The sequence below is a fragment of the Halorussus marinus genome, assembly GCF_004521895.1.
Taxonomy (GTDB): domain Archaea; phylum Halobacteriota; class Halobacteria; order Halobacteriales; family Haladaptataceae; genus Halorussus; species Halorussus marinus.
The window spans coordinates 216,229-324,923 of record NZ_SBIR01000003.1; the positions used below are offsets into that span (position 1 = coordinate 216,229).

Here is a 108,695-nt window from a genome sequence, read left to right on the forward strand (position 1 = left end):
GCGAGTGCGACACGGGGCGCGGGTCTACGGGAGCGCGGTCCGGAGGTCCTCGCGGAGGTCGTCGGCGTCTTCGATGCCGGTCGAAACCCTGACCAGCGTCTCGGGGATCTCGGCGGTGGCCGACCCGTGGCTGATCTCGTCGGGGAGCATCAGCGACGGGACCTCGACGAGGCTCTCGACGCCGCCGAGGCTGGCCCCGGGCGTGAATATTTCGAGGCCCTCGACGAACGCCTCGAGTTCGACGAGCGTGCCATCGAACTCGAAGGAGAGCATCCCGCCGTACCCCGACATCTGTTCGGACGCCAGATCGTGTTGGGGATGGCTCTCTAGACCGGGGTAGCGGACGCGGGCGACCCGGTCGTGGTCCTCGAGGAGGCGCGCGACCGCCATCGCGTTTTCCTGGTGGTGTTCCATCCGCGCCGGCAGGGTCTTGATGCCGCGCGCGACGAGGTAACAATCGAACGGCGAGAGGACGTTTCCGAGCCCGATCCGTTGGGCAAACGCCAGTTTCTCGAAGACTGCGTCGTCGTCGGTGACGACGGCACCACCGATCGAGTCCGAGTGGCCGTTGAGGTACTTGGTGGTGCTGTGGACGACGACGTCGGCACCCAGTTCGAGCGGCGCCTGAAAGTACGGGCTCGCGAAAGTGCTGTCGACCCCGAACGGGACGCCGCGGTCGCGGGCGATGTCTGCCATCGATCGGACGTCACACAGACGCACCAACGGGTTCGTCGGTGTCTCCGCCCAGATCAGGTCGGTGTCCGAATCGACCGCCGCGGCGACGTTGTCCGGGTCGCGGGCGTCGACGAACTCCACGTCGACCCCGAGATGGCCGGCGACGTGTTCCGTGAGCAGTTTTTCGGTGCCGCCGTAGACGGAGTCCGACGAGACGACGTGGCCGCCCGGCGGGACCAGCGACAGAACCGTCGTCGAGATGGCGGCCATCCCCGAGGCGAACGCGAGTCCGTGCTCGCCGCCTTCGAGACGGGCCAGCTGGTCTTCGAGGGCCGCCCGGGTGGGGTTGCTCTCGCGCGAATAGTCGTGTTCGTTGGCATCGTCGCCGTCTGCCCACCGAAAGGTGCTCGAGAGGTGTACCGGCGGGACGACGTCACTCGTCGGGCGTTCCTCGGACCTCCTCGCGGTCTCGGCCGCCCCGACGGCGATCGTCGCGAATCCGTTTTCGTGGGAACTGTCGTTTCGTGTCATAGGTGGATCACCGTTCGCCCAACTCGCACGGAGTCGGCCACCGCTGCGGTTGGTTCGTCCGTGGAAAGAGTGTTCGGTAGCACGACATAGAGGTGCAGGTCGGGGCGAAATTGGCCAGTGACGACACACCGCGACGTGCATCGGGGTGTCGGTCGGACCTCCCACGGGAGTCTCAGTCCGCTCGCCCGCGTTCGGGTCGGCGTCCGAACGCGCAGTCCCGGTCGGGGAACCGTCACGTCGCGTCGTCCTCGCGGTGCTCGCGCATCGCCTCTTCGAGGGTCAGCTCTCCGGACGCCACGCGGCGCGCGAGTTCCTCGTCGATCTCGCGGTTGTCGTCGGCGCGCTCGCGCGAGCGGTTCTGGATGACCGTCAGCTCGCCCGGCGTCGGTTCGACTTCGCGGCTCTCGACGCGCTCGCCGTCGAGGCGCGCGATGTTCACCGCCGCGAGCACGTCGCCCATCCCGCGAGCGCCGGTGCCGAGGTACGGGGTCGTCCCGGTCTCGTCGACGAGCTCTACCGGCACGTCTTCGAGCGCTCGGATCAGCTTGCCGCCCTGTAATCTGGCGCCGTCGCCGATCCGGACGACCGGATCGACCGCGTCCGTGACTTCCTCTCGAACCACCGCTGCCACGTCGCCCAGCGGGACGTGGAAGGCCGCGACGACCATCTCGCCCGACAGCACCGCCACGCCGGGTCGAGTTCCCGGGTCGATCCCGACGACCGTCCGGCCGCCCTCGCCCCGCAAGAGCGCCAGCGCCTCCTCGACGGCCCGGCGGGGGTCGGCTGGGTCGGCGATCACCGTCCGGACGTCGGCGTCCGACTCCGCCGGCACGCTTTCGTCGTCGTCGGCTCGGACGAGCACGTCGGCGCTGTCGGGCGGGTCCGCGCCCGGTTCGACGGTGGTGAACGTCACGCCCCGGTCGCGAAGCTCGTTGACCACGCCGTGGTACAGCTCGAAGTCCTCGGTGGCGACGACGACTGTCACTCGTGGGGGTTCGACCCCGAGGGTCAAAACTCGTCCGCTCGGAATCCGGAGGCTTTTGCCCGGGAGGGACCAATCGGCGGGCGTGAACAACGAGGCCATCCCGACCGGGTGCGGGCCGCTCGACGACCTGCTCGACGGCGGGTTCGAGCGCGGGACCGTGACGCAGGTGTACGGCCCGCCAGCCGCGGGCAAGACGAACGTCGCGCTCGGGGCGGCGGTCGAAGTCGCCGCCGCCGGCGGGACCGCGGTGTACATCGACACCGAGGGGCTGTCGCTCGCGCGGTTCGAACAGGTCGCCTCGGCGAAGGCCGACGACGTCGAGGAGTTGACTTCCCGCATCGTGATCGAGGAGGCCTACGACTTCGAGGACCAACAGCAGGCGGTCCGGGACGCCGGCGAGTTCGCCGAGCGGGCGGATCTGGTGGTGCTCGACAGCGCCACCGGCTTCTACCGGATGGAGCGCTCGGAGGACACCGAGGGCGGGGAGGCGCTCCGGAAGGTCGCGAGTCAGGTCACCCACCTGCTGTCGCTGGCGCGCAAACACGACCTCGCGGTCGTGTTGACGAATCAGGTGTACACCGACCCCGACAGCGACCGCACCCGGCCGCTCGGGGGCCACACGCTCGAACACTGGACCGGCACGGTCGTCCGGATCGACCGGTTCCGGGGCGGGAACCGCCGGGCGACCCTCGAAAAACACCGCGCGAAGCCCGCGGGCGAGACCGCGCAGTTCGAGATCACGGACGCGGGGCTGTCGGGCGTCGAAGAACGGGTGTAGAAGCGAGTTACTCGACGAGGACGGCGTTCACGTTGCCGGTCTGGCCGGGGCGGGACGTGACGCGGGCCCGACCCTCGCTGGTCTCGATGACCGCGCCCTTGGTGACGATGTTCCGCCGGACGTAGTTGGGGTTGGCGGCGTTCTCGACGACGTCTTCGATGTCGGCCTCGACGGTCTCGCCGTCGATCGCGACGCTCGCGACGTTCGTCGACAGCGCGCGGACCTTCTGGGTGTTGCCCCGGGAGTCGAGGGTGCGGAACTTGGGGTCGCCGACCGTGGTCTCGGTCGGTTCGCGGCCCAGCTGGTGCTTTTTCTTCTTCTGCGCCGGGCGGAGTCGGCCGCCGGTGCGCTTGCGCGTCGAGTGTCCTTGGTCTTTCATACCCGTGAAATCGGCGAGCGCACACTTATATATCTCGGTTCCGCGCAATCGGCGGCTCCGGGCCGGCCCGCGGACCGACAGCTTTAGGCCGACCACGCGTCCGATTCGTACCGATGAGTCTCCGACGCGCAGTCGCGGCCCCGTTCAAGCAGAAGGGCCGCGAGCGCCTGCCAGAGAGCGAGCTCGTGGTCGCGCTGTCGCTGGACCGCGATTGGTTCTCGCCCGATCAGGCCGAGCGGCTGGTCGACGTGGCGACCGGACAGGGACTGCTCGACCGCCGGGACGACGGCGTCGTCGCGGGGTTCGACCCCTCGGCGGTCGAAATCCCCGACGGGTTCGTCCCCGACGAGTCGGTGCTTCAGGAGCAGTCGACGTTCGAGCGCCTGCTCGATCAGGTGGTCGCGGCCGGCACCGAAAAGCAGACCGCGGTCGCCGAGATCAACGAACTACAGGGCGACCTCGGCGTGACAATCGAGGCCGCGGCGGTCGTGTACGCCCGCCGGCGCGGCGTCGACGTGCGCGAGGCGGCCGCCGACGCCCGCGAGGAACTGAAAGCCGAAGGGTAATTCCGCCCCCGCTCGTACCGTGCGTATGGTCGAGGAGCGAACCACCGACGGCAAGCGTATCGCCCAGTTGCTCGCCTCGGAGGTCGACGGCCGCGAGGATTCGGGACTGTCGGCGCTCGACGTCGCCGACGCCGACCCAGACGCCGAGGGGTCTGCCGACGGCGAACTCGCGTACCGCATCGTCAGCCACGCCGGCGACGAGACCGTCGCCTTCGCGGCGGTCTACGCCCACGAGGACCGTACCAGAGTGGAGTTTCAGGCGGGCGTCGACGCCGCGGCCGAGGCCGCCGCGGACGCCGGCCTGCGGGTGCGACCGAAGGCGGTCCGGCCGCCGCGAACCGTCGTCTTCGTCGAGGACGGCGCGGCGGTGAAACGCGCCACCGACGCGGTGGTCGCGGCCCTACAGGCTCTCGAGGAGACCGGGTAGCTCGGCCGCGAGCCGATCGCGTTCGACGTGGGCGTCGGCCGCCGGCGCGGGGTCAGGCCCCCCGTCGAAGACGACCTGTATCGCCGCCATCCCGGCGGCCTGCGCGCCGTGAACGTCGGCCTCGGGGTCGTCGCCGACGTAGACCGCTCGCTCGGGGGCGACCCCGAGTTCGTCGAGGATCGCCGCGAACGCGCGCTCGTCTGGCTTGCCGGCGTCGAGTTCGCCGGTCACGACCGTCGCGTCGAACGCGTCCACCCACTCGAACGCTTCGAGTTTGCTTCGCTGGGCGCGGGTCGACCCGTTCGTGAGGAGTCCGAGCCGATAGCGTTCGCGCAGGTCCGCGAGCAGGCCCGGGACCCCCTCGACCGGCGCGAGCGCGTCGCCGAGCGCCTCGCGGTAGGCCTCGGCGAGCGCCGCGGGATCGGCGTCGCTGTCGGCCGCATCGAGGATGTCGGCGAAGATCGGCGTCCTGCTCTCGACGTCGAGGTAGTCGGCGTGGACATCTAGGTAGGTCGCCCGGTCGATTCGGGGCGCGCCGACCGCCTCGGTCGCGTCGTCGAGCACCTCCTGGCGGGGGCGATCGGGAACGGTCAGCGTGTAGTCGAAGTCGAAGACGACGGCGGTGACGGTCACGCCACGCTCTTGGACGGAGTCCGACTTGATACCTGCGGAGAGCAAGAGCCATGAGGGCCCGCGGGCAACTGTCGACGTGACCTGTTTCGACCGGCTTCGGGACCGGATACGCGAGACCGGCGGCGGCCTCGCGGTCGGGCTGAACCCCGAGCGTTCGCGGCTCCCCGCCGACTGTCGCGAGTACGACTACCCTCGGCGGGCGTTCACCCGCCGCATCGTCGACGCGACCAGCGACCACGCGGCGGCTTACACCCTGAACCCGGCGTACTACGCCGACGCCGACGGTCGGGTCGCGATGGCCGAGACCGTCGCCTACGCCCGCGGACGGGGCGTGCCGGTCATACTCGACGGCAAGTGGACCGCGATCCGCGGGTCGCGGGTCGGTCTGCTCGATTCGATGGACGCGGTGACGGTCGCGCCAGCGGTCGGCGTCGGCTCGGGCGCGCTCGGCGACGAGGCGCTCGCGCGACTTCGAGACACCGAGACGGCGGCGTTCGCGGTCTGCCGGACGCCCAACGCGGGGGCGAGCGACCTCCAGGCGCTCGCGGTCGCCGGCGAGAGCGACCCCGAGGAGACGGTAGCCGAGCGGGTGGCCTCGCGGGTCGCCGAACGGGCGGTCGACGCCGAGGTCGCGATCGGACTGCTGGTCGGCGGCCCGAGCGAGACGCTCAAACGGCTCCGCGAGCGCGCCCCGGACCTGCCGTTTCTCGCGGTCGGCGAGACGAGCAACGGCCCCGACATCGCCGACTACGTGACTCCCGACGACGCGGGCGAGCCGGGCGTCGGCCTCGTGGAGGCCGGCCGGGAAGTCATCTACGCCGGCGAGGCCCCCGGCGCCGCCCCCGGCCGCGATCGGGACCGGGACGCCGACGCGTACGCCGCCGCGGCCCGGCAGGCGGCGGGACGACTCAGCCGCCGGCTTTAAAAGCGCATCACGTCCTCGTCGTCGAGATCGTCGGGTACCGCGGTCGCGCGCCCGTCGTCCCCGTCGGTCGAAGCGCACTGGACACAGAGGTCGAACCGCTCGCTCCAGTGGTCCTCGCAGGCGAGAGTCCCGCAGTTCGGACACGAGTGGGCCGCCTCGTTGCGCTCGCAGATCTGACAGAGGCCGGTGACGCTCATGGCGAGTACGTACGACGCCCGGCCCAATGAGTGTGTGGGCGACCCGCGATTCGGGCGTCGTCTCAGTGCGCCGACGACTCGATGACATCGGTGTCAGCCGGTGGCGCCAGTGTTGCCGAGATTATATATCGGTTCCGAATAGAACTACATTCCGTGACGAAACCCAGTAACCGATCGAAACCTGAATCGCGCCCACGGACCCCCGAACCAGACGCCCGATCGCGGGAGGTGTCGGCCTGATGGCGGTCACCGGCGTCGAAGGGATCGCGCTCCTCGTCGGTCGCGTCCTGTTCGGGGGCGTCGTCGCGTTCATGGGGTTCAACCACTTCGTGCAGACCGAACAGATGACCGGATACGCCGAGTTCAAGGGCCTCCCCGCTCCGACGCTCTCGGTCCTCGGGTCGGGGGCCGTCCTCGTCGCCGGCGGCCTCGGCGTTCTCGCCGGCGCGTTTCCCGTCGCGAGCGCGGTCGCCGTCGCGGCGTTCCTCTTACTCTCGGCGGTGACGATGCACGACTTCTGGGCCGTCCCCGACGACCAACGGCAAGACGAGATGACCCAGTTCCTCAAGAACGTCGCGCTGGCCGGCGGCGCTGTCGTGGTCGCGGCGGTCGGCACGCAGGCGTGGGCGTACGACCTCGGCCTCCGTCTCCTGTAACGCCGCACGACTGTTTTCAAAATTCGTTCTCGGGTCGGGACGGAGCGAGCAGTCCGACGCGGCGAATCGCAGGGCGGATCGAAACGCCGTCAGTCGTCGGCGACTTCCTCGCGGAGCGTCCCCAACTCGGCCATCCGCTCGGCGTGGGCGTTGTGCTGGTGGATGGACTCGTCGTTGCTCTGTTTCATCGTGACGACCGCGTCGTCGGGGAGGTCGGGGAACTGGGCCACCACGCCCTCGGCCATGTCGCGCACGCAGTCCTCGACGAACTTCGCGTTGGCGTGGGCCTCGAAAGTCATGTGGTCCTCGTCGGGACGCTTCGCGAGGTTGTAGATCCGCGCGCTCATCGAGTCGCGGGCCACCTCGATCAACTCCAGGAGGTTCACCTCGGGCGCGCCCTCGCTCTCGACGGTGAGCGTCGCGTGACCGCGCTGGGAGTGGCCCGCTTGGGGGACCTCCCGCAGGAACTCCCGCACCTCCTCGTCACCGACTCCGAGGTCCTCGAGTTTCCGGCGGGCGGTCTCGCTCATCATCCCCTGCGAGCAGGGACAGACGGTCATGCCGGTGACCCGCGCGCCGATCTTCTCGCGGGTGCCCTCGTCGGTGGCGGTCGCGCCCGCGAGGATGTCGACGGTCGCCTGCGTCGGGCGCTCGCTCGCCGGGGTCTCGTCTTTGATCATGTACTCGGCCTCCATCTGGACCTCGGCCTTGGAGGTGTAGTCGTGTTTCTCGAGGAGGCGCTCGGCGGCCTCCCCGCAGACGTCCTCGACGCGATAGGTGGGTTCGGTCACCGCGTCTTCGAGGATCTCGTCGACGACTTCCATGTTGCGACTCATGTCCGCGCCCTTCCGCCAACTCGGCAGGTCGACCAGCACTTCGAACTCCGCGGTCAGCACGATCGGCCGCTTGTCGGGTCGCGCGAGTTCGACCAGCTTGGTCACGCCCGTCACGCCGACCCGGTTCAGGCCGACTTCTACGTCCGGCTCGGACGCCTGTACGTCCGGCAGTTGCTCGTCCATTACCCGAGGATAGCGAGCGGGGCTGATTAGGGCTTTCCCTTTCGGAAAAGTCAGTCGAGCTTCCCGAGCGCCTCGAAGAAGTCGCTCGCCGGTTCGGCGATCCGGGCCGGCTCGTCGGCGACGCCAACTCGGACCCACTCGGGGGTCTCGATCCGCTTGCGGGTGCTGTCGCCGCTGACGAAGCCGTGTTCGGCGTCGGCCGCCCGAATCTCGACCTCGCTGTCGCTCGGGATCACCAGCGGCGCCATCGACTCGGCCGCGCACATCTCGGTCACGATCAGGGCGTCGACCTCGGGGTGGACCACCGGGCCGCCCTCGCTGAGGTTGTACGCGGTGCTACCGGTCGACGTCGAGACCAGCACGCCGTCGCCCCGACCGCCGGCGAACAGCCGACCGTCGACCCTGACCTCGTACTCGATCCCGTTGCCGTGGCCCCGCTGGGCGCCTTGGACGACGATCTCGTTGAGCGCCGGCGGGAGCGTCCAGTCGCCGTCGCCGTCGGCGATCAGCCGGGGCGCCTCCCGGACCGGGATCGATCCCGATTCGCGGTAAACGGCAACCACCGACTCGACCGTCTGGACCGCCTCGCGAGGTGCGACGCCGTTGAGGAATCCGACCTCGCCGAGGTTGACCCCCAGAATCGGCGTCGAGCCCGCGCCGCGGGCCGCAAAGAGGAACGTCCCGTCACCGCCGATCGAGACCACGAGGTCTGTGGCGTCCATCTCGTCGACCGGCCGACCGTCGCCGTCGACCGTCGCGGCCGTCGCGGCGTCGAGCCAGACGGTCACGTCGTCGGGCAGCGTTTCACGTATTCGTGCGGCCAGAAAGGCGGCGCGGGAGTTGCCCTTCTGGGCGACGATACCGACTTTCATCGGTGGCACTTCTCGCCCGGTCGGCAAAAGTCCGCCGACACCGAGAAACATTCAAATGCGGTCGGTCCGACGTGTCACACATGTTCCCGCGCGCTCGACGGTCACGGAGGTGGACGGCGTGAGCGACGACGACTGGTTCGAGCGCGCGCTCGACGAGGCGTCCGACGAGGAGACCGACGACTCCGAGTCCGAAGACGGCGAGCGCTCGGCCGACGCCGAGGCGCCCTCCGAAATCGGAGACCGGGAGAATGCAGGCGCCGACCCGGGCGGAATCGAGCGCGAGGCAGACCGCGGCGAGTCGGAGTTCGGCGGCGACGCCGACACGGACGCCGGATTCGGCACCGATTCCGGGACGGACACCGGGTTTGGCGACGCCGGCGGCGCCGACGGATTCGGGGATGCGTCCGACACGGACCCCGGGTTCGGGGATGCGTCCGACACGGACCCCGGATTCGACGACGCGTCCGACACGGACTCCGGGTTCGGCCCAGACGCCGAGGACGGTGACGTCGTCGGCGACGATCGGGACGCCGGGGACGGCCCCGACGGCGAAGCCGACGGGTTCGCGGACGCCGACCCCTACGAGGCCAGTGACGACGAGGGGCTGTTCGACGAGGACTTCAGCACCGCCTTCGAGAACGCACCGGGCGGCGGTGGCGCCGGCGGCGACACGGAGTTCGGCGACGCCGGCCTCGGCGACGCCGCCCCCGAGGGGTTCGGTGGCGACGACGCCGGCTTCGGGATGGGCGGTGGTGGCGGGTTCGGCGAGACCGACGAGCCGTTCGAGGAGACCGAGTTCGACGAGGAGTTCGAGTCGTCGATCCCGCGAGTGGACGTCGGAATCGAGGGCCTCGACAGCATGATTCAGGGCGGGGTGCCCGAGCGGTCGCTGTTGACCACCATCGGGTCGGCCGGGACCGGCAAGACCACGTTCGGGCTCCAGTTCCTCAACGAGGCGCTCGAAGCCGGCGAGAACGCGGTGTTCATCACCCTCGAAGAGAGCCGCGGTCGGATCATCAACACCGCCACCGAGAAGGGGTGGTCGTTCGACGACTACGAGTCGGAGGGACGGCTCGCGGTCATCGACCTCGACCCCATCGAGATGGCGAACAGCCTCACGTCGATCCGAAACGACCTCCCGCGGCTCATCGAGGACTTCGGCGCGTCGCGGCTCGTCCTCGACTCGGTGTCGCTGCTGGAGATGATGTACGACGAGCAGGCGACCCGCCGCAACGAGGTGTACGACTTCACGCGGAGCCTCAAGCAGGCGGGCGTGACCACGATGCTCACCAGCGAGGCCAGCGAGGAGAACTCCTACGCCTCCCGGCACGGCATCATCGAGTATCTGGTGGACGCGGTCTTCATCCTGCGGTACATCCGATCGAGCGACGACTTCCGGGAGACGCGGCTCGCGGTCGAGATTCAGAAGATTCGGGACGCGAACCACTCCCGGGAGATCAAACCCTACTCCATCACGAACGACGGCATCAGCGTCTATCGGCAGGCGAATATCTTCTGAGACGACCTGTTGCTGTCTTTGCGAGCACCGGTTCGGAAGCCCGGCGGTCTTCGGGTGCGGGCGGCGCCTGCACGCCCCGTCCTTGCAGACGCTCGATCAAAAACACCGGGAGAGCGTAGGTGGTGGCAGGGGTTGGCACGGACGCCGAGCGAGTCTCGCCGGGGGCGGCGCGACTCGCGGAGCCCGTCGGACGGCGACAGCGAGGCGTAGCCTACCGCACGACCGTCACCGGCTTCGTCGCGCGCCGGACCACCGTCTCGGCGACGCTACCGAGCAGGATGCGCGAGACCCCCGATCGGCCGTGGCTCCCCATGACGATCTGGTCGATCCCTTCCTCGTCGGCGTACTCCACGATGACGCTGGCGGGGCGGCCCATCTCGGTGACGGGGTTCAGGGTGACGTCGTACTCGTCGGCGGTCTCCTGTGCCCCCTCGAACAGCGATTCGCTCTGCTCGCGGGCGTTCTCGTACCACTCCTCGGAGCCGCCGGGCATCCCCACCGGGGCGTTGTAGCCGGCGTCGATGGGGTCGATGACGTTGAGCACGGTGATCGTGTCGTCGGCGAACTCTTCGAGCGCGAAGTTGAGCGCGGTTCTCGACTGCTCGGAGCCGTCGATCGGGACGAGTATCTCTTTGCTCATGGCCACGGGTAGACACGGCGTTCATTTAACTCTACATGTCGCCGTCGCGAGTCGAGAACGGCGACAGGCCCGGGCGGGGAGTCGGCTTCGCTCGCCCGTCGGGTCGCTCCGAGAGACCCGCGTTGGGCGCCTCGCTACTCGCGGTTTCACCGCTCGTGTTCCCGTGAGCCGGCCGGCTCACGCTACTCCCGGCCGTGTTTGGTCACGCACTTGGGCAAGCCGGTGATCTCGACCGGCTCGGAGTTGTCCGGCGAGTAGACCACCATCTGGCCCTTCTCCATGTACGGCACCTTCCCTTCGAGCTTCGAGGGGATGTTGACGCTCTTGATCGCGTCCTCGTCGCCGAGGTTCAGCACGATCGTGGTGTTGATCTGCTTGAACACCGCCTCGTGGATGTCTTGGGGGTCCTGGGTGATGAGAAACAGGCCCAGACGCTCCTTGCGGCCCTGCTTTGCGGCCTCGGTGAACTTCCCGATGACCTTCCGGGCCTGCACGCTGTCGGCGTCGGTCAGGAAGTTGTGGGCCTCGTCCATCCCGACCACGAGCGGCGTCTCCTTCACGCGGTCGTACCGGGGCGCGTTCGAGAGCTTCTCGTCGACGAGCAGGCTGGCGAGCGCCAGCACCACCACCTCGGTCGCCCGCGAGTCGTTGACGTGATAGGTCGGCACCACGGTGAGCCCGCCGGGCCGGACGAACCGGCGTATCTGGTCGGTGATCGGTCGGGCGTCCTGATCGAACACGTCGTGGAACGCCGAGCCGATGACCCGGCGCTTGACCGCGTCGTAGGTGGCCTCGTGGACTCGGCCCGACTCGTCGAGTTCCTCGCGGAGCGCGGGGTCGTCGACGTAGTCGACGAACTGCCGGTAGGTCCCCGAATCGCCCGCCTGCTCGAAGAAGCGCTCGATGAGCAGTCTGAGCGCGTTGTACTGATTGTCGTTGAGGCTCGCGCCCGCGACCAGCCACGGCCGGCGCCGGACCATCGAGAAGGGGATGGTGAACTCGACCTGCTCGGCGCGGTGGTGGTCGGCGGCGTAGCCGCCGGCGCCGACCTTCGGCACGAACGCGACGGTGTCGTCGTGGCCGCCGCAGGCGACGCCCTCTCGCTCCCACCGGCGGCGGTCGGCGTCGGTCACGTCCGGGTTGTCGTCGTGCATCTGGGCGTACTCGTCTTGGGGGTCGAACTGGACGACAGCGGCCCGGCGCTCGGCGCCGTCGGCCATCTCGTAGCGGCGCTCCTCGCCGAGGAACTGCCGGAGGACGTTCTTCGCGCCGTGGGTCTTGCCCGACCCGGTGCCCCCGGCCACGAGGGTGTGACGGAACACGAGCGGATCGCCGTCGCCGTAGTCGTCTTTCAGCCGGTAGTCGATCGTGGGGGGCTCGGCGGCGGTCCGGACCTTCTCGCCGCCGACCGAGAGGTGGCCGAGGAACACGCCGTCTTCGGGCATCTTGAGCCCGGTCTTGATCTCGGGCTTGTCGTCGGCCTGCCGGACGACCGCCTTCGGCTTGGGGACCCGGTCGGTCATCCGGCGCTTGAGCTCGCCGTCGTCCGAGTAGAGGACCGCGACCGGCTCCAGCGTGGCGAGGAGTTTGTAGTCGGTCTCCTCGATCTCCTCGCGGCGCATCGCGCGCTTGGAGTGAATCTCGGTCGCGTCGTCGACGCGGTACTCCTGCTCGTACGAGAGCGCCGAGACGCGACAGAACAACTTCTCGTCGTCGGGGTAAGGCGCGAGGAGGTAGGTGCCGACGCGCACGTCGTCGCGGTTGTCGGCGGTCACGTACGCCCGGAGGTGGGTCTCGTCGGACTCCTCGCTGATACGGAGGCCGTCGGCCGCCGAGAGGGTGCCGATGCCGCGGTCGCTCCCGACGGGGTCGGGCTCGATCCGCTCGAACGTGTCGCCCTCGTCGGCGGCGCCGTCCGCGGGATCGGACCCGGAGGCGTCGCCCTCGAAGCTCTCGAAGTCGCCGAGGTCGGTCATCGTTCCCGACGACGAACCCCTCGGTCAAACACGTTTCGCCGTCAGTCGCGCTCCTTTTACCTCCAGGCGCCCTATCGGAGGCCATGTTACTCATCCGCGGCGAAGGCGGGGGGACGACCCTGACGGGGACGCTGTACGAGCGCGGGGAGCGCGCGCCGCGGTTCAAGGGCGCGCCCGACGAGGACGCCCCCTACGTGTGGGTCTGCGACGAGTTCTACGAGGTCGAGAGCGGCGGGACCGTCCAGAAGGTCAACGGCGAGGAGGTCAACGTCGCGTTCGAGTCGCCGATGCCCCGAGGGTTCGACACGAAAGAACAGGCGACCCAGGCCGCCCGCGAGCACGTCAAGACCCAGTTCGCCCGCATCGGGGTCGATCCCGAGGACGTGACCATCACCGTCGAGAAGTCCGAACACGAGGCCGCCGAGCCACAGTAGTCGGGTCCGCGCGGGCCAAGCCTATTTTTGCCGGGCGACCCAAACGCCGGCGTGAAGCTATCCACGACGCTGATCGCGGTCGGCCTGCTGTTGATCGTGCTCCCGATCCCGATCCTGCCGCCGTTCGTCGGCGCGACGGTCGGGGTCGTCCTCCTGCTCGGCGGGCTCGGCCTGCGGCTGTTCGGCCTCTGAGCCCGGCCGCGGGGCGGCGACCATTTATCTCGGCTCGGCCCGAACCGGGAGCCAGACAGTGACGCTCGCTCTTCCCGACGACGTCCGCGAGGAGATACTCGCACACGCCCGCGAGGGCGCGCCCGAGGAGGTGTGTGGCATCCTCGCGGGCAGGCGCGACGGCGACGACGCGGAGGTCCTCGCGCGCCATCCGGCCGCAAACGCCGCCGCCGACCCGCGGACGCGCTACGAGATCGGCGCGCGCGAACAGCTCGAACTGCTGGAGGCGATCGACGAGGCCGGCCGCGAGGTGGTCGGGTTCTACCACTCGCACCCGCGCGGGCCGGCCGAGCCGAGCGCGACCGACGCCGCCGAGGCGACCTGGCCCGGCCGGTCGTACGTCATCGCCGTCCCCGGAGAGTCGGGCGGCGGCGAGGCCGACGATCCGACCCCGAGCGCTCTCAGATCGTGGCGCTGGACGGGCGAGCGCTTCGTCGCCGAGGACGTCCGGTCGACCGAGGCCTCGGACCCGGACGCCTGAGCCGTTGAGGTACAGTTTTACCCCCGGAACCCCACGCTTCGACTATGCAAGCCGTCCAGTTCACCGACCACGGTGACCGCGACGTCATCGAGTACGGCGACTTCCCGGACCCGACGCCGGACCGCGACGAAGTGCTCGTGGACGTGAAGGCGGGCGCGCTCAACCACCTCGACGTCTGGACCCGGAAGGGGCTCCCGGGCGTCGACCTCGAACTGCCCCACGTCCCCGGTAGCGACGCGGCGGGCGTCGTGCTCGAAGTCGGCGAGGACGTGACCCGGTTCGAGCCCGGCGACCGGGTGGCGCTGTCGGCCGGCGTCTCCTGTGGCCACTGCGAGTTCTGCCGGCACGGGGAACACTCGCTGTGTGAGAACTACCACATCATCGGCGAACACGTCCGGGGGGTCCACGGCGAGATGGCCGCGGTGCCCGCCGCCAACCTCGTCTCGGTCCCGCAGGGCGTGTCGTGGAACGTCGCGGCGGCCGCCCCGCTGGTGTTCCAGACCGCGTGGCGGATGCTGGTGACCCGGGCGGACGTCGACCCCGGCGAGAAAGTCCTCGTGCTCGGGGCGTCGGGCGGCGTGGGCCACGCCGCGGTCCAGATCGCCGACTACCTCGGCGCGACCGTCTTCGCGACCGGGAGCACCGACGAGAAACTCGACCACGCCCGCGAACTGGGCGCCGACCACGCGATCAACTACGCCGAAGACGACTTCGCCGATCGGGTCTACGACCTGACCGACGGCCGGGGCGTCGACGTGGTCGTCGACCACGTCGGCGAGCAGACCTACCCCGACTCGCTCAAGAGCCTCGCGAAGGGCGGTCGACTGGTCACATGCGGGGCCACCACCGGTCCGAACCCCAACGCCGGGCTCAACCGCATCTTCTGGAACCAGCTGTCGGTGATCGGCTCCACGATGGCGACCCACGGCGAGGTCGACGACGTGCTCGAACTGGTGTGGGACGGCGAGTTCGAGCCCGCGATCAGGGAGGTCCTGCCGATGAGCGAGACCGCCCGCGCCCACGAACTGCTCGAAGAGCGCGAGGGGTTCGGCAAGGTCGTGGTCGTCCCGGACAGCGAGTACGGCCGCCAATGAGCGACGACACCTACACCCACCGCCCCGGCGCCGTCGAGGGCGGGGACGCCGACGCGGAGGTCTCCGACCCCGCCGCGCCCGTCGAGCGAGGCACCGAGGAGTGGGACTGGCGCGGGTGGGTGCTGGTCGGCGTCATCGTCGTCTGCTTTCTGGTGGTCCCGGCGACGATCCTGCTGATCCCGCCGGGCGGGCCGTTCAAGGCGGCCTACCTCGTGTTGCCCCTGCTTCCGGCGTTCCTGCTCGGCGCGACCGCGGTGTGGTCGGCCCAGCGCTCGTCCTGACGTATCGGTGTCACTATCGACGGTGTGCGGCGTTGTTTTAAGGTGCTGTCGGCCGAACGCCGACGTATGGTCGATTTCCAGTCTCGCGACACGAGCCGCGGCTTCGACGACGGGGACGACGAGAGCGATCCGGACCGCGAGGAGCCCCACGGCGAGGAGTCGGGCGACGACGAGAGCCACGACCACCACGATCACGACGACCACGACCACCACGCCCACGACGTCGAGTCGCTCGGGGCCGCCGTCGTCACGGTGTCGTCCTCGCGGTCGCTCTCGGACGATCCGGCGGGCGACGCCATCGTCGCGGCGTTCGAGGCGGCGGGTCACAGCGTCGTGAGCCGCGACCTGATCGGCGACGACTACGACGGCGTCCAGGGGTCGGTCAACGCGCTGGTCCGGCGCGGCGACGTCGACGTGGTCGTGACGACCGGCGGGACCGGCGTCACGCCCGACGACGTGACCGTCGAAGCGATCGAGCCCCTGTTCGACAAGCACCTGCCCGGGTTCGGCGAACTGTTCCGTTCGCTGTCGTTCGAGGAGATCGGGACGAAGATCGTCGGCACGCGTGCGGCCGCGGGGATCGCCGAGGGGACGCCCGTCTTCTGCCTCCCGGGGAGCGAGAACGCCGCCCGACTCGGTGCAGAGGAGATCATCGTCGAGGAGGCGGGCCACCTCGCGGGGCTGTCGGATCGCGAGTAACGCGATTACGTAGGAATCGCGAGAAGACGAGCGGGGAGAACCGACCCGCGAGTAGCGCGATTACGTAGGAATCGCGAGAAGACGAGCGGAGCGACAGATCAGTCGAAGTCCCGGCGCATCGCGATCTCGAACCACGGGCACAGCCGGAGCTGGCGGTACCACTCGGGGTTGTCGTGGAGGCGCTCGTAGGGCACCCACATCAGGCCCGCGACCTCCGCCTCGTCGGGGTCGAGCGAGACGTCGTCGAGAGTGAGCTTGAGGACCGCACAGACCTCGTGTTCGACGCCAGCGTTCTCGAAGTAGCGCTTGTACTCGAAGCGGTCGGTGACCCGGAGGTCGTCGTACTGGTCGGGCGTGATTCCGAGTTCTTCGTCGAGGCGCTGGCGGGTGGCCTCCTCCTGTGACTGACCCTGCACCGGGTGGGAGGCGACGGTGCCGTCCCACCACGTCCCCCACAGGCGCTTGTCGGGGGCCCGCTGGGCCAGCAGGATGTTGCCCTCGCCGTCGAACACCAGTGAGGTGAACGCGCGGTGGCGCGTGCCGTCGCCGGTGTGTGCGTCGAGGCGGTTGATCGTCTCCTGCTCGTTGTCGTCGGCGTCGACCGCGACGACGTGCTGGCGGGCGTTCTCGTGCTCTGCGGTCTCGGGCGCGTCGGCGTCCGGGGCCGTGTCGTCCGTGCTCATTGGACGGCCATTACCGTGGGTCGGTAAAACGCTCTTCGATAGTTCGCGGCGAAACGCGCGCGACCGCCGCGAACGACCGTACTCCCGGGGACCGTCGGCGCGCCCGTCGCTCCGGGGCGAATTCGAATTTCGAAATTTGGCTCCGGAACTCGTAATCTATCGTCGGATTTATTACGATGAGCGAACTCTCTCCTACCAACGAATGACCGAGGAGACCACAGCCGACGGACGGACGATCCTACTCATCGGCAGCGGACCCATCCAGATCGGGCAGGCCGCGGAGTTCGACTACTCCGGGGCGCAGGCCTGCCGCGCGCTCCAGGAAGAGGGAGCGCGAGTCGTGCTGGTCAACTCGAACCCAGCGACCATCATGACCGATCCGGAGATGGCCGACGAGGTGTACATCGAGCCGATCACCACCGAAGCCATCGCCGAGATCATCCGGACGGAGAACCCCGACGGCGTCATCGCGGGGCTCGGGGGCCAGACCGGGCTGAACGTCACCGCCGAGCTCTCCGAGGAGGGCGTCCTCGAAGCGCACGACGTCGAGATCATGGGCACGCCCCTGGAGACCATCTACGCCACCGAGGACCGGGACCTGTTCCGCCAGCGGATGGAGGAGCTTGGCCAGCCGGTCCCGGCGTCGACGACCATCGCGCTCGACGAGGGCGAGGCGGTCGCCGATCTGACCGAGGAGTCGCTTCGCGAGCGCGTCGAGGCGGCGGTCGAGGCGGTCGGCGGCCTCCCGGTCATCGCCCGCACCACCTACACGCTCGGCGGATCGGGCTCGGGCGTCGTCTCGGAGATGGACGAGCTCTTCGACCGCGTCCGGAAGGGCCTGCGGCTCTCCCGGAACAGCGAGGTGCTCATCACCGAGTCGATCTCCGGGTGGGTCGAACTGGAGTACGAGGTGATGCGCGACGCCGGGGACTCGACGATCATCATCTGCAACATGGAGAACATCGACCCGATGGGCATCCACACGGGCGAGTCGACGGTCGTCACGCCCTCGCAGGTCATCCCCGACGACGGCCACCAGGAGATGCGCGACGCCGCCCTCGAAGTGATCCGTGATCTGGGCATTCAGGGCGGCTGTAACATCCAGTTCGCGTGGCGCGACGACGGCACCCCCGGCGGGGAGTACCGCGTGGTCGAGGTCAACCCCCGCGTCTCGCGGTCGTCGGCGCTCGCCTCGAAGGCGACCGGCTACCCGATCGCCCGCGTGACCGCGAAGGTCGCGCTCGGCAAGCGCCTCCACGAGATCGAAAACGAGATCACCGGCGAGACCACCGCCGCCTTCGAGCCCGCGATCGACTACGTCGTCACGAAGGTGCCCCGGTGGCCCAAAGACAAGTTCCCCGACGTGGACTTCGAGCTGGGCACCGCGATGAAGTCGACCGGCGAGGCGATGGCGATCGGCCGGACGTTCGAGGAGAGCCTGCTGAAGGCGCTTCGCTCCTCGGAGTACGACCCCGAGGCCGACTGGGCCGAGGTCGACGACCAGACCCTCGAAACCGACTACCTCGAAGCCCCGACGCCCGACCGCCCGTACGCGATGTTCGAGGCGTTCGACCGCGGGTACACCGTCGCCGAGGTCGTCGAGCTCACCGGCATCTACGAGTGGTACGTCGAGCGCTACCGGAACGTCGCCGACGCGGCGGTCGCGGCCCAGGAAGGCGAGTTCGAGTCCGCCGCCGAGGCCGGGTTCACCGACCACGAGATCACGGCGCTCGCGGGCGGCGAGTTCGAGGACACCCACTCGTCGTGGCTCCCCGCAGAGTCCGACGACGGCGCGGCCACCGACGGCGCGGGCGTCACGGTCGACGACGTCGAGGCGGCCGCCCCCGACCGGGACTTCAAGCAGGTCGACACCTGCGCGGGCGAGTTCGCGGCGTCGACCCCGTACTACTACTCCTCGCGCCGGCCGGGCGCCGGGCTCGGCCGCGACGAGGTGCAGGTCGACCGCGACGTCGAGAGCGTGGTCGTGGTCGGCGGCGGCCCGATCCGGATCGGACAGGGCGTGGAGTTCGACTACTGCTCGGTCCACGCGGTCCGGGCGCTCCGCGAGCAGGGCATCGAGGCCCACGTCGTCAACAACAACCCCGAGACCGTCTCGACCGACTACGACACCTCCGACGGACTGTTCTTCGAGCCGATCACCGCCGAGGAGGTCGCGGACGTGATCGAGGCCACCGGCGCCGACGGCGTGATGGTCCAGTTCGGCGGCCAGACCTCCGTCGACATCGGCGAGCCCCTCGAAGACGAGCTCGCACGCCGGGAGCTCGACTGTGATATCCTCGGCACGTCGGTCGAGGCGATGGATCTGGCGGAGGACCGCGACCGGTTCAACCGCCTGATGGACGATCTGGGCGTCGCCCAGCCCGAGGGCGGCTCGGCGACCAGCGAGGCCGAGGCGCTCGATCTCGCCCACGACATCGGCTACCCGGTACTCGTCCGGCCCTCCTACGTGCTCGGCGGACGCGCGATGGACGTGGTCGGCGACGACGAGGAGCTCAAAGAGTACATGGCCGAGGCGGTCAGGGTGAGCCCCGACAAGCCGATCCTCATCGACGAGTTCCTCGCCGACGCCGTCGAGCTCGACGTGGACGCGGTCGCCGACGGCGAGGACGTGCTGATCGGCGGCATCATGGAGCACGTCGAGTCCGCGGGGGTCCACTCGGGCGACTCCGCGTGCATGATCCCGACCCGGGCGCTCGACGAGGCGACCCTCGGCCGGGTCCGGGACGTGGTCGAGGACATCGCGGTGGCGCTCGACACGGTCGGCCTGCTGAACGTCCAGCTCGCGGTCCAAGACGGCGAGGTGTACGTGCTCGAAGCCAACCCGCGCTCGTCGCGGACCGTCCCGTTCGTCTCGAAGGCGACCGGCGTCCCGATCGCCAAGCTCGCCGCGAAGGTGATGGCCGGCGAGTCGCTGGCCGCCCTCGATACCGACGAGCAGGTCCCCGAGCAGGTCAGCGTCAAGGAGGTCGTCCTGCCGTTCGACCGCCTGCCGGGGTCGGACCCGCGGCTCGGTCCGGAGATGAAATCGACCGGCGAGGTCATGGGCACCGCCGACACCTTCGGGAAGGCCTACGACAAGGCTCAGGACTCGACCGGCAAGCCGATTCCCGGCGAGGGAACCGCGCTCGTCGACCTGACCGACGACTTCGGCGAGTACTTCAGCACCGAGGAGTTCGCCACCCACTTCGAGGTGGTCACCCCCGACCAGTTCGCCGACGACGCCGCGGCGTGGACCGACCGCGCGAAGGAGGCCGTGCGGTCGGGCGACGTCGACCTCATCGTCTCGCGCAACCGCGACGTGCTCGAAACCGCGGTCGAGGAGGAAGTGACCTACTTCTCGACGGAGGCCAGCGCGAGCGCCGCGCTGGAGGCCCTCGACGCCCGCGAGGAGCCCCTCGACGTACTGCCGGTCGGGGACCGCCCAAAGCAGGTCCGCGAGTGGGGTCGCTGACCGCCCCGGCCGCTCACGTCCCGACGCCCGGGACCTGTTTTTGACATTCGAGTAGCTGTGCCGCCCGGTCGGCTTTCGCCAACAGGACTTGCTTCAGGGTCGGCGGGTTCCGGATTCGGGTGTCGTCGAGAACGTTTTCGGGGAGCGCCAGCGTCCCTTCGGGGATGTCGTCTTCGCCCCGGACCGCGAGGTGGTGGCTGTCGACTTTCATCACGAGCGGGTTGTCGAGCCGTTCGACGCCCTCGCCGGTCGCGTAGAGTTGCTCGTTGATGTGTTCGTGCTGGTCGCGACGCATCGCGGCCCGGTCGCCGTCGTGGGGCTCGACGTAGAGCCGACCCAGGTAGTAGCCGCTCGAAAACTCCTCGAACATGAGACACGCTAACGTAGACCATGATAAAAGATAAACGTTTCGGATAGATTTATATAGTATTGCAATAACAGCTTTTAATCGTTCGCCCGCGTCGGTCCGAGGTCGCCGCGATCCGACAAGACCTTTGTCGCTGGCGGTCCGCGAGTCGGTATGGCGATCCCCGACCGCTACGCCCGGACGTTCCTCGAAGACGGCCCGAACCTCGCGTGGCTGCTCTCGGTGAACGTGCTGGCGATGCTGGTCGGGGTGCGTTTCTACGTCGAGACGCTCCCCGAGGTGCCGATCTACCTCTGGCCGCTGTACGCCGACTCGCCGGCGGCGCTGTTTCTCGTCACCCTGTCGCTGGCCACGTTGGTCCCGAATCTGGGCCGTCGACTCGACGCCGCGCCCCGGAACCGGCCGCTGGCGTACCTCCACACGTTCGCGTTCGCGTGGCTGGTCAAGTACGGCCTCTGGACCGCGGTCTCGCTCAATCTCGGGTTCGGCGCGTACTTCGGGCCGCCGTGGGATCCCGACGCCCTGTGGTCGTACTGGTTCATCGTCCTCACTCACCTCGGGTTCGTCGCCGAGGCGTACCTGCTTCCGCGCTACGGCGCGACGACGCGGGGGGCACTGGCGGCGACGCTGTTCGCGCTCCTCGCGAACGACGCCCTCGACTACCTGTTCGGGTTCCATCCGCCCCTGCGGTACGAACCGGGACTGGTACTACCGGTGGCGACGGTCGGGCTCTCGGCGCTCTCGGTCGCCGCGGCGGCCCGTGCGTTCGACCGCCTCGGCCCCGACGACAGACCGAGCGCGTAGACGACATCTAATCGGGTTTTAAACTCTAATACGCCGTTTTGAGCGCTAAAAGCCGAACATGAACGGAACGAACGAATGTCTGTATTTTTAAACGGCGGCGCTATATGACGACCCGATGAGTGCCTATCGAGCCGTCCTGTTGGCGCTGGTCGTCGGCAGTTCGCTCGCGATCGCCGCCCCGGCGACAGCGGCCCCCGACCTGAGCCCGGACTCCCCCGACCCCGTCGGCTCGGCGACCGCCGGCCCGCCGGTCGCCCAGAGCGACGACGGAAACGAGAGCGAGAGCGAAAATCAGTCCGCGAGCCCGTCGCTGGGCGCGGATATCTCCTCGTTCATGCAGTCGAGCGCGGCCGAGATGAGCGGTGCGGTCGAGACCGGCATGTGGTCGGCGTCGTTCAACGCGACGGACAACGAGACCAAGCGCAAACGGCTGGTGGAGCGTCGGACCGGCGACCTGCGCGCCGAGCTCGCGGACCTCCGCGATCGGAAGGCCGAACTCGAATCCGAGCGCGAGGCCGGCAACCTCAGTGGGGCCGCGTACAAGGCGCAGGTCGGCCAGTTGGTCGGGCGGATCAACGCGTTGCAGTCGGCGATCGACGCCACCGCGCCGCGAGCCAGACAGGCCGACGCCGACGTGGACGCCATCGCGGGGCTCGAAACCGACGCCCGGAACCTGACCGGCCCGGCGGTCGCCGCGGTCGCCCGGAACACCTCCGGCGTCGGCGTCCCCGGCCCGCCCGACGACGTCGGAGGCGGTCCGCCCGAGGACGCCGGCATCGACGACTCCGGGAACGCAAACGAGAGCGCCGCGTCCGCTCGATCGGGGACCGACGGCGCTTCGAACGGCAAGGGCGATCCCGGGCCGCCAGAGGACGGCGGTCCCGAGGCCGGCCCGAGCGAGGAGAAAGCGGTCGCGGATCCGAGCGACAACCGGACCGACGCGGCGGGTCCCGACAACGGTGCCGACGGCGAGGCGTCGGGTGAGGAAGGGGCCGACGGCAAAGCCGCCGGCGGAAACGGGGAGAAGGGAGCCGACGGCAAAGCCGCTGGCGGAAACGGGGAGAAGGGAGCCGACGGCAAAGCCACGACGACCGACTCGCCCGACGAGACGAGCCAGCGCGCGAGGACCTCGATCCCGGATGGCGCCGACGATTCGACAACCGAGACGGGGAGCCCGCCAAAAACGACGGCGGTCGAGTGATCGCCGGCGGGGCGAAATCGAGAGACACCCTTTTGAGCGCGCGATGCCTACCATCGCCCCTGAATGGACTCCGCCGAGCTACTCGACATCCTCGGGAACGAGAACCGACGGCGCATCCTCCGTCTGCTGGCGCGCAAGCCGTGTTACGTCACAGAAATCAGCGAGTACCTCGGCGTCAGCCCCAAGGCCGTCATCGACCACCTCCGGACGCTCGAAGACGCCGGGCTCGTCGAGAGTCGCACCGACGACCAGCGCCGCAAGTACTTCAGCATCTCGCGCAACCTCCGGCTCGAAGTGAGCGTCTCGCCCTACGAGTTCGGGATGAAAAGCGCCTACCCCGCGAGCGCCAACCTCGACGTGAGCACCTGCCGGTACGTCTCGCTGAACGTCCAGTTCGAGGACGACGCGGGGGTCGAGCCGGAGGAGGGCGCGGCGATCGACGGCGAACGACCCGACGACACCGCAGGGGACGCGGGAGAACTCGGGCCGCCCGAGGCGTCCGACGCGCAAACCCACGAAACGCCCGCCGACGCCGAGGGGCCGACCGACCTCGCCGCGGAGCTCGATCGGCTCCAACAGCTCCAGAGCGAACTGTCGCTGGCCCAGCGGTGGGTCCACGGCCGCATCGCCGACGTCCAGACCCGGCTCGGCGAGGCGCTTGACGCAGACGGCGAGGACCGAATCCACGCCCAGGTGCTCGCGGCGGTCGCGGGCGGGGCGAGCACCGTCGGGCGGGTGAGCCGCGCGGTCGAGGCGCCCGAACCGGTCGTCGAGGACTGTCTCGGCGAACTCGAAGCGCGAGAACTGCTCGAACGCACCGACGACGGGTGGACGCTCGCCGATTAGATGTCCTGAGTCAGTCCCTCGCGGAGGTCGCCGCCGAAGTGGGCGCCGAGCCCGCCCGCGATCGCGCCTGCCCCCGCGCCGACGGCCACGAGCGGAACGCCCGCGCCGCCGAACGCGGTCAGCGCGAGGTGACTGAGCACCGTCGCGAGCCCGGCCGCGAGCGCGCCGGCGGCCGCCGATTCGAGGACCGTGCCGCGCTCGACCGCGAGTCCGAGCGCGAACGCGCCGGCGAACGCGCCCACGAGCCCGGCGAGGCTGTCGACGAACGGAAGCGGGATGAAAGCGTTGCCCGCGAACAGTCCCGCCCCGACGAGCAGGACGGCGTACACGAACGTCCGCGGCGAGAAGACCCCGCCCGCACGCCGTTTGAGCCGCTGGCGGGTGGACGGCTGGGGGCTCTCGGCATCGTCTAGGGGGGCGTTCAGGTCGTCCGCGACGGCGTCGCGGGTGCGCTGGTCGGAGCGCTGGGGCATACGAGTGGGTGGAACCCGGACGCTAATGGGTCTTTGGTCGGTCCGGCCGAAAAGATGGTTTCAAGTCCGGCCCGCCGGTACTCGGTGATATGAATCCCGGCGATCGCGTCCGCGTCGAGCGGGCAGACCAGACCTACGAAGGGGTACTGCTCCCCTCCTCGACGGCCCAGAACCTCGTCGTCAAACTCGACGGCGGCTACAACGTCGGCGTCGACCGCGACGCCGCCGACGTGGACGTCCTCGAAACCGACGTGTACGACATCGACTCGGGCGGGGCCGACGACGGGTCGGCGGTCGAGTTCGACGACGACCTCCCGACGATCTCGCTCATCTCGACCGGCGGCACCATCGCCTCGACGATCGACTACCGGACCGGCGCGGTGACCGCCCAGTTCGACGCCGAGGACGTGCTCCGGGCGGTGCCCGACCTCGCGGGCCGGGCGAACTACCGCGGGCGCGTGGTCGCAAACATCCTCAGCGAGAACATGACCACCGACGTGTGGCAGGACCTCGCCCGCGCGGTGGCCGAGGAGATCGAGGCCGGCGCCGACGGCGTGGTCGTGATGCACGGTACCGACACCATGCAGTTCACCGCGTCGGCGCTGGCGTTCATGCTCGATACGCCCGTCCCGGTGGTGTTCACCGGGAGCCAGCGGTCGGCCGACCGGCCCTCCTCGGACAACGTGATGAACGCGGTCTGTGCAGTCGAGGCCGCCAAGGCCGACGCCGCCGAGGTCATGGTCTGTATGCACGCCTCCGAGAGCGACGACGTCTGTGCGCTCCACCGCGGGACGCGGGTCCGGAAGAACCACACCTCCCGGCGGGACGCCTTCGAGACGGTCGGCGCCGAACCGCTCGGCACGGTCGCGTACGGCGACGACGTCGAGGTCGCCTTCGACGGCGAGTACGCCGAGCGCGGCGGGACCGACCTCGCGATCGAGTCGGCGCTCGAATCCGAGGTGGAACTGCTGAAGTTCACCCCCGGCACGGACGAGTCGGCCCTCGACGTGGCCGAGGGCAAGGCGGGGCTCGTGCTCGAAGGCACCGGACTCGGGCACGTCCACTCCGACTGGGTCGATCGCATCGCCGAGCTGGTCGACGACGGGACGACGGTCGTGATGACGAGCCAGTGCATCGAGGGCCGGGTCTGTGATCGGGTGTACGACACCGGCCGGGACCTGCTCGACGCCGGCGTCGTGGAGGGCGAGGACATGCTCCCCGGCACCGCCAAGGTCAAACTGATGTGGGCGCTCGCCAACAGCGACGACCCCGCGGCGACCGTCCGCGAGCCGATCGCGGGCGAGATCACCGACCGGTCGGTGCCGTGGGAATGAGCGGCGCGGCGATCCAGCTCCGGCCGGCCCGCCACGACGACTACGAGGACGTGGCGGCGTTCACCGCCGAGACGTGGCCCGATCGGGACGGCGGCGACTACATCCCGGACGTCTACCACGACTGGATCGACGGCGAGGACCGCCACACCGTGGTCGCCGACGCGGGCGACGAGATCGCGGGCATCGTGCAGGCGGTCGCGCTCTCGGAGTGGGAGGCGTGGGGTCAGGGGATGCGGGTCAACCCCGCGTTCCGCGGGCGCGGGGTCGCCAACCGCATGACCGAGGCGCTGTTCGACTGGGCGCGCGACCGGGGCGCGACCGCGATGCGAAACATGGTGTTCTCGTGGAACGAGGCCGGACTGGGCCAGTCGCGGGCGATGGGTTACGACCCCGCGACCGAGTTCCGGTGGGCCCACCCCGAGCCGGACCCCGACGCCGACCCGGCCGCCGAGATCACGGCGAATCCCGACGCCGCATGGCGGTTCTGGACCGACAGCGACGCCGGAGAACACCTCCGTGGGCTCGCGCTCGACCCCGAGGAGACGTGGGCGGTCTCCCGGCTCACCCGCGAGCGCCTCGCGGCCGCGGCCGACGACGACGGTCTGTTCGTGGTTCAGAACGGCGGAACGAAGGGGTTCGCACACCGGGTCCGGAAGTACGACCGCGAGACGGACGCGGACGGGCCCGAGACGTGGGTCGAGTACGGCGTCGCCGCGTGGGCCGACTCCGCGAGCGCCGAGGCGCTGTTCGAGGCGCTGGCTCGCGACGCCGCCGACCGCGGCGCGGACCGCGTGCGGGCGCTGATCCCCGAGACCGTCCGGACCGTGAGCGACGCCGCGTACTGTCGAGTCGACGTGGCCGACGACCCCGACTTCGTGCTGGCGGCCGATCTGACCGCCTAGTCGTCGGCGCGTTGCTTTCCGTCGCCGGTCTGGAGCTCGCGGTCCGACACCTCGATGTCGGACTCGTCCCAGTCGAACTCGTCGAGTTCGCTCCCGCGTTCGAGGACGAACGGCCCCGACGCCAGCGTCCGGAGGGTCACCGTCATCGCCCGGAGGACGAAGGCGGTCAACATCACGTACGGCGTGAGCGCGATCGTGTACGCGACGGTCACGAACACCGCCAGCGGCGTCAGCGTGAGAAACGTCACCTCCGGAAAGAGGTTGCTGTCGAGCGCGAGTAACACGTAGGAGGTGACGACGATCGTCGGCAACGAGACGTACAGTAGCCTGCTCGACAGCCGGGCGAACTCCCGCTTGTAGTACAGCGACTTGAAGTACTCCCGGCCGGTGGCGTATATCTTGAGCGACTCCACGAGGTCGTCGATCGCCGCCTGCTGGTCGTCGGTGAGTTCCTCGCCGTACGTTCGGTCGAACCGCCGGGCGACGTGGAGTTGCCACGAGTAGTCGTAGTTGAGCCCGGCGAGCAACACTTTGAACGACCCGAACCGGGCGCCGCTCAGGATCTCGCCGGCGCGCTCGGCTTCGGCGGTGACTTCGTCGGCGAACGTCCGGGCGTCCTCGGCGAACTCCTCGCTCTCGCCGTCGGCGGCGATGTCCGCGATGGTCGAGGCCTGTTGGTCGATGATCCGGAGGATGGTCCGGAGGAAGTCGGCGGGGCGGGCCGGGCTCACGTCGGACTCGATGAACTCCTCGATCTCGCCGCGGTAGTCGATCGAGCCGTCGATGCGCTGGCGCTGGGATTCGATGTCGGTGATCTCCTCGGACAGGACGATCGAGGTGACCGACACGACGACCGAGACGAGCAGGATGGTCCCGCTCAACAGCGTGTTGAAAAGCGTCTGGGCCGTGTTGGTGTCCTGCAACAGCGAGTACATGTCGACGGGCCGGATCATCGACAAAACGATCAACCCCGTCAGAACCCCGAGCAGGAGGCCGGCAGTCACCGATTCGCGGCGCCCCTCGAGCAGGACCCAGTGGCTCACGCGCTCGCGGAGCGTGTCCGGCTCGCCGTCCCCGCCGGGGACGATCGAGTTGAGCGACCGATGGTTCTCCATCACCGACTCTACCGACGACCGCCCCGGATCTCCGGACCCCATTCCGAACGTAGTACCACCCCGCGGTGCTAAGGCCTTCTGGCTGGTTCACCCGCCGCTGACCGGCGGGAACAGCGCGAGTTCGTCGCCGGCGTCGAGTTCGGTGTCCAGTCCGTCCTCGGCGGAGACGTTCGTCCCGTTTCGGAGGACGTTGATGTGCTCGCGGAGGTCTCCGTCGTCGTAGATGCGGTCTTCGAGCGCCGGGTGGTCCTCGACCAGCGCCGAGAGCGCCGCCCCGACCGTGTCGCCGGGTTCGGCGTCGACCGCGATCTCCTTGCCGCCGGTCACCTCGGCGAGGTCAGCGAACAGCTTCCACTTCATGGTCGGCCCGAGGGACGGGAGGGCAAAGAGCGTTGCTGGTCGGTCGATCCGTCGCGCCGCCACGAGCGGGGTCTGTCCGTCGCGCCGGCGCCCCCAGTCGACCGCGCTACCGGCCGAGGTCCTCGTGGGCCGACGAGAGGTGCCGGGAGGCCAGCGCCGCCAAAAGCGATAGCTCGCCGGCGAGCGCGCCGACCGCGATGATCTCGGCGAGCGCGTCGGCGTTGTCCCCCGCGGGGTCGCCGCCGCCCCGGAGTCCGAGCACGTCGAGGGCCTCCGACTGGGTCGGGAGCTTGGTGCCCCCGCCGACCGTGCCGACTTCGAGGCTGGCGAGGCTCACGCTGGCGTACAGCTCGTCTTGGCGGGCCTCGACGGTCGTGATCGCGTTCGATCCCTCCACGACCTGCGCGGCGTCCTGGCCGGTGGCGAGGAAGGCGGCCGCGACCACGTTCGCGGCGTGGGCGTTGAACCCCAGACTGCCGGCCTTCGCGCTCCCGACGAGGTTCTTTCGGGTGTTGGCCTCCTCGATGGCCTCGGGCGTGGTGTGGAGTCGCTCCTCGACGGTCTCGCGCGGGATCGTCACGTCGGCGGTCACGCTCCGGCCCCGACCCTCGACGGCGTTGATCGCGGCGGGCTTCTTGTCCGTACAGAGGTTCCCCGAGAGCGCGACCAGCGACGCCGGCGTCTCGTCTTCGACGACCTGTGCGGCCTCGCGGGTCGCGATGGTGGCCATGTTCATCCCCATCGCGTCTTTGGTGTCGTAGACGAACCGCAGGAAGACCGAGTCGCCGACCACGTAGGTGTCCACGTCGAGCAGTTCGCCGTGGCTGGTGGTCGACTCGGCGGCCTCCCGGAGGCGCTCGCGGTGGTCGCCGACCCACGAGACGACCTCCTCGGCCTCGGCGACGCCCGACACCCGGAAGACGGGCGCGCGGGTCATCCCCGACTTCGTCACCCGGGCGTCCGCGCCGCCCGCGGTCGCGACGACCGAACAGCCGCGGTTCACGCTCGCGACCAGCGCGCCCTCGGTGGTCGCCAGCGGGAGGTAGTAGTCGCCGTCGGCCGACCCGCCGGCCACCGCCACGGGGCCGGCGACGCCCATCGGGATCTGGGCCGCCCCGACCATGTTCTCGACGTTGGCGTCGCTGGCCTGCGCGGCGTCGATACCGTAGTCGCCGACGGCGTCGAGGTCGGCGTCGGTCTCGGCTTCGAGCAGGCGGCGACGGGCCGCCGCGGCCGTCTCGGCGTCGACCCGGTCGTCCAGTTCGTGGAGTCGCAACTCGCCCGTGCGGACGCGTTCGGCGAGCGCCTCGGGATCGCCGGCCTCCGCGTCGGAATCGGCGTCGGTCATACCCGGGTGGTCGGCCGGCCGGCCCCTAACAGTTCCCATTCGCGGCGCGCCGGCGAGTCGCGATTATAAATTATACTTTTGAGAGTTCTTGCTGGGTCAACTCGCGTCAGGTCAGGGCCGAGGATTCTTAGGGAGTCACAGACAGCAGACTGAAAGCTGATAGCACTGAACGAGTCGTTCGGCATGCGAACGATTCTATGACACCGCGGTAAAGACGGGGAAAGGCGTGAAAGCCGTTAGGAAAGAATTGAAATATACCTGCCAGAAACACGGCAGCATGGCAATGAAAGAGGGCGGTTCGACGGCAGAAAAAGACTTCTCACAGCCTATTTCGGGAGGAAAAGAACTACCAGAGGACGAACTCTGGGACGTCCTTACAAAAAACCTCCGTCAGGTGATGGAATCGACGGGTGCGGCGATGCGTATCCTCGATTTGAATTTCAACGTCGTGGTCGAGAACGAGCAGATGAAAGAACTGGGCGGCGTAGATGCCGAGGAGAGCGAGTTCGTCAAGTGCTACGACCAGTTCTGTAATCCGGAGGTGTGCGGAACTGGAAACTGTACACTGAAACAGATCGTCGATGAAGAGAGCGAAGAGATCCGCGTCGAGGTAGAAAAAGAGAGTTACGACGGGCGTGTCATCCCAACAGAACTAGTCGTCAGGCCGATCTATGACGCCGAAGGCGATATCGTCGCTATTAGTGAGACGTTCCAGGATATTTCAGCTCGTAAGACCGCCGTCAGCGATATCAAAACGGCTGTTGACGATCTCGAAGAATCGTCGGAGGAAGTGGCCGAAAACTCCCAAACGATCAGCGACCAAGCGTCCCACCAACTTGAGTCGATTACCGAGATCTCCGAAGAGATCGCCTCGCTCACCGCAACGGTCGAGGAAATCGCCGCGACAACAGATCAGGTCGAATCCACCAGCCAGCGAGCCCGTGAAGAAGCTGAATCCGGGAAGACCGAAGCCGAAGAAACGATCGATATCATGGAAAGTATCGAGCGCGCGGCGGCCGACGTGACCGCAGATATTCGCGACCTCGACGAGAGCGTCCAGCAGATCGACGAACTCGTCGATGTTATCAACGACATTGCCGACCAGACGAACATGCTCGCGCTGAACGCCTCGATCGAAGCAGCCAACGCGGGTCAAGCTGGCGACGGCTTTGCAGTCGTCGCTGATGAGGTGAAATCGCTGGCCGAGGAGTCACAGCAACGCGCATCTGAGATCGAATCGATCGTCACTGATGTCCGCCAAAACACTTCCGAGACGGTCAAGAGCCTCGAAGAAACCAACGACGTTGTTCAGCAGGGTGCAGAGAAGATAGAAAGCTCCAGCGAGACGTTCACGCAGATCGCTGACGTCGTCGAAGACGTATCTGACGGCGTCACAGAGGTCGCGGATGCGACGGACGATCAAGCCGCAAGCACCGAAGAGATCGCCAGTATGGTCGACCAGACTGCGGCGGACTTCGAACGGGTCGTCGACAAAGCAGAGGCCATCGCAGCCGCAAACGAACAACAGACCGAACGTATTCGAGATATCAGTGCCGACGTGGATTCGATGGACTCGCTCGACGTGCAGAGCGAACTGTAAAAGTTCTGTTGCTATAGCGGTCTAGTCAAGTATTGTGAGTGATTTGAATACATCTGGTGGTGGCCGCGTATCTCAGTTGCTCTCGCGACGAATTCGAGACAGTGCGTGACTGCCTTGACGAAATCGAACCCGTGGCCACGTCCGACGAACGAGCGGCTACTCAGGCCGTATCGATACGGCGTCTACGGACTGCACTGCTCCGTTGAATAGCAGTGGTCGTGTAGATAAGTGAACTGAGTCACACTGTGAGTGGCTGTGAAAGGAGATCCCAAATGTGGTGTCGCTTCACCCTCCCACAGGGGGCTATTCAACAGGGCCCCGCCAACACACATCGAATGGCTGTCGGTCCTACCAGTGAACTTCGAAAGTCGTCTCGGGGCCGTCGTCATCGACCCTCGCGTGGGCGTATTCGGCTTCGAAGTGTTGGGCTGTGCCTTTGAGAAAGCCTTTCTCCCACTGCGTCGGGTAGGGTGTCGTCGAGGTGATCTCGGCTTGGTTCTCACCCGTCTTTTCGTACGTGTACTCGCCCGGTGCCTGGCGGTGTTCGGTTTCGTACATTTCGGGGAGGTGGTTCAGTCCCTCGTGTGGCGAGTCGATAGTCGATGTCCAATCGAGAAACCGCGGCGTGGACTCGCCGATCTTAGCCAGGGCGCTCTCGCCGGTGTTGCGTTCGACCGCCGTCAGTACGTGGAGAAACTTCGCAAGTGGATACCACTCGTCGGGTTGGGGATCGGGTCTGTCGATTCCCTCCTCGTCGAGCATATCCCGCATCCGACTCTGATACACGGACATCACTCCGTCGATGCAAACCTGTACCATCTCACCGCGTACGGTACCACTCGGCTCGTTGGCTGTGAGTGTCATTAGAAATCGCCCTCCTTGAGTGCAGGCTCAGTGGCCTTCTCTACTGGCGCCGCGTCGTCAGCCGCCCATTCCGTCCACGACCCGTCGTAGTTGACAGCATCGACACCGAGGAGTTCCGAAAGAACGAACCACGTGATCGATGAGCGCTCCCCGATACGGCAATACGCGACCGTGGATCTGTCCGGGTCGATGTACTCGCCGTAAATCTCTCGGAGTTCCGACTCTGACTTGAATGTGCCATCGGCGTTGACCGCTTTTCCCCACGGGACGTTTGCCGCGGTTGGAATGTGACCCTCGCGATCGGTGGTATTCGGGATCTCCGCTGGTGGCTTTTCACCACGGTACTCCTGTGGGTTTCGGACGTCGATAATCGGCCTGTCTCCGTCGAGACTATCCATGATGTCTTCTTTGTACCCGCGGATGTCTTCGTTGGTCCCGTCGATCTCGTATTCGCGGGACGGGTACTCGACGTCGCCCTGCGTCTGTTCGTAGCCTTCGAGTCGCCAGTGCCGGCGGCCACCATCGAGCAACTGGATGTTGTCGTGCTGGTAGTAGTTAAGCACCCAGTAGGCGTGGCCGGCGAACCAGTTCGCTTGGTCGCCGTAGACGACGACCGTGGTGTCTCGCGTGATTCCCAGATCGCCGAACAATGATTCGGCCTCGCTCGGAGCAACGACGTTGCCGCCGAGCCCGTCGATGATGTCTTCTTCCCAGTCGATCTGTACGGCCCCCGGTATGTGCCAGTCGTCGTACACGTCCGGGTCCATATCGACTTCGACGAGCCGATAGTCGGGGTCGTCGGTCCGGAACCGGTCCAGGTGGTTACGAACCCATTCGGTCGATCGTACCGCGTCACTGTCGAGATGAGATGTCACAGGCAGAGATACTCAGTATCGGTACAAGTAACCGCCAACATCTTCTCAGAAAGTGAAAACTGCGTTCTTAATATTAATGCTCGTATTCTCATATACATAGTCGATCAACGAGCACGCCCACCGTCCGACGCACAGTCCGATCTTTCCTCTGTGATTGCGCGAGTGCGATAATCGGGCGAGAGCACCAAGCCCAAATAACAGCCGAGCCCGTCTCAGAAACCGCCCGGAATACGGAATCTGCGCTAACAACTACTGCTACAGTAGCCGGTACTCCCCGCGGCTCTCGGTGACCTCGCCACGGCGGACCAGTTTGCCGAGCGCGTCACGGACGTAGTCGGCCGGGACGCCGCGCTCGTCGGCGTACGCGATCACCTCGTCTTCGGTCGGTCGGTCGAGCGCCCGGAGCGCGTCGAGGACGGTGTCCTTGCGCGAGCGTCCCGAACCGGCCGTTCGGTTTTCGGCTCGCTCGCCGGCGGCCGCCACTTCGTCGGCGTCGATCCCCGAGGCTTCGAGGAACGCCTCGTCGTCGACGACCGCCTCCTCGACGCGGGCCTCCATCTCCGAGAACGAGTCCAGTTGCGCGAACGACTCGCCCTCGCCCTGCCGGTTGGCGAGCATCGACGCCCGGACCTCCCGGGCGTGATCCTCGTCGTCGGTCTCGACGAACTTCTTTAGCTTCTCGAACTTCCTGCGCGTGCCACACCGCGGGCACTCGGTCGTCTCGGGCCGGCCCTCGACGAGCTTGAGCGCCCCGCAGTCGCTACAGCCGACGACGGCGTACATACCTCTCCGTCGGGCGCGTTCGTACCTGAATCTTCGGGACCGCCCCCGGTCAGAGTCGACAGTCGGGGGAGAAAAGCGCCCGAACGCCGCGGGCGTGCTCGCGCCCGAACGACTACTCTCTTCGGGGCGTATTTTAGGAATATAAGTGCGTACGCGTCCCACACGCGACGAAACGGCAGGCCTTTTATCCTCCTCGCTCGCACGTTTGAACGTTCATGAGCTACGACAAGGTAGACGTCCCCGAAAGCGGCCAGAAGATCACCGTCGAAGCGGAAGGCGAGGAGGGCCTCCACGTCCCCGAGGACCCGATCATCCCCATCATCCACGGCGACGGGATCGGGCAGGACGTCGGCCCGGCCGCCCAGAAGGTACTGGAGACGGCCGCCGAAGCGACAGGACGCGAGGTGAACTGGATGCGGCTCTACGCCGGCGAGAGCGCCCGCGAGAAGTACGACGAGAACCTCCCCGACGAGACCGTCGAGGCCATCCGCGAACACCGCGTCGCGATCAAGGGCCCGCTCACGACGCCCGTCGGCGCCGGGTTCCGGTCGCTCAACGTCGCGCTCCGCCAGACCCTCGACCTCTACGCGAACGTCCGACCGACCTACTACCTCGACGGCGTCCCTTCCCCGATGAAGGCGCCCGAGGAGATGGACATGGTCACGTTCCGCGAGAACACCGAAGACGTCTACGCCGGCATCGAGTGGGAGGCCGGCACCGACGAGGCCGAGCAGGTTCGGGAGTTCGTCGAGGAGGAGATGGGCTTCGACGAGACGATGCACGAGGGTCCGATCGGGCTGGGCCTCAAGCCGATCTCCGAGAAGGGCAGCAAGCGCCTCGTCCGCGAGGCCATCGACTACGCGATCGAGAACGACCGCGACAAGGTCACGCTGGTCCACAAGGGCAACATCATGAAGTTCACCGAGGGCCAGTTCGGCGAGTGGGGCATGGAGGTCGCCGAGGAGGAGTACCCCGACGAGGAGGTCTTCGCCGCGCCCGACTCCCTCTGGGAGGAGCAAGACGAGGTCGACATCCCCGAGGACGCCGTGATGGTCGAAGAGCGACTCGCCGACGCGATGCTCCAGTGGATGCAACTCCGGACCGACGAGTTCGACGTGCTCGCCATGCCGAACCTCAACGGCGACTACCTCTCGGACGCCGCCGGCGCCCAGATCGGCGGGCTCGGCATCGCGCCCGGCGCGAACTTCGGCGACAACCGGTGTCTCGCCGAACCCGTCCACGGCTCGGCGCCCAAGCGCGCCGGCCAGGACATGGCGAACCCGACCGCGCTCATCCTCTCGGGGCGGCTCATGTTCGAGTACCTCGGCTGGGACGACACGGGCGAACTCATCCGTGACGCCGTCGAGGAGACCATCTCGTCAGGGACGGTCACCTACGACCTCGCCCGCCAGCGCGAGGACGCCGAGAAGGTCGGCACCAGCGAGTACGCCGACGCGATCTGTGAGAACATCGAGAAGCTGTCGTAGACCGTTTTCCGAGCGGTCGGTCGACGACGCCACGAACGGTTCCCGACCGTCCACAGTCTCCGTTTTTTGGGGTTCGCGCCCGAGAGCTACTCCTGCCAGTCGGGGTTCTCGCGGGGCGGACTGAACACGTCGACGCCGGTCACCGGCTCGTCGCCGCGGTTCTCGGCGGCGTGGGGCTCCTCGCCCGGGATCGCGTAGGAGTCGCCGTCGGTGACTTCGATCTCCTCGCCGTCGACGACGAACGTGAGCGTCCCGCCGGTGAGGTAGCCGGTCTGCTCGTGGGGGTGGTCGTGCTCGGGGACCGTCGCGCCGGGCTCGATACGGAAGTGCTGGACGTTCATCTCGTCGCCGCCCGCGAGGATCGAGAGGTGGACGCCCTCGACGGCCTCGGTCGATTCCTCCTCGTCTGTGGGTACGACTTCCATACCGCCCCGACGCGGGCGAGCCACCTAAAGGTTCGAGTGGGGGCAAGGCCGAGTCCCGGCGAGGGACTCACTCGACGGGTTCGCGCCAGTGGACCGTGACGGTGTTCACCGCGAAGCTGTCGTCGGTCGTCTCGTCGCGGACCACCCGTATCGCGTTGGTCCCCTCCCGGAGTTCGGCGTCGGTGAGCAGGTCCTCCCAGTACTGCCAGCCGTCGGCCGGCGGCAGGTCGAAGCCGCTCAGGGGCTCGCCGTTCACCTCGATCTCGTGGCCGTAGGCCCCGACGCGGAACGCCCGCAGGCCGAGGTAGGCGTCGGTCGAGTCCGCGGTCGGAACCTCGAACTCGTACTCGGGCGTGGCGTCGCCCACGTAGTCGGCCCACGGCACGTCGATGGCTTCCCGGTTCGGGCCGAGGTGCGCGCTGACGGCCACCGGCGCGTAGTTGGCGCGGTAGGACATGGCAGGACCGACGCAGTCCGGCCACTAAATCGTGGGGGCCCGCCGACCCGACGCGGGCCGCCCGCCGAAATCCACAACAGTTGAGTACCCCGACTGAGCACCGCCGGCACCGTCGATGTCCCTCCCGCTCGACTGGCTCGTGGCCGCCGTCGTCGGCCTCGGCGCGCTCGCGGTCGGGGTCTGTGCCCACGAGCTCCTCCACGTCGTCCCGCTTCGGCTCCTCGGCGCGGACTACACCGTCACGCTCCTGCCGGGCGAAGCCAGCACCGAGACTCCCGCGCTCGCCGCGCTCCCCGACGCTCTCTCCGGGGGACTCGTCCGAGTCGAGGTCACCGATCTGCCGCCCGACGCCCCGGAGTGGGCGGTCCGGGTCGCCGCCGCGCTCCCGGTCGTGCTGGCGCTCCCGCTCGTGCTGGCCGCCGCGGGCGTCCTCCCCGACCCGACCGCGACCGGCGACCGCGTGGGAACCGCCCTCCTCGTCGCGGCGGGCGCGAGCGGCCTCCCGAGCCCGGCCGACTGGTCGGTGGTCTGGCACGGCGCGGCGGGCTACCGGGCGTCCGGCGCCGACCCGTCCGAATGAGAAACCCGTTTACCGCCCGAACCCCACGGATCAGATATGACCATCCTCGCCGACGCCCGCCGGGTCATCGAGAACGGCCCGGTGTGTGAGGCCTGCCTCGGTCGGTGTTTCGCCGACCGGAGCTTCGGACTGACGAACCGCGAGCGCGGCTCGGCCCTCCGGGTCGCGGTCGCGCTGGAGGACGACGACCCCTACGAGGAGCCGGGCGCGGAGTGTTGGGTCTGTGAGGGCGAGAGCCGGCGGTTCGACGCGTGGGCCCAGACGGTCGCCGACGCGCTGGAGGGCTGGTCGTTCGACACCTACCAGGTCGGCACCCGGACGCCCCCGCTGGTCGAGGAAAACGAGGTCCTGCTCCGGGAGTCCGCGGGCCTCCCCGAGGACGCCGGCGAGCTGTTCAAATCGGAGTTCAACCGCGAGGTCGGCAAGCGCGTCGGCCGGCTCACCGACACCGAGGTCGACTTCGAGCGTCCCGACGTGCTGGCGCTCCTGAACGTCGACCCCGAGCGCGAGGAGATCTCCGAGCACGCCGTCGAGGTGCAGGTGAACTCGGCGTTCGTCTACGGCCGGTACCGGAAGCTCGAACGCGACATCCCCCAGACGGAGTGGCCCTGCCGGGAGTGTGGGGGCTCGGGCAAACAGCTCGCGAGCGACGGCGGCGAGGAACCCTGCGAGTACTGTGGCGGGTCGGGGTACCTCTACGACGAGAGCGTCGAGGAGCTCACCACGCCGCCGGTCCGTGAGGCGATGGACGGCGAGGAGGCGCTTTTCCACGGCGCGGGCCGCGAGGACGTCGACGCGCTGATGCTCGACACCGGCCGGCCGTTCGTGATCGAGGTCAAACAGCCCCGGGTCCGGAGCGTCGACACCGACGCGCTCGAAGCCGAGATCAACGAGTTCGCCGACGGGAAGGCCGAGGTCACCGACCTCGCGCTGGCGACCCACGAGATGGTCGAGCGCGTCAAGGAACTCGACGCCTCGAAGACCTACCGGATGGACGTCGCGTTCGACGACGACGTGACCGAGCCGGCTCTCGAGGAGGCGCTCGCGGAGCTCGACGGGACGACGGTCGAGCAGGACACGCCTAGCCGCGTCGACCACCGGCGCGCGAGCAAGACCCGGACCCGGACCGTCTACGACATCTCGGGCGACCTCGAAGGGCCGCGCCGCGCCGAACTACGGATCCACGGCGAGGGCGGCCTCTACGTCAAAGAGCTCGTGAGCGGCGACGAGGGCCGGACCACCCCGAGCCTCGCGGGCCTGCTCGGGGTCGGGGCGGAGGTCACCGCGCTCGACGTGCTGGCTGTCGAGGGAGAGGACGAGCCCTTCGCCGACCCCGAGTACCTCCGAGAGGCGATCTGACGCCGGCGACGGCGACCCTCGGCGTGGCGACTGACGACGAACGCGATCGGTTCCGACCCGACCGCGACCCCGGTACGCGGAGCCTAACTGCCTTTTCTCTGTCTCTGTGGGCGTGTAGCGGCCGGTACCCGTCGACGCACGGCCGATCCCCGACCGCTCTCGGTTCGAGACGTCTCGCCCGCTCGACCCCGATCCCGTCGGTCGTTCGGTCGCTGTCAGTCCCCGCCTGAAACGACGTAGGAGCTCCTTGTGTGGCGCTCTCGGTCGTCCAGATATCACACAGCCGACTCATAACAAAGTCGGTACGTGTCGGCTCGGTGGACGATGGCGCCGTATCGGCCGTTAGGCCCCGAGAAACGGAAGTTAAGCTCGGTCGGAGCGACGTTAGCTCTCGTTTTGTCGTCAGTTAGCCGCCTCGTACGCGTGGCGGCGCGGGGATCCGAAACCGGCGGCCGGTCGGCGCCCGCACAGACACATGAGTCCACACACACCACGAGCGGGAGGCGTCGGATGAACAGTACGCGAAACGCGGCTCGGTTGCTTGCAGTCGTCTTCTCGGTGTTGCTGGTGACGTCGGCGGCCGGGGCCGGCGCGCTGTCGGTCGTCGGGACTGCGCAAGCACAGGAAGCCAGCGACGTGTTGTACCGCGTGAACGCGGGCGGAAGCGTCTCCGCGACCGATGGCGGCCAGGACTGGGAGTCCGACTCTGCCTACCTGGCGGGCGGTAACAGCCAGACTTCGAGCAATCCAGCGCCGGACTCGCTCGACGCGTCGGTGCCGGATGGGACGCCGGCCGGCGTCTGGACGAACGAACGGTACGACCCGCCGACCGACGGCGAGATGCAGTACGAGTTCGACGTTCCGTCGGGCCAGCAGGTCGAGGTCCGGCTCTACTTCTACGACGGCTACGCCGAGACCAGCGCGGTCGGCGACCGCGTCTTCGACGTGAGCGTCGAGGACCAGACCGTCGAGAACTTCGACCCCATCGCCGAATACGGCGACCAGACCGGCGGGATGGCGTCGTTCAGCGTCGTCAGTGACGGCACCATCGACGTCGACTTCGCGCATGTGGAGCAGAACCCCCAGATCAACGCCATCGAGGTCGTGAGCGCCGAGGCCCAGCCGAACACGCTCGGTGCTCCCTCGACCGTCGACGCGGGGACGGTCCTCACGGGTGACAGCGAGACCGATCAGGTCACGCTGACGAACCTCGGCGGCACGGGCGACGCCGACATCTCCATCGAGGACGCGTCGGTCGCGGGCGCGGACGCCGACGAGTTCTCGGCCGGCGCGCCGAGCGCGACGACGCTCGCGCCCGGCGAGACGGCGAGCGTCCCGGTTACGTTCGCCCCGACGGACGCCCAGCCCAAGTCGGCGACCCTCAAAGTCAGCCACAACGGGAGCAACTCGCCGGTGACGGTCGACCTCTCGGGCGAGGGCGCGAGCGACGTGCCCGTCGGCTTCGGCGTCAGCGGGCTCGGCGCCGACCTCGGCAACCCGACGTCGCTCGACTTCGGCCCCGACGGCCGGCTCTACGTCGCCCAGCAGAGCGGGGAGATCAAGGCGTTCGAGATCGCCCGCAACGGCGAGAACGACTACGAGGTGACCGACACCGAGGTCATCTCGGCCGTCCAGAACCTCCCGAACCACGACGACGACGGCTCGTACAACCCGAACGTCGACGGCCGGCAGGTGACCGGAATCACGGTCGAGGGAACCGCCTCGACGCCCGTCCTGTACGCGACGTCGAGCGACCCGCGCATCGGTGCGGGCGGCAGTCACACCGACAGTGGACTCGACACCAACTCGGGCACCGTCTCGCGGCTCACCCAGACCGACTCCGGGTGGGACCACGACGTGCTCGTGCGCGGCCTGCCGCGCTCCGAGGAGAACCACGCGACAAACGGCGTCCAGTACGACGCCGAGGAGAACGTCCTCTACCTCGCGCAGGGCGGCCACACCAACAAGGGCGCTCCCTCGGACAACTTCGCGCTGACCCCCGAGTACGCGCTGTCGGCGGCCGTCCTCTCGGTCGACCTCGACCAGCTCGACGGGATGGCCGAGAAGGACGCCGCACACACCGACGCGACGTACATCTACGACCTGCCGACGCTCCAGGGCACCGAGACGCCCTTCGGCGGACAAGACGGTGCGAACATGGCCAACTGGACCGCCGACGGCCCGGTCGACGTCTACTCGCCGGGCTACCGGAACGCCTACGACATCGCCCTCAGCGAGGACGGCGAGTTGTACGCGACCGACAACAGCGCCAACCCCGGCTGGGGCGGCATCGTCGTCAACGAGGGGCCGTCGGGCGAGTGCACCAACGCCCAGAACGAGCAGGACGAGTACTCCGCCCCCGGCGTCTATCACATCGAGGGCGAGGACTACTACGGGGGCCACCCCAACCCGACCCGCGGCAACGCCACCAGCGAGTTCGCCGGCGCGGTCGACGACGGCCTCCACGATCCCATCAACTGCGACTTCATCGCGCCCACGAACGGCTCCTCGCCGAGCGAGGCGCTCGAAACCTACGGCGCGACGCCCCAGGGGATGGACGTCTACCCGGCGTCGAACTTCGGCGGCGAGATGCAGGGCGACCTGCTGTTGGCGATGTGGAACTCCGGCGACGTCGAGCGCGTCGAACTCAACGCCCAGGGGACCGAGGCGACCGCCTCCGAGCCCGTCTTCCAGAACATCGGGAGCAACCCCCTCGACGTCCACGCGCAGGGCGACGACGACGAGTTCCCGGGCACCGTGTGGGCGGCCACCTACGGCAGCAACGCGATCACCGTCTTCGAGCCCAACGACTACGGCGGCTCGGCGGGCGAGCAGTGTCTCGGGACTGACCCCGAATCCCCGGATTACGAGCCGGACGGCGACGCCGACGGCGACGGCTACACCAACGCCGACGAGAACGCCGCGGGCACCGACCCCTGCTCGCAGGCCTCCCAGCCCGACGACTGGGACCAGGACGGCGTCCCCGACTCGGTCGACGACGACGACGACGGCGACGGGCTGACAGACGACGAGGACCCGTTCGCGCTCGACCCCCAGAACGGGCTCGACAACGAGATGCCGGTCGACCGGCAGTTCGAAGCCGGCCAGCACCCCCAGTCGCTGTTCGGCCTCGGGTTCACCGGCCTGATGACCAACGGCACCGACTACGCCGACCTCTACAACGGCTCGAAGGTGCGAGCCGGCGGCGCGACCGAGCGGTTCTCGGTCGACGAGGTGCCGTTCGGCGACGCCTACGAGGCCAAGAACTCCCAGTCGTACGGGTTCCAGTACGGCGTGAACGCGACCGGCGACGCGCCGTTCACCGTCCACACAACGGTCGAATCGCCGTTCTCGGACGACATGACGCCCGAGAACTATCAGGCCGCCGGGATGCAGATCGGCCCGGGCGACCAGGACAACTACGTCAAGCTGGTCGCGGGCGCTCAGGACGCCGAGAGCGAGCCGAACGGCGGCGTCCAGCTCCTGAAAGAGACCGACGGGACGGTCGGCGACAGCGACTCGGTCGTGGTCTCCGAGCCCGACGTGTTCGGGAGCGGCCAGACCATCGACCTCTACCTCGACGTCTACCCCTCGAACGACACCGTCGTCGCGAGCTACGCCATCGACGACGGCGAGCGGGTGACCTTCGACCAGACGGTCACGATGCCCGAGAGCTGGTACGCCGACGACGACATGGGGCTCGCGGTCGGCCTCATCAGCACGGCCAACGGCGCCGACTCGACGTTCTCGGCGTCCTGGGACCGGCTGACGGTGACCGAAATCGGCGCGAACGCCGCGCCGACCGCCGACGCCGGCGACGACCAGACGATCGACGAGAACGCGTCGGTCACCCTCGACGCCACGGGGTCGACCGACGCCGACGGCGACGAACTCGGCTACTCGTGGACCCAGATCGCGGGTCCGGACGTCCAACTGAGCGCGCAGGACGACGCGGCCCCGTCTTTCACCGCGCCGGACGTCGACGGTAACGAGACGCTGACCTTCGAGGTCACCGTGACCGACGCCGGGGGCGCGACCGACTCCGACGCGGTGAACGTCACCGTCCAGGGCACCGACCAGCCCTCCGACGAGGTCGTCTACGCGGTCAACGCCGGCGGCTCGGCGTACACCGCGGCCGACGGAACGGAGTATCAGGCAGACGACTACTTCGCCGGCGGATCGACGACGAACGTCTCGGCGGACTACGGCGTCACCGACGTCGGCGACACCGACGACGACGCGCTGTACGTCACCGAGCGCTACGGCCAGAACGGCGCGCCGGTAAGCTACTCGTTCCCGGTCGAGGACGGCACCTACGAGGTCACCGTCCACCTCGCCGAGATCTGGTTCGGCACCGACCACGGCACCACCGGCGGCGACGGCTCGCGCGTCATGAGCGCGAACCTCGAAGGCGGCGAGGTCGAACTCGCCGACTACGACATCCACGCCGACGTCGGCGCGCTGAACGCGACGACCAAGACGTACACGGTCGAGGTGACCGACGGCGAACTCGACATCGACTTCACGTCCTCGGTCGAGAACCCCAAGGTCTCTGCCATCGAGGTCGCGGCGGTCGACGGGTCGGCCGACGTCCCGAGCGGCGGCGAGGCGACCATCGAGATCGACGACGGCGAAGGCATCGACGCGACGACGTGGGACGCCGAGTCCTTCGAAATCGCCAACACCGGCGAGGAGACCATCGAGACGGTCACCCTGAACCTGAGCTCGGCGGTGCTGCCCGACGTGGTGTTCGACCCCGACGGCACCGCCGGCGATCAGGGGGCGAAGGGCTTCGTGCTCAACGACAACGCCACGAGCGGGACGGTCGACGCGACGGTTCTGGCCCCGCACAACGGCGTTAACGGCTCGGACGGCTACGACACGCTCCAAATCGAGTTCGGCGCGTTCGAGCCGGGCGAGTCGGTCACGTTCGAGATAGACAACGACCCGACCAGCATCAAGGGCGGGTCGAGCGTCCAGAGCGGCGAGGCCGGCCCCATCTCCGGACTGGAGCTGTCGGGCTCCGAGATGTCGGTCGACTTCGCCGACGGGTCGACCGCGACGACCGACCTGTTCGGCGACGGCAGCGCAGGCGGCTCGCAGGCGACGGCCGACGCCGACGTCTCGGCCGCCCCGACCCTCGACGTGGCGAACGTCTCGCTCGCCGAGACGACGCTTTCGCCCGACCACGCGGCCGCCACGGTGGCGACCGCGAACCAGACCGTCACGGTCTCGGGCGCGCCCGGGTCGACGGTGACGTTACTCCGCATCGAGGGCGAACTGAACCTCGACGGCGTGCCCGACTACGACGGCACGCCCGGCTACGACGTCGAGGCCTACGAGGCGAACACCGCCATCCAGGTCGAGGAGTACACCGCGACCGTCGGCGAGGACGGGACCGCCGAGATCCCCGTCACGCTGACGAACGGCTCTGCGACCGGCGGGCTGAACTACTTCGTCGCGACCGCCGACGACGACGAGGGCGAGACCGGCCTGACCTCGAACGTCGCGGTACTGGAGTACGACCAGAGCGCCGACACGGGCCCCGACCCAGTCGGCGACTTCGAGAACGCGCCGACCGACCCCGACGGCGACGGCGTCTACGAGGACGTCAACGGCGACGGGACGGTCACCGTCTCCGACGCCCAGGCGCTGTTCGCCCACCTGAACGACCCCGCCGTCCAGAACGACGTCGGCGCGTTCGACGTCAACGGCGACGGCGCGGTCACGGCGGGCGACGCCCAGGCGCTGTTCGCCGACCTCGTGGGAGGGAGCTGATCACTCCGTGTCACCGAATCCAGCGCCGACCGCGCGGCGACGACCCGGGGCCACTCCAGAGGCACGACCGTTCCGCCCCGGCGCCGCGACCCGCCGCGTCTCGCGAGACGAATCGCACGAAATCGAACAGGGAGCCGACAACTAATGTCAGACAACACTACACACTGGTCCACCAGGACTCTCGCGGTCGTGCTCGCCGCGCTGACCGTCGTCTCGATGGTCGGAGGCGTCGCGAGCGCGGCCGGCCCAACGAGCCTCAGCGTATCGCCCGCCGAACAACAGATCGCCCCCGGAGAGACGACGACGGTCGAGGTCGTCCTCGACGACGCCGAGGGCGGCGTCGGCTCCGGACAGATCGGCGTCGTGCTCGGCACTGCGAGCGTCGCGAACATCGTCGACGTCAGCGCCGGGAACGACCCCGGGAGCGAGGAAACGACCATCGCCGACGACGGCTCGGCAGCGAGCGCGCTCTACGCGTTCGACGACACCGCCGACACGGGCGCGGTGACAGTGCTGACCGTCACGCTCGAAGGTCAGTCGGCCGGCTCGACCGACGTCTCGATAGTTTCGCCGGCGGAAGCCGGCGGCGTCGACCAGATTCTGGACTTCTCGGACGAGCAGGGGAGCACGTACTCTCTCGGTGACCTCGGCACCGCCGCGGTGACCGTCGAGGAACCCAACGATCCGGCCGAGTTCCAGCTCTCGGACCTGTCCGTCGCCTCGCCGGCGACCCAGGGCGACTCCGCCGACGTCACCGCGACGGTCGAGAACGCCGGCGACGCCGCGGGCACTCAGACGGTCTCACTCTCGGTCGACGGGACAGAAGTCGGTAGCGAGGACGTCACGCTGGCCGGCGGCGCGAGCCAGCAGGTCGACTTCGCGGTCGACACGAACGACCTCTCGGCGGGCCAGTACGCGGTCGAACTCGCGACCGACAACGACACCGCGAGCGGCTCGCTGACCGTCGAGGCGGCCGACGACCCGCCCGCCCCGACGGGCGAGCTCGCGGTGACCCAGTCGGCCGACGGGCCCGGCGCGCCCGGCGGCACCGTCTCGATGACCGTCGAGGTCAACGCCACCAGCGTCAACGCGCCCGTGCTCGGCGTCGACCTGCCCGACGGCTGGGCGCTCGAGAGCCAGACGGCCGAGGGTGACGCCACCTTCGTCGCGAACTCCACCGAGTGGATCTGGCTGGCCGACGACGTCGACCAGACGTACACCGTCGAGTACGAGGCGTCTGTCCCGGCCGACGCCGCGGAGGGCGAGTACACCGTCACCGCGTCGGCGTCCGCCATCGACGGCACCGATCAGGAGGTCACCGCCTCGACCCAGACCACCGTGACGGTCGCCCAACAGCCCGTCAACGAGGCGCCGACCGCGGACGCCGGCGACGACCAGACGGTCGACGCGGGCGACTCGGTCGCGCTCGACGCGAGCGGGTCGAGCGACCCCGACAGCGACGACCTCTCCTACGAGTGGGTCCAGACCGGCGGTCCCGTCGCGACGCTGACCGACGCGGACTCGGCCTCGCCCGGGTTCACCGCGCCCGAGGTCGACGCCGAGACCGACCTGACGTTCGAGGTGACGGTGACCGACGCGGCCGGCGAGACGGCCACCGACGCGGTCACCGTGACGGTCCAGCCCGACCAGCCCGCGCCGGCGGGCTCGACCGCAGTCGGTCTCTCGCCCGCGGACGCAGACGTCGTCGCCGGCGGGAGCGGAACGATCGACGTGGTCGTCGAGAGCGCCGACGCCGGCGTCGGCGCGTACGAGCTGACCGTCTCGGTCGACGACGCCGCGACGGCGTCCATCGCGGGCGTCCAGACCAAAAACAACCCGATATTCCAGGAGACGACCGTCGCGGCCGACGGCTCGTCGGCGGACATCACCGTGGTCGGCGCCGACACGAGTTCGACAGGCGCCGTCACGGTCGCGAGCGTCACGCTCGACGGACTCGAACCCGGTGAGACCGATGCGACGCTGTCCGTCGACGAGCTGGGCGACGGCCAGGGAGAGGCCTACGACGTGACCGCGACGAACGGCGCGGCGGTGACCGTCACCCAGGTGTCGGTCGGTAGCTTCGACCCCGTCACCGATCCCGATGGTGACGGTGTCTACGAGGACGTCAACGGCGACGGAGAAGTCGACATCAACGACGTCCAGACCGCCTGGACCTATCGGAACAGTCAGACGATGACGGACAACCCCGACCTGTTCGACTTCAACGGTGACGGGTCGTTCGGCATCCTCGACATCCAGGCGCTGTTCGCGCAGGTCGAGTGAACCCCCACGGAGAAACAAAATGAGGACTCCACACTACGCAACGCTGGCGGCCTTCCTGGTTGTTGTCGCGGCGACGTCCACCGGTTTCGCCGCCGCGAGGACCCAGACAGACGCCACGACGGTGGGGCTGGTCGCGGCCGACGACGGCGTCGAGGCCGGCGAGACGACCACCTACGACGTGGTGGTCGAGGGCGCCGACGGCGCCGTGGGCGCGTATCAGTTCACGCTCGTGCTCGCCGACTCCGACGTCGGGGCGATAGCCGACGCCCGAACGAGCGGCGACCCTCGGATAAGCGACGTCACCATCACAGCGAACGGCTCGGAGGCGACGGTCGCCGCGGTCGGTGCGACCGTCGAGGGCGACGACCCGAGCGTCATCGCCTCGGTGACCGTTAGCGCTCGGACCGTCGGCACGAGCGCGCTCAATCTGTCGGTCGACGCGCTCGGTGACCCCAACGGCGCGTCCTACGAGGTCACCGCGACGAGCGGAGCGAACCTCACGGTCGAGGCCGACGAGACCGGCGGATCCAGTTCGAATGGCGGCGGCTGGAACGACGCCGATAGCTCCCCCGACGGGAGTCAGTCGACCGGCGACGCCGACGTACCGGCGGACGACAGCGAGCGAGCGGATCCGACGAAGACGACCGCCGAGTCGGCGGCGGTCGATGCGACGACCGCCGAGGCGTCCGTGACCGCCGACTCACCGATGACGACCCCGCCAATCGAGGGACCCGCCGTCGAGTCCGCCACGGTCGACGAGACGACCGTCACGTCAGACAGAACGACGGGTGGCGCCAGCAGGGTCCCCGGCTTCGGTGGCGGTGCCGTGCTCGTAGCACTTGCGGCGGCGCTGGCGGTGCTCGGGCGCCTGCAGTAACCGCGACGCTCGACGGTCCGTTTTTCGACGACCGTCGCTCCGTCGAGCACTGCCGACCGGCGCTCGAGGGGAACGCGTCGGCGTCCGACGGCTCCCGTAGTCGGTCGATTCGGAGCCAGAGCAGTCGGTCGCGTCTGATTCGTCTCCCATCGCGATCGGACAGCGGGCAGATGTCGACGGCGCTTCGAGCGGACCGCCGGGTCGTCGGGGTTCCAGCAGTCGATTCGGAGTAGCAACCTACAACTACTCGGACTCCGTTCGCTCGTCCGTGTTCGGCGTAGACGAGGCGGGCAAGGGTCCGGTGTTGGGGTCGATGTTCGCGGCCGCGGTCGCGGTCGCCGACCCCGCGGTCCTGCCCGCTGACGTGGACGACTCGAAGCGCATCGCGCCCGACCGCCGCGAGGCGCTCGCGGCGGGTCTCCGGGCCGACGACCGGGTCGCCGTCGGCGTCGCGGAGGTCCCGGCCGACCGGATCGACGACCCCGAGACCGACATGAACACCCTGACCGTCGCGGCCCAGGCCGAGGCGCTCTCGGCGGTCGCCGCCGACGGCGCGTCGGGGATCGTCGACGCGGGCGACACCAGCGAGCGACGGTTCGCCCGACGGGTCGCCGACCGGGTCGACGCCGACGTCGATCTGACCGCGGAACACGGCGCCGACGAGCGTCACGCGGTCGTCGGCGCGGCGAGCGTCCTCGCCAAGGTGGCCCGCGACGCCCACGTCGCGGAGCTCGCCGCCGAGTACGGCGAGGTGGGATCGGGCTACCCGAGCGACCCGACGACCCGCGAGTTCCTCGCGAGCTACGTCGCAGAGCACGCCGAACTGCCCGAATGTGCGCGCCGGAGCTGGTCGACCTGCGAGGACGTGCTGGCGGCCCACGAGCAGTCGGGGCTGGCGGAGTTCTAAGCGGGGTCGGGAGAGACCCGGTCGCGGTCGCCCGAGACGAACCGATCCCCGCCGGTCGATTCGGCCCGGTCGTCCGAGAGGGGGAGTTCGACCGCGAACGCGGTCCCGTCGGGACCGGTCTCGACCAGTTCGACCGTCCCGCCGTAGCGCTCGACCAGCGTCCGAACGAGGTAGAGCCCGAGGCCGTGGGTGCCGCCGGTGTTGTCGCTTCGCTCGAACAGCGCGTCGCGCTCGTCGGCGGGGATTCCGGGGCCGTTGTCGGCGACCCGGACCGTCACCGTCTCCGCCGACTCCTCGACGATAACCTCGACCCGCGGCGTCTCGCTGTCGTTGTGCTCGACCGCGTTCGTGAGCAGGTTCGAGAACACCCGGGGCAGGAGGTCGTCGGCCTCGACGCGAACGTCGGCCGGGACCGACGCTTCGATTTCGACCGACTCGGCGGTGGCTCGGAGGTCCGCCACCTCGGCGAGAACTATCGCCGAGAGGTTCTCGTCTCGCAACTCGACGGTGCCCCGAGTCGCGGCTATCAGCACCTTCACGTCCCGGATGACGCCCGTCATGTCCCGGCCCTGCCGGTGAATCGTTTCGAGGCGTTCGCGGGCGTCGTCGTCGAGGTCGGCGTCGTCGAGGACCATCGAGGCGTAGCCCGTGATGACGTTGGCGGTGTTGAGCACCTCGTGTCGGAGGAGGCTGTTGAGGTAATCGAGGTGCTGGTGGTGCATCTCGGCCTGCTCGGCGCGGACGGTGGCACGCTCGGCGGCGCGCTCGCGCTGGATGGAGCGGGCCTCCACGACGCCCACGAGGAGGCCTCCGATGCCGCCGACGGTCACCGTAAAGCGCACCCACCCGGCCAGGACCAGGGCGGAGTCCGGCGACCAGACCGCCATTATCGGGGCGTTTATGCCGAGGTAGAACCCCATCCCGCCGAAGAACCACGTTTCGATGCGCGGATACCGGTCGGGAGTGAGTTCACTCCGGTGGAGCCAGTACCCGCCGTACAGAATCACCGCACTGGCCAGGAGGGTGATCGAGAGGCTGACGAGAAACCCCGTCGAGAGGTACGCGTTCACGTTCACTCCCTTGAACACCACCCACTCCGCAGCGAAGATGAGAACGAACAGTACCCCGGAACCCGATATCATCGCGGGCGTTCGATTCGAAGAGAAAAACCGAGACGAGATGGCGTCCATACCCTTTGGTTCGAAACGCGAATTAAATAAGTTGACACCAATTACCAGCGCTGATAACGAGGCGGGAGGCGCGGTGGCGTTCTTACGTGTCGGTCATCAGTCGCCGGAGGATGTCGCCGTACGCCGGCCGCGTGATCAACACCCCGACGAGGACGCCGAGGATGGTCACGATGGCGAAGCCCTGGAGGTCGCCGAGCGACAGCACGGCGAGCGGGCTCATCGCGATGATGGTGGTCGCCGCCGCGGCGCCGATGACCCAGAACGCCTTCCGGAACCGGCTCTGGAAGACGCGGTTGGAGTTGACGTCGCCCTCGGCCATCACCTCGTCGGCGATGATGATGAGGTCGTCGACCCCGGTCCCGATGACCGCGATGAAACCCGCGATGTGACTCAGGTCCAGCGGCAACTGGACCGCCGCCGCGAACCCGAGCAGGATGACGACCTCCGAGAGCGCGGTCACCAGCATCGGCGCGGCGACCTTCGGATCGCCGTACCGGAAGAAGACGGTGAGGGCGACCGCGAGCACCGCGACCAGCCCGGTGATCAGCGAGTAGAGCTTGAACTCCTCGGCGAGGCTGGGCGCGAGGAAGTACGAGGTGCCGTCGTCGAGGTTCAGCGCCGCCGGGAGCGACCCCGCGTTCAGGTGGATCTGGAGCTCGCGGGCCTCGGACATGTTCGTCGTCTGCATGATGAATCCGGGGTCCTGGACGAACTCGCCGCTCTGCATCGTTCTGGCGAGACCCGAGCCCATGCTCGCGGCGTAGACGGTTTCGTTGTCGACCACGGTGTACAGGCAGTAGCCGGGGTTCTCGGGGTCGTCGCGGTACCGACAGGACTCGACGCCCTCGCCGGTGAACCCGAACTCGTTCATCGCGTTCGAGTAGTTCCGGGCGGCGTCTTCTTCCAGCGTGAGCGGGACGTGGGGCCCCCGGCGAGCCGAGTCCTGAGCCGAACTGATCCGGCTGAAGTCACCCTGCGTGAGCAGGGGTACTCGGCGGTACTCGGTCCCGTTGTCGCCCTGAACCGGGAAGCCGGCGACGACCTGGACCTTCCCGCGCTCGGTGACGAGGTCCTCGACCTGACTCTGGTTGGCGTTTGGCATCTCGATGACGACGAAGTTCTCGCCGTCGGCGGTCTGGACCTCCTGGACCCGGCCGCCGGCGAGCCCGGCTTGGGAGATCTTGTCGCGGAGGATCCGGACGATGGTGTTACGGGTCGCGCCGGTGACGCCGGCCTGGATCCGGTCGTACTCGTAGCCCGCCGCATCGAGCGCCGAGCCGAACCGCTCGGTCGAGACGTTGCCCACGAGGAGTTCGACCGTCGTCGTCTCGTTGGCCGACTGGGCGAGCCGGACGGTCACGTCCGAGGCGTCGGCCGCCGAGATGTTCGCGGCCACCCGTCGCTCGATCTGTCCGGGCGAGGTCTCGCGGGGCACGTCGACTTCGTAGGCGGTCTGGCCGTCGACGGGCGCCCGAATCCGGGTCCCGCCCGACAGTTCGAGCCCGAACGCGAGGTTCGTCGGGCCGCCGGCCTCCGCGACCAGCGACTCGTTGGTCGCGGCGTCGTCGCTACCGCCGACGCCGGGCGCGACCAGCGCGTAGACGCTGACCGCGATGAAGATCGCGAGCAGGATGACCCGCCAGTTGTCGCGCCAGTTCATCGGGCCACCCCCTCGAACTTCCACCAGCGAAGCAGACTCAGGTTCAACATGTAGGTGTTCATCAGGTCGGTCGCGAGCCCGAGCACGAGCACGAGCCCGATCGACGCCAGCAGATCGATGCCGAACAGGTACGCGACGAGCGCCATCACCGCCATCGCCGACAGCGAGGTGAGCGTCATCGTCACGCCGGTCCGCATCGCTCGGTAGGTGCTCTCGTAGAAGCCGCCCGACCGGCGGATGATGTGGTTGTTCAGCAGGATGTCGGAGTCGACCGAGTACCCGATCAACATCAGCAGGGCCGCGACGGTGCCCAGCGAGAGCTCGATCCCGAGGAGGTTCATCAGCGCGAGCGGGATCACGATGTCGCTGAACGCCGAGAGCACGACGGCGATCGAGGGGACGAACGTCCGGAACATCAGGAACACGAGCACGCTCATCCCGGCGAACGCGAGCCCGAGGCCGTAGAGGGCGAGCTGTTGGGTCGAGGACCCGAAGCTCGCGGAGGTCCCCTGAACCGACTTGACGGGGTCGCAGTCGGGGTTCTGGGCGCAGGCCTGGGTGGGCTCTAAGTTAGAACGCGCCTGCTCGGCGATGTTCTCGGCCTCCGGCGGGAACGTGACGATGTACGTGTTCGCCTCCGACCGGACCGGACTGACCGACACGACGTCGGCGTCGAACTGGTCGGGGAGTTCGGAGGACGGCGTCGCGGTCTGGACTCTGAGCTCGGTACCGCCGGTGAACTCGGTGCCGAGCTGTACGGGCGCACCGGTGGTGACGTACCACCCGGCGAGCACCAACAGCGCGACGGCGAGCAGGGCGAGGGGGATCGCCGCGAGCTGTCGGTTCGTGTACCGGGTGTAGTCGACCTCCGGCACTTCGAACGCTACCATATGGGAGAGGAATGTGGGTCGGCCGTGGATAAGTGTTCTTATCGCCGCTCACGGCACGCAACGTATCCCACGGGAACAAGGCTCAAAGCGTTCGCGCGCGTAGTCCCGAGCATGGGAACCGAGACCGACTCCGAGGCCGACCTGCGTGACCGCCACAGCGACCTCTCGCCGGCCGACCGGGTGGTCGTCTCCTACCCGGAGGACCTGAGCGACTGGGGCCGATTTCAGGTCGAGAAGCCCTCCTTCCGAGGGTTCCTCCGGAAGACCAAGACCGACCGCGTCAGGCAGGGCGACGTCTGGGAGGAGTTCGTCGGCGTCGGCTGTTGTGGCAACACGTTAGACGTGCCGCTTCGCGTCGAGCGAATCGAAGGCGGCGAGACGTTCGGCCCGGACACCGAGATCACCTACGAGGTGCGAGAGGCCTGCGACATCGCCGGCGGCTGGCAGGTCCAGAGCGAGGGCGGCCCGAACGAGGTGTAAGCCCGGCGTCCGGGGATCGTCGAGATCGGGTGTCCCGCCCGCGCCGACCCGGCCCCGTCCCACTCGGAGTGGCGACGCAATCTCCGTCCCGCTCGGAGTGGCGACGCAATCTCCGTCCCGCTCGGAGTGGCGACGCAACCCTCGGCCCGGTCGTGAGTCGTTCTCCGACGACCGGATCGCCGCCGACCGCTACTCAACCGCGTGGTTCTCGACGGCCTCGTCGAGGCGGAACTCGGTCCGGAGTCGGAGCCGGGGGACGGATCCGACGGTCCCTTTCGTGCCCGGCTTGCGCGTGGTCGCGCGTTCGACGGTAGCCGAAACGTCGGCGCCGAGGCGGTCCCGAAGCTCCGCTTCGAGCCGACGGCCGCTCTCCTCGGCGTCGAGCAACACGTCGACGGCGTCGGATCGCGGGCGCACGTCGACGACCTCGGGACGGCGTTCGACCCACGCCGTGAGTTCGGGGTACGCCGTCTCGCCCAGCGTGTCGCCGATCGCGGCGTACGTGCCCGTGAGGTCGGCGAGCCGCCAGTATCTGGTGAGCGCGTACGCGTCGATGACGTTCTGGCGGCGGGTCTCGGAATACGCGTTCGCGACGACGTCGGCGTCGGCGAGTCGGTCGTAGTCGGCTTCGAACACGACCCGACGCTCGTCGGTCGAGTCGCCGTCGGGGGTCCACGTCGCCTGCCACTGATACATGGCGGCGGGTATTCGACCCCCTCCTATCAACTTTCACCTTTCGGCCGTCTCGGATCGAACTCGCTCGACATCCCGGATCGACGGCGGCGGCGAACAACTCGACCGGACCACTGCCGGCGAACCGGTGGCTCTCGCGGTCGAAAAACAGATTCTCGCGGTCTGTTCACGGCATGTAGCGGACGCTCACCACGCCCGCCTCCGACCGGACCTCGACGCGCGAGACCCCGAGCCGGGCGGCCCGCGTGAGCGTCGCTTCGTCGTCGAGGACGTCTTCGACCGCGCTCTCGGTGTCCTCGGGCGGCACGGTCAGGACGTGAATCTCGCCGGTCCCGGCCCGCTCCTCGCGGGCGACCTCCCCGACCGGCTGGGCGTCCGCGAGTTCGCGCTCTTGGACCGTCGGCGGCTCGTCGCTCCGCTCGGTCGCGAGCGGGCGCCGCTCGTCGACCTCGATCACCGACCACGTCAGGTTCATCGGCGGGTCGGGCGCGACCGTCGCCTCGACGGCGTCTCGCTCCTCGACGCCGGGGTTCGACGAGAGGGTGTGGACCTGTCCGCCCTCGACGTCCTTCAGCACCGCCGATTCGTTCTCGGCGTGAGTGACGAGGAAGGTGCTCGTCTTCTCGGACTCGTCGGTCATGGGCGTCGGTAGGCGCCGCGCGCTTTTCCCGATTGCGTTTGCTACCGCGCGAGCCGGTGGACCGCGAGGATCGCCGCGATCCCGAGCGCCGGCGGCGCGAGCGCGTAGACGGCCGGGAGTGCGTAGAGGAACTCCACCGCGGGCGCGAGAAGCGCCGGCGGCGCCTCGCGGGCGTCCGGCGGCGCGGAGATCAAAAGCGAGACGTACAGCGAGGCGACGAACAGGTAGCCGGCGAGCGCCGCCAGCAGGTCGGCGCGGGCGCTCGCGGTGCCGCGGCGGTGCTTGCGGGCGGTCGAGAGGACGGGCCCGATCAGCACCGCGAGGAGCAAGGCTCCCCCGACGATCAGGAAGGCCCGCGAGAAGGTGGCGAACTCCGAGCCGCCCACGGTGGCGAAGATCCACACCGGGAGCGCGAGCACGACGAACGTCGCGAGCAGCGCCGACAGCAGTGCGGCGACGACCGCGTACGACTGGAGCAGTCGGGAGTCGGTCTCGGCGAACGCGGTCCGAAACGACCCCCTGATGAGGCTCCGGGAGTCGTCGGTCCGGGGCCGGGCGTCGGCCTCGACGTCGGGCTGGTCGGCCATCTCGTCCGGACGTTGGGACGACGGGCTCAAAAGCGGTGCGATGGGTCGACCCGCCCGGCGGCGGGCCCGGACCACCGCACTTTTTGTCGGCGCCCGACGCGGATTCGGACGACACCATGCGCGTAGACCTCGGCAACGCACTCTCGGACGTCGCCGACCCCGGCGTCTCCCGTACAGCCCTCGATGAGCTCGACGACCGCGTCGCGGACGCCCACGAGCGGATCGAGGCGGGGCGGGCGGACCGCGAGCACGGCTACGCCGCGCTGAACCTCCCCGAGACCGCAGACCCCGATGCGATCCGGGCGGCGGTCGAGCCGTTCGCGGACGCCGAGGCGGTGCTCACCGTCGGCATCGGCGGCTCCGCGCTCGGGGCGGCGACGATCGCCGACGCGCTCGACGCCGAGACCGAGGCGTACTTCCTCGACAACGTCGACCCCGAGCGCGTCTCGGCGCTACTCGACGATCTCCCGCTCGACGCCACCGCGGTCAACGTCGTCTCGCGGTCGGGCACCACCGCCGAGACGCTCGCGAACTTCCTCGTCGTCCGGGAGGCGATGGCCGACGCCGGCGTCGACTGGACCGACCGGACCTTCGTCACCACGGGCGAGGAGGGGAACCTCCGGCGGCTCGCCGCGAAGCACGATCTGCCCGCGCTCGACGTGCCCGAAGGCGTCCCCGGGCGATTCTCGGCGCTGTCGACCGTGGGGCTCGCGTGCGCGGCCATTCAGGGTCACGACCTCGACGCGATCCTCGCGGGCGCGAGCGAGGAGGCCGACCGGCTCGCGGGCTCGCTGTACGACTCGCCCGCCTACGCGTACGGCGCGGCGACCTACGCGCTCGAACAGCGGGGCGCGGCGGTCAACGCGATGATGCCCTACGCCGAGTCTCTGGAGACGTTCGCGGAGTGGTTCGCACAGCTGTGGGCCGAGAGTCTCGGGAAGGACGGTCGGGGCCAGACTCCGGCCCGCGCGCTCGGCGCGACCGACCAGCACTCCCAGCTTCAGCTCTATCGGGCCGGCCCGCGCGACAAGCTGGTCACGCTCGTCCGGCCCGCCGATCGCGACGACCGGGCGATCCCCGAGACCGACCTCGACGGGCTCTCGTACCTCGGGGGCTCGACGCTCGGCGAGCTCCTCGACGCCGAGTTCGAGGCGACCGAGGCGAGCCTCGCGGCGGCCGGCCGCCCCAGCGTCCGGCTCGAGATCGACCGGGTCGACGAGCGGGGGCTCGGCGAGCTCCTCTATGGAATGGAGGCCGCCTGCGTCCTCTACGGCGAGCTCGCGGCGATCGAGACGTTCACACAGCCGGCGGTCGAGTGGGGCAAGCGGGCCGCCCGGGGACTGCTGGGCGGGGGCGACTTCGAGGAGGTCGACGCCGTCGCCGAAAAGACCCGACTGCTCGTCGAGTAGACCGCAAACGCAGGGCCTTTAGCTCGGCCGTTCGTCCCCCGAGGCATGGAAGAGCGTTCGTTCGCGACGGCGGGAGTCGCCCTCGGCGGCGTCGCGCTCGCGTCGGCAGGCCTGCCGTGGGACGCCGCGGGCGCCGGACCGGTCGAGAACGTCGTCCTCGCCGGGCTCGGCGCGGCCGTGACCGCGGCCTTCTCGCTCCGGCGCCACGGCCTGCTCGCCGCCGGCCCCGGCGGACTGCTCGCGGGCGTCGCCAGCCTCGCGGTGGTCGGCCACGCCGCGACCGCGGTCGGCGGCGTCGCGGCCGGCGTGACCTCGCCGCTCGGGGTGGCGCTCGCACTGATCGGCGGGGTCGGCGGCGCGGTCGCCGCCTACGGCGACGCTCGCGGGATTCCCGACCGCACCGGCGCCGCCATGGGGTCGTTCGCCCGCGGTCTCGGGCTCGGGTTCGCCGGACTGGTGGCGATCAGCGCGTGGACGAGCGTCGCGGTGTCGCTGTGGGCCGCGGTCGTCCCCGGCGAGATCGGTCGGCTCCAACAGCTCGTCGTCGGCTCGGTCGCGCTCGGGCTCGGTACCGCCACAGTCGCGCTGGTCTACTTCGGGGCGACCGACCGCGAGTGGTCGTACGTCGACGTTCGAGCGCCGGATCTAACCGACGCGGGCTACGCGCTCGCCGGCGTCGCGATCCTGTTGGGGCTTCAGTACCTCCTGACCGTCGCGTTCGGACAGCTCGGCATCACCACCGCCAGCCACAGCATCGAGCGCGCGGCACGGCAGGGCAACCACGAGCTGTTGTTGTGGCTGATCCCGACGGCGTTTCTCGTCATCGGGCCGGGCGAGGAACTGCTGTACCGCAACATCGTCCAGAAGTCCTTCTACGAGACGTTCTCCGAACGGGGCGCGGTGGTGGCCGCGAGCGTGGTGTTCGCGATCGTCCACGTCCTCGCGTACCTCAGCCCCGACGTCGGCGCGACCCTCGCGACGCTCTCGGTCGTGTTCGTGCTGTCGCTGGTGCTCGGGGTCGCGTACCGCCGAACCGGGAACCTCGTCGTTCCGATCTTCATCCACGGCGCGTACGATGCGGTGATGTTCGGGGCGCTGTACCTCGAACTCGCCGGCCAGACGGGACTGGTGTGAGGGCGGCGGGCTCGCCGGCGTCCGCCCCGCGTCGGCTTCGCGTCTGACGTAGCTTTAACAACGACAGCTACATTTGGAAGAAGCGATGGAGCGTAGTTACTCGATTACCTTCGATCCGGACCGCGCAAAGCGGGTCGAGGCGCTGGCTCGCGAGTACGACCTCACGACTCAGGAGGTCCTCGAACAGCTCGTGGCGGTCGGGCTCGAAGAGATCGATCCCGAGAGTTAGGCGTTCGAGGGGTTCTTGCGCGAGAGTTCGCTCCCGCAGATCGGACACCGGTCTTTGTTCTCGTCGAACTCCCGACCACAGCCCTGACACTGGAACCGCCAGTCGCGCTGTTCGGAGATGCCCTCGCGGGCGATCACCTCGACCGCCACCTCCATGTGCTCGGCGACGTTCTGCATCGCGTAGTCGTCGGTCACGAGCGTCGCGTCGAGCTCGAACGCGGCCGCGATGAGTCGGATGTCGGTGGTCGACAGCTCCTCGCGGTCGCCGGTCTCCCCGGACGCCCGCCTGACCTTCTCGACGGTGTCGTCTCTGGGAATGTGGATGTGCATCCCCGATCCCTCCATCGCGTCGAAGCGATAGGCGCTCTCGTCTTCGAGCTCCTCGCGGACCATCGGGATGGTCGCGGTCTGCTCGTCGGTGTGGTACTCGTTGATAAACGTAGAGGAGTCTAGAACGTTCATTTACCGCTGGACGACGATGTAGTCTTTGACTGCCTGCACGCGCGTGACCGGTACCTGAAAGCGGCCCCGGTCGTCGGCGTCGAACGCTACCGAGCCGGCGTCGAGCTCCTCGTCGGGCTCGACGAGGAGATCGGCGAGTTCGCCGGTCTTCAGGTCCATCGTGATGTTGTACAACATGCCGAGCTCTGTCCCGTCCGACCCCATGACTGCTTTCCCCGAGAGGTTTTCGGCGAGGATTTCGGGCATACCCGCCAGTTATTGAGCGCACCCACATAAACTGTTTGGGGTGCGGGCGGGGAGCGTCGCCCCGGCCAACGAGCGCCGTCGGGAGCGCAACCGCTCGATTTCCGGGGCGCGGTCGGATCGGGCGCCGAGCGGGGAGCCTCGCAAAAGTTAAATGCCGCGCCCGGTACCTTCACAGTAAGAGACCTTCTCTCCGGGTGGTATCCATGTCTGACACCGACGCGCGCGAGAACGCGCAAGGACTTCGAACGCCTATCGTCGCGGTGCTGGGCCACGTCGACCACGGCAAGACTAGCCTGCTTGATAAGATTCGCGGCTCGACGGTGATCGAGGGCGAGGCCGGCGCGATCACCCAGCACATCGGGGCGACCGCCATCCCGCTCGACGTGGTGTCGAAGGTCGCGGGGAGCCTCGTCGACCCCACCGACTTCGACCTCCCCGGCCTGCTTTTCATCGACACGCCGGGCCACCACTCGTTTACGACCCTGCGCTCGCGGGGCGGGGCGCTGGCCGACATCGCCATCCTCGTGGTGGACGTCAACGACGGCTTCCAGCCCCAGACGCTCGAAGCGATTAACATCCTCAAGCAGTCCCAGACGCCGTTCGTGGTCGCCGCGAACAAGATCGACACGACGCCGGGGTGGAATCCGAACGAGGACACCCCCGTCCAGCAGACCTACGACGACCAGAGCGACCGGGTCCGGGGAGACCTCGACGAGAAGCTCTACGAGATCATCGGCGAGCTCAGCGACGAGGGATTCTCGGCGGACATGTACTGGCGGGTCCAGGACTTCCGGGGCAACATCGGCGTGGTTCCGGTGAGCGCCGAGACCGGCGAGGGCGTCCCCGACCTCCTGACGGTGCTGATGGGGCTGGCCCAGCGGTATCTCAAAGAGGACATGGCGATCGACGTGACCGGCCCGGGCGCGGGCACGGTGCTCGAAGTCAAAGAGGAGAAGGGGTTCGGCACGACCCTCGACGTGGTGCTGTACGACGGCATCGTGCGCGAGGACGAGACCGTGGTGGTCGGCGGGAAGAACGAACCCATCGTGACCGACGTGCGCGCGTTACTCAAGCCGCGCCCGCTCGCCGAGATCCGGACCGAAGACCGGTTCGAGAAAGTCGAGGAGATCGCGGCCGCCGCCGGGGTGAAGATCGCCGCGCCCGAACTCGACGATGCGATGGCCGGCGCGCCGGTCCGGGTGGTCCGCGATCGGGACATCGGCGAGGTCATCGCCGAGGTCGAGGCCGAACTCTCCGAGATCGAGGTCGCCACCCAAGAGCAGGGCGTGGTCGTGAAAGCCGACACCCTCGGGAGCCTGGAGGCCATCGCCAACGCGATGGCGGAGGCCGAGATCCCGATCATGCGCGCGGAGGTCGGCGATGTCGCGCCCCGCGACATCAGCGTCGCCTCCACCGCGGCCGAGGACAAGCACAAGACCATCCTCGCGTTCAACGTCGACGTGCTGACCGACGCGGCCGAGCAGGCCGAGGAGTCGGACGTGAAGCTGTTCGAGAGCGACGTGATCTACCGGCTCATCGAGGAGTACGAGGAGTACGTCGAGGAGCGCGAGCGCGCCCAGCAGGAGACGGTCCTCGACAACATCACCCGGCCCGCGCGCTTCCAGATCCTGCCCGATCACACGTTCCGCCAGAACGACCCCGCGGTGGTCGGCGTCGAGATCCTCTCGGGCACGATCCGGAAGAACAGCCACGTCGCGATGTTCGAGGGCAACGAGCCCACGCGCGTCGGCGAGCTCAAGGGGATCCAAGAGCAGGGCGACGACGTCGACGAGGCCCGAAGCGGCAACCGGGTCAGCGTCGCGATCGACGGGCCGACTGTCGGTCGCCAGATCGAGGAGGGCGACGAGCTCTGGATCGAGATCCCCGAGAAACACGCCAAGATCCTCGAACAGGAGCTCTCGGAGGACATCCCGGGCGACGAACTCGAAGCGCTCCAGATGTACCTCGACAAACAGCGCAAGCGCGACCCCTTCTGGGGGAAGTGATCGGGCCCCCGAGACCGCGTATTCCGGACTGTTTATAACCCGAATTAACACCCGAATGTGGCGTCTTAAAATAACGGCATATATCCAGTTTATTGGAGTTCTGGGAACTTCTACTACGTCTTTAAACGGTTTGAACGCCGAAAAACGGGGCCGCCATTGAAGTGCGAGCCGTGGCTCACCGCCGAACGGTCCCGCCGGTAGCCGAATGACGCTCTGAAAACACGTCGGGGGCGTTCGGTTCTCGCTCGGGCGGAGGTCGTGCTGTCGGCGCTCACGGTCGCCGAGCCGTCGGTTTCGACTCGACCACCGAAGCGGGTGAGTCGGCGGCCGGCTATCGAGCCGTCGGCGTGATGTCGTCGCCCATGGCCTGCTTGACCTGGAGAGCGGCGCTCGCGGCGAGGCCGCGGGCGACTTCGGTCTCCTCGTGGGCAACGAGGTCGTCGCCGTCGAAGTCCTCGGCGTCGGGCTGGAACCCGGCGCTGACGGGGTGGCCGACCGGCGGCTGGACCGCCACCTGGGCCTGCGGGCCGTTCCCGTCGTTCGAGACCTGCGAGCCCACGACGTACTCGTCGGGCAGGAAGTCCCGCGTTCGGGCGGCGATGGAGGCGACGCTGGTGCGAAGCGACTCCTTCTGCTCGGCCGAGAGTTCGGGGACGTCCGTGTTCGCGCGATGCCCGGCCTGCGTCACGCCGGGGCTACCCGCGTAGGGGGTGTTGCCGTTCATCTATCTGACGACAGTCCATTAGGGCCCCACCTAATAAAACCTCTCGACCGCGGAAGATTCAACAGATCGGCTCGCTCTCGCCGTAGACGGCGAGTACGACCGCCGTCGCGTACGTTCCCGGCTCGGCGTCGGCGCTCGCGGTCTCGATCCGCTCGTCGTCGAACGTCCACTCCCGGAGGTCTCGGCCGGCTTCCAGCCCCGCCCCGACGCGCTCGCGGACGTCCTCGGGGTCGGCCTCGCCCGCGACCTCGTAGAACAGCCCCGGGCCGGGGCCGGTCGTCCAGCCGAGTCCCGCGGTGACGCCGCCGGGACCCGCCCGGGTCGCGCGGGCCTCGACCACCGTGAGTCGCTCGCCCGCGGGCCCGAGGTCCGGGGCGGTCCCGACCGCCTCGACCGCCGCGTCCGCCGGGACGACCGACGAGACGGCCACGAGGTTGTAGTTGTGGACGTTGGCGTCCGCGAGCGCGGCGTCATAGGAAGCCATCTCGGTTGGGCCGGTGGCGGTTCCCCACACGACCCGAATCGTGCTCATAGCCGGAGGGAGTCGTCGCGAGCGCTAAGGGATTGCGATTCGGGGAGCCCGCGGGGCCGGCGTCGGGCGAACCGACGCCTACTTTCGGCCCGCACGCCAACGCCACGTCCATGGCGATACGCTTCGTGACGAGCAACGAGGGGAAGGTTCGAGAGGCCCGCGAGTACCTGACCGACGAAGTCGAGCAGATCGACTACGACTACACCGAGATCCAGAGCGACGACCTCGCGGAGATCGCGGTCGCCGGCGCCCGGGAGGCCTTCGAGGCGACCGGAAGCGACGAGCCCGTCGTCGTCGACGACGCGGGCCTGTTCGTCGAGGCGCTGGGCGGATTTCCCGGGCCGTATTCGGCGTACGTCGAGGACACCGTCGGCGTCGAGCGCGTCTGGCGGCTCGCAAAACCGGAGGACAACCGGCGGGCGCGATTCCGGGGCGTGGTGGCGTACTACGACGGCGAGCGCGCCGAGACGTTCGCGGGCGCGGTGCCCGGCCGCATCGTCGCGCCCCGCGGCGAAGGCGGGTTCGGCTACGACCCGATCTTCGAACACGAGGGCGAGACGCTGGCGGAGATGAGCACCGAACGCAAGAACGCCATCTCCCACCGCGGGCGCGCGCTGGCGAAGTTCGCCGACTGGCTGGCCGAGCGCGAGGACTGACCAGATCCGGGCGCGGCGGTCGACGCGGGCCGATTTCGAGGCGCGCTCGGCCCGGAATTGGGCCGTTACGCCGCCCGATATCCGAGTAATCGCGTGCTACTCGGACAGCCAGCCCGTCTACCGCCGCCAGTACGACGGCGTGAACACGATCAGCACCGACAGTATCTCCAGCCGACCGATCCACATCAGAAACACCATGTAGAGCTTCGCGGGAATCGAGAACGGCAGGAAGCTGTTCATCGGTCCGACGATGCCGACGCCGGGACCGATGTTGCCGAGGGTCGCGATGGTGACGCTGATGGCTTCGAGCCCCGTGAGGTCGACGCCAGTCCGGAGCGCGTCGAGGAAGATGAGGACGGTCGAAACAGCGAAGATCGAGAAGAACGCGAGGACGAACACGAACACGCCCCGGAGCGCCCCCTCGTCGATCACCGTCTCGGAGAGCCTGATCGGGCGGACCGCTTCGGGGTGGACCGTCGTGAACAGCTCCCGGCCGATCGACTTGCGGATCAGGTACCACCGGACGATCTTGATCGAGCCCGCCGCCGACCCGGCCGATCCCCCGAGAAACATCGCGAGCAGGAGGACGACCTGCGCCGAGGCGTCCCACGTATTGAAGTCCATGCTCGCGTAGCCGGTGGTCGTCACCACCGCCGCGGTCTGAAAGAGGCTCTGGCGGAGCGCGTTCTCGAAGGCGCCCGGGATCGCGCCGACGTTCTCCGGTACCGATTCGAGGCCGAGTCCGCTGAACAACAGCCCCCAGAGGAGCGCCCCGACGACGCCCATCGCGAACAGGTACGATCGAAACTCGGCGTTGTCGGTGAGCCGGCGGGGCTCGCCGTTCAGAGCGTGCCAGAACAGCGCGAAGTTCGTCCCGGCGACGATCATAAAGGCGATCATGGCCCACTGGATCGCGGCGCTGAACGCCTCCGCGCTCCGTGCTTCGGGCGAGAATCCGCCGGTGGGGAGTGTCGTCAGCGCGTGGGCGACGGCGTGGTAGAAGTCCATGTTCGGCGCGGCGCCCACGTAGCCGAGCGCGTAGTAGACCCCGATTGCGAGGACGGTGAACCCGGCGTAGATCTTCCAGAGCGCCCGGGCGGTGTCCTGAATCCGGGGTGTGAGCTTCTCGAGCGAGAGGCCCGGAGCCTCCTCTTTTATCACCTGTGCGCCACCGACCGACAGCTCCGGGAGGATAGCGACCATGAGGACGATGATTCCCATCCCGCCGAGCCACTGGGTGAGCTGTCGCCACAGCAGTACCGACCGCGAGTGGGTCTCGAACGAGATGTCGCCGAGCACGGTCGACCCCGTGGTGGTGAAACCGCTCATGCTCTCGAAGAGGGCGTTGACCGGGTGAGCGATCGTCCCGTCGCCCGCCACCAGATACGGGATCGTTCCCACGATCGGCACCGCCAGCCAGGTGAGCGCGACGAACAGGAACCCCTCACGACTCCCGAGTTCACGGTCCGAGCCGAGGCGTTCGAGCCCGGCACCGAGGACGACCATCGCGGCGATAGTCACCAGAAACGGTACCGGGCTCTCGCGGTAGTAGAGGGCCGCGACCAACGGAAACAGCGGCGTCACCGCCAAGTACTTCAGAACACGTCCCAGAAGGCGCAGGGTCGCTTTGTAGTCGACGTAGACGCCGGATCGCATGCTCATACGGAGGAATGACGCCCCAGCACTGAATAGGCGATGCCTCTCGGCTCGCCTACCCGCCCACAGTCCGAACACCGCCGACCGGACACATACGCGAACCCGCAGTTCCGACTGGAACAACACCACGGTCTCTGGCCGGCGACCGCGAGGCCCCACCGCGGGCGTCGGCGTCGAGTCGCGCCGACCCCAAGCACGTCGGCGCCCGTCGAGACGGACTGACTCCCGCGTTGGCGCGAGCGAGGTGCGAAACGCCGAGGGAACCGATCCTACTATATAAATTGTTCGGCCGTTGCACCGGTTTTTTGTTTCATTACTCTCTCTAACCGTTCTATAAACGGTTTCACCGCTTCTCGGCCAATAATGAGTCATAATCGCGGTACGTGGCGCCGATGAACGATTCGAACGCCACCCAACAGAAGGGGGTTTTTATGCTCGTATCAGCGCAAGAGGAGACCGAGAGGAAAGTCACGATGGCTACACAAAACCAGGGGTTCGAGGCGATCTCGGAAACGTGCGATGAATGCGGCCGCGAGACGCCACACGAGGTGTCCGTCCAGATTCGGACCGAGAGTCAAAAGCGCGAGAACGCGGAATTCTCCCGCGAACCGTACCGTGTCACTGAGTGTCAGGTCTGTGGCGCGTCGGCGAGCCAGCGGATGAACAACGCCTGAGAGCTTATCTCGGGGGGTGTCGTGCGTCGTGGTTCGGTGCGGTGCGGTTCAGTTCGGTGCGGCGCAGTTTTCACGCCGCCTACTTCGTCGTGATCTCACAGCCGTCCTCGGTCACGATGATGGTGTGTTCTTTCTGGCTGACCAGTGCGCCGTCCTCCTCTTTTAGCACCGGGTAGCCGTGGACGATGTCGTTCATCTTGAGCCGGCGCAACGCCATCTCCGCCCGCGAGACGTCGAGCCACCGGGTGGCGAACGGGAGCGTCCGGAACTCCTCGGTGATCTGTTCGAGCGCCTGGCGGGCCTGACGGTCACGGACCGACCCCTCGCGTTCGAGCGCGAAGATCTCCTCGTCGTTGCCCTCCGTCACCTTCCCGGTGCCGTCGGTTGCGAACGGCTCGATCGCGACCACGTCGCCGACTTCGAGCTCGACCCCCTGCGAGACCGCACGGTTCGGGATGTTGGGCGCGGTGTGTTGCTCGTAATGGTCGAGGCCGTGGCCGGTGAGGTTCACCACGGGGTTGTAGCCGTAGCCGTCGATGACCGACTCGATCTCGGCGCCGATGTCGCCGGTCTCGACGCCGGGCTCGACCATCTCGACCGCCGCCTCTAGGGCCTCCTCGCTGGCTTCGACGAGCTCGGGGGTGCCCGAGAGGTCCACCGTGATCGCGGTGTCGGCGATCCAGCCGTCGACGTGGACCCCGATGTCGAGGTTCACCATCTCCTCGCCGAACTCGGTGTCGTCGCCCGCCGCCGGGGTTGCGTGGGCCGCCTCCTCGTCGACGCTGATGTTGACCGGGAAGGCGGGCTCGCCGCCGAGTTCGCGGATGCGGTCTTCTGCGTACTGGGCGACGTCGAGTTGGGTCGCGCCGACTTCGACCCGTTCGGCGGTTTCGGCCCGCACCTGCGCGAGGATCTCGCCCGCCTCGCGGTGCTTCTCGTACTTCTCGGCCTCGAGATCTACGTGACTCATGGCTGGTCGTTCGCCCGACCGAGCAAAATGGTTTGCGTCTCGGCGCGTGCGTCCGAAAACGCGGCTCGCAGGGCGGGATCTGTGGCGACACCGCTGGCGATATTTGCGGACGTTCACATGTCACTAACTTATTAGGGGCCTCGTACCGGCCGCTTAATCCTCCTGTAACCCGGGTAATAGCCCGTCAACCCGCCAAACGGTGCGAAACGGTAGGCCCTGTTTATTGGCGGGTCCGGCGATATGATGGCACGCCTATGCAACGAGAAACTGGCGCAGTAGTGATGGCGATGCTCCTGATGGTCGCCGGCGTCCCGCTGGCGACCGCCGGGGGGTCGTCGACGACTGACGCCGCGAGTCCGAACGGAGTTACCCTCCAAAACGCGACCGTAGATAGCCTCCAACTGGAGAACGTCACGGTCGAGAACGCGACGATCGAACAGTTGAACGTCGACACGGTCGAGGTAGAGAGTCGCGACGAGACCCTCGAAGACGCGACCCTCGAAAACGTCCGGCTCGGGGACCTCTCCTTCGAGAACGTGACGGTCGAGAGCCTCGAGACCGACTCCGAGAGCCTCTCCCAGCAGTTGAGCGGGAACGCCTCCGTCGAGGCGGTCACCGTCTCGGAACTCACTATCGAGCAGATGAACGTCTCGGAGCTGACCGTCGACAGCCTCCGTCTCTCCAGCGGGGCCGGCGCGGAGACGGCCGAGGACACGGACGCCGAGGCTGACGAAGGGACCACCGAGGAAGAAGCCGATGCCGCGGCTGACGAAGAGACCACCGAGGAAGAAGCCGATGCCGCGGCTGACGAAGAGACCACCGAGGAAGAAGCCGATGCCGCGGCTGACGAAGAGACCACCGAGGAAGAAGCCGATGCCGCGGCTGACGAGGAAACGACCGAAGCGGGCGCAGACGAAGAGACGACTGAGGCCGACGACGGCCTCGGTGCCGACGAAGAAACGACCGAAGAGGCCGACGCGCCAGAAGAGACGACCGAAGACGCGGTCGGCGCGAACGAGGAGACGACAGAGGAGGCCGCGCTTCAGGAAGAGACTACGACCGAGGAAGCTGACGCGGCCGACGAAGAAACGACTGAAGCAGACGCGGCGGCCGACGAAGAAACGACCGACGAAGACGCGCCAGAAGAAACGACCGAGGATGCTGACACGGCTGACGAGGAGACGACCGAAGGGGCAAACGCTACCGAGACCGCCGAGTCCGACCAGCAGATGGACTCCGTCGACCTCGATAGTGCGACCATCCAGACTGTGGACGTGCAGTCGATGAGCATCTCGAACCTCGTCGTCCAGAACCTCGACACCGGCGACGTGGGGGCTGACACGGCCGGCGAGGAGGAGACGACAGAAGACGCCGAAACGACCGAGGAAGACGCCGACGCGGCGGCTGACGAAGAGACGACTGAAGAGGCCGACGACGGACTCGGTGCTGACGAAGAAACGACCGACGAAGACGCGCCAGAAGAGACGGCCGAAGACGCGGCCGAAACCGCTGAGGAGACGGCTGAAGCGGCCGGCGAGGAAGCCGAAGAGACCGCCGAAGACGCGGTCGGCGCGGACGAGGAGACGACCGAAGAGGCCGCACTCCAGGAAGAGACTACGACCGAGGAAGCTGACGCGGCCGACGAGGAGACGACCGAGGAAGACGCCGACGCGGCGGCTGAGGACGAAGCGACCACCGAAGCCGATGACGGTCTCGGTGCTGACGAAGAGACCACCGAAGAAGCTGACGCGCCAGAAGAGACGGCCGAAGACGCGGCCGACGAGGAGGACGCCGAGCAGGAAACGACCGCATCCGGCGAGACGATGATCGAGAGCGTCTCGGTCCAGAGCGTGAGCGTCGAGGACGCGACCGTCGGTAGCGCCACCAGCGACCGGTCGACGGCCGGCGACGGCGACATCACCATCCTGACGATTCAGGATCTCTCGGCGCCCTCGGAGGTCCAGACCGGTGACGACTACACCGTCGAGGCCACCGTCGTCAACAGCGGCCAGAGCCAGGCCGTCGAGCAGGTGTCCTACCGCATCGCGGGCAACGTCATCAAGTCCCAGTTGACCCAGATCCCGGCCGGCAACGCGACCACCGTGACGTTCAACGTCTCGGAGATCTCGTTCCCCGGCGGCGAGTACACCCACGGGGTGTACACCCGCGGCACCAACCAGACGGGCACGCTGATGATCAACGAATCCGAGCAGGCAGACGAGCAGATGAACGTCGACGAGGAGACCACGACCGAAGCGGCCGAGGAGACCACCGACGACGGCGCTGAAGCGGAGGAGACGGCCGAAGAAGAAGCCGGCGGGGCTGAGGAGGAGACGACCGAAGAGGAAGCTGACGCGGCCGAAGAAGAAACGACCGAAGAAGACGCCGACGCCGCGGCCGACGAGGAAACGACTGAGGAAGACGCCGACGCCGCGGCCGACGAGGAAACAACTGAGGGAGAAGCTGACGCGGCCGACGAAGAGACCACGACCGCAGAGGCCTGAGCCGCCACTGGACTCGCGGGCTTTTCTTTCTACGCAGTCCGACCCCCGTAGCGACGCGGTCAGTCGCCGCTACGCACGGCGGTCTGCATCCCGTCGCTGTTGAACGCGCTCCCGGCCTCGCCGTCGGCGTCGAGAACGATGACGCCCGCCGACGCGCCGGTGAGCTCTGCGAACTCCTCGATGGCGCGGTCCGCGGCGCGCTGGGCGCCGAGCCCGGATTCGAGGTGACGGACCGCGCGTCGGGTGAGCGTCGCCTTCGCGATGTCTTCGCCCGCGCCCGTGGCGCTGGCCGCGCCCGCCGGGGCCGCGAAGAAGCCGCTACCGATCTGGGGGACGTCGCCGACTCGCCCCGCCAGCGCGAGCCACCGCCCGCCCGTGGAGGTGGCGGCGGCGAACGCCTCGCCGTCGGTGGCGACCGCGCCCACCGTGTCGGCGCCGCCGAACTTCTCGCGGAGCCACTCGAGGTGCTCGCTCGGGGAGCCCTCGGGCGTGTCGTAGCCCTCCCAGCGCTCGCGGGACGACTCGGTCCACAGGTCGACGCCGGTCTCGACGCCGAAGTCGGCCGCGAGATCGACCGCGCGGTCGCCCGAGACGAGGACGTGGGGGGTCTCTTCCAGCACGACGCGGGCCGCCGAGACGGCGTGTTCGACGCCCGGCATCGAGCAGGCCGCGCCCGCCCGGCGGTCGTCGGTCATCACGCCCGCGTCGGTCCGGACTTCGCCGTCGCTCTGGACGGCGCCGCCGACGCCCGCGTTGAACCGCGGCGACGATTCGAGGACTCGGACCGCGCTTTCGACCGCGTCGACGACCGACGACGCCTCGGCGCCGGTCGCGGCCGCGTCGTTCAGGACCTGCTGTCTGGGCTCGGGTTCGTCGGGGGTGTCGCCCGCACCGCCGTGTACGATGACCTTCATGTCAGGGTGTGGCTCGGGAGACGATTTAAACCAACCGAACCGGTGGCGCGGCGGTCCGGCGACCGATCGGGGTCGGCCGCGAGAATCCGACTCGAAAGCCCGCCGAACGCGGACGGGCCGAGACGACGCGGGCGGACGGTATCGGTGGACATATGCCGGGGCGCTGACCCACCACCAGTATGGATCGAGCAACGCTCGTCGCGGTCGTCGCCGGCGTTCTCCAGGGGATCTTCGAGTGGCTCCCCATCTCCAGCGAGGGCAACATCACCGTCTTTCTCACCGCGCTCGGATCGACGCCCGCGGCCGCGGTCCAGTTCTCGCTTTTCCTCCACGCCGGCACCGCGATATCGGCGGCCGTCTACTACCGCGACGAACTTCGGAGCGTCCTCGCCGGGCTCCCGTCGTGGCGACCGCGCGAGGCGTTCGCCGACGGACACGCGACGCTCACGTTCCTCGCGGTCGCGACCCTCGCGTCGGGAGTCGTGGGGATCGCGGCGTACGCCACGCTTGAAACCGCCGTCTCGGCGCTGACCGGCGGGGCGTTCGTCGCGGTCGTCGGCGTCTTGCTCGTGGCGACTGGCGTCCTCCTCCGCGTGGCCGGCGACGGCGAGCGCGACTCGCGCCGGCCGCCGTCGGACGGCACCGGGTTCGGCACCCGCGACGACCCCGACCTCCTCGACGCCGTGCTCGTCGGCTCGCTCCAGGGGCTCGCTATTCTCCCGGGCGTCTCGCGGTCGGGGACGACCACCTCCGCCCTGCTGTTCCGGGGCCACGACGGCCCGTCGTCGTTCCGGCTCTCGTTTCTGCTGTCGATACCGGCGGCGCTCGGCGCGGGCGTGCTCACGCTCGCCGACGGCGGCGTCCCCGGGGTCGCGCCCGCCGCCGGCGCCGTCGCGCTCGCGACCGCGGCGGTCGTCGGCTACCTCACCATCGACGCGCTGATGCGGGTGGTCGAACGGGTCCCGTTCTGGGGGGTCTGTGTGGGGCTGGGCGCGCTGGCGATGCTCGGGGGCGCGGCGCTGGCGATCTGATCGCGGCGTCCCAGCCGATACACCCAGATCTCGTCGACTCCGCCCGACACAAAGGTTTTGTCGGCTCGATCCGTCACACCGGACGAGCCGCCCTGATTCGGCTCGGTATAACGATGGACATAGATAAATTCAGATCCGAACACGTCCCGACCGACTCCGACGAGACGTTCCAACTCGAAAACAGCTACACCCTCGACGTGGCCGTCGACGGCTCCGTGATGGCGAAAGCCGGTTCGATGGTCGCCTACACGGGCGACCTCTCGTTCACCGGCCAAGCCTCGGCCGAGGGCGGCATCAAGGGGTTCCTCAAGGAGGCCGCCTCCGGCGAGGGCACGCCGGTGATGGCCGTCGAAGGCGAGGGCCACGTCTACCTCGCGGACCACCAGAAGAAAGTGCAGGTGCTCGAACTCGGCGCCGACGACGCCATCACTGTCAACGGCGAGGACGTCCTCGCGTTCGAGTCGGGGCTCTCCTACGAGATCGACAAGATCGACAGCCTTGCGGGGTCGTTCGCGGGCGGGCTCACGAACGTCTACCTCCAGGGGCCGGGCCACGTCGCGATCACGACCCACGGCGACCCGCTGGTTCTCGACCCGCCGGTATCGACCGACCCGAGCGCGACCGTCGCCTGGAGCGGGACCTCGCCCGACGTGGAGATCAACAAGAGCCTCTCCGATATGGTCGGTCAGGAGTCGGGCGAGCGCTTCCAGTTGAACTTCGACGGGCCGGACGGCTTCGTCGTCGTCCAGCCCTACGAGGAGCTGTAATCGGGTCGCTCCGACCGCGGCTCGGGCCGTCGGCGAACCGTCGATCCGCGAAAGCCGAACCTTCATACGCCTTCTGCTTGTTGCACTACCTATGACAGTTCGCGCCGCCGTCGTGTTGGCCGCGGGCGAGGGCACCCGACTCCGGCCTCTCACCCGCAACCGCCCGAAGCCGATGCTCCCGGCCGCAGACCGCCCCATCCTCGAACACGTCTTCGACGCGCTCATCGGAGCCGGGATCGAACGCCTCCACGTCGTCGTCGGCTACAAGCGCGACCGCGTCCAGGACTACTTCGGCCCGACCTACCGGAACGTCCCGGTCAACTACGTGGCCCAGAACAAGCAACTCGGGAGCGGCCACGCCCTCCTCGAGGCTCGCGAGGCCGTCGCGAGCGAGGACGGCTTCCTGGTGGTCAACGGCGATCAGGTGATCGAACAGCGGATGGTCGAGGACGTGCTCGACGCCTTCGAGGACGACGACGGGGGCGCTATGCTGGCGGTCACCGAGCAGTCCGACGTCTCTCACTACGGCGCGGTCCGCACCGAGGGCGACCGCGTGGTCGAACTGGTCGAGAAGCCCGAGACCGACGAGTACCGCCTGCTCAACGCCGGCGTCTACGCCTTCGACGCCTCCATCTTCGACGCCGTCGACGAGACCCCCCGCGTGCGAGGCGAGCTCGCGCTGACCGACACGCTGTCGCGGCTGATCGACGAGGACGTGGCGGTCGGCGGGGTCACCACCGAGGGGCTCTGGGTCGACGCGACCTACCCGTGGGACCTGCTCGACGTGTCTCGGGAACTCCTCTTGGAGGGCCGGGTGACCGAGCCCGAGCGCGGGGAGGCGGTCTGGGTCGCCGACACCGCGAGCGTCCACGAGGACGCGACCCTTCAGGGGCCGGTCGTCGTCGGGCCCGACTCGGAGGTCCGACCGGGCGCGGTCGTCGGTCCGTTCGCGGCGGTCGGTCGGAACGCGACCGTCGGCGCGAACGCTGTCGTCTCGCGGTCGGTGCTCGACACCGACACACGCGTCGGGCCGAACGCCACCCTGCTGGACTGCGTGACCGGACAGGCCGTCTCGCTGGGCGCCGGCACGACGGTGCCGGGCGGGCCCGGCGACGTGCGCGTCGAGGACACCGTCTACGAGGGCCAGCGCCTCGGCGCGCTGGTGGCCGACCGCGTCCGAGCGGCCGGCGACGTGAGCTTCGCGCCCGGCACGCTGGTCGGGCCGAACGCCACCCTCCACACCGGCGTCTCGATTTCCGAAAACGTCACGGAGGGCGCGGAGGTGTTCCGGTAGCATGTGCGGCATCATCGGGTGTACGGGCCGGGAGACCGAGACCCTCGACGTCCTCCTCCACGGGCTCGATACCCTCGAGTACCGCGGCTACGACTCGGCGGGCGTCGCGCTCGCCAACGGGACGGTCGAGGTCTGCAAGCGTGAGGGCGAGATCGACCGCCTCCGGGCGGCGGTCGACCCCGCGATGGACGGCCCGGTCGGCATCGGCCACACGCGGTGGTCGACCCACGGGCCGCCGACCGACGAAAACGCCCACCCACACACAGACTGCACCGGCGACGTGGCCGTGGTTCACAACGGCATCATCGAGAACTACGACGAGCTCAAGGCCGAGCTGACGGCGGCTGGCCACGAGTTCGAGAGCGACACCGACACCGAGGTCGTCCCCCACCTCGTCGAGGACGCGCTCGCCGACGGGCTGAGCCGCGACGAGGCGTTCCGGTCGGCGGTCGCCCGCATCGAGGGGAGCTACGCGCTCGCGGCCGTGTTCGCCGGCTCCGAGGCGATTTTGGCGACCCGCGAGGGATCGCCGCTGGTGGTCGGGGTCGGCGACGACGCGGCGTACCTCGCGAGCGACGTCCCCGCCTTCCTGGAGTACACCGACCGCGTGGTGTACCTCGACGACGGCGAGTTCGCGCGGCTCGAATCCGGCTCGTGGACCGTGACCGACGCCGAGGGCCGACTGCTCGAGAAGTCGATCTCGCAGGTCGAGTGGGACGCCGAGGAGACCGCAAAGAGCGGCTACGACCACTACATGCTCAAGGAGATCCACGAACAGCCCCGGGCGCTCCGGAAGTGTCTGCGGGGCCGGGTCGACGAGCTGACCGGGACGGTCGACGTCGAGGCGCTCGAGGGGCTGACCGCCGAGTCGGTCCAGTTCGTCGCCTGCGGGACGAGCTACCACGCCGCCCTCTACGGCGCCCAGCGCCTCCAGGCGGCCGGCGTGCCCGCACAGGCGTTTCTCGCAAGTGAGTATGCGACCGCGCCCGCACCGGTCTCGGAGGGGACGCTCGTGGTCGGCGTGACCCAGAGCGGCGAGACCGCCGACACGCTGGCGGCGCTCCGGCGTGCGCAGGCCCGGGGCGTCGAGACGCTCGCGATGACCAACGTCGTCGGCTCGACCGCCGCCCGCGACTGCGACCGGACGCTGTTGATCCGGGCCGGCCCCGAGATCGGGGTGGCGGCGACCAAGACCTTCTCCTCGCAGGTGGTCGCGTGCAACCTGCTGTCGGCGACGCTGGCCGACCGCGGCGACTCCCGGGAGATCGTACAGGCGCTCCGGGACCTGCCCGGACAGATCCAGGAGGTGCTCGACTCCTCGCGCGCGGAGGCGGTCGCCGAGCGGTTCGTCGACAGCGACGGCTACTTCTTCATCGGGCGGGGCCACCAGCACCCCGTCGCGCTCGAGGGCGCGCTCAAGATGAAAGAGATCACCTACAAACACGCCGAGGGGTTCCCGGCGGGCGAGCTGAAACACGGGCCGCTCGCGCTCGTGACCGCCCGGACGCCCGTGTTCGCGATCGTTACCGGCACCGACGAGGAGGCGACCAAGACCGTCGGGAACGTCAAGGAGGTCGAGGCCCGCGACGCCCCCGTGGTCGCGGTGACCGACGGCGCCTCGACGGTCGACCGCTACGCAGACGCGGTGTTAGAGCTCCCAGAGACGGAACCGTGCGTCGCGCCCGTACTGGCGAACGTCCAGTTACAGCTGGTGGCCTACCACGTCGCGAACAAGCTCGGCCGATCGATCGACAAGCCCCGGAATCTGGCCAAGAGCGTGACGGTCGAGTGAGGCGACCGACGGCCCGTCGCGGTGTCGGTCCGGGCCCTCGACCCGCACGATTTATTCTCGCGCGGCGGGAGGTCAGCCCATGGCTCGCATCCCGTACGTCGATCAGGAAGACCTGCCCCCGGACAGACAGTCGCTACTGGACACGCTCTCGGACGAGGCCGAATCGAGCGACGCCCACTCGCTGGGCGGCGAGACGCTGAACGTCTATCGGGCGATGGGGAACAACGCCGACCTCCTGGCGGCGTTTCAGACCTACGGGTCGGCGGTGTGGGACGAGAGCGGACTGTCGGCCCGCGAGCGGGAGTTCGTGATCCTGTCGGTCGCGTTCCACGCCGACTCGGCATACGAGTGGCACCAGCACGTCCGGGTCGCGCTCGACGAAGGGCTGACCGTCGAGGAGATCCGGGCGGTCTCGGGCGGGGACCGCGAGCGGTTGGACGAAGACGCCCGCACGCTCGTCGCGTACGTCGGCGCGTTCGTCGACGGGACCGTCGACGACGACGACCACGACCGGCTCGCCGCCCGCTACGACGACGAGACGGTCGTCGGCATCGACCTGCTCGCGGGCACCTATCTTGGCCTCGCGCGGGCGCTCGACGCGCTCGCGGTCGAGACCGAGGTCGAGTTCGTCGGGTGGGACCTACAGAACCGCTGAGCGCGGCTCGGACCGCGGGTCGGGCGGCGGCGGTCCTCAGGCCGTCTCGCACCAGTCGACGGCGGTGAGCGCGACGGTCTGGGCGACTTCGACGAGCGAGTCGACGTCGACGTACTCGTCGGCGCCGTGGACGCGGCCGCCGGTCGGCCCGACGCTCGGACACGGGATGTCGTAGTAGTTGACGTAGAACCGCTCGTCGAGGCCGGCGAGCCCGCCGGTCCACTCGCCGTCGGCGCCACAGACCGCCTCGGCGTTGCGTTTGGTCAACTGGGCGAACTCGTGGTCCGTGTCGAGGTAGTGGGGGTTCGCGTTCCACCCGAACCACTCGAACTCCGGGGGGTTGTCGGCGAGCCACTCGTCGGTCTCGACGACCGACCCGACGGCCTCGCGGACCTGTTCGCGGACCTCCTCGCGGGTCTCGCCGGGCGGCCACCCGATGCGACACTCGACGGTCGCCTCGTCGGGAACCGTCGAGGGCCAGTCTCCGGACTCGAAGATGCCGACGTTGAGGTTGGTCACCTCGCCCTCGGCGTCCGGATACTGGTTTACCGCCGGCTCGAACGAGATCCGGGACTTGCGCTCTCGGTCGAGGTCCGCGAGCGCCTGAACGATGTCGACCGCTTTGTTGATGGCGTTGACGCCGGCGAACCCGTGTGCGGCGTGGGCCGCCGTTCCGGGCACCGTGATCTGGAAGTACATCGCGCCGGCGCTCGCGACGCCGACGTTCGGGACGCCGTACGGCTCGGTGATGATGGCGGCGTCGGGGCGATACCCGCGTTCGAGCGCCGAGAGCGCGCCGCCGGTCCCGCCCGCCTCCTCGTCGATGGTCGACTCGATCACCACGTCGCCGGCCAGTTCGACGCCGAGGTCCCGCAACGCTTCGATGGCAAAGACGTTGGCCGCGAGGCCGCCCTTCATGTCGCAGGCCCCGCGACCGTACACCCTGCCGTCCTCGCGGGTCGCGGTCCACGGGTCGTGGGTCCACTTGTCTTCGGTGACCGAGACCACGTCGATGTGCCCCGCGAGCGCGATCGACCGGCCGGTTCCGGTCCCCTCGACGGTGGCCGCGACGTTCGGCCGGTCGTCGTAGCCGTGTTCCTCGTAGGTGTTGGTGTCGAAGTATCCGGGGTGGTCCCGGAGGGCCTCGACGTCGGGCTCCCAGACGTCGACGTCGAGTCCCATCGACTCCAGCTTCTCGACGACGACCGACTGGGCCGCTTTCTCGTGGCCGGAGACCGACGGTTCCTCGATCAGGTCCGCGAGCAACGACAGCATCCGATCGCGGTTCTCGTCGATGGACGAGCGAATCTCGCGGCGGATTTCGGAGCTCATGCGTGGGTATGTCACGCAAATGACTGCAAAAAGTCTACGGGTCTCGGAGGGAGAGTCCCGACGGAAAACCGCACGGTCGGCCCCGCGGCGACTCGGACGGCGAGCGGTCGCCGTCAGTCCCGGATCAGCGCGTCGACCACCGACGGGCCGGCGGCGTCGACGGCCTCCCGGATCGTCGCTTCGATCTCGTCGGGCGACTCCGCGCGGTGGGCGGTCGCCCCGTGGCTCTCGGCGTTGGCCACGAAGTCGACCCCGGGGTCGAAGTCCATGCCGGTGAACTCGTAGTCGGACTCCTCGCCGCCGAGCATCCGGAGCGTGTTGTCTTTCAGGATGCGGTAGTTGCCGTTGTTCGCCACCACGACCGTCAGATCGACGTCGTAGCGAGCCGCGCTGTACAGCGTCTGGGGGTAGTAGAGGTACGAGCCGTCGCCCACGAACCCGATCACGTCCCGGTCGCCGCCGGCTTCGGTCTCGGCCATGGCCGCCCCGACGGCCGCCGGCAGGCCGTACCCGAGCCCGCCGCTCTTGTTCGAGAGGTAGCCCTCGGCCTCGAAGTCCATCTCCCGGCGCAGGGCGATCCCGCTCGTGACGGCCTCGTTGACGACGAGCGCGTCGTCCGTGGCGTTTCGAATCGCCTCTGCCAGTTGGGTCTTGGTCGCCGGGCCGTCCGCCGGGGGCGATTCGTCGCTTCCGCCGACCGAGTCGGCGACCTCCCGCACGCGGGCCAGCCGCCGCTCTCGCTCGGCGTCGTCGACCCTGCCGGCGACGTCGTCGGCGATGGCGCCGAGGATGCGTCCCGGATCGCCGACGACCGCGACATCCGCCGGCTCGTTCTTGCCGACCTCCCACGCGTCGTCGCTGACGTGGACGAGCGTGGCGTCGCTGGGAAGCCGCTCGCCGGCGTACTTGAAGGAGGTCGTGTCGGTCGACCGCCCGACCAACAAGAGCACGTCGGCCCCGTCGGTCAACTCCGCGACCGCGTCGCCGTCGCCGGGGAAGCTCGACACCCACTGCTCGTGGCCGGTCGGCATGTTCACCTCGCTCGTGATGTACTCGCCGTGGACGCGGGCGCCGCTGACCTCGGCGAGTCGCGTCGCGCTCTCGACCGCGTCGCTCCCCGACCGGGCGATGGCGTCCCCGAGGACGAACACCGGCTCGTCGGCGTCGACGATGGCGTCGGCGGCCGCGGCCACCTGCTCGGGGTCGCCGGCGCCGGCGTCGGGGATCGCTCCGAGTCGCTCGGGCGCGTCGTCGGTCTCGTCTCGCATCACGTTGGCCGGGAGCCCGAGGAAGACCGGCCCGGTCGGCGGGGTCAGCGCGACCCGGACCGCGCGCCGAAGCATCGTCGGCAACGCCTCGACGTCGGTCACCTCCGCGCTCCACTTGGTGAAGGGCTCGGCCATCTCCGCGACGTCGCCGTGGAGGATGGGCTCCTCGTGCTGGAAGTCGGTGCTGTAGTTGCCCGCGGTCACGAGCAGGGGCGCTCCCGCGAACTCCGCCCCGTAGAGGTTCCCGAGCCCGTGGGCCAGCCCCGGTGCGACGTGGAGGTTCACGACGCCCAGCGGGAGGACGTCCGGGTCGGCGTCGGCGTGCTGGCGGCGCGTGGACGCATAGCCCGCGGCCATCCCGACCGCGACGTCCTCGTGGAGGCCGAGCACGTAGTCGATCTCGGTGTCGGGCAGGGCGTTGACCACCGGCAGTTCCGTCGTCCCGGGGTTCCCGAAGAGTTTGCTCACGCCGTACTGGTCTAACGCGTCGAGGAACAGGTCGGCTCCAGTCCGTGGCATTCGGTACGATATCTCAGCAAAGCGCCTTAACTGTTCGTGCCGCTCGCCGGGACACGACGGGGGCTACTCGCGGTCGGGCCGGTCGGGCGGCTCCGGCGGTTCGAGCGCGGCCCGGAGGAGCCGAACCGAGCGCGCTCTCGCGAGGGCGTCCCACGGCGCCGTGATCCGGGTTCCCGCGAGCGCGAGTCCGAGCGCGAGGACGCGGACGAGGATCGCTTCGGTCGAGACCGAACCGGCGAGTCCGACGAGGGCGGTGTTCGCGAACACGCCGAGCGCCGCGACGAAGCTCACAGCGCGAATCGGGGCGTCCCGGAGCGCCGTCGTCGTTTCGGCGCCGAGCTCCCGGAGACCCGAGGCCAGCCAGACGCGCTCGACGACCGGCCCGACGCGGTCGAGGAGCGCGACGAGCGGACCGACCGCGTAGGTGTCTCGGAGGTCGATGACGATGACGTCGGGGTCGGGTTCGGTCGTGAGCCACCGATACAGCGCGGCGTTCCGAACGTATCGTCCGAGGCGTCGGCCCGCGCGGGCCAGCGTCGACTGGCTACTCGCGACACCGAGATCGCGCGCCGACCCCGCCCAGACGCCGGCGAGCCACGAGGCCGCGAGCCAGACTCGGACCGACTCCACGGCAGACCGGGCGACCCCGACCGCCGTCGACCCGTCCGTCGCACGCTCGGATTCGGCGACCATCAGTTCCCGGGTGAAAACGCCGTGACGTGTCCGTCGAGAGTCACCGGGCCGAAGTCGAGTTTCAGCTGTCGGCCGACTTCCAGCGGTTCGCCCTCGAAGCGGACGCCGTCGTCGGTCTCGGTGGTGTTGAGAGTCAGTTCGAGTGTCACGGTCTGCTTTCGCGGGTGGGTCCGCTCGTGGAGGTTCCCGTTCTGGTCTTTGACTACGACTTCGGTCGGCCGGACTGACTTGTTCTCGACGGCCGCGACCGATTCGGAGTCGATCGGCCCCTCGGGGACGGCGTCGGCGACGTACGGCTGGACGCCGGTGATTTCGAAGGCGACGGTGGTGGTCGTCTGGCGATCAGTGTTCGTCTGTTGACCGTCGTCGCCGAGGACCAACGCCGCGCCGGCGGCGACGACCGCGAGAACGAGGAGGACGGCGAGCGCGTCGATGATGTTGACGGTGCCGAAGAGCCGGCCCTTGTCGTCGATGAGATCCATAGTTCGTGACTCCGTCTCTGTGTTCACAAGCGTGGTCAGGCCGGTCGTTAAACTGTTGTGTTTCTCGCGCGGATCGCCTCCAGTACGGGGGGAGCGGTTGCCGCCACCCTCGTCTCGACGTTCCACGTCGAACTGAGCCGCGAGATTCCGGCGCTATTTCGCCACACGCCACCGGAAACAAACAGGTAAGCTGACGTTTTGGGGTGAGTAGGGATCGGTATGCTACAGATTGACGCAGACCGATTCCGGGAGAGCTTCGAGTCGTACTCCGAGATCGGCGCCACCGACGACGGCGGCCTGCATCGCCTCGCGCTGACCGACGCCGACGAGCGGGTCCGCGAGACCTTCGTCGCGGACCTCGAATCGCTGGGGCTCGACGTCCGGGTCGACGCGGTCGGCAACGTCTTCGGCCGGCGCGAGGGGACGAATCCGGACGCCGATCCCGTCCTCGTCGGCTCCCATCTGGACTCCCAGCCGTACGGCGGGCGCTACGACGGCCAACTGGGCGTGCTCGCGGCCCTGGAGACGCTCCGAACGCTCGACGACGAGGGGATCGAGACCGACCGCCCGATCGAGATCGTCGACTGGACGAACGAGGAGGGGTCTCGCTTCCAGCACGCGATGCTGGGAAGCGGGGTGTTCGCGGGCGTCACCGACCTCGACGAGGCGCTCGCGCTGACAGACGCCGACGGCGCCAGTCTGGGCGAGGAACTCGAACGCATCGGCTACGCCGGCGACGCGGACGTCTCGCCGTTCGACGTCCACAGCCACCTCGAACTCCACGTCGAACAGGGGCCGACTCTCGACGCCAACGAGACGTCCGTGGGGGTCGTAGAGGGCGTCTTCGGCATGGCGTGGCAACGAGTCACCATCCGCGGGGAGTCCGACCACGCCGGGCCGTCGCCGATGCACACCCGCACCGACGCGATGGCCGCCGCCGCGGACGCCGCCTCGGAGCTCAACGACCTGCCGAACCGTCTCGGCCCGGACGCGGTGGCCACCATCGGAAAGTTCTCGGTCGAGCCCGACTCGGTGAACGTCATCCCGAGCCGCGCCGAGTTCACCGTCGACATCCGATCGTACGACGACGCGCTGGTCGCCGATGCCAAAGCCGCGATCCGCGACGAGGTCGAGGCGGCGTGTCGGCGCCACGGTACGGACTACGAGATCGAAGACGTCTGGGAGATCCCCCACACCGAGTACGATCCGGAAGTGCGGAAGGTGGTCGCCGACGCCGCCGAAAGAGCCGACGTTTCGTACGAACGGATCGTCAGCGGGGCGGGCCACGACGCCAAGTACGTCAACAATCTGGCGCCGACCGCGATGGTGTTCGTGCCCTCGGTCGACGGGATTACCCACAACGAAGCGGAGTTCACCGAGTGGGACGACTGTGTCGCCGGCGCGAACGTCTTCGCGAACGCGACCGTAGAGCTGGCGACGGAGTGACGCTCACTCGATCACGTCGACGGGATCGCCGACGCGGAGCGTTCGTCCCCGGTCGGACTCGGGAACCCGGGCGATGAGCATCAGCGTGTAGTAGTGGTCGAACGCCTCCTCGTCGGCCCAGTCGGGGAACGTCTCCTCGCGTTTTTGGACGAATCGCTCGCGGAACTCGGGGATCGGCTCGCCCGTGTCCGGGTCGCGCTCGGGGACGACACACCGACCGCAGGGCGTGACGCCCTCGAACCGAACGCCGCCGACCGCGAACGCGGGCGCGTCCTCGCCGACGAATCGGTCCTCCCAGAACGCCGGGACGCCCGAAACCTCGACGTTGGCCCGGTGGCGTCGACGCGCGCTCTCGACGGTCATTCCGTCGAACCACGACGCGACGGTCTCCAGCGTGGCGGTGCTGACGACCGACGGACCCATCTCCCGGCGGTCGACGAACCCGAGCGTCCGATCCCGACGGAGCGTCAGGTCGGCCTCGAAGGCGTCGCCGAACCAGTCTTCGGCGCGTTCGCGGTCGCGAGCGTCGTCGAGATCGAACCGATTGGTCTCGTCGCCGGGGCTCGTGACCGTGAACTCGCCCGACTCGGGGTCGAAGTCCGTCCGTAGGTCGTGGACTCGGTCGGTTCGCTTGCCGTTGATCACGTCGCCGTCGGCGTCGAACAGCGCGAACTCCCGGTCGCGCGCGAGGGTACCGCCGTCGAGGATCGCTGTCGCGTCGACGTCGATTCCGTCGAGGCCCTTCACGGGGTAGACCGTGAGCCGTTCGAGCTCTGGCATGGGTGCTGTTCTCCTAACGGCGCGCCACGTATTTCAGTCTACGTGTGGAGCCCGCCCGTCCCGGTGCGTGGGCCCGGGTCCTGCTCGACGCGCTGGCGGCGCACGTCGATCGGTCGGGCTGGCTGTCGTCGGCTCACTCGTCGACTCGGAGCGGCGGCGACGCGCTGACGACGAACAGCGCGCCACTCCCGACGGCCGCCGCGAACACGCTCATCCCGACGCCCACGACCTGCACGGACAGTTCGAATCCCAGTCGGGGCGTCGCGGCGCCGATGGCGCCGCCCATCACGATCGGCGTGAGCGTCGAGCTCAGTCGCCCGGTCCCCTCGCCGAGACTCACGAGGCCGCCGCGGAGCTCCGCGGGCGCCAGCGTGGTGATGATACTCCGGTACAGCGAGAGCACGATCCCGAACCCGACGCCCATAACGACGACCCCGAGGAAGGCGATCGGAAGGCTCCCGGCGGCGAACACCACGCAGAGCCCGCCGCCCATCGCGGCGTTCATCGCGACGAGCGGGTAGAGCCGGCTCTCGAAGCGCGCCGTGATGCGACCGGCCTGGGTCGCCGCCAAGGCGTAGCTCAGGCTCCCGACGGCCGCCAACAGGCCGGCCTGGGCCGGAGAGCCGCCGAGGAGATCGACCACGAGGATCGAGTTGTAGGTGAGAAACCCGAGCCAGACGACGTTTGGCGTGCCCCGCGCGAGGATCATCGCCCACGCGCGCCGCTGGGCGACGAGTTCCCGGAGGTCGGCGAGTTGGCTTCGGAGGGGCGCGTCGTCGGCAGTCGGGTCGACGTCGGGGTCGACCGGCTCCTCGAACCAGACGTAGACGATCGCGGCGATGGGGAACGCGATGGCGTACAGCAAGAACGGGTACTGCCACGCGACGCCGACCAGCACGCCCGCGCCGAGCGGGAACACGGTCTGAGAGAGCCCCGAGCCCGTGAATCGGAGTCCCTGTGCGGTCGCCTCCTTCGTTCCCGCATAGAGGTCGCCGATGCTGGTGATGATGATCGGCGTGAGCGAGGCGAACCCGATGCCCTGGAGTAATCGGAGAAAGAGTGCGACCCGGAAGTCGGTGGTGAGCGCGATCGCGGTGCCGGCCGTCCCGAATAGGACCAATCCGAACAGGATCACCGGTCGTCGCCCGTACCGGTCGGCGATCACGCCGATGATCGGGATGACGACGACGGCGGGCGCCGTGAACGCCGACATCAGCAGTCCGATGTTCGCCGGCGTCGCGCCGAACGGGCCGATGAGCGACCCGAGGACCGGCGAGAGCAGCGCCGTGCCGAGCGGCGGGAGCAGATTCGCGACGAAGAGCAGTTGGAACGGTCGCTCGGTGAGGACTTCGGCGTCCGCTCCGAGGACCGACGAGAGAGAGGCCACGCCGAGCCGTTACGTCGGGGGAGACTAAAACGGTGGTTTATCGTCGCTTTTTGCGGAGTTTCTCCGTTTTCTCTTCGTCGACGTCGGGGTCGCCGGTTCGCAACGCTTCGGTGAGTGCCTGCTGGACAGCCCAAAGATTTCGGCAGCAGTAGTATTTTCAGCCATACAACGGATGGCAACGTCTCTATCCGTAACCCTGCTGGGCAGGAGCGAAGAGAGAAACTGTATCTGACGATTAGCTTCTGCGATACAGGGCGCTACACCCCCTTCCTCAGCGATCGACCAGCGAGCGGATACTGTGCCCGTCATCATCTCCCGCTCAACGGGTGAAATCCACGAGTAACGAACACAGGTGTGTGCTAGCAGCACTCGTGTATTCGGCATCACGCCCGACAGGAAGGGCGGTCAAGCAGCATCGGTGTCGATGTCGCACTCGATTCGCGGTGGCTGTCGCGTGGTCAGTATCAACTATCGAGGTCGTCTGACCATCTCTCGTCGGCTTCGACCGGTGTGACGGCACGGGCCAATTGCTCGTCCGTGTATTCCTGATCATCCAATTTCATGCTCCGCAGTCGCCACTGGCGACTGAGTTCCGATTCGCCTTCAGGGCCAACGCGGGCGCCATGGGTCCGAAAGAACGTCCCGTCGCGGCCCCGCTTCTTGCCTTCGTACGTATGCTGGTCGAAGACAGCGTCGTACTTTCCATCGGGATCCATGTCATCGACTGGCGAGTCATATCGCGGTTCCCGTCCCTCCTCGCGGGCGGCAACCCGCTCGTCCGACAGTTCGCCGAAGTACTCGTCCGCGTGCGCTGACTCGCGTGAAGAGGGAGCTCGCGCGGCTGCAAGTGCGGCGTGGATGGCACACAGGCGCCCACGCCACGAATCCACCGACCAGCGCTCGTGTGCTAGTTCCTCATACCGACGAATCGTAAGGGCCACCTCGTGGCCAGCCCGGAGGTCCTCCACGACGAAGAGGGTGACTCGGTCCCAGAAGTTCCACGCGTACCCAGAACGGACGAGTTCCCATGCGGCCCACGCGGCAGTGTTCTCGTCCGAACGCCGAACCGATTTCTGCAGGAGGCTCGAGACAACATATCTGCTAACACCGGCCTTAGTCTCGTGTTCACCAAGCTCCTCGCCGAAGTCATTGTGTGCCGGCCCGTCCTCGCGATCGCTGTTCTCGTCCCCATCGTCGTCCATCTGCAACTCGCCGTCTGCCCCGAACGTCGCCTGTTTTTGCTCGTCCATACTCGCCACACACGTCCGACGACTGAAATAGGTAGCCGAGTCACGGCTGAAAATAGCGTACAGCACGGCCAGTTCGCCCAGCGAGATGCCGGCTATCACGAGGCCGGAACCGCCAGCACGGCGTCCGTCTGTGCCTCCCAGCGAGGTAGGTGACTCGCCGCGTCGACTGCGACGACGTCTCTCTTGGGGACCGTCTCGGCCATTTCTACTCCGAATGTCGGCACGAGCTCGTCATCCTCGCCGCTGATAACGTGCGTCGGACACTCGATTTCGTGTTCTCGGTCGAATTTCTAGTCTCGACGCCGTGCGGTGTCAGCCAGTACGAGCTCGCTTGGATCCCACCTGACGCTGTCGATGTCTGGATTGCTTGGTGGCACGACCGCCTTCGGAGCTGGTCTGATTGGTTCACACATTTCTCTCTGGAAATTTCGGTGTTCTACGTTCTCCTCGTTCAACCGACCGAACTGGGAGCCAGCCCTGCGGCGGTTGTCTCTCGAGTAGGAAACCGAGAAGTGCGGCGATCGTGGCGAGGGTGGTCTCTGGCCCACCAAGGGGTCGCTGGTGGCCCGACGGCTTGCCGTCTGGTGCCGAATCCTTTTACTGGCGATACACCTACACACCCGTAGCTTCGCCGGAATCCTCTCGCGCTCGCCGGCAACCGGGAGGGAACCCCACAACGCCATGACCGACTACGACGACCTCTTCGACGACGCGGCCGTCACCGACAGCGTGTTCGCCGACAAAGGCGCGCTCGACCCGCTGGCCGAATCTGACGAGGTGGTCGGACGGGACGCCGAGGAGCGCGCGCTCGCTACGATCCTGGCCAGCGTCCACGACGGCTATCTCCCGACCACGGTGTCGGTGTACGGCCCGCCGGGCACGGGCAAGACGTTCACCACGCGGCGCCTCTGTGCGGAGTTCGCGTCACGGACGCCCGCGTTCGGCTACGAGTACGTGAATCTGAAGGAGTGTCGCTCGCAGTTCAGCGCGGCCAACGAGATTCTGTTCAAACTCACCGGCGAGCGCAAGCAGGCCTACGAAGGGTTGGATGGCGTGTTCGCTGGGATTTGGAAGGCGTTAGAGTCGTATCCGGAGTATGTGGTGCTGATCCTTGATGAGATGACCACATGGCTCAAGACACGAATTATGGTCCGAACGACTTCTTCTACCGGTTGTTGCGCGGCGAGGGGAAGGTCTCACGTGGGCTGAATCTGTCGGTGTTCCTGGTGAGCAACGAGCTACTGGAGGTGGATTTGCGGTTGGACAGTCGGATCCAGAGCGCAATGAGTGGCGAGGGGGTGTTCTTCGCGCCGTACGCCGCCCGCGAATTGGAGTTAATCTTGGCGCCGCGGCTCGAGGACGCGTTCCGCGAGGGCGCGTTGCCCGAGGACGTGTTCGAGTACGGCGTGCGCCGGGCCGCCGACCGGTGGGGTGACGCTCGGAAGGCGCTCACGCTGTTCCGCCACGCCGGCGAGACTGCCGATGAACGCGAGCTCGGCCAGGTGACCGCCGAGTGCATCGACGCGAATGTCGAGACGACCGAGAAAGCCACGACGGTCGAGAAACTTGAGCGGTTGCCGCTCTCGCACACGGCCGTGCTCGCCGCCGCCACGCTGCACCGAGAGTCCGAAACGGGCGCGATTGTCCAGCCGGTGACGACCCAGCAGATCGCCGAGGCGTTACAGCGCGATGCTGTGGCCGACGACCATCGGTTGGGCGAGCGTGCCATCCGGGAGGTGCTGACCGACCTCGAGACGATGGGGCTGGTGGAGACGTGGATCGAATCGCGCGGGCGTGAGGGCCGCGTCAAACAGATCGAGACCACGTTCGACCCCGAGTGGGTGTGGGCGGCCCAAACCCAGTCGGATCTGGCGCGGCTGTTGGCCGCCGATGCCGGTGGCGAAGACGCTCACGACGGGGAGCATCCATGACGGCGTGGTCTACTCCAGGTCCGGCTTCGCTCCATGGGCGCGCTCTTCATCGCCCTGTTCTGTTTACGTTCGCGCGATCCATCCAACGGTAGGAGCACAGTTTGGGGGGTTCTACTTGTGAATCAGTGCGTCGACCTCAGAGGACCTCGACGTCGAGGTGGTCGGTGAGGCCGTCGATGTCGAAATCGGAGTCGGCGACGACGAGTCGCTCATCGAGTCCCGCAGCGGCCCCCGCGATGAAGGCATCGCGGGCCGAGAGGGGACTCCCACTGGTCGCCAGGTCGTTCTGGAGTTCAGCCGCGGCGCGTGCGAGGGCGGGGGTTTTGTCCACCACGGTCACCCACCCGAGCGCGCCGTCGACCGCATCGAAGTCGGCCGGCCCGGACTTGTAGATCTCGCCCTGATACACCTCGTACATGGCGAGCGGTGGGGTGACTGCGCGTTCATCGATGTGGTTCTCGACGTAGTCCACCGCGTCCTCGTTACCGTCGAGGTAGTCGATGAGGACGCTACTGTCGTAAAGCGTCATCGACCGCCGACGTCCCGTTTCATCTGTTCGCGCGCTTCGCGGGCGCGCTCGGCGGCATCCGTCCCGGACCAGAGGCCCGCACCCGCACGGATCGTTTCGCGTCGCTCCCGAACGAGTCGGGACAGTAACTCGTCGAACGTTTCGTCGTCACCTTTGAGCGCTGCGAGGGCGGCGTGCGTGTCGTCGTCGACCCGGATGCTTTTGCTCACACTAGAGCGTATACAATCTCGTATACAAATGTGTTGTGCCAAATCGGAGGGCGGACAGGTTCGTTCTCGTTCGACGCCCGTGCGGTCGTCTCGGTCCGTTTCGGCTGGCCGTTCCGGGAGCTCATGCGGCCAGCGCACGCGGACGGGTCGGGAGTTGGCGCGCCACGCTCGCGTCGAGGAGGTTCGGACTCGCTCCGTCGCTCGGCGAGCAGTTCATCGCCGGGTCATCGAGTCGTCCGACGGAGTCTTTATTCATGTACGTACGTAAAGCACACGTATATGTCCAACGCCGACACATCCAACGACGATACCGACCCGGAGAAAGTTCAGATCAACCTCCGACTGACGCGGGCCTTCTTGGAGGACATCGACGCAACGTGGAAGGAGCAGGGGTTCAACTCTCGAAGCGAGTTCCTTCGCCACGCGGCGCGAGATGCGGTGAAACATCCCGAGTTCTCGCGCGAGGGATGGAAACAGATCGCGGCGAGCGAACACGACCTTCGGTCCGGCGAAGCAGAGTTGGTCTCTCGGGACGAGGTAATCGCCATGATGGACGAGGATGACGAGTGACGATGCCGAGTGGGCGTGGAAGTTCGCACCGCGGGCCGCCGACCAGTTCGATAGTCTCGACCCACACGTACAGGACCGCCTCGTCTCGAAACTCGATGAGGTCGTGACCGCCGAGTGGCGCGATCCGGCCGACTATCTCGAACCGCTGACGGGTGGTCCGTTCGAGAAACTACGCGTCGGGCAGTACCGCCTCGCCTGCGTCCTCGATCACGAGGCATCCATTCTCGAAGTTCACCGGATCGAGCACCGGAGCGGCGCCTACACGGCCGACGATTGAGTTCATCCCGACGAGGTGGGACCGATGAACGCATCCAGCAACGTGGCTGAGCGAGCGTTCGCGTCCGACTGGTGAGGAGAGCGCAGCCTACTTCCGGTCGTATGCCTCCGGCGATTCGAGCGCGGCCAGCGCACGCGGACGGGTCGGGAGTCGGCGCGCCACGTCCGTTTTGCTGCGGTTCGAACCCGAGCCATCGCTCGACGAGCGAGCGATCTGCGACCGAGCGCGAGCAGGTGGTGTCGATCCTGCCGACACTATCCGGGACGTCCACGACGAGATCAAGGACTCCGATCCTGACGGTATCGACGCTGAGAAACTCCAGCTTCGGTGGGTTCGGACGCTCGGCTATCTCTCCGGACAGTACCGCAAACTCATGAAAGACACCGACATCGACGAGATGGAGGAGGAACTTGATCTCCTCCAGTAGGCGACTGACGTGATGGAGGACGGGGGATGACCAAGCGCCGCGTCGAGAACGAACTCGACGAACTCAGTGACGAGATTCTCCGTGAGCTCTCGCCAGACGAACGCCTCCCGCTCGTCCTCACGGCAGCTGCCGACGGGAAAGACGACTGGCTCGACCGCCTGAACGAGACCTGTCCCCGATACACGTATACGAAACGGGATGTTCGATACACGAATCGGACACGGCTTGCGTTCATCCTCGCTCGCAAGGCCGTCTACGACCTCCACACGACATGGTTGCTGTTCGAATGGCTGTACTCCCACCACATGCAGATGACGGTTATCGCGCTCTGTACCGAGCTCGACCCCGAGAACGTGGACCGTCTGGACGACTCCGAAGGCCGAGATCCAGGCGCGCTCCTTCGGCACTTGTACGCCACCTACCACGGGTATGAGCGATTCGCCGACGAGGACCTCGGTGTCTCGTTAGAGACGTGGCTGTCGATCCATCCAGAGGGCGAGGGTATCGCGACGGCTGTTGCGGAAGTTCTCGAGGAACGAGCGGGACTACTGTCTGTCGCCGAAGAGGACGTTACTCCGCAATCCGAAACCGACGACAGCGAGGAGCGTGTCCCGGTCGACGAATTAGCGGATCTGTGGTATCGGAATGTCAACCGCAGGTGGACTGACGCCGTGAGCGGGTGATCACAACGGTCAGTCGGTTGCAGGGTCCTCAACGAGCTCATAGAGGCCTGTATGGACTTTTTCGACGTAGCCAGCCATCACGAAATCGCGGAGCCGTTGAGAGATGAACTGCCGACGGTCGTTATTTTCGTCGGATAAGTTATCGGAATATTCCCAGTTACTCAATCTGTTCTTTCTCGACCGTGGATTTGAACGTCGCGGGGCAGACGGCCCGATAGAATTCTCGTTCAGATTTCATTACGCAATTTATGCTTTGGAGGTGGTCCACGAGAACTCGGACCCGTTCCTCGGATAGTTCAACCTCGCGTGAAATCGAAGTCCCAGACTGCGGTCGGTCCTTCAAGAGATTCAAGATTTGAAGCGCGTCTTCACGGCCCGTTTCGGCTAATTGGCGTCCTACGTGAGACCCCTCGAGGTTCCGATGGCACGTGACGCAAACCGTGACGAGGTTCAAATCGACGCGTGCGTCCGATTTCGGGAGATACTTTCCGGGAACGATATGATGTACCTCCATCGACAGTGGATAGTATTCGTAGTTCCCGTTGTGATCACCACAGCGCTGGCAGATCTCGTCATCGCGCTTTCTGATTTCGTTTGCACGCTTCTCCCAGTCGTATCCCCGTGAGGATGGGACATCGAGTTCGTCCGTCTCCATCTTTCAGCACTAGACACTGTCCCCCGATACGAGTACGTCCAAGCGGAATCGGATAGATTCACCACCGAAGTTGGATAATTTTGGAAACGGGGGCGTTCCTATAGACGAACCGGTATCATAGTCAGTCATTGCTCTTCGGTACACTGGTGGTTCTCAATGCGCTTGGGGAGGCCGACCTTCCCACACACTGGACATTCTATCACCGCCGTTGTTGCGAGTGCGTCCCAGTACTGTAATGCGACTCGAAGATGGGTCCGGGTGTCAGCGTTTTCACACCGCGTCAACGCCTGCACGAGGTGCATTCGCAAGTGCTCCCGTTTCGTCATCATCGACCGTTCCCCCAGCTCCGAAGGCAGAAACACGGCCAACACGGGAGGTCAGTTCCGTTTGGTCCCGGACACCACGGATCGCCATCACGACATGGCTCCCTCTGGATCTCAGAACCATGCGGTCCGGGCATCGAGGTGTTTTCTAGCGATTCGTCGGAATCTTCTTCTGTTGCTGGTGCGTTCTTCGACATGCTTCGCTCCATCGAAGCGCGGTTCGGTGTTCCAGCACCGAGCCTTTCTGCGGCATCCCACGCTTCTTAGCCTACAATATGCGCTCCCACCACATATAGGTTGCTATTCGTAAATAGATATTAGAAACATACGATGGCAATTTCAAAGGCGGGGTAAACCGTAACTCACAACCAAGAACGGCGAAAAAGAAGACAGTAATGGTACTGAGCGAATCAGATCTCAACGACGCCGATTACGACATCCTCAATATCCTCGCAAGCGGTCGAGCGACCCCTGCGCTCGTCCGCACGCTACTCGAAGAAGAATACGGACGTGAACTGTCACGCCAGTACGTCAGCCAGCGCATGATCCGACTAGCTGAACACGATCACCTGAAGAACGTCTACGAAACCGGTGTCTACGAACTCACAGATGATCCCAGAGAAGATGCCAGTTCGTGACAAATTGTATTCGCCTCGCATGCGACTAATGTGGAGAAGCCTACTCAAAAAGTCCTTCGAACGCAACGGATTCTCCTTCACAATAAGAAAGTTAGGTATCGGGGCTACGACTCGGCGGGGTCGCCCCAGCGAACAGCGACCTCTCGGTCTATAAGCGAAGGGCATGATTAGGCGCCTCCAGCGAGCGGTCAGCGGCGACATGCGGAGTCCGGTCGGCATCGGCCCCACCCGTGGAACATCCCCAGCCCACTCTCCAACGCGAACGCTCACCCGCATACCGACTGCACCGGCAACGTGGCCGTGTTCCACGACGGTATCATCGAGAACTATGACGAATTCAAGGCCAAACTCGTCGAGGCGGGACATAAGTTCGAGAGCGACACCGACACCGAGGTCGTCCCGCACCTAATCGAGGACGCGCTGGCCGACGGGATGGATCGGGAAGAGGCGTTCCGGTCGGCGGTCGCCCGGCTGGAGGGCAGCTACGCGCTGGCTTCAGTACTCGCGAGAGCGACGACGGATTGGCAAACGTTCACTGCTGGTTTGAACAACCCCATTCTGAAATCAGATAGAAATTATAGGGTTGAAGGCCTGGCAGTGCGGTATTTTGACTGGACGTGCTATCTCTAATACGGCGACAGGGGTAGAACAACCACACAGAATCATCGTTGGCGAGACACGAGAAACCGACTTCAACAACTGTCATTCGATGACCGTCGAGAACAATACCCTTCTCGGCCTCTCCGATGATGGCTAGAAAACAGCCGGCAGTGACAGCTCACTCCATTACGACATCACCATTAAGGATAACTTCATAAAGAACCTCGGCACAATTGGAATCCACATTATCGAAGGCCAAGGGAATGAAGTAGTCGATAACCGCATTATCGGGGCGATCTGCGGCATTTATACGTCCGCTCCATACACACCAATTCAGGACAAGACCGTCAAGGACTATGCCGACCACGGCATCATTTACTCTGGAAGTGGGACGTATGCATACGGGCCAGTCACGGACACCCAGATTATCGGCATGGTGAACAACGACGGGCTCCTGGTCAACTGTGAATGGGCGACTATCACGGGGAATACCGCGACCGACGCGAACGTGACAGAGAACGCCACCAACGCGGCGGATAATGTCTGGGCAAACAATATCGCAGGCAGTGGGAACCATTATTGGCTCGGCGAATACGGACAATGGCAACAAGATCCAAGCCGGACTGTTTGTTCGGACGAAACTGTTCTGTTCGTCACGTGTTTTCAACGCGATAGAGGCTCGCCCAAGCAAGTCCGAACATCAACCATGCGGCCATCTGGATGCCGAACGTGTTCAAGCCCGCGAGAATCACCCACATTCCGATCAGCGTCACCCAGAGAGCATTCACGTTGCCCCATGTGCGAATCGCGTCCCGGACCGTGACGTAGTACATGGCAATGATGAGTCCGAGGCCGAGCAGGCCGAGGTTCGAAGCAGTTGCCGCAAAGAAACTGTCGGCCACAAAATAATTCGGATGCGGCGGAGACGTTAATTTCAAGAGACGACCCTCTGCGAGTACTGGGAACGACCCGACGCCCGCACCGACGATGGGATTGTTGCGGAGAATCTCTGTCGCGACGACCCACCGCGGCAGTCGCCCAGTTAGGTCAAGCATCATAATATCGTGTGGGAGTTCGTAAAGGCGCTGCCGGATATACTCTGGGAGCAACACTAAACCGCCCGCCACCCCACCTGTGGAGACGACTACGCCAGTAGCGACGTTGAACGGTGAGCGTAGGTGCACCCGGATGCTCGGCTGTGAGTACAGCGAGTACCCAATGTATGGTACGATGAATGCGGCCGCAACGAGTGAGTGCCGAGATCCTGTCAGAAGGATGGCCGCCATGCCGAACGGGATGACGAGCCAGTTATAGAGGGCAAGATACGGATGTAAGGTCCGGTAATGCCAGCCGAGGTACCAAGCGGGCGGCAACGCGAGGGCGAGGACTCCGCCGAGGTCAATTGGAGCGTACCCCATCGCGCCGACACGGTATCCATGCGCGTATGTCTGCGTTATCGCGTTCACGAAGATGGCCAAAATCGTGAGTGTAGCACCCATGACGTATGCTTGTAGCAATCGATGGATAAGATACCGTTTAGCGACTGACCGCCAGAGGATAAGGACCACTGCTAGTGCAAAGAGGAACCGCAGGGACCGAGTCATTCCTCGTGATAGGTCGGCGGTCCAAGCGAGACTTACAAGCTGGAAGACGACAAACCCGAAAAATAGCAGGATGGGTGTATTTGGGACACGAACGAATGGCCGTCTGTAACAGCTATATAAGGCTCCGGCGAGCGCCCCGACCGCAGCGAGTTCATCGAGTTGGAGGCCGCCGATTATCTGGGTAGCGTTTGCAAAGGGGGTGACGAAATAGAGGACGAGTAAGGCTGCAAAAGCAAGATGGGCATTGTTCCTTTCATTTGAGAAGGCATCTGTTGCCGCCATTAGGGGTATACTGGAAAACGCTCTTATTAAGTTGTGTGATTTGGGTGCAATCTTGGTTCGGCACCGCAACTGAGAAGATAGGCATCATCTTTACAAAGTATTCACTTCGTCTCGGGGAGGCCTAATAATATGCCACTGTTTATTTTCGATCTCGTTGACTTTGTCGGTGATATGCTCTCAAGCGTGTTCATTCAGATCGTCGTAGATGCGATTCGCAGCCTACGAAACTGCTATATCTATACCCCCTTCGTTACTCATCGCCAAGAACGTCGTCGCGGGCGACGTCTCGCTCTCGCCAGTTCGGCGCGTGAGTTTGGCAGCGATTACTTCTCGTTTTCGCTCGTCAAGTCAGGGTGCTTGACCTCATCACGGAGAACGTGGCGGATGAACTCGTTCCGTTTTTATAGTCCTCCTGCCTCGTCGCGTATGTGTCTTCAAGAAACGACTCGGATAGGTAAATTTTGACGTTTGATTTCTCTGGCCTGCCACCGGTTTTCATTCCAATTTATATTAGATTATAATATATATATATATTAATAGATTATAATATGCTCTCGTAGCAACGGTTTCTGGTTCATAGAGTCCGGGAGGTTCCGTGGTCCGCTCTCGATTGACAATCTGGGACGATTAATCAAAAAACTGAGGAATCTTGCAGAGATAGTGACGCTTGACTTATAATTTCTTAGTTCGACTGGGGTAATGGGGAAGAGGTAATTGGGCAACTATACGTTTGGTAAAGATGCGTTTACAATTGATCACGGCGTATTGTAAGATATTTTAGATTAGATACCGCTTCGACGGAGCCGAGAGAATTACTCTCGACGCTCTTCGTCAGTGGGTTTCGTCGTTTTTAGCGCATTCGTGATGAGTTGCACGGCTCGGGAGTCAGCAATCCACGCATTGCTCACAGTATTTTGGAATATCTCAATTCTCGCGCCACGCGCTCCCGACGGTCGGTTCAAGCCGGTCAAGGAGCCTGATGAATGGTCCAACCGTGTAGGTCTCCCGGAGGTTGATGACGATTACATCCGGTTCGGGATCCTTCGTGAACCGGCGGTAACAAAATGAGCGCGGCGAGCACGGAGTTGCTCACGGCGGTGTCAAGGACAAGAAATTTCAGTCGAATTTTTATACGTGTGGAGGAGAGCCATGAAGAGGTAAGGGGTCGTCATCGTCACCCAAATGTCAACAGATAAAAGGAATAGTAATACTAATAAAATAGCGAGCCAAAAGAACCCCTCATGAACAGAAAAACCGCGTAATATCTCTCCGCACCCCAGCAGTAACAAAGCGAACGGTAGCAATCCAGCAATTCCGAGTTCCGAGGCTATTGTGACAAATGCATTGTGAGCTCTTTGAGGGATGAAGTCCCCGGGATACGTTTGACTGAGAGTAGCCTCGGTTACTGGACCAAAGGTTCCCCAACCATTCCCTATCAAAGGATTATTTTGGAACTCGGCAAAACCGGTTTTCCAGATTACTATACGATATTTTAAATTATCATTTATTCCATCTGTTATAATTGAGGCGAAACGTTCAGCGGTCTGCTGAGAAGCGAACAAAGTGATGGAAAGGAAAATCATGGAGAAAACAGCGACCGCGAACACTATCGTGTACCGCGACCGGTTTAAATTTCTCTTTTCACACACGAAGAAGTACGCGATTACGATCGTCAACGTAACGAACCCTGCTCGAGAACCAGTAAGTGAAACGGCCATTGCTCCCACGAATATGAGGAGACCGTTTGTCCCCTTCTCAATCCACTCGTTAGAGAATATTCGACTAGTTTGGATCAGAAATATACAGGAGAGAACGCCAATCACTATTAACCCTGCGAGTACATTCCCGGATATGCTTCCTATTGAGTATCTCCCTGCGATCCAAGTTCTTTGAGTGAGGAAGTTGAAAACCAAAATCGTGATAGAGACTCCAACGCCTGCGACGAAACTAGTTATGGCGTACTGGACTTGTACCTTGGAGTCGTATACGTCATATATGATGATAGACAGTACGAAGATGGAGAGAAACGGGATTGCGTAAGAAAACGTCCGTTTCGGATTAACGCTCCAGTACGTACTGGCAATGACTACGCCGGTAAAAGCGACGAGTGGAACGTGGAAAGATGGGCTGAAACTCAAAAACGGTTCCCTGAGGCGATAAATGATGAAAGCAATCGCTAGGCCCATGCCCACAATCTCTGAGATACTTATCGGACCTATGAGTATAAGCGAGCGCCAAGGGAGAGAGAAGATAAATATGTACGTGAGGGCGATGACGATCTGCCGTAATCGCATAGCTAGAACTGAAGAAATACCACAGTTATAGATGCCGGTTTCAACTTGACTCTCCCCGTTGTGCTCCATCGATTTTGGGCGAGCTTGTACGTCATTTTGACACTTCGTCGGTGACTTTGCAATTCGACGACTTCACAGCAGTTCTTTCTCTCGCGTGATAACGACCCTGTTTGAAATGGCGACTGGATACACCTCGAAACGACGAAGCGAAAACCCGGGTCTACTTGTACCCTAGGTGTTCGAGTTGTTCCTCAACGTTCCTCGAGATGTTCTGTCCCAGTTCGTCCATGTTCTGTTCCGTATCCCAGACTGGGTTCTCGCTCCTCATCCGACGCGAACATGTCCAGTCGACCACCTCCTTGAGTCGTGTTTCCAACGTTTCGCGCTTATCGTCGTCCTCGAAGTGCGTCTGCTCGTCGGGGTCCCGTTCTATATTTAGGAGAAAGGTACGCTCGGCTGGTGAGTCGAGGTCTGGCCTCGTCGTCACGAGCTTCCACTCGTCTCGAACGAGTGCACACATGACACCGTTCTCGTTCTCGTACCCGATGAAAACGTCGACACCTTCGTCGGACGACTCGCCAATCAGTGACCGGCCAGGCCACTCGCTAGGACAGTCTTCACCCGCGAAGTCGGCGATCGTCGTCGCTATGTCGGTGTGCGCCGACACTCGTCCCGAAACCCGTTCGCTGATTGGTCCGCTCAACACGGCCGGCACTCGAGCCATCGACTCGTACGGTGACTCCTTGTGGAAGGGGCGGTGTTCGCCGAACTCCTCGCCGTGGTCGGCCGTCACGACCACCGACGTCTCTGCACCGGCCGTCTCCAAAAGACGGGCGACTTGCCAGTCCGTCTCCCGGATGCAACTGTCGTATATGTCGAGGACGTTCTGCGGTGCGGGGTCGCCAGCGGCGACGAGGTGGTTGGGATTCCGAACGTGCTCCGGCGGCGTTTCGAGGCTCATCGCATTGAAGTGTTGCGGGAGTTTCTGGTACGGCGTGTGGGCGTCCATGAGGTGAATCCACGCAAAGTAGTCTTCGTCCTCTCGTTCGCGCGCGGCGATCCACTCTTTGGCCTCTGCCACTACCGTTTCGTCGGTGACGCCGATGTCTATCCCCGAGGAACTGGCCGTCGTCATGAGCCGGCCGTACAGCTCTCTTATCCGGGCAAACCGCTCGTCGTCAATGACAGCGGAATGTTTCGCCCACTTCCGCAGACGACGCTTCACTTTCGAGAGTCCCTGCTGGAGCTCGCCTGCGCTCTGGTTCCAGTAGCCAGTGTCCCGGAACGTGTCGAACCCTCGCCCGTAGTTGAAATCTTCCGAGAGAAATCCGTTGTTTACGAAACCCGCAGTCTCGTATCCTGCCGTCGATAGGGTCTCGGCGAGCGTCGTTCCGTCCCGTTCGGGCAAGCCGACGCCGTCTATCTGAAGGGGGTAGACGCCACCGAGCAGGGACTTGAATGCGAACCTGGTGCCCGGACCGTTCGTGTACGCGGCCTCAATTTGCATCCCCTCCTCTGCAATTGCGTCGATAGTCGGTGTGGTGTCTCGCTGATAGCCGTAACATCCGACGTGGTCGGCCCGGAGACAGTCGATGGTGATCAAGACGAGGGATGTCATACGTAGAGGGGACTGGTATATTAGTAAAAGCCTTGTTCTTCGCACTGAGTTTCGTACGACGGTTTCGTCACCTATTTGGTTCCGTGTCGGAGTTTGCGAGTGAAGAACGGAGCCGCTTCACCGAGTAACTATGAGCGAGGAAGACGACATCCTGCAGTTGGTCAAGGGGAGCGGGGTCCTCCTGTTGGGATACGTCGCGAACTACGGAATCGGGTTCCTCACGCAAGTCGTCATGGCGCGGCAGCTTGGTACCACGGGATACGGTATCGTGACTCTCGGAATGGTCTTCACGAGTTCCGTCACGATATTCAGTCTGTTTGGGCTTCACAAGGGATTCGGCCGGTTCATCCCGCGATTCGACGAAGATAGTCGTAGAGGAGCCGTCGTGCTGCTAGGATTGGCCGTCTCGCTCCCAATCACCCTGACTTTCGCAGCGATATCGTTCATTTTCTCTTCCGATATCGCCCTGCTTCTCTTCAGGGACCCCGACATGGCCCGTCCTATTCGGATTTTTGCACTCGGAATCGTCCCGTTCACGGTACTTCGACTGTCTGTCGGGATATCACAGGGATTGCAGCGCTCCTGGTTCAAGGCTGTGGTTCGGAACATTCTACTCCCGGGTTCACGGTTCGTCTTCGTTATTGTCGTGCTCACTGCGGGTCTCGGCTATCTCGGCATCGCCTGGGCGTACGTGGGCTCGCTTCTTTTCGCAGGCTTCGCTGGCGTCGTCTTCATCCTCCGAAATATTTCGTTCGGCGACGACGCTTGGGATGCGGCTTCGTTCGAACTCGCCCGGCGACTCCTCGTCTTTTCCATTCCGCTCGTGATTACCGCGACGATGACGACGACGCTCCAGAATCTTGACTCGTTTCTCATCGGGTACTTTTCGATACCGGACGATGTCGGCATCTACCGCGCAGCGTACATGATCGCCCAGATGCTCACAGTGTTCTTGGGGACGCTGGGATTCCTGTTCATGCCCATGATGTCCGAACTTCACAGCGACGAACGGGGCGACCGGATGGAAGCGCTGTACCAGACGGTGACGAAGTGGATCGTTGTCCTGTCGGTTCCGTTCGTGCTGGTGCTAGTTACGATACCGGAAATCGTACTGACGGTGGTGTACGGACAGGCGTACACCGAAAGTGCGATCGTACTCGTCGTTCTCGCTTTCGGCTTTCTCCTGCACGCTATCACAGGTCTCAACGACAATACCCTCATCTCCGTGGGGAACTCTCGAGTCGTGATGGTGGACAACGTCGTCGCCGTCCTGCTCAATATCGTCCTGAACGTCGTTTTGATTCCGAGGTACTCGTTCGTTGGGGCGGCTGTCGCAACGGCGATAACGTTCGCTGTAAGAAACGTCCTCTATACGTACCATCTCTACAGGTACGTCGGCATTCTCCCGCAGTATTCTGGAGTGAAACGACACGGAGCGACCATCGTTCTATTCCTCGTAATCGCTCTCGTGATCCGGTGGTTCCTTCCGACGGCCCGTCCCCTTCTGTTGGTCGGCCAACTCGCTCTCTTGCTGTTACTGTACTCGCTCTCGATTCTTAAGATAGGCCTCGTCGAAGAGCGCGAACGCGAGATCCTGACTACTATCGTTGAGGAGAACCCGAAGTTGTTCGCACTCAAGAGGCTGTTTGAACGGTTTGCACCGTAAAACCGGTCCGTTGCTAAACGAAATTCTTAATTGGCACCTCTTGATTGGTGTTGATGTGATTGAGCGCGCATCAGTAATCGGACTGGGGAAACTGGGTGTTTGTTTGGCGGCGACTCTCTCGAACAACGGTATCGATGTTACCGGGGTAGACATCGACGAGCAAGTCGTAAACCAGGTGAATGCCGGCGAAGCGCCGGTGACCGAACCGAAACTGCAGGCGTACATCAATGACGCGAACGCCGAACTGACGGCAACCACACCGACAGAGCGGTCGATAACCGACACTGACATCACCTTTATCGTGGTCAATACTCCATCTACCGAGGCCGGCCGGTACTCCCTCAAGTACGTAGAAGAAGTCTGTGAACTCGTCGGACGGGCCCTCGGGAGGAAAGACGAGTTTCACACCGTCGCCGTGACGAGCACCGTCTTCCCCGGTTCTACAGACGGAGAAATCCGCGATTGGCTCGAAGAGTACTCCGGAAAGACCGCTGGAGAGGATTTCGGCCTCTGTTACAGCCCGGAGTTCATCGCGATCGGTGACGTCATTGACGGTCTCGAAAATCCCGATAACTTCCTCATCGGTGAACTCAACGAGCGAGCCGGAGACGTGGTGGAGGCGATTTACAACGAGATTAACGAGGACGTCCCAGTTGCACGGATGGCCGCAACCGAAGCCGAAATCGCCAAGATGGCCATCAACTCGTACGTCACCATGAAAATTAGTTTCGTGAACACGCTGGCTGAGATCTGCGACGGTGTAGGCGGAAACGTCGACAACGTTACGGAATATCTCGCACTCGATTCTCGTATCAGTGGGAGTTACCTCACTTCTGGGGCGCGTTTCGGCGGGCCCTGCTTCCCCCGAGACAACGTCGCTTTTGCACGACTGGCGGAGGACGCCGGTACGAGAGCCCCGCTGGCGGAGAGCACGGATGCTGTCAACGACCAGCACACGAAGTGGATTGCCGACCGAGTCCGCGAGACGACCTCGGAGGGCGACTCTGTCGGAATACTCGGGATGACGTACAAGCCCGGAACGTATCTGGTGACCGAGTCCCAGGGGATCGAACTCGTTGCCGAACTCGCCGACGATTTCGAGACGAAGTACTACGACCCGATGGGGAACCGACAGGCGGAGTCGGCGACGGACGACGCCGAACCGGTCTTGGGAATGGCCGACTTGCTCCGGGGGACCGACACCGTCGTCGTGGCTACCCCGTGGGAGGAGTTTGAGGAAGCGACCGCGTTCACCGACTGCGAGGTTACGCTCGTCGATCCGTGGCGACTGTTCGAGTCGGAGGAACTTCCCCGCTCCGTCGAGTACGTCCCTATCGGTCGCGAATCGCTCGACAGAACTACCGAGCTGGAGGATCCAGTGCCCCCAGAAACCAACCCGTAACTGCCATCAGAACTGCTCTTTGAGCTTGTACTCGAATGCTTTAACCCGCCCTTCCTGAAGGAGCTTCGTCGCTTTGAGTGCTTTCGCCGCGAAGCGGAGTACCTTCTCCGGAACCCGTTTTTCGAATTCGGGATACTCGTGAACTTCGTGGTACTCCCGCCACCGTTCTCGAAAGAGCCGCTCCATCTCTTCGTCCGTCTCGTGATTCCGGTGGGCTGCCACGAATTTGGGGAGGTGTACCCACTCGTTCTCGCGTTCGAGGAGGTTGGCGAACAGGTGTACGTCGACGATGTACTCCAGTTCCTCGCTGACGCCACCGATTTCGTGGAGCGCATCGGCACGGATTATCGCACCTTGGTTCGAAGCGGGCAGGATTCCCTGTCTCCTCTGAATGAAGCCCGTACCGAAGAACGGTTCCGTGTAGAACAATTTGTTTAGCTCGTTCTCGTTCCCGTCAACGAGGACGATGTCGCCGTACACGATGTCTGTGTTCGGGTTTGCTCGAACCACGTCCTCGAAGGCCTGGAACGCTCCCGGGAGGTAGAAGTCGTCCGTGTTCTGCCACCCGATCCACTCCCCATTTGCCAGTTCAATTCCCTTGTTCACTGCATTTCCAATGCCGTCGTCGGGCTCGGAAATCCACCGAAGCGGATATTCGTCCTCGTACTCGCGCAGAACGTCAAGCGAACCGTCCGTCGATCCACCGTCGACGACGATGTGCTCGTAGTCCTCGAAGTTTTGACTTCGTATCGACTCGATGGTACGCTCTACGTACTCGCGTTGATTGTACGAGGGTGTAACGACCGACAGAAAGGGTTTGCTCATGTTGACTTATTGGGCCGACGCCGAGCTATGTAGTTTCTGGTTCCATCTCCGAGCGTTTCACAGGTATCCAAGGTCGCGAAGATGCTGTTCCGCCTCTTCTCCGATATCAACAGTCTGGCGAACACAAGAGTCCTGTGACGCGTTGGTAATCACCTCTTCGGCCCCCGATTTACTAAAACTCGGATTCCCGTATTGAACGTCGTCCTCGAGATAACTTCGGAGTACCGCGTAAGGGTGGCTACGGAGGTAGTGACGCTTGGGGCTCTTCGCCGCTTTTCCGGCGAGGGCGGCCAATCGTTCCGCCTTGTGGGTGCGGGCGAACACGAATCCCCCTGACCGGTCCCACGCTCCTTCGTACGCAAGCTTGCCCGATAGGAACGGGATGTTCTCCGGAAGCACGCGGTTCCGGTAGAATGACAGTCCGATGGAGGGAGGAGCAGCCCGGCCGAGCGCAACGCCGTCGAAGTCGGTCTCTTCGAAGGGCACGCAGAGAACCTCGAGTATCGTCGGGAACACATCGACGTGACGGATGATGTCTTCGTGAAGCGTTTCGGTATCGAGACTTGGATGGACGAACACCGTCGGGACCCAGATTAGCTCGGGCCGCATCGGTGCGTTGTGGCCGACGGCACCGCCCTCACCTAAAAGCTCTCCGTGATCCGACGTGTAGATGACCAGCGTATCATCAAGTAATCCCTCTTCCTCTAGCGATGTAAGCCGACGCTGGAACTTATCGGCGTCTTCCTGGATCGCTCCTCGATATTCCGTTCGAATCTGATTCGTCTCGTGGTTCTGACTAAAGTATCTGTCCGCAGCGGAGAAAGTTCGGTCGTACGGGGCGTGACCACCCGGTCCACGTTCCATTACCACGAACGGCGACGACAGATCCTCGAACGGATTTTTTACGTTCGGCGGTCGTTCGCGAAGCACCGAGTAGATGGGGTCGACGTTTCCGGATTTCTCGTGGACAGAGTTCAGGAATCGGGTCTGGTATTCGTCCATCTCGAAGAGGGTCGGGACATCGGAATGGACTCGATTCGAGAAGGAAAAGACGCCGTGACTCGGTGGGTAGCGGCCAGTCGCTAGCGAGGCGAAGGACGGCGGACTGTGAATAGAGGCTGCAACGGTTCTAACTACCGTTCCTTCCGACGCAATCTCGCCGGGAAGGTAGTCCCACCTGACCGCATCTCCGACGTACACGAATACGTTCTCTACGTCGAGAGCCTGGAGCGCGTCGCATAGATTATCGACCATACCGAGAAATGTGAATCTTGGGACTTTACTTTACTTATGGCGACCCGTGAATAGTGTCAGTCAGAAACCAACCGTGTCGCGGTATCGAAGGAAGCATATGGTCCGTCTAGTAACTACAAATCGATGAAGATCCTCTACTACGGTTCTACTACCCAGATTCACAGCGGAGCTTCACAGTGGATGTACCGGATGGTTAACGAGATGGAGGAACGTGGACATGAGACAGTCGCTATCTTGCCAAAAGATTCGGGTATCGCCGATTGGTACCACGATTCGGGACTTGAGACACGGTTTCTCTGGTCGAGCCCGATCCGACGGAGGCGGTCACCTATCGGCCAAGTATTTTACCTGTTCCGGAGCCTCGTAGCAGTCGTTTCTCTAGTCTCGATTATCGTCCGTGAAGATATAGACGCAGTTCATGTGAATGAAATAAAGTATCCGCACGGTCTTCTCGCAGGAAAAATTGCTGGCGTAGCAACTGTCTGTCACGTCCGCGCCTACATCGGCTCTTCGATGCTTCGTAGGCTACTCGGAGGATACGTGGCCCTCTTGTCGGACGAGATCGTTTGCGTCTCCGAGCGAACCCGCGAGTATATCTTTCATGATGTTGGAATTCAAAAAGGGAACATCGGGGTGATCCACGATGCAGTTCCCTCCCCGGAACGCTTCGAGGGAATATCGGATTCGTCCGATTTCCGAAAAATGTACGGTGTCGACGAAGACAGCTTCCTCGTCGTTCAGGTGTCGAAACTCGCACGGTTAAAAGGACAAGAGCGACTTCTAGACGTGGCACGACTCGTCGAGGAAACGACGGAGAAGGTAGAGTTTTGTATTGTCGGAGGCGAAATTGACGGACACGAATCGTACGCTACGGAGCTTCGTTCTCGTGCGAAAGATATCGATTCCGTCCACATGGTCGGCTTTCACCCCGACGTTATTGAAGTATTTGCCGCTGCCGACGTCGTCGTTCATCTCCCGAGACACGAGGATCCCTTCCCCGGTGTCGTTCTGGAAGGGATGCTAGCGGGAAAGCCGGTCATTGGTTCCAACAGCGGTGGGATTCCAGAACAAATCGACGTCGGTGAAACAGGCTTTATAGTGCCGAAGGAAGGGAACGCGGACAAAATCGCAGAATACATCCTGAGATTGTATGAAGACGAACAAACCCGCGAACAGATGGGTAGAATGGCCTATGAACGAGTCCGGGAACGGTTTCCGGTCGATGGTTACTTCGACGAGATCGAACGTCTGTACTCGAATCTCCCAACTTCGTAACGGCTGTCGCCTTCCGTATTCGGCGATACCGGAACTCTATCCGGTAATAATTGCACGTCGTGCGTAGAATCAACATCATCCGTCCGCGTCGGATTTCGAGAACGTAATGTTAAAGTCTCGTTACTGGAGTTAGTACGTAGGTAGTCGACACGGCGAACGTGACATATTTACCTCGACAATGGTTTCCAAATTCACAAACTCTCCTACTACGATCGAAGCAAAGTATACTGTTAGAATCGGCAACATTATTACTTTTATATAATAAAGATGAACGACGAAGCTCATATCTGTATGTTCGGTTCGGAGCTCGCTCCGTCGCAGGACGACGTTTATATTGGTGGCTCCGTGGTCAGTGCCGTCAATCTTTCCCGGTATCTCGACGACGTGGGGATGACCGTGTCCGCCTATACGACTCGTCCGAGAGATTGGGAGCAGCATCGACCTCGAATCGAAACAAAGTGGGGCGAGATCAGGGTTGCCGACCTCAATGCCAAAGACGTCGGATCGGTGTGGGACATCACGTCCGTCGCATCGCTGGTTCGGGGACTCGTCGCTCACTGTCGACGCCATGACGTTGACGTTCTCCACGGGCATTCGGGGTTCCCCGTCGTTGCCGCAATCCCCGTCGTCGCAGGTGCGATTCTGGATATTCCTGTGTTTCACTCGTTGTACTGCCCAGTCCCTGACCGAGGAAGTACGGGATTGAAAAAGCGGTTGTCGTCCCCGCTTTTCGCACGCCGTATTCTTGGACGCACCGAACGGACGTTCGCGATGACGGAGAACGTCCACAATTCGCTGACGGACATCGGCCTGACGAACGCGTCGGTTCTGCGGCCGATAGTCGACTGTGATACGTACCACGCCGACCTTTCGGAACCCGAAAGCGTCGAGGTTGAGGCTGACAAACTCACAGTGCTGTTCGTCGGAAATCTGAAACCGGAGAAGGGCCTCCACCACCTCGTTGACGCGGTCGGTGCTATCGCGGACGACGTGCCGTTTCAGTTGATAATCACGACGGAGCGCGACTTCGCTGGCGCCGATGAACGGGAACGCGACATCAGAAACCGAATCGAACATCACGGTCTTGAGGACTCGGTCGACTGGTTAGGGATTATATCCGACATGCCCCAGTTGTTAGCTGCCGCAGATGTACTAGCAGTCCCGTTCACGAACACCGACGGGCCGTCCGATTATCCCCTCGCCGCACTTGAAGCGATGGCGTGTGAGACGCCGGTCGTCGGTTCGGCTGTCGGCGGAATCGAGGAGTTGTTGGAAGACGGTCGCGGAATACTCGTTCCTCCGGCGGATACCGAATCACTGGCGGATGCACTACTGACCGTACAGAGTGGTTCCGGGCCGGACGTACAGGGTGCGAGGGAGCTCGTCGAATCGACGTTCAACTCTGAAGAGATATACAGCCAGATTAGTACTGCGTACAAAGAGCAACTATGAGCGAAAATAAACACGGCGTCAAGGAATTCTACGACTCTGACGCGGAGTCGTACGACGAACGATTCGACTCAGACGGCGGTGAACACGATAACGCTGTCCATCAGGCGATTCTCGATGAGTTCCTCGCGTCGCTTCCCGCCAACACGAGAATAGCTGAATTCGGCTGTGGAACTGGTCGCTTTACGGCACAGACCGTCCGCAGGGGATACGACTCGGTAGCGACCGACCTCTCGAGGGAGATGCTTGACCAGACCCGTAGAGCGACGCAGAGGGATGGCTGCGAAACGCGACTCCAACCGATACAGGCCGACGTGACGAACCTCCCGTACAGCACGGGATCATTCGACGCTGGCGTTATGATAAACGTGCTGAGCCACCTGCCGGAACCAGAGGCCGCATTCGAAGAGATCGGTCGCGTTCTCGACGAAGACGGGGTTTTCCTGTTCAACTATCCTCGATTGTATAGTCTCTACTTTCCGGCGGGGTTGTACGTAAACTACCGGGAGAAGTCACTGTACGCGGACGTGTTCACCCATTGGTATACGGGCCGGGAGATAGAGCGATTACTCTCGCTCGCTGGGCTTTCGGTCGTCGAACGGTACGGGCACGTCCACACGCCGTCGCACATGCTCCCGTTCGGAACCCATCTCATGAAGTGGGTGGACGAACGGTCCCGCCGATTGCCACTTCGAAAACTCGCTCCCATCGAGTTCCTCGTCGTGCAGAAACGCACGTCGCAGTGAGCCTCTGCATTGAATAACGACACTGAGGTATCGTAAGATAGCTTCTGGTGCATTACCCCGTCAAACGTACCCCGGACGCGAACCGAGAACGAAGAAGTCACGACCGGTTGGAAAATCCCGGTCAACTCGCCTAACTGCTCAGTCGCGAAGGAGCCCCGCTACGACCTATCGCTCGTGCAGCAGCGTCTCCAGATTCTTCTGGACGTACGCCTTGTCACGGTTCTTGACGTACCAGTCGATGGTCTCGGCCATCCCGTCTTCGAGGCTGTACTCCGGTTCCCAGCTGAGGAGCTCCTCAGCCCGTGTCGTATCCGCAGCACGATGTCGCACGCCGACCGGCTTGTCGGTCATCCGGTTGATCTCATCGGGTTCCCACCCGATGTAGTCGAAGATGGCCTCGGCCACCTCGTTGATCGAGATGTACTCGGGAATCCCGGCGTTGACGGGCGTGGCGTCCGTGATCTTCTCGTTGGCCAGCACGAGCGCGCTCACGATGTCCGAGACGTAGGTGAAGTTGCGGGTCTGCTCGCCGTCGCCCCAGATCTGGTAGGGGTCTTGTTCGGCGTACGCCTTGGCGATGAGTGCGACGATGGCGTGGGTCTCGTTCTCGCGGGGGCCGTACGCCGTGAAGATGCGGACTGCACTGGCGTCGACACCGTACTGCTCGTGGAACGCCTGCAGGGAGCGCTCGCCCATCAGTTTCGCCCAACCGTACGTCTCGTCGGCGTAGGCACCGCCGCGTTCGTCGAAGCTCACCATGTCCTCCTTCAGGCGGTGTTTCTCCTGCTGGATGTCGGTCGGGTAGGTGCAGGCCGACGACGCGAAGGTGATCTTCTCAACGCCATTCTCGACCGCGGCCTCGAACACCGTGTTGTCCAACGCCATGTTCGTCGCGCAGTTCGCGGGGTAGTTCGAGATGTAGCCCCGACCGCCGTGGTCGGCTGCGAGGTGGAACACGCGGTCAATGCCCTCGGTCGCCTCGTCGGCGAACTCCTTGTATTTGAGGTTCCCGCTCACGACCTCGATATCGTCCCGAACTGCCGCGAGGTTATCGTCAGTGCCGCTGGAGAAGTCGTCGGCGACCCGGACCTCCGCGCCGCGGGAGACGAGGTCCTCGACGAGGTGACTCCCGATGAACGACGCGCCGCCCGTGACCAGGACGCGCTCGCCCTCGAAGCTCATTGGACACCACCTGCTTTCGGAGCAGCCTCCTCGGCCGCCAGTTCTCCTTTCGCCCATTCGTATACTTCCTTGACGCCAACTTCGGGTCGAACTGTGGGTTCCCAATTAAGTGCTTGCTTCATTTTAGTGTCATCGGCAGCGTATTTGTCTGTCCCGGTCGGTTTCGAGAGATCGTGTTCAATGGCGATGTCCTTGCCGGAGATGTCGATGATGGTCTCGGCCAGTTCGTTGATCGTGACCACCTCGTCACCGTTACCGAGGTTGACGGGCTCACCGTCAGCCTTCTTCTCAATAGTCTTGACCATCCCTTTAACGAGGTCGGTGACGTAGATGAACCCGCGTTCCTGAGTTCCGTCACCGAACAACTCGATGGAACCGCCATCGGGTTCCTCAATTACCTTCCGGCACAGCGACGGAATGACGTGGCTGCTGTTAGGGTCGAGGCTCTCGCGAGGTCCGTAGCAATTGAAGATGCGGACCATCGCGGTATCGAGGTCGCAGTCCTCGTGGTACGCCTGGCACGCGACCTCTCCGAGGACCTTCGCCCACCCGTACGTGCTGTGGGGGTTCGCAGGAATAGCCTGATCCTCGCTGAACCGATTAAGGTCGTCGTGCTGCTGGCGATAGATGCAAGCACTTGACGCGAAGAGGAATCGGTCCACGTCGTGGATACGTGCGGCTTCAAGCATGTGTTGGTTCATCAGCACACTCGGGGTAAGGCCCCCGATGTTCTCGCGCTTGATGTAGTGAATTCCGCCGACGCTCGCCGCGAGGTGAAAGACGTGGTCGACGCCTTCGGTCGCCTTCAGACAGCCTTCGCGGGTCGTGAGGTCGGCCGGGACCAAATCAATGTTGCCCTCCAGATGCTCGATATTCTCGATTGAACCGCGAGAGAAATCGTCCGCGACGACGACCTCACAACCCTGTTCGATGAGGTACTCAGTGAGATGGCTTCCAATAAACCCTGCTCCACCAGTTACTAACACAGTTGAATCGTTCCACTTCATAGCTACTCACCCTGACTACACGCTAATATAACTACTGACATCGCGTGTGGGATTTAGACCGAACCCGACAGAATAAGGTAGATCCCGCTATGACGCTCCGACAATGAGTGATTCGGAATCGATAACCATCCTTACGGAGTACTTTTATCCGGAGGAGGCGTCGACTGCGCAACTGTTAACCGAGTTAGCATCTGCACTATCCGACTCATTCGACGTTAGCGTCATTACTGCACTCCCAAACTACCACGACGAAGATCGTAATCAGACCGTTCCTCGTCGCGAACTATACGACGATATCAATATTAGTCGAGTCCGTTCAACCCGATTCGACAAAGATGCAATCACTCTTCGGGTCGTTAATTGGATCTCCTTCGCTGTACTGGTGTTTCTGCATCTCGTCCGTGATCGACGGTCGAACGATGTGAAGCTGGTCCTCTCGAACCCGCCTATCCTCCCGTTCGTCACTTGGCTGTTGAAACGGATTCATGGGACACCGTATGTGTACTTGATATATGATATGTACCCAGATATGCCGATAGAACTCGGAGTCATCACCGAAGACGGATTCGTCGCTCGCCTCTGGGAGCGGGCCATCAGAGCGGTGTACCGCGATGCCGACCGCATCATTGTCCTCGGCGACTCAATGGAAGAGCGACTCGTCGAGAAAATGTCCGACGATCCTGGCTTCGACCCCGAAAAGATCGAGGTCATCCCGAACTGGGAGGACGAGGAGTTCATTGAGCCAATTGAGAAGTCCGAGAACGAATTCGCCCACGAACACAACACTGTCGAGAAGTTCACTTTACTGTATTCGGGTAACATTGGTCGATATCACGAACTGGAGACCGCTATCGACGCAGTATCAACCCTCGAATCTCGCGGACGAACGGACGTACAACTCCTCATCATTGGTGAAGGCGCCCGAAAGGCTGAACTACAGCAGTACACCAAACGAAAGGACGTGAACAACGTACGGTTTCTCCCGTTTCAGCCGATGGAGCGGCTCCCTGAAACGCTCACTTGTGCGGACGCGTCGCTAGTTGGTATTGTCCCGGAGATGGAAGGAATCTGCGTCTCTTCGAAACTCTACTCGTCGCTCGCGACCGGCCAGCCTGTTCTGGCCGTGGTCGGCGCGGATGACGAAGTCGCACAAGTCGTCAGGAACGACGACTGCGGAACGTTCGTCTCACAGGGGGATGCCGAGCGTGCAGCTGACGTTCTCGAGGGGTGGGCCGACAATCCCGAAATAGTCAGCAAACTTGGATCGAATGCCCGTGAGACGTTCGAAAACAACTACACCGTCGGCCATGCGGTCACTGCCTACACCGATATGTTCGAACGACTGTTTAACGAGCGGGCTTCGAATTAATTCACAGTACGTCGCCGATGGGCTTCCAATCGAAGTCCGATAGCAGGCGATCAAGGCGCTCTTTAGTCTTGGCAAGATTTGTGTAGTGGCGGACTCTATACGATAGTGGAAGATCCGAGAATCGCGGCTGATCAGGGTCGAACTCCCACGGATGGAGATAAAAGATGAACTGCCTCTCTGACCCGATTCGTTCGGCGCCGCGGCGATAAATCGGGTATGGTAAAAACCGGAAGTATCCTCCGCCAGCCCACGGAACTTCCGTTCCGGGAAGGTCGAGTCTTGGAAGTTGTGCCTCCACGAGACCGTTATCGAGGTCCACGAATGTCTCCGTCCCCTCGGCCGACAGCGATCCGTATCTGTCGTGGTTCGAGACAGGAAACGAACTCGAATCGTACTCAAACCGGAGGTCTGCGAGTACGTCGATAGCCTCCTCAGTGATGGAAAAGCTCGGAGCCCGATATCCGCGGATCCGCTGATCAATCAGTTCTTCAAGTACATCAAGCGATTGATGAATGTCTTTTCGAACTTCTTCGGTCGACTGTTCGGTCAAAAGCTCGTGATTGTAGCCATGGCTCGCCACCTCGTGTCCACGGGCGTCTATTTCTCTTACGAGGTCTGGAGCACGTTCAGCAACCCATCCGAGAACAAAGAAGGTCGCTTTAGTGTCATGGTCGTCTAGCAGATCTAAGATTTGGCGTGTGTTCTGTTCGACGCGAGATTCACATTCTTCCCACTCGTCCCGGGATACTGCCGGCCGCAGGTTATGTGCGTGGAACCAGTCTTCCACGTCGAACGAGAGCAGGAAGTCACTCACAATAAGCGCCCTCCTCGACGCTGAAATTCCCGGCGTTCTTCGATCGTCGGAAACGAAAAGTACGATCCCTCACCTTCCATCGGGGAGAGCGTAACTTCGTTACAGCTCACGTCGTCAAGCGCCGCCGCTGCCAGACGGCCACCAGTCCGTTTGCCTCGCTGAATCACGTCGTCCAGTGATTCGTTATCGACTGAAAACGTTGTCTGGCGGACAATCTGTCCCTGATCAATCTCCTCCTCCATCGTATGAACGGTGACACCGATTTCATTCTCACCGTGGTAAAGCGCCCAAAACGTCGGGAGCATTCCGCGATATTTCGGGAGTTCCGCGGTATGGACGTTCAGACATCCCCACGAAGGAGCCTGGAGGAGATCCGCGTCGAATATCTCAGGTGCGGACACGGACAGAAGTACGTCCACGTCCCTGTCTTTAATCTCTCCTACGAACTCCTCGGTGTTGACGCTATCAATGTGAGACACTGAAATAGATGCGTTCACCGCGACAGCTTCGACCGAGTACTTGGCCCCCAGTGCGTTCATCGCAGTTCGATACGCGTACCTGATGCCTTGTCGAGCGAAATTTACCGGCCCATAGAGACGATACATCCGACTGGCTAGTTCCGGCAGTGATTCATCGAATGACTGCAGGATGTACACTCGAAAGACTTCAACATCTTCGCTGAGCGCGGAGAAGAACGATTCGAAAAAGAGAGGCATGTAGAACGGATCGTCCTGCGTAACGACCGCCACTCTCGTTGGCATTACGTGTAGGGGCTCTCCAAGAGATATAAAGACTGTCGTTTGCTGTTCAGGCACTGTTCAGATAAGGATGAAGGATGAGGCGGTTCGATTTGCTAGTGATCCATGCCAGAAATCGACCGCCTCAACGGAGCTAGCGACTCGATCGAGTTAGCGTTTATGGAGCGAGAAGCGACACC

Annotated in this window: 107 protein-coding genes; 54 read left to right on the forward strand and 53 right to left on the reverse strand. The window is 65.5% G+C overall.

The window, feature by feature from the left end:
• Nucleotides 1-24 precede the first annotated feature (24 nt).
• Nucleotides 25-1,206 carry a trans-sulfuration enzyme family protein gene (locus EPL04_RS05255; protein WP_134670093.1) on the reverse strand — a complete coding sequence of 394 codons (1,182 nt, stop codon included), beginning with the start codon at nucleotides 1,204-1,206 and terminating at the stop codon, nucleotides 25-27.
• A 232-nt stretch (nucleotides 1,207-1,438) separates the two neighbouring features.
• Nucleotides 1,439-2,191 carry a hypothetical protein gene (locus EPL04_RS05260; RefSeq protein ID WP_134670095.1) on the reverse strand — a complete coding sequence of 251 codons (753 nt, stop codon included), beginning with the start codon at nucleotides 2,189-2,191 and terminating at the stop codon, nucleotides 1,439-1,441.
• An 82-nt stretch (nucleotides 2,192-2,273) separates the two neighbouring features.
• Between EPL04_RS05260 and radB the strand changes: the two genes are divergently transcribed.
• Nucleotides 2,274-2,969 (forward strand): DNA repair and recombination protein RadB, encoded by a 696-nt coding sequence (radB, locus tag EPL04_RS05265; RefSeq protein ID WP_134670097.1) that lies wholly within the window; start codon nucleotides 2,274-2,276, stop codon nucleotides 2,967-2,969.
• Between the two features lie 7 nt (nucleotides 2,970-2,976).
• Here radB and EPL04_RS05270 read toward each other — a convergent pair whose 3' ends face one another.
• Complete coding sequence (locus EPL04_RS05270) at nucleotides 2,977-3,348, reverse strand: 30S ribosomal protein S8e (RefSeq protein ID WP_134670099.1); 372 nt, start codon at nucleotides 3,346-3,348, stop codon at nucleotides 2,977-2,979.
• Between the two features lie 113 nt (nucleotides 3,349-3,461).
• On the opposite strand from EPL04_RS05270, the gene EPL04_RS05275 reads away from it, so the two are divergent.
• Together EPL04_RS05275 and EPL04_RS05280 are read left to right on the forward strand one after the other, a co-directional pair.
• The gene (locus EPL04_RS05275; protein WP_134670101.1) at nucleotides 3,462-3,914 is read left to right on the forward strand and encodes a DUF2240 family protein; all 453 of its coding nucleotides are present in this window, start codon (nucleotides 3,462-3,464) and stop codon (nucleotides 3,912-3,914) included.
• A 25-nt stretch (nucleotides 3,915-3,939) separates the two neighbouring features.
• Nucleotides 3,940-4,341 carry a hypothetical protein gene (locus EPL04_RS05280; RefSeq protein ID WP_134670103.1) on the forward strand — a complete coding sequence of 134 codons (402 nt, stop codon included), beginning with the start codon at nucleotides 3,940-3,942 and terminating at the stop codon, nucleotides 4,339-4,341.
• On the opposite strand, the gene EPL04_RS05285 is transcribed toward EPL04_RS05280, so the two are convergent.
• On the reverse strand, nucleotides 4,315-4,974 hold the full coding sequence (locus tag EPL04_RS05285) for an HAD family hydrolase (RefSeq protein ID WP_134670105.1): 660 nt from the start codon (nucleotides 4,972-4,974) through the stop codon (nucleotides 4,315-4,317). The two genes, EPL04_RS05280 and EPL04_RS05285, sit on opposite strands and share 27 nt — an antisense overlap.
• 76 nt (nucleotides 4,975-5,050) lie before the next feature.
• Here EPL04_RS05285 and pyrF point away from each other — a divergent pair, with 76 nt between their 5' ends.
• Nucleotides 5,051-5,899 (forward strand): orotidine-5'-phosphate decarboxylase, encoded by an 849-nt coding sequence (gene pyrF, locus EPL04_RS05290; RefSeq protein WP_167599424.1) that lies wholly within the window; start codon nucleotides 5,051-5,053, stop codon nucleotides 5,897-5,899.
• On the opposite strand, the gene EPL04_RS05295 is transcribed toward pyrF, so the two are convergent.
• Complete coding sequence (locus tag EPL04_RS05295) at nucleotides 5,896-6,096, reverse strand: hypothetical protein (protein ID WP_134670109.1); 201 nt, start codon at nucleotides 6,094-6,096, stop codon at nucleotides 5,896-5,898. The two genes, pyrF and EPL04_RS05295, sit on opposite strands and share 4 nt — an antisense overlap.
• A 239-nt stretch (nucleotides 6,097-6,335) precedes the next feature.
• Between EPL04_RS05295 and EPL04_RS05300 the strand changes: the two genes are divergently transcribed.
• Nucleotides 6,336-6,752, forward strand: coding sequence for a DoxX family protein (locus EPL04_RS05300; protein ID WP_134670112.1), 417 nt, complete (start codon nucleotides 6,336-6,338; stop codon nucleotides 6,750-6,752).
• 89 nt (nucleotides 6,753-6,841) lie between these two features.
• On the opposite strand, the gene mptA is transcribed toward EPL04_RS05300, so the two are convergent.
• Together mptA and EPL04_RS05310 are read right to left on the reverse strand one after the other, a co-directional pair.
• Complete coding sequence (gene mptA / locus EPL04_RS05305) at nucleotides 6,842-7,771, reverse strand: GTP cyclohydrolase MptA (protein ID WP_134670114.1); 930 nt, start codon at nucleotides 7,769-7,771, stop codon at nucleotides 6,842-6,844.
• 50 nt (nucleotides 7,772-7,821) lie between these two features.
• Nucleotides 7,822-8,643: an NAD(+)/NADH kinase gene (locus tag EPL04_RS05310; protein ID WP_134670116.1), complete on the reverse strand. Its 822-nt coding sequence runs from the start codon at nucleotides 8,641-8,643 to the stop codon at nucleotides 7,822-7,824.
• Between the two features lie 118 nt (nucleotides 8,644-8,761).
• Here EPL04_RS05310 and EPL04_RS05315 point away from each other — a divergent pair, with 118 nt between their 5' ends.
• The gene (locus EPL04_RS05315) at nucleotides 8,762-10,162 is read left to right on the forward strand and encodes a KaiC domain-containing protein (RefSeq protein WP_245154525.1); all 1,401 of its coding nucleotides are present in this window, start codon (nucleotides 8,762-8,764) and stop codon (nucleotides 10,160-10,162) included.
• Nucleotides 10,163-10,373: 211 nt separating this feature from the next.
• Here EPL04_RS05315 and EPL04_RS05320 read toward each other — a convergent pair whose 3' ends face one another.
• Entirely contained in the window at nucleotides 10,374-10,802 is a 429-nt protein-coding gene (locus EPL04_RS05320; RefSeq protein WP_134670120.1) for a universal stress protein, read from the reverse strand.
• A 182-nt stretch (nucleotides 10,803-10,984) separates the two neighbouring features.
• Nucleotides 10,985-12,778 carry an ATP-binding protein gene (locus EPL04_RS05325; RefSeq protein WP_134670121.1) on the reverse strand — a complete coding sequence of 598 codons (1,794 nt, stop codon included), beginning with the start codon at nucleotides 12,776-12,778 and terminating at the stop codon, nucleotides 10,985-10,987.
• Nucleotides 12,779-12,861: 83 nt separating this feature from the next.
• Between EPL04_RS05325 and EPL04_RS05330 the strand changes: the two genes are divergently transcribed.
• The 6 genes from EPL04_RS05330 (at nucleotide 12,862) to EPL04_RS05350 (ending at nucleotide 15,998) form a co-directional block, all read left to right on the forward strand.
• Nucleotides 12,862-13,212 carry a DUF7113 family protein gene (locus EPL04_RS05330; RefSeq protein ID WP_134670123.1) on the forward strand — a complete coding sequence of 117 codons (351 nt, stop codon included), beginning with the start codon at nucleotides 12,862-12,864 and terminating at the stop codon, nucleotides 13,210-13,212.
• Between the two features lie 51 nt (nucleotides 13,213-13,263).
• A complete protein-coding gene (locus tag EPL04_RS18680; protein WP_167599425.1) occupies nucleotides 13,264-13,404 on the forward strand; it encodes a hypothetical protein in 141 nt (46 codons plus the stop codon).
• A 58-nt stretch (nucleotides 13,405-13,462) separates the two neighbouring features.
• Nucleotides 13,463-13,924, forward strand: coding sequence for a desampylase (locus tag EPL04_RS05335; RefSeq protein WP_134670125.1), 462 nt, complete (start codon nucleotides 13,463-13,465; stop codon nucleotides 13,922-13,924).
• 44 nt (nucleotides 13,925-13,968) lie between these two features.
• Nucleotides 13,969-15,018, forward strand: coding sequence for a zinc-binding dehydrogenase (locus EPL04_RS05340; RefSeq protein WP_134670127.1), 1,050 nt, complete (start codon nucleotides 13,969-13,971; stop codon nucleotides 15,016-15,018).
• On the forward strand, nucleotides 15,015-15,299 hold the full coding sequence (locus tag EPL04_RS05345; protein WP_134670129.1) for a hypothetical protein: 285 nt from the start codon (nucleotides 15,015-15,017) through the stop codon (nucleotides 15,297-15,299). The genes EPL04_RS05340 and EPL04_RS05345 overlap by 4 nt, the downstream gene beginning before the upstream one ends.
• A 66-nt stretch (nucleotides 15,300-15,365) precedes the next feature.
• Entirely contained in the window at nucleotides 15,366-15,998 is a 633-nt protein-coding gene (locus tag EPL04_RS05350) for a MogA/MoaB family molybdenum cofactor biosynthesis protein (RefSeq protein ID WP_134670131.1), read from the forward strand.
• Nucleotides 15,999-16,096: 98 nt separating this feature from the next.
• Here EPL04_RS05350 and EPL04_RS05355 read toward each other — a convergent pair whose 3' ends face one another.
• Nucleotides 16,097-16,681, reverse strand: coding sequence for an NUDIX hydrolase (locus tag EPL04_RS05355; RefSeq protein ID WP_134670132.1), 585 nt, complete (start codon nucleotides 16,679-16,681; stop codon nucleotides 16,097-16,099).
• Between the two features lie 202 nt (nucleotides 16,682-16,883).
• Between EPL04_RS05355 and carB the strand changes: the two genes are divergently transcribed.
• A complete protein-coding gene (gene carB, locus EPL04_RS05360; protein WP_134670134.1) occupies nucleotides 16,884-20,153 on the forward strand; it encodes a carbamoyl-phosphate synthase large subunit in 3,270 nt (1,089 codons plus the stop codon).
• Between the two features lie 13 nt (nucleotides 20,154-20,166).
• Here the strand turns inward: carB and EPL04_RS05365 are convergent, their stop codons facing one another.
• Nucleotides 20,167-20,523 (reverse strand): DUF5802 family protein, encoded by a 357-nt coding sequence (locus EPL04_RS05365; protein ID WP_134670136.1) that lies wholly within the window; start codon nucleotides 20,521-20,523, stop codon nucleotides 20,167-20,169.
• Between the two features lie 150 nt (nucleotides 20,524-20,673).
• Between EPL04_RS05365 and EPL04_RS05370 the strand changes: the two genes are divergently transcribed.
• The 3 genes from EPL04_RS05370 to EPL04_RS05380 all read left to right on the forward strand — a co-directional run bounded on the left by EPL04_RS05370 (nucleotide 20,674) and on the right by EPL04_RS05380 (nucleotide 23,371).
• On the forward strand, nucleotides 20,674-21,324 hold the full coding sequence (locus EPL04_RS05370; protein ID WP_134670138.1) for a DUF1405 domain-containing protein: 651 nt from the start codon (nucleotides 20,674-20,676) through the stop codon (nucleotides 21,322-21,324).
• Between the two features lie 115 nt (nucleotides 21,325-21,439).
• Nucleotides 21,440-22,525, forward strand: coding sequence for a hypothetical protein (locus EPL04_RS05375; protein WP_134670140.1), 1,086 nt, complete (start codon nucleotides 21,440-21,442; stop codon nucleotides 22,523-22,525).
• A gap of 63 nt (nucleotides 22,526-22,588) precedes the next feature.
• The gene (locus tag EPL04_RS05380; protein WP_134670142.1) at nucleotides 22,589-23,371 is read left to right on the forward strand and encodes an ArsR/SmtB family transcription factor; all 783 of its coding nucleotides are present in this window, start codon (nucleotides 22,589-22,591) and stop codon (nucleotides 23,369-23,371) included.
• Here the strand turns inward: EPL04_RS05380 and EPL04_RS05385 are convergent.
• The gene (locus tag EPL04_RS05385; protein ID WP_134670144.1) at nucleotides 23,368-23,844 is read right to left on the reverse strand and encodes a hypothetical protein; all 477 of its coding nucleotides are present in this window, start codon (nucleotides 23,842-23,844) and stop codon (nucleotides 23,368-23,370) included. The genes EPL04_RS05380 and EPL04_RS05385 overlap by 4 nt on opposite strands.
• 89 nt (nucleotides 23,845-23,933) lie before the next feature.
• Between EPL04_RS05385 and gatD the strand changes: the two genes are divergently transcribed.
• Nucleotides 23,934-25,178 (forward strand): Glu-tRNA(Gln) amidotransferase subunit GatD, encoded by a 1,245-nt coding sequence (gatD, locus tag EPL04_RS05390; RefSeq protein WP_134670146.1) that lies wholly within the window; start codon nucleotides 23,934-23,936, stop codon nucleotides 25,176-25,178.
• On the forward strand, nucleotides 25,175-26,080 hold the full coding sequence (locus tag EPL04_RS05395; protein WP_134670148.1) for a GNAT family N-acetyltransferase: 906 nt from the start codon (nucleotides 25,175-25,177) through the stop codon (nucleotides 26,078-26,080). The genes gatD and EPL04_RS05395 overlap by 4 nt, the downstream gene beginning before the upstream one ends.
• Here the strand turns inward: EPL04_RS05395 and EPL04_RS05400 are convergent.
• The 3 genes from EPL04_RS05400 to hmgA form a co-directional block, all read right to left on the reverse strand.
• Nucleotides 26,077-27,237, reverse strand: coding sequence for a hypothetical protein (locus EPL04_RS05400; RefSeq protein WP_134670150.1), 1,161 nt, complete (start codon nucleotides 27,235-27,237; stop codon nucleotides 26,077-26,079). The genes EPL04_RS05395 and EPL04_RS05400 overlap by 4 nt on opposite strands.
• A 45-nt stretch (nucleotides 27,238-27,282) precedes the next feature.
• The gene (locus EPL04_RS05405) at nucleotides 27,283-27,555 is read right to left on the reverse strand and encodes a ubiquitin-like small modifier protein 1 (protein ID WP_134670152.1); all 273 of its coding nucleotides are present in this window, start codon (nucleotides 27,553-27,555) and stop codon (nucleotides 27,283-27,285) included.
• Nucleotides 27,556-27,661: 106 nt separating this feature from the next.
• Entirely contained in the window at nucleotides 27,662-28,903 is a 1,242-nt protein-coding gene (hmgA, locus tag EPL04_RS05410; protein ID WP_134670154.1) for a hydroxymethylglutaryl-CoA reductase (NADPH), read from the reverse strand.
• Nucleotides 28,904-29,180: 277 nt separating this feature from the next.
• Here hmgA and EPL04_RS05415 point away from each other — a divergent pair, with 277 nt between their 5' ends.
• Nucleotides 29,181-30,503: a methyl-accepting chemotaxis protein gene (locus tag EPL04_RS05415; RefSeq protein WP_134670156.1), complete on the forward strand. Its 1,323-nt coding sequence runs from the start codon at nucleotides 29,181-29,183 to the stop codon at nucleotides 30,501-30,503.
• Nucleotides 30,504-30,851: 348 nt separating this feature from the next.
• On the opposite strand, the gene EPL04_RS05420 is transcribed toward EPL04_RS05415, so the two are convergent.
• The 3 genes from EPL04_RS05420 to EPL04_RS05430 form a co-directional block, all read right to left on the reverse strand.
• Nucleotides 30,852-31,367 (reverse strand): hypothetical protein, encoded by a 516-nt coding sequence (locus EPL04_RS05420; protein ID WP_134670158.1) that lies wholly within the window; start codon nucleotides 31,365-31,367, stop codon nucleotides 30,852-30,854.
• Nucleotides 31,367-32,242, reverse strand: coding sequence for a sulfurtransferase (locus EPL04_RS05425; protein ID WP_209019573.1), 876 nt, complete (start codon nucleotides 32,240-32,242; stop codon nucleotides 31,367-31,369). Before EPL04_RS05425 ends, EPL04_RS05420 begins: the two co-directional genes overlap by 1 nt.
• 255 nt (nucleotides 32,243-32,497) lie before the next feature.
• Nucleotides 32,498-33,025, reverse strand: coding sequence for a DUF5817 domain-containing protein (locus EPL04_RS05430; protein WP_134670160.1), 528 nt, complete (start codon nucleotides 33,023-33,025; stop codon nucleotides 32,498-32,500).
• Nucleotides 33,026-33,240: 215 nt separating this feature from the next.
• Here EPL04_RS05430 and icd point away from each other — a divergent pair, with 215 nt between their 5' ends.
• Nucleotides 33,241-34,512: an NADP-dependent isocitrate dehydrogenase gene (gene icd / locus EPL04_RS05435; protein WP_134670162.1), complete on the forward strand. Its 1,272-nt coding sequence runs from the start codon at nucleotides 33,241-33,243 to the stop codon at nucleotides 34,510-34,512.
• An 86-nt stretch (nucleotides 34,513-34,598) separates the two neighbouring features.
• Here the strand turns inward: icd and EPL04_RS05440 are convergent, their stop codons facing one another.
• Complete coding sequence (locus EPL04_RS05440) at nucleotides 34,599-34,937, reverse strand: cupin domain-containing protein (RefSeq protein WP_134670164.1); 339 nt, start codon at nucleotides 34,935-34,937, stop codon at nucleotides 34,599-34,601.
• A gap of 67 nt (nucleotides 34,938-35,004) precedes the next feature.
• Nucleotides 35,005-35,394, reverse strand: coding sequence for a DUF7383 domain-containing protein (locus EPL04_RS05445; RefSeq protein ID WP_134670165.1), 390 nt, complete (start codon nucleotides 35,392-35,394; stop codon nucleotides 35,005-35,007).
• 115 nt (nucleotides 35,395-35,509) lie between these two features.
• Here EPL04_RS05445 and EPL04_RS05450 point away from each other — a divergent pair, with 115 nt between their 5' ends.
• From EPL04_RS05450 to rnhB, 6 genes are all read left to right on the forward strand, one after another.
• Nucleotides 35,510-35,974 (forward strand): hypothetical protein, encoded by a 465-nt coding sequence (locus EPL04_RS05450; RefSeq protein WP_134670167.1) that lies wholly within the window; start codon nucleotides 35,510-35,512, stop codon nucleotides 35,972-35,974.
• A 36-nt stretch (nucleotides 35,975-36,010) separates the two neighbouring features.
• Nucleotides 36,011-37,333, forward strand: a complete 1,323-nt coding sequence (locus EPL04_RS05455) for a tRNA pseudouridine(54/55) synthase Pus10 (protein ID WP_134670169.1) — start codon at nucleotides 36,011-36,013, stop codon at nucleotides 37,331-37,333.
• 510 nt (nucleotides 37,334-37,843) lie between these two features.
• A complete protein-coding gene (locus EPL04_RS05460; RefSeq protein WP_167599426.1) occupies nucleotides 37,844-43,111 on the forward strand; it encodes a malectin domain-containing carbohydrate-binding protein in 5,268 nt (1,755 codons plus the stop codon).
• A 144-nt stretch (nucleotides 43,112-43,255) separates the two neighbouring features.
• The gene (locus tag EPL04_RS05465) at nucleotides 43,256-45,394 is read left to right on the forward strand and encodes a PKD domain-containing protein (protein WP_134670172.1); all 2,139 of its coding nucleotides are present in this window, start codon (nucleotides 43,256-43,258) and stop codon (nucleotides 45,392-45,394) included.
• 19 nt (nucleotides 45,395-45,413) lie between these two features.
• Nucleotides 45,414-46,271, forward strand: a complete 858-nt coding sequence (locus tag EPL04_RS05470) for a hypothetical protein (RefSeq protein ID WP_134670174.1) — start codon at nucleotides 45,414-45,416, stop codon at nucleotides 46,269-46,271.
• A gap of 268 nt (nucleotides 46,272-46,539) precedes the next feature.
• Nucleotides 46,540-47,178: a ribonuclease HII gene (gene rnhB / locus EPL04_RS05475; RefSeq protein ID WP_134670176.1), complete on the forward strand. Its 639-nt coding sequence runs from the start codon at nucleotides 46,540-46,542 to the stop codon at nucleotides 47,176-47,178.
• Here the strand turns inward: rnhB and EPL04_RS05480 are convergent.
• The 3 genes from EPL04_RS05480 to secF form a co-directional block, all read right to left on the reverse strand.
• Nucleotides 47,175-48,320 (reverse strand): sensor histidine kinase, encoded by a 1,146-nt coding sequence (locus tag EPL04_RS05480; protein WP_167599427.1) that lies wholly within the window; start codon nucleotides 48,318-48,320, stop codon nucleotides 47,175-47,177. The two genes, rnhB and EPL04_RS05480, sit on opposite strands and share 4 nt — an antisense overlap.
• Nucleotides 48,321-48,450: 130 nt before the next feature.
• Nucleotides 48,451-50,028 carry a preprotein translocase subunit SecD gene (locus EPL04_RS05485; RefSeq protein ID WP_134670179.1) on the reverse strand — a complete coding sequence of 526 codons (1,578 nt, stop codon included), beginning with the start codon at nucleotides 50,026-50,028 and terminating at the stop codon, nucleotides 48,451-48,453.
• Nucleotides 50,025-50,918 (reverse strand): protein translocase subunit SecF, encoded by an 894-nt coding sequence (gene secF, locus EPL04_RS05490; RefSeq protein WP_134670181.1) that lies wholly within the window; start codon nucleotides 50,916-50,918, stop codon nucleotides 50,025-50,027. Before secF ends, EPL04_RS05485 begins: the two co-directional genes overlap by 4 nt.
• 111 nt (nucleotides 50,919-51,029) lie before the next feature.
• On the opposite strand from secF, the gene EPL04_RS05495 reads away from it, so the two are divergent.
• A complete protein-coding gene (locus EPL04_RS05495) occupies nucleotides 51,030-51,398 on the forward strand; it encodes a hypothetical protein (protein ID WP_134670183.1) in 369 nt (122 codons plus the stop codon).
• Between the two features lie 189 nt (nucleotides 51,399-51,587).
• Here EPL04_RS05495 and EPL04_RS05500 read toward each other — a convergent pair whose 3' ends face one another.
• From EPL04_RS05500 to EPL04_RS05510, 3 genes are all read right to left on the reverse strand, one after another.
• Entirely contained in the window at nucleotides 51,588-52,094 is a 507-nt protein-coding gene (locus tag EPL04_RS05500; protein WP_134670185.1) for a hypothetical protein, read from the reverse strand.
• Nucleotides 52,095-52,257: 163 nt separating this feature from the next.
• Nucleotides 52,258-52,731 carry a DUF5812 family protein gene (locus EPL04_RS05505; protein ID WP_134670187.1) on the reverse strand — a complete coding sequence of 158 codons (474 nt, stop codon included), beginning with the start codon at nucleotides 52,729-52,731 and terminating at the stop codon, nucleotides 52,258-52,260.
• A gap of 41 nt (nucleotides 52,732-52,772) precedes the next feature.
• Nucleotides 52,773-53,318 (reverse strand): hypothetical protein, encoded by a 546-nt coding sequence (locus EPL04_RS05510; protein ID WP_209019574.1) that lies wholly within the window; start codon nucleotides 53,316-53,318, stop codon nucleotides 52,773-52,775.
• 116 nt (nucleotides 53,319-53,434) lie between these two features.
• Here EPL04_RS05510 and EPL04_RS05515 point away from each other — a divergent pair, with 116 nt between their 5' ends.
• The 3 genes from EPL04_RS05515 (at nucleotide 53,435) to EPL04_RS05525 (ending at nucleotide 56,090) form a co-directional block, all read left to right on the forward strand.
• Complete coding sequence (locus tag EPL04_RS05515) at nucleotides 53,435-54,727, forward strand: glucose-6-phosphate isomerase (protein ID WP_134670189.1); 1,293 nt, start codon at nucleotides 53,435-53,437, stop codon at nucleotides 54,725-54,727.
• Between the two features lie 45 nt (nucleotides 54,728-54,772).
• The gene (locus EPL04_RS05520) at nucleotides 54,773-55,861 is read left to right on the forward strand and encodes a CPBP family intramembrane glutamic endopeptidase (protein ID WP_134670191.1); all 1,089 of its coding nucleotides are present in this window, start codon (nucleotides 54,773-54,775) and stop codon (nucleotides 55,859-55,861) included.
• A gap of 85 nt (nucleotides 55,862-55,946) precedes the next feature.
• Nucleotides 55,947-56,090: a CopG family transcriptional regulator gene (locus EPL04_RS05525; RefSeq protein WP_134670193.1), complete on the forward strand. Its 144-nt coding sequence runs from the start codon at nucleotides 55,947-55,949 to the stop codon at nucleotides 56,088-56,090.
• Here the strand turns inward: EPL04_RS05525 and EPL04_RS05530 are convergent.
• Complete coding sequence (locus EPL04_RS05530; RefSeq protein WP_134670195.1) at nucleotides 56,087-56,551, reverse strand: NOB1 family endonuclease; 465 nt, start codon at nucleotides 56,549-56,551, stop codon at nucleotides 56,087-56,089. The two genes, EPL04_RS05525 and EPL04_RS05530, sit on opposite strands and share 4 nt — an antisense overlap.
• Complete coding sequence (locus tag EPL04_RS05535) at nucleotides 56,552-56,797, reverse strand: PRC-barrel domain-containing protein (RefSeq protein WP_134670197.1); 246 nt, start codon at nucleotides 56,795-56,797, stop codon at nucleotides 56,552-56,554.
• A 203-nt stretch (nucleotides 56,798-57,000) separates the two neighbouring features.
• Here EPL04_RS05535 and infB point away from each other — a divergent pair, with 203 nt between their 5' ends.
• On the forward strand, nucleotides 57,001-58,803 hold the full coding sequence (gene infB, locus EPL04_RS05540; RefSeq protein ID WP_134670199.1) for a translation initiation factor IF-2: 1,803 nt from the start codon (nucleotides 57,001-57,003) through the stop codon (nucleotides 58,801-58,803).
• Between the two features lie 331 nt (nucleotides 58,804-59,134).
• On the opposite strand, the gene EPL04_RS05545 is transcribed toward infB, so the two are convergent.
• Nucleotides 59,135-59,527: a DUF5811 family protein gene (locus EPL04_RS05545; RefSeq protein ID WP_134670201.1), complete on the reverse strand. Its 393-nt coding sequence runs from the start codon at nucleotides 59,525-59,527 to the stop codon at nucleotides 59,135-59,137.
• 58 nt (nucleotides 59,528-59,585) lie between these two features.
• Entirely contained in the window at nucleotides 59,586-60,059 is a 474-nt protein-coding gene (locus EPL04_RS05550; protein ID WP_134670203.1) for a pyruvoyl-dependent arginine decarboxylase, read from the reverse strand.
• 110 nt (nucleotides 60,060-60,169) lie between these two features.
• Between EPL04_RS05550 and EPL04_RS05555 the strand changes: the two genes are divergently transcribed.
• Entirely contained in the window at nucleotides 60,170-60,715 is a 546-nt protein-coding gene (locus EPL04_RS05555; protein WP_134670205.1) for an XTP/dITP diphosphatase, read from the forward strand.
• Nucleotides 60,716-60,832: 117 nt separating this feature from the next.
• Here EPL04_RS05555 and EPL04_RS05560 read toward each other — a convergent pair whose 3' ends face one another.
• The gene (locus tag EPL04_RS05560) at nucleotides 60,833-62,377 is read right to left on the reverse strand and encodes a TrkH family potassium uptake protein (protein ID WP_209019575.1); all 1,545 of its coding nucleotides are present in this window, start codon (nucleotides 62,375-62,377) and stop codon (nucleotides 60,833-60,835) included.
• A 467-nt stretch (nucleotides 62,378-62,844) separates the two neighbouring features.
• Here EPL04_RS05560 and EPL04_RS05565 point away from each other — a divergent pair, with 467 nt between their 5' ends.
• Nucleotides 62,845-63,045, forward strand: coding sequence for a DUF7835 family putative zinc beta-ribbon protein (locus EPL04_RS05565; protein ID WP_134670319.1), 201 nt, complete (start codon nucleotides 62,845-62,847; stop codon nucleotides 63,043-63,045).
• A 79-nt stretch (nucleotides 63,046-63,124) separates the two neighbouring features.
• Here the strand turns inward: EPL04_RS05565 and map are convergent, their stop codons facing one another.
• Nucleotides 63,125-64,015: a type II methionyl aminopeptidase gene (map, locus tag EPL04_RS05570; RefSeq protein ID WP_134670206.1), complete on the reverse strand. Its 891-nt coding sequence runs from the start codon at nucleotides 64,013-64,015 to the stop codon at nucleotides 63,125-63,127.
• Nucleotides 64,016-64,269: 254 nt separating this feature from the next.
• On the opposite strand from map, the gene EPL04_RS05575 reads away from it, so the two are divergent.
• The gene (locus tag EPL04_RS05575; protein ID WP_134670208.1) at nucleotides 64,270-66,519 is read left to right on the forward strand and encodes a hypothetical protein; all 2,250 of its coding nucleotides are present in this window, start codon (nucleotides 64,270-64,272) and stop codon (nucleotides 66,517-66,519) included.
• Nucleotides 66,520-66,578: 59 nt separating this feature from the next.
• Here the strand turns inward: EPL04_RS05575 and EPL04_RS05580 are convergent, their stop codons facing one another.
• Nucleotides 66,579-67,433 carry an isoaspartyl peptidase/L-asparaginase gene (locus EPL04_RS05580; RefSeq protein ID WP_134670209.1) on the reverse strand — a complete coding sequence of 285 codons (855 nt, stop codon included), beginning with the start codon at nucleotides 67,431-67,433 and terminating at the stop codon, nucleotides 66,579-66,581.
• 179 nt (nucleotides 67,434-67,612) lie between these two features.
• Between EPL04_RS05580 and EPL04_RS05585 the strand changes: the two genes are divergently transcribed.
• From EPL04_RS05585 to EPL04_RS05605, 5 genes are all read left to right on the forward strand, one after another.
• A complete protein-coding gene (locus EPL04_RS05585; protein ID WP_134670211.1) occupies nucleotides 67,613-68,464 on the forward strand; it encodes an undecaprenyl-diphosphate phosphatase in 852 nt (283 codons plus the stop codon).
• Nucleotides 68,465-68,577: 113 nt separating this feature from the next.
• Entirely contained in the window at nucleotides 68,578-69,231 is a 654-nt protein-coding gene (locus tag EPL04_RS05590; RefSeq protein ID WP_134670213.1) for an AIM24 family protein, read from the forward strand.
• Nucleotides 69,232-69,322: 91 nt separating this feature from the next.
• A complete protein-coding gene (glmU, locus tag EPL04_RS05595; RefSeq protein WP_134670215.1) occupies nucleotides 69,323-70,525 on the forward strand; it encodes a bifunctional sugar-1-phosphate nucleotidylyltransferase/acetyltransferase in 1,203 nt (400 codons plus the stop codon).
• 1 nt (nucleotide 70,526) lies between these two features.
• Nucleotides 70,527-72,317, forward strand: coding sequence for a glutamine--fructose-6-phosphate transaminase (isomerizing) (glmS, locus tag EPL04_RS05600; protein WP_134670217.1), 1,791 nt, complete (start codon nucleotides 70,527-70,529; stop codon nucleotides 72,315-72,317).
• A 79-nt stretch (nucleotides 72,318-72,396) separates the two neighbouring features.
• Nucleotides 72,397-72,972: a carboxymuconolactone decarboxylase family protein gene (locus EPL04_RS05605; RefSeq protein WP_134670219.1), complete on the forward strand. Its 576-nt coding sequence runs from the start codon at nucleotides 72,397-72,399 to the stop codon at nucleotides 72,970-72,972.
• Between the two features lie 36 nt (nucleotides 72,973-73,008).
• On the opposite strand, the gene EPL04_RS05610 is transcribed toward EPL04_RS05605, so the two are convergent.
• The 4 genes from EPL04_RS05610 to EPL04_RS05625 form a co-directional block, all read right to left on the reverse strand.
• Nucleotides 73,009-74,304: an ArgE/DapE family deacylase gene (locus EPL04_RS05610; protein ID WP_134670221.1), complete on the reverse strand. Its 1,296-nt coding sequence runs from the start codon at nucleotides 74,302-74,304 to the stop codon at nucleotides 73,009-73,011.
• A 113-nt stretch (nucleotides 74,305-74,417) separates the two neighbouring features.
• Nucleotides 74,418-76,091 carry a thiamine pyrophosphate-binding protein gene (locus EPL04_RS05615; protein WP_134670223.1) on the reverse strand — a complete coding sequence of 558 codons (1,674 nt, stop codon included), beginning with the start codon at nucleotides 76,089-76,091 and terminating at the stop codon, nucleotides 74,418-74,420.
• Between the two features lie 63 nt (nucleotides 76,092-76,154).
• A complete protein-coding gene (locus EPL04_RS05620; protein ID WP_134670225.1) occupies nucleotides 76,155-76,784 on the reverse strand; it encodes a hypothetical protein in 630 nt (209 codons plus the stop codon).
• Entirely contained in the window at nucleotides 76,784-77,266 is a 483-nt protein-coding gene (locus EPL04_RS05625; protein ID WP_134670227.1) for a DUF4330 family protein, read from the reverse strand. Before EPL04_RS05625 ends, EPL04_RS05620 begins: the two co-directional genes overlap by 1 nt.
• Nucleotides 77,267-77,485: 219 nt before the next feature.
• Between EPL04_RS05625 and EPL04_RS05630 the strand changes: the two genes are divergently transcribed.
• Nucleotides 77,486-78,712 carry a Zn-dependent hydrolase gene (locus tag EPL04_RS05630; protein WP_134670229.1) on the forward strand — a complete coding sequence of 409 codons (1,227 nt, stop codon included), beginning with the start codon at nucleotides 77,486-77,488 and terminating at the stop codon, nucleotides 78,710-78,712.
• Nucleotides 78,713-78,715: 3 nt separating this feature from the next.
• Here the strand turns inward: EPL04_RS05630 and EPL04_RS05635 are convergent, their stop codons facing one another.
• From EPL04_RS05635 to EPL04_RS05645, 3 genes are all read right to left on the reverse strand, one after another.
• Nucleotides 78,716-79,492, reverse strand: coding sequence for an MOSC domain-containing protein (locus tag EPL04_RS05635; protein WP_134670231.1), 777 nt, complete (start codon nucleotides 79,490-79,492; stop codon nucleotides 78,716-78,718).
• Between the two features lie 133 nt (nucleotides 79,493-79,625).
• Complete coding sequence (locus EPL04_RS05640) at nucleotides 79,626-80,879, reverse strand: MFS transporter (RefSeq protein WP_134670233.1); 1,254 nt, start codon at nucleotides 80,877-80,879, stop codon at nucleotides 79,626-79,628.
• Between the two features lie 464 nt (nucleotides 80,880-81,343).
• Complete coding sequence (locus tag EPL04_RS05645; protein WP_134670235.1) at nucleotides 81,344-82,129, reverse strand: hypothetical protein; 786 nt, start codon at nucleotides 82,127-82,129, stop codon at nucleotides 81,344-81,346.
• A gap of 681 nt (nucleotides 82,130-82,810) precedes the next feature.
• On the opposite strand from EPL04_RS05645, the gene EPL04_RS19145 reads away from it, so the two are divergent.
• The gene (locus EPL04_RS19145; RefSeq protein ID WP_245154526.1) at nucleotides 82,811-83,338 is read left to right on the forward strand and encodes an AAA family ATPase; all 528 of its coding nucleotides are present in this window, start codon (nucleotides 82,811-82,813) and stop codon (nucleotides 83,336-83,338) included.
• Nucleotides 83,257-84,060, forward strand: a complete 804-nt coding sequence (locus tag EPL04_RS19150) for a Cdc6/Cdc18 family protein (protein WP_245154527.1) — start codon at nucleotides 83,257-83,259, stop codon at nucleotides 84,058-84,060. Before EPL04_RS19145 ends, EPL04_RS19150 begins: the two co-directional genes overlap by 82 nt.
• A gap of 136 nt (nucleotides 84,061-84,196) precedes the next feature.
• Here the strand turns inward: EPL04_RS19150 and EPL04_RS05655 are convergent, their stop codons facing one another.
• The 3 genes from EPL04_RS05655 to EPL04_RS19295 all read right to left on the reverse strand — a co-directional run bounded on the left by EPL04_RS05655 (nucleotide 84,197) and on the right by EPL04_RS19295 (nucleotide 85,054).
• Nucleotides 84,197-84,589 carry a PIN domain-containing protein gene (locus tag EPL04_RS05655; RefSeq protein ID WP_134670237.1) on the reverse strand — a complete coding sequence of 131 codons (393 nt, stop codon included), beginning with the start codon at nucleotides 84,587-84,589 and terminating at the stop codon, nucleotides 84,197-84,199.
• Entirely contained in the window at nucleotides 84,586-84,798 is a 213-nt protein-coding gene (locus EPL04_RS05660) for a DUF7557 family protein (RefSeq protein ID WP_134670239.1), read from the reverse strand. Before EPL04_RS05660 ends, EPL04_RS05655 begins: the two co-directional genes overlap by 4 nt.
• 121 nt (nucleotides 84,799-84,919) lie before the next feature.
• Nucleotides 84,920-85,054, reverse strand: a complete 135-nt coding sequence (locus EPL04_RS19295) for a hypothetical protein (protein ID WP_280633719.1) — start codon at nucleotides 85,052-85,054, stop codon at nucleotides 84,920-84,922.
• 23 nt (nucleotides 85,055-85,077) lie between these two features.
• On the opposite strand from EPL04_RS19295, the gene EPL04_RS05665 reads away from it, so the two are divergent.
• The 4 genes from EPL04_RS05665 to EPL04_RS05680 all read left to right on the forward strand — a co-directional run bounded on the left by EPL04_RS05665 (nucleotide 85,078) and on the right by EPL04_RS05680 (nucleotide 86,755).
• Nucleotides 85,078-85,368, forward strand: a complete 291-nt coding sequence (locus EPL04_RS05665) for a ribbon-helix-helix domain-containing protein (RefSeq protein ID WP_134670241.1) — start codon at nucleotides 85,078-85,080, stop codon at nucleotides 85,366-85,368.
• Complete coding sequence (locus tag EPL04_RS05670; protein WP_134670243.1) at nucleotides 85,358-85,645, forward strand: type II toxin-antitoxin system RelE family toxin; 288 nt, start codon at nucleotides 85,358-85,360, stop codon at nucleotides 85,643-85,645. Before EPL04_RS05665 ends, EPL04_RS05670 begins: the two co-directional genes overlap by 11 nt.
• A 169-nt stretch (nucleotides 85,646-85,814) precedes the next feature.
• Nucleotides 85,815-86,072, forward strand: a complete 258-nt coding sequence (locus EPL04_RS05675; RefSeq protein WP_134670245.1) for a hypothetical protein — start codon at nucleotides 85,815-85,817, stop codon at nucleotides 86,070-86,072.
• Nucleotides 86,073-86,098: 26 nt separating this feature from the next.
• Complete coding sequence (locus EPL04_RS05680) at nucleotides 86,099-86,755, forward strand: hypothetical protein (RefSeq protein WP_134670247.1); 657 nt, start codon at nucleotides 86,099-86,101, stop codon at nucleotides 86,753-86,755.
• Between the two features lie 157 nt (nucleotides 86,756-86,912).
• Here EPL04_RS05680 and EPL04_RS05685 read toward each other — a convergent pair whose 3' ends face one another.
• Complete coding sequence (locus EPL04_RS05685) at nucleotides 86,913-87,410, reverse strand: HNH endonuclease (RefSeq protein ID WP_134670249.1); 498 nt, start codon at nucleotides 87,408-87,410, stop codon at nucleotides 86,913-86,915.
• Between the two features lie 718 nt (nucleotides 87,411-88,128).
• Here EPL04_RS05685 and EPL04_RS05695 point away from each other — a divergent pair.
• A complete protein-coding gene (locus EPL04_RS05695) occupies nucleotides 88,129-88,371 on the forward strand; it encodes a hypothetical protein (RefSeq protein ID WP_134670253.1) in 243 nt (80 codons plus the stop codon).
• Nucleotides 88,372-88,608: 237 nt separating this feature from the next.
• Entirely contained in the window at nucleotides 88,609-89,001 is a 393-nt protein-coding gene (locus tag EPL04_RS05700; RefSeq protein ID WP_134670255.1) for a hypothetical protein, read from the forward strand.
• A 623-nt stretch (nucleotides 89,002-89,624) separates the two neighbouring features.
• Here the strand turns inward: EPL04_RS05700 and EPL04_RS05705 are convergent.
• From EPL04_RS05705 to EPL04_RS05715, 3 genes are all read right to left on the reverse strand, one after another.
• Nucleotides 89,625-90,857 carry an O-antigen ligase family protein gene (locus EPL04_RS05705; protein ID WP_134670257.1) on the reverse strand — a complete coding sequence of 411 codons (1,233 nt, stop codon included), beginning with the start codon at nucleotides 90,855-90,857 and terminating at the stop codon, nucleotides 89,625-89,627.
• Between the two features lie 1,100 nt (nucleotides 90,858-91,957).
• Nucleotides 91,958-93,220 (reverse strand): O-antigen ligase family protein, encoded by a 1,263-nt coding sequence (locus tag EPL04_RS05710; protein ID WP_134670259.1) that lies wholly within the window; start codon nucleotides 93,218-93,220, stop codon nucleotides 91,958-91,960.
• A 151-nt stretch (nucleotides 93,221-93,371) separates the two neighbouring features.
• The gene (locus EPL04_RS05715) at nucleotides 93,372-94,769 is read right to left on the reverse strand and encodes a sulfatase (RefSeq protein ID WP_134670261.1); all 1,398 of its coding nucleotides are present in this window, start codon (nucleotides 94,767-94,769) and stop codon (nucleotides 93,372-93,374) included.
• Nucleotides 94,770-94,899: 130 nt separating this feature from the next.
• On the opposite strand from EPL04_RS05715, the gene EPL04_RS05720 reads away from it, so the two are divergent.
• Entirely contained in the window at nucleotides 94,900-96,435 is a 1,536-nt protein-coding gene (locus EPL04_RS05720; protein WP_134670263.1) for a flippase, read from the forward strand.
• A 55-nt stretch (nucleotides 96,436-96,490) separates the two neighbouring features.
• Nucleotides 96,491-97,837 carry a nucleotide sugar dehydrogenase gene (locus EPL04_RS05725; RefSeq protein ID WP_167599428.1) on the forward strand — a complete coding sequence of 449 codons (1,347 nt, stop codon included), beginning with the start codon at nucleotides 96,491-96,493 and terminating at the stop codon, nucleotides 97,835-97,837.
• 6 nt (nucleotides 97,838-97,843) lie between these two features.
• On the opposite strand, the gene EPL04_RS05730 is transcribed toward EPL04_RS05725, so the two are convergent.
• Both EPL04_RS05730 and EPL04_RS05735 read right to left on the reverse strand, forming a co-directional pair.
• Nucleotides 97,844-98,662 (reverse strand): glycosyltransferase family 2 protein, encoded by an 819-nt coding sequence (locus EPL04_RS05730; RefSeq protein WP_134670267.1) that lies wholly within the window; start codon nucleotides 98,660-98,662, stop codon nucleotides 97,844-97,846.
• Nucleotides 98,663-98,719: 57 nt separating this feature from the next.
• The gene (locus EPL04_RS05735) at nucleotides 98,720-99,916 is read right to left on the reverse strand and encodes a sulfatase-like hydrolase/transferase (RefSeq protein WP_134670269.1); all 1,197 of its coding nucleotides are present in this window, start codon (nucleotides 99,914-99,916) and stop codon (nucleotides 98,720-98,722) included.
• Between the two features lie 123 nt (nucleotides 99,917-100,039).
• Here EPL04_RS05735 and EPL04_RS05740 point away from each other — a divergent pair, with 123 nt between their 5' ends.
• From EPL04_RS05740 to EPL04_RS05750, 3 genes are all read left to right on the forward strand, one after another.
• Complete coding sequence (locus EPL04_RS05740; protein WP_134670271.1) at nucleotides 100,040-101,191, forward strand: glycosyltransferase family 4 protein; 1,152 nt, start codon at nucleotides 100,040-100,042, stop codon at nucleotides 101,189-101,191.
• Nucleotides 101,192-101,458: 267 nt separating this feature from the next.
• The gene (locus tag EPL04_RS05745; RefSeq protein ID WP_134670273.1) at nucleotides 101,459-102,643 is read left to right on the forward strand and encodes a glycosyltransferase family 4 protein; all 1,185 of its coding nucleotides are present in this window, start codon (nucleotides 101,459-101,461) and stop codon (nucleotides 102,641-102,643) included.
• Complete coding sequence (locus tag EPL04_RS05750; RefSeq protein WP_134670275.1) at nucleotides 102,640-103,386, forward strand: class I SAM-dependent methyltransferase; 747 nt, start codon at nucleotides 102,640-102,642, stop codon at nucleotides 103,384-103,386. Before EPL04_RS05745 ends, EPL04_RS05750 begins: the two co-directional genes overlap by 4 nt.
• A 165-nt stretch (nucleotides 103,387-103,551) precedes the next feature.
• Here the strand turns inward: EPL04_RS05750 and EPL04_RS05755 are convergent, their stop codons facing one another.
• Together EPL04_RS05755 and EPL04_RS05760 are read right to left on the reverse strand one after the other, a co-directional pair.
• Nucleotides 103,552-104,568, reverse strand: a complete 1,017-nt coding sequence (locus tag EPL04_RS05755) for an NAD-dependent epimerase/dehydratase family protein (RefSeq protein ID WP_134670277.1) — start codon at nucleotides 104,566-104,568, stop codon at nucleotides 103,552-103,554.
• Complete coding sequence (locus EPL04_RS05760) at nucleotides 104,565-105,575, reverse strand: SDR family NAD(P)-dependent oxidoreductase (RefSeq protein WP_134670279.1); 1,011 nt, start codon at nucleotides 105,573-105,575, stop codon at nucleotides 104,565-104,567. Before EPL04_RS05760 ends, EPL04_RS05755 begins: the two co-directional genes overlap by 4 nt.
• A 103-nt stretch (nucleotides 105,576-105,678) precedes the next feature.
• On the opposite strand from EPL04_RS05760, the gene EPL04_RS05765 reads away from it, so the two are divergent.
• Entirely contained in the window at nucleotides 105,679-106,944 is a 1,266-nt protein-coding gene (locus EPL04_RS05765) for a glycosyltransferase family 4 protein (protein ID WP_134670281.1), read from the forward strand.
• Between the two features lies 1 nt (nucleotide 106,945).
• On the opposite strand, the gene EPL04_RS05770 is transcribed toward EPL04_RS05765, so the two are convergent.
• Both EPL04_RS05770 and EPL04_RS05775 read right to left on the reverse strand, forming a co-directional pair.
• The gene (locus EPL04_RS05770) at nucleotides 106,946-107,758 is read right to left on the reverse strand and encodes an XrtA system polysaccharide deacetylase (RefSeq protein WP_209019576.1); all 813 of its coding nucleotides are present in this window, start codon (nucleotides 107,756-107,758) and stop codon (nucleotides 106,946-106,948) included.
• Complete coding sequence (locus EPL04_RS05775; RefSeq protein ID WP_134670283.1) at nucleotides 107,755-108,519, reverse strand: formyltransferase family protein; 765 nt, start codon at nucleotides 108,517-108,519, stop codon at nucleotides 107,755-107,757. Before EPL04_RS05775 ends, EPL04_RS05770 begins: the two co-directional genes overlap by 4 nt.
• Nucleotides 108,520-108,695 lie beyond the last annotated feature (176 nt).

Coding starts and splice junctions, on each gene's coding strand:
- EPL04_RS05535 (WP_134670197.1), bottom strand. CDS start 56,797: ATGCCCGAAATCCTCGCCGAAAACCTCTCGGGGAAAGCAGTCATGGGG.
- EPL04_RS05575 (WP_134670208.1), top strand. CDS start 64,270: ATGCAACGAGAAACTGGCGCAGTAGTGATGGCGATGCTCCTGATGGTC.
- EPL04_RS05445 (WP_134670165.1), bottom strand. CDS start 35,394: ATGTCCTACCGCGCCAACTACGCGCCGGTGGCCGTCAGCGCGCACCTC.
- EPL04_RS05625 (WP_134670227.1), bottom strand. CDS start 77,266: ATGGATCTCATCGACGACAAGGGCCGGCTCTTCGGCACCGTCAACATC.
- EPL04_RS05775 (WP_134670283.1), bottom strand. CDS start 108,519: ATGCCAACGAGAGTGGCGGTCGTTACGCAGGACGATCCGTTCTACATG.
- EPL04_RS05560 (WP_209019575.1), bottom strand. CDS start 62,377: ATGAGCATGCGATCCGGCGTCTACGTCGACTACAAAGCGACCCTGCGC.
- EPL04_RS19150 (WP_245154527.1), top strand. CDS start 83,257: ATGGCTCAAGACACGAATTATGGTCCGAACGACTTCTTCTACCGGTTG.
- EPL04_RS05375 (WP_134670140.1), top strand. CDS start 21,440: ATGAGTGCCTATCGAGCCGTCCTGTTGGCGCTGGTCGTCGGCAGTTCG.
- EPL04_RS05590 (WP_134670213.1), top strand. CDS start 68,578: ATGGACATAGATAAATTCAGATCCGAACACGTCCCGACCGACTCCGAC.
- infB (WP_134670199.1), top strand. CDS start 57,001: ATGTCTGACACCGACGCGCGCGAGAACGCGCAAGGACTTCGAACGCCT.
- mptA (WP_134670114.1), bottom strand. CDS start 7,771: ATGGACGAGCAACTGCCGGACGTACAGGCGTCCGAGCCGGACGTAGAA.
- EPL04_RS05685 (WP_134670249.1), bottom strand. CDS start 87,410: ATGGAGACGGACGAACTCGATGTCCCATCCTCACGGGGATACGACTGG.
- EPL04_RS05740 (WP_134670271.1), top strand. CDS start 100,040: ATGAAGATCCTCTACTACGGTTCTACTACCCAGATTCACAGCGGAGCT.
- EPL04_RS05715 (WP_134670261.1), bottom strand. CDS start 94,769: ATGACATCCCTCGTCTTGATCACCATCGACTGTCTCCGGGCCGACCAC.
- EPL04_RS05545 (WP_134670201.1), bottom strand. CDS start 59,527: ATGAACGGCAACACCCCCTACGCGGGTAGCCCCGGCGTGACGCAGGCC.
- EPL04_RS05730 (WP_134670267.1), bottom strand. CDS start 98,662: ATGAGCAAACCCTTTCTGTCGGTCGTTACACCCTCGTACAATCAACGC.
- EPL04_RS05765 (WP_134670281.1), top strand. CDS start 105,679: ATGAGTGATTCGGAATCGATAACCATCCTTACGGAGTACTTTTATCCG.
- EPL04_RS05350 (WP_134670131.1), top strand. CDS start 15,366: ATGGTCGATTTCCAGTCTCGCGACACGAGCCGCGGCTTCGACGACGGG.
- EPL04_RS05465 (WP_134670172.1), top strand. CDS start 43,256: ATGTCAGACAACACTACACACTGGTCCACCAGGACTCTCGCGGTCGTG.
- EPL04_RS05735 (WP_134670269.1), bottom strand. CDS start 99,916: ATGGTCGATAATCTATGCGACGCGCTCCAGGCTCTCGACGTAGAGAAC.
- EPL04_RS05680 (WP_134670247.1), top strand. CDS start 86,099: ATGACCAAGCGCCGCGTCGAGAACGAACTCGACGAACTCAGTGACGAG.
- EPL04_RS05515 (WP_134670189.1), top strand. CDS start 53,435: ATGCGCGTAGACCTCGGCAACGCACTCTCGGACGTCGCCGACCCCGGC.
- EPL04_RS05295 (WP_134670109.1), bottom strand. CDS start 6,096: ATGAGCGTCACCGGCCTCTGTCAGATCTGCGAGCGCAACGAGGCGGCC.
- EPL04_RS05300 (WP_134670112.1), top strand. CDS start 6,336: ATGGCGGTCACCGGCGTCGAAGGGATCGCGCTCCTCGTCGGTCGCGTC.
- EPL04_RS05495 (WP_134670183.1), top strand. CDS start 51,030: ATGGGAACCGAGACCGACTCCGAGGCCGACCTGCGTGACCGCCACAGC.
- EPL04_RS05370 (WP_134670138.1), top strand. CDS start 20,674: ATGGCGATCCCCGACCGCTACGCCCGGACGTTCCTCGAAGACGGCCCG.
- EPL04_RS05485 (WP_134670179.1), bottom strand. CDS start 50,028: ATGAACTGGCGCGACAACTGGCGGGTCATCCTGCTCGCGATCTTCATC.
- map (WP_134670206.1), bottom strand. CDS start 64,015: ATGAGTCACGTAGATCTCGAGGCCGAGAAGTACGAGAAGCACCGCGAG.
- EPL04_RS05710 (WP_134670259.1), bottom strand. CDS start 93,220: ATGGAGCACAACGGGGAGAGTCAAGTTGAAACCGGCATCTATAACTGT.
- EPL04_RS05355 (WP_134670132.1), bottom strand. CDS start 16,681: ATGAGCACGGACGACACGGCCCCGGACGCCGACGCGCCCGAGACCGCA.
- EPL04_RS05620 (WP_134670225.1), bottom strand. CDS start 76,784: ATGGTCGCCGAATCCGAGCGTGCGACGGACGGGTCGACGGCGGTCGGG.
- EPL04_RS05555 (WP_134670205.1), top strand. CDS start 60,170: ATGGCGATACGCTTCGTGACGAGCAACGAGGGGAAGGTTCGAGAGGCC.
- EPL04_RS05400 (WP_134670150.1), bottom strand. CDS start 27,237: ATGGGGTCCGGAGATCCGGGGCGGTCGTCGGTAGAGTCGGTGATGGAG.
- EPL04_RS05270 (WP_134670099.1), bottom strand. CDS start 3,348: ATGAAAGACCAAGGACACTCGACGCGCAAGCGCACCGGCGGCCGACTC.
- EPL04_RS05275 (WP_134670101.1), top strand. CDS start 3,462: ATGAGTCTCCGACGCGCAGTCGCGGCCCCGTTCAAGCAGAAGGGCCGC.
- EPL04_RS05440 (WP_134670164.1), bottom strand. CDS start 34,937: ATGGAAGTCGTACCCACAGACGAGGAGGAATCGACCGAGGCCGTCGAG.
- EPL04_RS05605 (WP_134670219.1), top strand. CDS start 72,397: ATGGCTCGCATCCCGTACGTCGATCAGGAAGACCTGCCCCCGGACAGA.
- EPL04_RS05460 (WP_167599426.1), top strand. CDS start 37,844: ATGAACAGTACGCGAAACGCGGCTCGGTTGCTTGCAGTCGTCTTCTCG.
- EPL04_RS05745 (WP_134670273.1), top strand. CDS start 101,459: ATGAACGACGAAGCTCATATCTGTATGTTCGGTTCGGAGCTCGCTCCG.
- carB (WP_134670134.1), top strand. CDS start 16,884: ATGACCGAGGAGACCACAGCCGACGGACGGACGATCCTACTCATCGGC.
- EPL04_RS05615 (WP_134670223.1), bottom strand. CDS start 76,091: ATGCCACGGACTGGAGCCGACCTGTTCCTCGACGCGTTAGACCAGTAC.
- EPL04_RS05415 (WP_134670156.1), top strand. CDS start 29,181: ATGGCAATGAAAGAGGGCGGTTCGACGGCAGAAAAAGACTTCTCACAG.
- secF (WP_134670181.1), bottom strand. CDS start 50,918: ATGGTAGCGTTCGAAGTGCCGGAGGTCGACTACACCCGGTACACGAAC.
- EPL04_RS05455 (WP_134670169.1), top strand. CDS start 36,011: ATGACCATCCTCGCCGACGCCCGCCGGGTCATCGAGAACGGCCCGGTG.
- EPL04_RS05755 (WP_134670277.1), bottom strand. CDS start 104,568: ATGAGCTTCGAGGGCGAGCGCGTCCTGGTCACGGGCGGCGCGTCGTTC.
- EPL04_RS05365 (WP_134670136.1), bottom strand. CDS start 20,523: ATGTTCGAGGAGTTTTCGAGCGGCTACTACCTGGGTCGGCTCTACGTC.
- EPL04_RS05645 (WP_134670235.1), bottom strand. CDS start 82,129: ATGGACGAGCAAAAACAGGCGACGTTCGGGGCAGACGGCGAGTTGCAG.
- EPL04_RS05585 (WP_134670211.1), top strand. CDS start 67,613: ATGGATCGAGCAACGCTCGTCGCGGTCGTCGCCGGCGTTCTCCAGGGG.
- EPL04_RS05720 (WP_134670263.1), top strand. CDS start 94,900: ATGAGCGAGGAAGACGACATCCTGCAGTTGGTCAAGGGGAGCGGGGTC.
- EPL04_RS05385 (WP_134670144.1), bottom strand. CDS start 23,844: ATGCCCCAGCGCTCCGACCAGCGCACCCGCGACGCCGTCGCGGACGAC.
- EPL04_RS05480 (WP_167599427.1), bottom strand. CDS start 48,320: ATGATATCGGGTTCCGGGGTACTGTTCGTTCTCATCTTCGCTGCGGAG.
- EPL04_RS05750 (WP_134670275.1), top strand. CDS start 102,640: ATGAGCGAAAATAAACACGGCGTCAAGGAATTCTACGACTCTGACGCG.
- EPL04_RS05420 (WP_134670158.1), bottom strand. CDS start 31,367: ATGACACTCACAGCCAACGAGCCGAGTGGTACCGTACGCGGTGAGATG.
- EPL04_RS19145 (WP_245154526.1), top strand. CDS start 82,811: ATGACCGACTACGACGACCTCTTCGACGACGCGGCCGTCACCGACAGC.
- gatD (WP_134670146.1), top strand. CDS start 23,934: ATGAATCCCGGCGATCGCGTCCGCGTCGAGCGGGCAGACCAGACCTAC.
- EPL04_RS05670 (WP_134670243.1), top strand. CDS start 85,358: ATGACGAGTGACGATGCCGAGTGGGCGTGGAAGTTCGCACCGCGGGCC.
- EPL04_RS05550 (WP_134670203.1), bottom strand. CDS start 60,059: ATGAGCACGATTCGGGTCGTGTGGGGAACCGCCACCGGCCCAACCGAG.
- EPL04_RS05470 (WP_134670174.1), top strand. CDS start 45,414: ATGAGGACTCCACACTACGCAACGCTGGCGGCCTTCCTGGTTGTTGTC.
- EPL04_RS05655 (WP_134670237.1), bottom strand. CDS start 84,589: ATGACGCTTTACGACAGTAGCGTCCTCATCGACTACCTCGACGGTAAC.
- icd (WP_134670162.1), top strand. CDS start 33,241: ATGAGCTACGACAAGGTAGACGTCCCCGAAAGCGGCCAGAAGATCACC.
- EPL04_RS05525 (WP_134670193.1), top strand. CDS start 55,947: ATGGAGCGTAGTTACTCGATTACCTTCGATCCGGACCGCGCAAAGCGG.
- EPL04_RS05630 (WP_134670229.1), top strand. CDS start 77,486: ATGCTACAGATTGACGCAGACCGATTCCGGGAGAGCTTCGAGTCGTAC.
- EPL04_RS05340 (WP_134670127.1), top strand. CDS start 13,969: ATGCAAGCCGTCCAGTTCACCGACCACGGTGACCGCGACGTCATCGAG.
- EPL04_RS05580 (WP_134670209.1), bottom strand. CDS start 67,433: ATGAAGGTCATCGTACACGGCGGTGCGGGCGACACCCCCGACGAACCC.
- glmU (WP_134670215.1), top strand. CDS start 69,323: ATGACAGTTCGCGCCGCCGTCGTGTTGGCCGCGGGCGAGGGCACCCGA.
- EPL04_RS05330 (WP_134670123.1), top strand. CDS start 12,862: ATGTTACTCATCCGCGGCGAAGGCGGGGGGACGACCCTGACGGGGACG.
- glmS (WP_134670217.1), top strand. CDS start 70,527: ATGTGCGGCATCATCGGGTGTACGGGCCGGGAGACCGAGACCCTCGAC.
- hmgA (WP_134670154.1), bottom strand. CDS start 28,903: ATGACCGACGCCGATTCCGACGCGGAGGCCGGCGATCCCGAGGCGCTC.
- EPL04_RS05450 (WP_134670167.1), top strand. CDS start 35,510: ATGTCCCTCCCGCTCGACTGGCTCGTGGCCGCCGTCGTCGGCCTCGGC.
- EPL04_RS05500 (WP_134670185.1), bottom strand. CDS start 52,094: ATGTATCAGTGGCAGGCGACGTGGACCCCCGACGGCGACTCGACCGAC.
- EPL04_RS05405 (WP_134670152.1), bottom strand. CDS start 27,555: ATGAAGTGGAAGCTGTTCGCTGACCTCGCCGAGGTGACCGGCGGCAAG.
- EPL04_RS05325 (WP_134670121.1), bottom strand. CDS start 12,778: ATGACCGACCTCGGCGACTTCGAGAGCTTCGAGGGCGACGCCTCCGGG.
- EPL04_RS05635 (WP_134670231.1), bottom strand. CDS start 79,492: ATGCCAGAGCTCGAACGGCTCACGGTCTACCCCGTGAAGGGCCTCGAC.
- EPL04_RS05280 (WP_134670103.1), top strand. CDS start 3,940: ATGGTCGAGGAGCGAACCACCGACGGCAAGCGTATCGCCCAGTTGCTC.
- EPL04_RS05345 (WP_134670129.1), top strand. CDS start 15,015: ATGAGCGACGACACCTACACCCACCGCCCCGGCGCCGTCGAGGGCGGG.
- EPL04_RS19295 (WP_280633719.1), bottom strand. CDS start 85,054: ATGAATAAAGACTCCGTCGGACGACTCGATGACCCGGCGATGAACTGC.
- EPL04_RS05565 (WP_134670319.1), top strand. CDS start 62,845: ATGGCTACACAAAACCAGGGGTTCGAGGCGATCTCGGAAACGTGCGAT.
- EPL04_RS05695 (WP_134670253.1), top strand. CDS start 88,129: ATGGTACTGAGCGAATCAGATCTCAACGACGCCGATTACGACATCCTC.
- EPL04_RS05760 (WP_134670279.1), bottom strand. CDS start 105,575: ATGAAGTGGAACGATTCAACTGTGTTAGTAACTGGTGGAGCAGGGTTT.
- EPL04_RS05310 (WP_134670116.1), bottom strand. CDS start 8,643: ATGAAAGTCGGTATCGTCGCCCAGAAGGGCAACTCCCGCGCCGCCTTT.
- EPL04_RS05610 (WP_134670221.1), bottom strand. CDS start 74,304: ATGAGCTCCGAAATCCGCCGCGAGATTCGCTCGTCCATCGACGAGAAC.
- EPL04_RS05510 (WP_209019574.1), bottom strand. CDS start 53,318: ATGGCCGACCAGCCCGACGTCGAGGCCGACGCCCGGCCCCGGACCGAC.
- EPL04_RS05395 (WP_134670148.1), top strand. CDS start 25,175: ATGAGCGGCGCGGCGATCCAGCTCCGGCCGGCCCGCCACGACGACTAC.
- EPL04_RS05320 (WP_134670120.1), bottom strand. CDS start 10,802: ATGAGCAAAGAGATACTCGTCCCGATCGACGGCTCCGAGCAGTCGAGA.
- EPL04_RS05255 (WP_134670093.1), bottom strand. CDS start 1,206: ATGACACGAAACGACAGTTCCCACGAAAACGGATTCGCGACGATCGCC.
- EPL04_RS05520 (WP_134670191.1), top strand. CDS start 54,773: ATGGAAGAGCGTTCGTTCGCGACGGCGGGAGTCGCCCTCGGCGGCGTC.
- EPL04_RS05380 (WP_134670142.1), top strand. CDS start 22,589: ATGGACTCCGCCGAGCTACTCGACATCCTCGGGAACGAGAACCGACGG.
- EPL04_RS05665 (WP_134670241.1), top strand. CDS start 85,078: ATGTCCAACGCCGACACATCCAACGACGATACCGACCCGGAGAAAGTT.
- EPL04_RS05530 (WP_134670195.1), bottom strand. CDS start 56,551: ATGAACGTTCTAGACTCCTCTACGTTTATCAACGAGTACCACACCGAC.
- EPL04_RS05430 (WP_134670160.1), bottom strand. CDS start 33,025: ATGTACGCCGTCGTCGGCTGTAGCGACTGCGGGGCGCTCAAGCTCGTC.
- EPL04_RS05505 (WP_134670187.1), bottom strand. CDS start 52,731: ATGACCGACGAGTCCGAGAAGACGAGCACCTTCCTCGTCACTCACGCC.
- EPL04_RS05705 (WP_134670257.1), bottom strand. CDS start 90,857: ATGGCGGCAACAGATGCCTTCTCAAATGAAAGGAACAATGCCCATCTT.